Here is a 113,027-nt window from a genome sequence, read left to right as displayed (position 1 = left end):
GACGCCGCCGCGGCCGCGCAGGGCGTCGTTCCCCGCCCCGCCGGTGATCACATTGGCCAGGGCATTGCCCGTGCCGGCGAAGGCCCCGGTCCCGCCGAAGATCAGGTTCTCGACGTGGTTGGCCAGGGTGTAGGTGTTGATGCGGGCCTCGACGGTGTCGGTTCCCTCGCCGGCCAGTTCGGTGATCGAGTCGGCCGCCTCCAGCACATAGCGGTCGTCGCCCAGCCCGCCCTGCAGGGTGTTCAGCGCCCCCGACCCGCCCCAGAGCACATCGGCGCCGGCCAGCCCCAGCAGGGTGTCCGCCCCGGTCCCGCCGCGCAGCACATTGGCCGCGCCGTCGCCGATCAGCACGTCGTTGAAGGCCGAGCCGGTCAGGTTCTCGATCGAGCTGAAGGTATCCGTGCCGCCGTCGCCATCGTTGGACGAGGCGTTGGTGTTCAGCTGGGCCCGCATGCCCGCCGCGGCGGACGAATAGTCGGCGGTGTCGATGCCGAGGCCGCCGTTGAGGATGTCGACGCCCGCGCCGCCGGAGAGGCGGTCGTCGCCGTCGCCGCCGTTGAGGGAATCCGCCCCGGCCAGACCGAACAGGGCCTGCGCCGAGGACGACCCGGTCAGGGTCTCGCCCGCGCTGGTCCCGATCCGGTTCGAAGCGGCCAGGGCGGCGACCGCCACCTCGCCCGCGCCGAACCGCAGCCGCTCCACATTGGTCAGACTATCCACGCCGTCGGGGCCGGTCACGGTGACGACCCCGCCCGCCACGCTCACCGTCGCGGCGCCGTCGGTGAAGACCGCCGTGTCCGTTCCGTCGCCACCATCGATAAAGTCGGCCCCCGTCCCGCCGATCAGGATGTCTTGTCCCGCCCGTCCGTACAGCTGGTCGCCGCCGGCTCCGCCGTCCAGGCGGTCGGCGGCCGACCCGCCTTCAACATAGTCCCCACCCGCGCCCCCCAGCATCTCGAGGGCGGTCGTGAAGCGCCACAGGCTCATGTAGTCGTCGCCCGAGCCGCCGATCACCCGTTCGACGCCGACAACCGAGTAGTCGGCTACCGTGAACCGGCCTGCGACAAGCGAGCCGAACTGCAGGCCGACGTTCACCGCGCTGGCGTCAAACGTGTCGACGCCGGCGCCGCCGTCGACGGTCGAATCCGGCTGGCCCGAGGTCATGGTCGTGACCCGGAAGGTGTCGTTTCCGCCGTCTCCGAACGCCGTGTCGAGGCCGGGACCTACGTCGATCACATCGTCGCCGTCGCCGCCGTAGACGAGGTCGTTTCCGGCCACGCCGCTGAGCGTGTCATTGCCGCCGGCGCCCCTCAGGATGTCGTCGCCTGCCGTTCCGGTTAGAGCGTCGCCGGCGCTGCCGCCGGACAGGACCGTACCCGGGCGGGAAATTTCGGAGATGGCGTACTGGCCGTCCGCGAAGCGCAGGAAGTCGATGTTCAGCAGGGTATCGACCCCGTCGGCGCCCACGACATAATGATACCCGTCGGCGTGCACCACGCCATAGTCCGCGCGATTGCCGCTGTAGACGGCGATGTCGGTCGAGCTGCCTTCCGAACCGTCATAGGCGCCGTCGATCCGGTCGTCGCCGGCGCCGCCGGTGATGACGTCGTCGCCGTGGAATCCCCGGATCAGGTCGTCGCCCGCGCCGCCGTCGATCATGTCCGCCCCGCCGTAGCCCCAGAGCTCGTCGTCGCCGCCCCCGCCGCCGATGGTGTCATTGCCCGAGACGCCGTTCATGAAGTCCGCGCCGTCGCCACCGAACAGGACGTCGTCCGCTTCGCTGCCGACAAGATTGTCGGCCTCGGCGGATCCGAAGAGGAAGCGTCCTCCGCCGCCCTCGAACCAGATTTCCTCGATACTGATGAGGGTGTCCGAGCCCTCGGCGCCGGTGACCCGCAGGGCGTCGCCCTCGAAGGCGAATTGGTAGTCGCTCGACATGCCCGAGAAGCGGGCGATGTCGCGGCCCTCACCGCCATTGATGATGTCATTGCCGGCCTGGCCGCCCAGGATATCGTCGCCTTCGGCGCCCAGTAGAATATCGTCGCCGGCCCCGCCCTGGAAACGGTCGGCGTTGACGCCGCCGCGAACCTCGTCGTTTCCGGCTCCGCCATAGACCCAGATGCCGTACCAGGTGCCGTAGCTGTTGTACTGCTGTCCGGTCAGGTCCAGCGTGATCGCGCCGGCGCCGAAATGGATGGTGGACGGCGCACCGCCCACGCCGCTCAGGTCCAGCAGGCCGGACCCATCGACGTAGAGGTTGCTGGCGATCACATCGACGTGCTGGATCTGGGCGATCGTCAGTCGTACCCAGAGCCCGTCCACGCGCTCGAACGTGCTGAGGTCAAAGCCGGTCAGGTCGGCGATCGGCGTCGGGTCGCTGCTGGAATAGTCGAGCTCGACCCGGAAGGTGTCATAGCCCTCGCCGCCGTTGTACGTGGCGGAGTTCAGGCGCTCGCGCGAGCCGTCGTAGACGATCGTGTCGTCGCCGGCGCCGCCGAAGGCCTGGTTGGCGCCATTGGCGGCATAGCTGCTCACCGTGATGGTGTCGTTGCCGGCCCCCCCGTCGAGTATGTTGTTGCCCAGGTCGTCGGCAAGGTGGTCATCGCCATCCTCGCCGTAGAGGGTGTCGTTGCCGTAGCCGCCGTTCAACCCATCGGAGCCTGCGCCTCCCCGAAGCACGTCCGTGCCGTGACCACCGTCGAGGGAGTCGACGCCGTACCCGCCGAAGAGCTGGTCGTCGCCGTCCTCGCCCTGGATGAAGTCGTCCCCGGCGTCGCCGTTCAGGGTGTCGCTTCCGCCAAAGCCACGGATCAGGTCGTTCAGCGCGCCGCCGGTGATGTTGTCCCCGTTGCTGTAGCCCCAGATCGTATAGTTGCGCAGGGCGTTGCCCGAGAGGGTCAGCACCCCGCCACCGCTGAAGGCATGGATCGTCTGGGCCGTGATGTTGGTGTTGCGCAGATCCGCCAGGCCGGCCGTCGAGACGCCGACGGAGTAGGCGTTGATCGTTTGGAAGTCGTCGAACTGATCCACCCCCAGGGCAAGGGAAGAACCGGAATGAAGGTGTTCGATGCCCGTGAACGTCGAGCCCGTCAGCGTTCCGCCGTTCAACACCTCGAAGACGTCGTAGCCCGAGCCGCCGTCGATCTGGACCGAGACCGTCCCGCCGCCCTGCATGGCCAGTATGTCGTCGCCGCCGCCGCCGGACAGGCTGTCCGCGCCCAGGCCGCCATCGATGTAGTTGGAATTGTCGTCGCCGATCAGCACGTCGTTGAAGTCCGACCCCAGAAGGTCTTCGATGCTCGTCAGCGTGTCGCTGCCCTGGCCGGTGTTCTGGGCCGTGGTGATGCGCAGGTCGACGCGCACGCCGGCCGTGGCCGTGTGGAAGGCCGCGAGGTCGAAGCCCGCGCCGCCGATGACGATATCGTCGCCCGCCGCCCCGGTCAGGATATCGTCGCCATCCCCGCCTTCCAGCCGGTCGGCGCCTTCGTTGCCGATCAGCTCGTCGTCACCGGCATGGCCGAAAATCTGGTCATTGCCCAGACCGCCAGCGATGAGATTGTGCCAGCTGTCGCCGCTGAGCCAGTCGTTGTAGTCCGACCCGATCAGCCCCTCGATCCCGGTCAGGACGTCGGAGCCCTCGCCGGTGTTCTGGGCCGTGGTGATGCGCAGATCGACGGTGACGGCCGACGTCGACAGGCTGAAGACCGCCAGATCGTAGCCGGCGCCGCCGTCCAGAAGGTCCTGGCCCGCGCCCCCCACCAGCAGATCGTCGCCCTCGCCGCCGTTCAGGATGTCGTTGCCGCCCAGCCCGACGAGGGTGTCATGGCCGCCCAGGCCGTTGATGGTGTCGGAGCCGCCCGTGCCCTCAAGCCCGTCGTCTGCGGGGGTTCCGTTGATGGTCGCCATTGAACGTCCCCCGCCAGGCGGCGGCTTCGATCCCGAACCCAGCCGCAAATATTCGCGGGCGCACTAGCAGATTTCTGCAACCGTTCGCTGCGCCCCTCGCGCATTAAGCGAGAAGTGGTCGCGGCGTCGCAACTGATTTCTTCTGACCACCGCCCGAAGTCCGGGCTTGATCCGGTGCGGGATCAAACTCTCGGCCGGCCGGCGCTTCCTGTCGTACGCGTCGAAATCGCCCTCGAACCATTCGACGTGGCTGTCGCCCTCCGAAGGCGAGGATGTGGGTAGCCAGCCCGTCGAGGAACCAGCGGTCGTGGGAGATGATCACGGCGCAGCCTTCCAGCGCCCGTCGCCATCTCAGCGCCCGTCGATCAGCCCGATGAAGAGCCTCGCCCTGGCCGCCGGCCTGAGCGCCGCCCTGTTCGCCACCGCCGCCCAGGCCATGTCGGTCGAGCAATTCCTCGCCTCCGCCGCGCGCATTCCCCGCAATCCAGCGGCCCTGCTGCATCCGGCGACCCGCCGGCTGACCGCGGAGGTGCGGGCGGGCTTCACGACCATCCGCGACGAACAGCGCGCCGCGGTCGCCGCGGGCCGAAGGCGGCCAGGGGCGGGGCTCGTACAGGACAAAAATGGAGCGCCGCTTGATTCAGGCGGCGCTCCAGTCTGGACAGAATCCTTGGGAGAGGCTGTCCGCCCCCAGGGAGGGGGATGGCGAGATCAGACCGCGAGGCGGGCTCCGGGGAATTCCTGGCGGCCGGGGTCGCCGGGGGCCCGTCCGTCGCAGTCAGAACCTCATGTTCAGGCCGACGAAGAACTGCCGGCCCGTCGAGGCGTAGCTTGTGACGACCGGGTCCTCCGCATAGGCGAAGCGGTCCGAGGTCTGGTTTGTCAGGTTCAGCGCTTCGGCGCTGAGCGAGACGTTGTCATTGACGTTGTAGCGGAACGAGAAGTCGACGTTGGTCGTCGCCTGGCTGCCCACGAAGTCGTTGACCAGGGGCGAGTCGCAGAAGCCCGGATCACAGGTCCCCGAGGCGATCGGATACTGGGTATAGTACTCGGCGCGATAGGCGGTCGAAACGCGGGCGTTCCACTTGCTGGTCTCGTAGAAGATCGTGAAGTTGAACGCGTCGGGCGACGCCCCGGTGAAGGGTCCCGGCGCCACCAGAAGCGGCTGCGGCGTCAGGATGTAGTTCAGCTCCGATTCCAGGTGGGTGTAGTTGGCCTGGATGCCGAAGCCGTCGAACGGCGCCGGCAGGAAGGTCAGGTTTTGCTGGAAGTTGACCTCGATCCCCCGGATGTAACCGCCCGGCGCGTCGCGGAACTGACGGATGCTGAAAGGATTTCCGGCGTCGATATAGGCCAGCGCGTTGACGTTGGTCTGCGACGCCCGCAGCTGGGCGATCGCGTCCTCGTCAAGGATCGACGACAGGGGCCCTTCTGAGACGATCGTCTGCGGGAAGGACTCGATATCCTTGTCGAAGATGGCGACCGAGAACAGGGCGTCCCTGGCGAAATACCATTCGAAGGCGAGGTCCAGGTTGACCGCCCGGAAGGGCTCCAGCTTGGTGTTGCCGAGGGTGATCGATCCTCCGGAGTTGGCGCCGGCGCCGGTCGGGACGCTGAAGGCGGTGACGCTGGGCGCCAGGTTGCCGAGCAGCGGACGCGCCATGACCTTGGCCGCGCCGAACCGGATGTAGACGTCGTCGAGTATCTCATAGGCGAGGTTGATCGACGGCAGGGTGTCCACATACTCGTTGTCGTTGCTGACCGGCCGCGAGGTGTTCGTCAGGCCGTTCGCCTCGACTTCCGTCAGGGCCCAGCGAACGCCGACGTTGCCACGCAGCGGCCGGCCGAACAGGTCGGTCTTCAGGTCGAGCTGGAGGAAGCCGCTGGTGTCTTCCTCGATCACGCTGAACTGGTTGGCGGCGTTGCTCAGCCGCGATACCCGCCAGTCGCCCCACTTGTTGACGCAATTGCAGTCGAAGCCGAACAACTCCTGGAACGCGGCGAGGTCGGGAACGAAGAAGCTGGTCGTCGTACCATCCGGCACCTCGAGACCCTGGCCCCAGGTCACGACCCGGCCCATGTCGGCGATGTCGACCCCGGCCTCGCGCAGGCTGGGATTCAGGGTTTCATTGGTCATGCGCTGGGCCTGACTGGTCGAGAACTCGTAGGTCCGCCGGCTGACGCCACCCTTGAGCGTGTAGTTCTCGTTGATGTCCCAGGCGAGGTCGAAGCGGCCGCCCTCATAGGTGTTCTCGACCTCGCGCACGAAGTGGCGCAGGGCCGAGTAGTTCTTGACGAAATCCCAGGCCGCCGGGTTCGCCGCGTCGAATCCGAAGTCCAGCATCGGCATGTCGCCGCCGCCGCGCGCGTCGTAGACGAGGTAGTCGTCGCCGGGGACGCCCTGGCCGGAGTCGAGCCGGATGAAATCGACCAGCAGGCCCTGGCTGTCGTTCACCGAGCTGGAAAAGCCGTACAGGAACGTGCCGCGCAGGGTGTCGCTGAACTCATGGGCGATGTTCAGCGAAATCTGCTTGAACTCGGTCGTGTACTGCTGGGCGTCGGTCGCCGACCGCAGATCCACGTTGCCGATGACCAGATAGTCGGCGTTGGCGCCGTTCGGACTCAGGGCGGCGTCGATCAGGCGGGCGGACGGACGGCCCACGAAGGCGTTCCGCATGAACAGTCCAGCGGCGTCGGCGCCGTAGCCGACCGAACCCGGCGAATTGTAGTAGTCGTACGGGTCGAGATTGAACGGATTGAAGCTGTTCGTCGTCCCCGGGACCAGGGCGCCGCCGTTCATCTGCTGACCACAGTCGATGGCGTCGCGGATCTCCGTCGCGGCCTGGGCGACACAGGAGTTGTAGAACCCGCGTCTCGTGGCGACAGGGGTAGCCGCGTTGGCGGTGTTCAGGCCGGCGTTGGTGTTGTTCCGGTTCAGGCCGACAGTCTGGATCTGCAGATTGACGGAGTTGTTGTCGAACTTGGAATAGACGCCGTCCAGGCTGATCGTGGTCGATTCCTGCGGCCGCCATTGCAGGGCGAGGGTGGCGCCGAGACGCTCCTGCTCCAGTTCCTGTTGGTTGAGGGTGGCCAGCGCCGGGATGCGCACCAGCGGTCCCGCCGCGACGGTCGACCCATTAGCCGCGCCGCCCGAGGTGTTGTTGTTCCGCAGCGTCGATCCGATGGGATTATGCAACAGGGCGTAGGCGGCCGGGTTCGACCCCTGCAGCGTGGCGCAATACGCAGTGTTGGTGATGTTGCGGCCGGGGATGATGCCGTTGTTGCAGGGCGTTCCGGTCGGGGCCGCAAAGCCCTGGCGGGTCTGGATCGACGCCCCGGGGAGAAGGGTGGGAGAGCCCGCGAAGGTGGCTCCGCGATAGATGTAGTCCGACTGACCGGGCTGACGCAGATAGCTGTCGGTCGTCTGGTTGCGTTCGCTGTAGGCCAGCGAGCCCAGTACGCCGAACTCGCCCCACCCCGTGTCCCAGCGGTTCGAGTACAGGCCCGCGAGGCGCGGATTGTGGTTGCCCCCGTTCTCGTAATAGGCGTCGGCCGCCGAGAAGGCGACGCGCTGGCTCTGGAAGTCGAAGGGCCGCCCGGTTTGCAGGTCGACCGTGGCGCCCAGCGCGCCCTCGTCGGTCTCGGCCGACGCGGTTTTCTGCACCTTGATCGAGTTGAAGAGCTCGGATGCGAAGACGTTGAAATCGAATCCGCGGCCCCGGTTCGGGCTGGTGCCGGAATCGTTTGAGCCGGCCGTCGACAGGGCCTCCAGCCCGTTCAGGCGGACCCGGGTGAAGTCGCTGCCCAGACCACGGACCACGATGGTGCGGCCCTCGCCGTTGTCGCGGTCAATGGAAACGCCCGGCAGGCGCTGGATCGATTCCGCGAGATTGGCGTCCGGGAAGTCGGCGATATCCTCGGCGTTGATGGCGTCGACCATCACATCGGCGTTTCGCTTGGTGTTCAGTGCGCTGCGCAGCGCACCGCGAATGCCGGTGACGACGACTTCGTCGACCGTCGAGGCCTCCGGCTCCGGGGCCTCCTGGGCGATCGCCGGGGCCGCGGCGAGCATCGCGGCGAGGCAAAGCGCCCCTCCGGACGCGGCCAAACGCAACTGTGTCTTGAGACGATCCTGCACTTCATTCCCTCCGCGTTTCCCGACGATCTCCGGCCTCTGACGGGCTGGTAGACCGACTTCGCCCGACCCCGAACGGGCCCTGCTTCAAAAGTAGTATGATACGATTTGGGACCCGACAAGCAGTTTTTGCCACCGGTGTCATTTTCATCCTTGAGCGGTATTTCTGACTCCGCGCTACGTCGAGGTCGGCCGGGGACCAGGCGCCCGGGATCGGCTGGAGGCGCCTCGCGTAGGAGGCCGTCCAGCCGATCCGCGCGCTAGAGAGCCCGGAATTTGAAGTTCCGGAAGCGCGCCTCGCCCTCGCCCGCCGCATAGAGTCCGGGGCGCAGCATCATGAACCCGCCGCGCACATTGTGGTGGTAACCCGAGACCTCCATCTGGCGGTCGAACCGCTTCCAGTTGATCCCGTCAGGGCTCGTGTCGAAGTAGACCACGTTGTAGGCGTTGGTCAGGCGCAGGAACATGCGCCGGCCGTTCGGGTTGGCGGGCCGCCCCCGCTCGATGCCGTACTGGTGGGTGACGAAGCGCTGCGCGTCAAAACCCAGGCCGCCATAGAGCGCCCGGTCGTAGAACAGGATCACCCCGGCCGTGACGCCCGGATCGACCTCGATCTCGACCTCGATCTCATAGGCCAGCTCCCCCTGCACGAAGGTCAGCGGCGAACAGTTGCTGGGCGCCGCGCCCTTGGCGCGCATGTGGAGGACCCCGTCCCGGCGCTCCAGACGCGCCTTCTCGTCGGCCTGCGGGTCGTAGAAGCTCCACTGCAGGCCGAACTTGTCGGTCGAGAAGTCGTCCGACAGCGCCATGCCGTGCGGCAGGGCCTCGCCGCCACGGGGTTTGGCGACGGGGTTGGCGAGATCGCCGCCCCTGGCCCGGAACCAGCCGTCGTCGGTCCATTCGATGGGGTCCAGCAGGGTCTGGCGACCGAGGGTCCAGTAGGCGTTCTCGTAGCCGTGGTAGACCATCCACCAGCTTCCGTCCGGGCCCTCGACCAGGGTGGCGTGGCCCCGTGACCACCATTTCTCAGCGCCCGACACCGTGCGAACGATCGGGTTGTGAGGGCAGTTCTCCCAGGGACCGTTGATCGACCGCGACCGGGCGGCGATCACCATATGCCCCGTCGGCGGGCCGGCGGTGCCGCCCACCGCCGTGATCATGTAGAACCAGTCGCCGTGGCGGGTGATCTTCGGCCCTTCCGGAGCGAAGCCCTCGACGATCCAGTCGTCCGGATAGCGCCACGGATCATAGACATGCTCGGGCGCGCCATCGGTCGCCAGTCCGTCGTCGGTCAGCTTGACCCGGTCGCCGCCGCTCAGGAACAGATAGCGTTTGCCGTCCTCGCCAACCGCATGGCCGGGGTCGATGTGGGCCGGCAGCTTGAGGTCGATCGGATCGCTCCACGGTCCCTCGATAGTGTCGGCCCAGATGACATAGCTGGAGCGGTAGTCGGGGAAGCGCGCGGGTATGTAGATGAAGTAGCGGTCGCCGTGCTTGCACAGCTCCGGAGCCCAGACCGAGCCGATGTTCTTCGTCAGGGCGGCGGTGACCGGGCGCCAGTTCACCAGATCCCTCGAATGCCAGATGTGGACGCCCGGCACGGATTCGAAGGACGAGAAGGTCATGTAGTAGTCGTCGCCGTCCTTGAGGATCGACGGGTCCGGATGATCTCCGGACATGATCGGGTTCAGGAAGGTCCCGTCTCCGAGATCGGCCATGCGCTGGTTCTCGATGCCGCGCCGCCAGCGCATGTCCGACCACTCGCGCCCCAGGGCCGCGGCCTGTTCATTGCTCTGGGCGAAGGCGGGCCTGACCGGAAGGGCGGCCGCCGCGACGCCGCCGAGGAGGCTGGCCAGTGCCGAGCGGCGATGGATCGATTTCATGAAAGGGCCCTGTGAGTGGAGGTTGCGGGGACAGCCGACGGCCGCCGGCGCTCATATCGTTGATGTAGAACTGCCTTCGGGCTCGGGCTTTGCGAATCCGGGGGTGGCTGGTTGCTCCAGAGGTGACACCGGTGTCACTATACACTACCAAAGTCACTGACTGGAGCCGAAAAGTGAGAAAACGTCATTTGTCTCGCCGGGTCAGGACCGGGGGCGCGGCGCGCGTGGCCCACTTGAACGACAATTCCCGGGGGCGCTCCCGGCGGCTGACCATGCCGCGCCTCTTGCTGGCCCTGTGCGTCCTCCTGGGGTCGGCGCCCGGCCTGGCGAACGCGCAGGCGCCCGACTGGAACGGCGCCGTCCTCGAGCACGAAGGCTCCTGGTACGCGACGCCGCAAGCCCGGGGCATCGCGGATGCGGTGGTGAAACACCAGTCCCCCGAAGGCGGCTGGCCGAAGAACACTTCCCTGGCCGTCGCGCCGGACGCGGCGCCCGTCGACGACGGCCTGAAGAACACCTTCGACAACCAGGCCACCACCCTGCCCATGGCCTTTCTGGCCCGGGTCATCCACGCCGGCGAACGGCGCGGGGATCGCGAGGCGTTCGATCGGGGCCTCGACTACATCCTGGCCGCCCAGTACCCGAACGGCGGCTGGCCGCAATTCTATCCGCTGCGGCAGGGTTACTGGTCGCATATCACCTTCAATGATGATGCGATGATCCGCGTAATGACGCTGTTGCGAGACATCGCAGCCGGCGAGCCGCCCTATGAATTCGTCGATGCCGGCCGACGCGCCCGCGCCGCCGAGGCCGTGGCCCGCGGCACGCAGCTGATCCTTGCGACACAGATCCGGCAGGACGGAGTCCTGACGGCCTGGTGCGCCCAATACGACGCGCAGACGCTCGAGCCGGCCTGGGCGCGCCGCTACGAACCCCCGTCCCTGTCAGGCAGTGAGAGCGTCGGCATCGTGCGCTTCCTGATGGCCATCCCCGATCCGTCGCCCGAGGTCGTCGCCGCCGTGGACGCTGCAGTGCGATGGTTCGAGGCCAGCGCCCTTCCCGGCGTGCGGTTCGGGACGGTGACCACCGCCGACGGCGAGCGAGACGCCCGGCTGTTGGCGGACCCGGAGGCGGGCCCCTTGTGGGCGCGGTTCTACGAACTGGGAACCAACCGGCCGATTTTCGTCAGCCGGGACTCGGTCGTCCACTACGACATTGCGGAGATCGAGCGCGAGCGGCGCACCGGCTATCGCTATTATGGAGACTGGCCCCTGGCGCTGATCCGGGAGGCCTATCCAGCGTGGCGGCGCGAGCTCGACGCCCGCCGGACGGCGCCGGCCGCGACCTGATCCCCCAGACGAATCCCACACACGGAGACCGACCATGATCGCCTCTTTCGCCCTGGCCCTCGCCCTGCAGGTCGCCCAGCCCCAAACCTCGCCCGAGGCCGCGCCCGCCGCACCTCCGGTCCAGCGGATTTCCGCCTCCAAGATCATCCTCGTCGGCGACTCGACGACGGCGGTGATCGGCGGCTGGGGACCGAGCTTCTGCGCCGATCACGTGACGTCGTTCCTGGCCTGCGTGAACCTTGCGCGCGGAGGCCGAAGCTCCGGCAGCTATCGGGCCGAAGGCTCGTGGGATCTGGCCCTGGCGGAAATGTCGGCGCCGGGGTACGCCGCGACCTATGTGCTGATCCAGTTCGGACACAACGACCAGCCGGGCAAGCCGGGGCGTTCGACCGACCTCGCGACCGAGTTCCCCGAAAATCTGAGGCGGTACATCGCGGAGACCCGGGAACGCGGGGCCGTTCCGGTGCTGGTCACGCCGCTCACCCGGCGGCAGTTCATCGCCGGCCAGCTCCAGAACGATCTGGAGCCCTGGGCCGAAGCGATCCGCCGGATCGCGGCGGAAACCGGGACGCCTCTCGTGGACCTGAACGCCTCCAGCGCCGCGGCCGTTCAGGCGCTCGGCCCGAGCATGTCCGCCCGGTTCGCCCAAACGCCTCCGCCCCCGGCGGTGGCGGCGGCGCTGCTGACGGGCGAGACCATCCCGGCCTCCACCGGCGTGGCCCAGCCGGCCGTCACGCCGCCGACCCAGGCCCAGATCAACGCCGCCGCCGAACCGCTCGGGCAGGCGCGCACCACGTTCGACTACACGCATCTGGGAAAGGAGGGCGCGGACTTCTTCGCGGCCCTGGTCACGCGGGATCTGATCACCGCGGTTCCGGCGCTGCGCCGATCTCTGGTGCCCTGATCTCCAGGAGGTCGGCGACCGGCGCAGAGGCCGTCACGTCGGATTTCGCTCGGCCTCGGCGCGCTGGTAGCCGGCGTCGATGACCGCGAGCATCGCCGCCGCGGCGCCGGCGCCATCGGACGCCTCGATGCAATCCACGATGCGTTCGTGGGCCTTGACGGTGTCGCGATGGAGTTGCCCGTCCCGGGTCGGGGGGCTCAGCGTGAACGTCTCGAGCAAGGCCGTCTCTATGACGCTGGCCAGGGATCGCATCATCGGATTCTGGGACGCGACGGCGATCCGCAGATGCAGTTCAAGGTCCGCCCGCGCGAAGTCGTACGCCGAGGTCTGCTCAAGCCGCATGGCCTCGATCGCCTCGCGCATGACGACGAGATCGCCGGCCGTTCGGTGTGCAGCCGCGAGCGCGGCGGCGGCGGGCTCCAGCGCGCGCCTCACCTCGGCCAGGTGCCGGCGGAACGTGGCGTCCATGCCGATGCCGACCTGCCAGGACAGGACTTCCGTATCGAAGAAGTTCCAGCGCAGGGGGTTGTTGACCTTGGTGCCGACCCGCGTCTTGACCACCAGGAACCCCTTGGCGGCAAGCGTCTTCAACGCCTCCCTCAAGGCCGTGCGCGAGACGCCGAACCGGGCCAGGAGTTCGGCCTCGGTGGGAAGCTTTTCACCGGGGGGGATGCGGCCGCTGAGAATGTCCTGGCCGATCGAGCGCACGATCTGGTCGTGGCTGGAAAGGATGTGGCCGCCTCCATGCACGGTGGAGGGCTTGAAGCCAGCCATGTTCGATCGAGCCCGCATGGCCTCAATCTATGCGTTCGACCGTAAACCGCAAAGGCGGCAGCCGGCGATTTGTATTATAATCGTATCGCCTGCGGGGGACGCCTTGGGGAAGCCGTGCGTCGGTCTTGCGTCATCCCGACCGATGTCGGGACAGGTCGAAGATCAGCTCCGCCGGTGTCCATTTCCCGCCGGGGCGGGCGCAGGGCAGCGGCTTCTGGAACTGATCCATCAGGGCCTCCCAGGCCCGCACGTCCGGATCGGCGGCGTCGGCCGCGGCCTTGGCCTCGGGCGAGAAGGCCGGGCCGGTCTCCATGATCATCACCAGGCGATCAGCCACCTGATAGATCTCCATCAGGGTGATGTCGGCGGCGCGGATGGAGCGGATGATCGCCGGCGGCGTGGCGCCGGGCGCGTGCCAGGCGCGATAGCGGGCGATGCTGTCGGCGTCGTCGACCAGATCGAGACACAGGCAGTGACGGGCCATGGCGTTCTCCTCAAGCCGCCTTACGGGGACGGTGAACCAGAATGTCCGGGCCGATCCCCGCGATGTTGTTCACGCCGATCACGATCATGGCCGCCCGCATCTCGGTCGCGAAATCTGTTTCATATTTGACGCTCAGGTTCATATCTGATCTCGTGGCGTGGTCTGAGCCGCCGGTCAACGGGGCCGGGAGGAAACACAGTCCATGTCGTCCACGCCCGCACAGGGCCGCCTCGCCGCGGCCGCGCCGATCATACTGGTCGTGAGCCTGTTCTTCCTTTGGGGAATGGCCAACAACCTCAACGACGTGCTGATCGCCCAATTCCGCAAGGCCTTCACCCTCGGAGACCTGCAGTCGGGCCTGGTCCAGTCGGCCTTCTATTTTGGCTATTTCGTGCTGGCCGTTCCGGCCGCCCTGTTCATGAAGCGGTTCGGCTACAAGCGCGCCGTCGTGATCGGCCTGGGCCTGTTCGGCCTCGGCGCCCTGATGTTCTTCCCGGCCGCCGAGGTGCGCCGCTACGAACTGTTCCTGCTGGCCCTGTTCGTCATCGCCAGCGGGCTGGCCTTCCTCGAGACCTCGGCCAATCCGCTGGTGACGGTTCTGGGCCCGCCCGAGACGGCGGAGCGGCGGCTCAACCTGGCCCAGGCCTTCAACCCGCTGGGTTCGATCATGGGCCTGTTGATCGGCCGCCACTTCATCCTGTCGGGCGTCGAGCCCACACCGGCGGAACTCGCGGCCATGACGCCTGAGGCCCACGCCGCCTTCTACGCGGCCGAGGCCACCGCCGTGCAGACGCCCTATCTACTGATCGGCCTGTTCGTGCTCGCCTGGGCCTTGCTGGTCATGCTCGTCCCCTTCCCGCGCGTGGCCGGGGTCGAGGCCGCCCGCGAGGAAGGCCCCGGCTCGGCGAAGGACTTCGCCGCCCTGTTCCGCAATCGCCGCTACCTGTTCGGCGTGGTGGCCCAGTTCTTCTACGTCGGCGCCCAGGTCGGCGTCTGGAGCTACATGATCCGCTACGCCCAGGAATCACTGGCGGTCGGCGAGCGCACCGCCGCCGACTATCTGACCTGGTCGATCGTCGCCTTCATGATTGGCCGTTTCGTCGGCACGGCCCTGATGAGCCGGGTGAAGCCGGTGGTCCTGCTCACGGCTTTCGGCGCGATCAACGTGGCCCTGTGCGTCGTCGCCGTGGCCGCGCCCGGACCGGTCGGCATGATCGCGCTGGCGTCGACCAGCTTCTTCATGTCGATCATGTTCCCGACCATCTTCGCCTCGTCGCTGAAGGGACTGGGGAATTTGACCAAGGCCGGCTCGTCCCTGCTGGTGATGGCCATCATCGGCGGGGCGGTGCTGACGGCGGTCATGGGCCTGGTCTCCGACAGCAGCAGCATCCACGTCGCCATGGCCGTTCCCGCGGTCTGTTTCGCCGTCGTGGCGCTGTTCGGCTGGCGGGCGCGACGGGCCGTCGCCTGAGGTGATCGACGCCCATCAGCATTTCTGGCGGATCGGCCGGCACGGACAGGTCTGGCCGACCGCGGACATGCCGCTGATCCACCGCGACGCCCTGCCGGACGAGTTCGAACGTCTGGCGCGCCAGCTCGGCGTTACCGGCTCGGTGACCGTGCAGTCCCAACCGGACGACCGGGACACCGACTTCCTCCTGACCCTGGCGGCGGAGCGGCCGTTCGTGCGCGGCGTGGTCGGCTGGGCGAATCTCGAAGCGCCCGACGCCGCCGGCCGGGTGGCGTCGCTGGCGAGCCGGCCGAAGTTCCGCGGCCTCCGCCCGATGCTGCAGGGCCTCGGGCGCGATGACTGGATCGCCGAAGCGAGGATCGACCCCGCCATCCAGACGATGATCGAACAGGATCTGGTCTTCGACGCCCTCGTTCAGCCGCGGCATCTCATGCCATTGCGGACGTTCGCCGCGCGCTGGCCTGCTCTGACCGTCGTGATCGACCACGGGGCGAAACCGCCGATCGGCGATGACATCCGGGCATGGCGTGACGGTCTGGCCGGACTGGCCGAGTTGCCGAACGTCCACTGCAAGCTCTCGGGCCTGCTCACCGAGGTTCGGTGCGGGCCAGCCGTCGCTGTGGTCCCTCCCGTCATCGACCAGATCGCCGCGTTGTTCGGCGCCACCCGCCTGCTCTGGGGCAGCGATTGGCCGGTCCTGAACCTAGCGGGCGGATACGGGGACTGGCTGACCCAATGCCTCGAGCGGATCAGGCCGGCGGACCATGGTGCGGTGTTCGGCGGCAACGCCCGACGCCTGTACCGTCTGTGAGCGCTCAAAAGGTTGACTTGTCCGCCCAGGACTCGCATCCATCCACGAAGATGACTTCACCCATGAAAATTGCGGAACGCGAGCGCCCCCCGGGCGGAACGGACCGGGATTCGCGCGCGCCGACGGCGCTGGGCTTCGGCGGCGCGGCCATCGGAAACCTCTATCGGCCCGTGTCCGACGCCGCCGCCGGGGCCGCGGTGACGGAGGCGTGGAGCCACGGCGTTCGCTATTTCGACACCGCGCCGCACTACGGTTTCGGTCTTGGGGAAGAACGCCTCGGCGCTGCGCTGAAGCGGCTTGACCCCCACGGCGAGGCGGTGATTTCCACCAAGGTCGGCCGTCTGCTGACACCGGTAACCACGACCGCCCGCGAGCGCCATGGCTTTGTCGACGCGCCTGCGCTCGAGCCGGTGTTCGACTACAGCCACGACGGCGTGCTGCGCAGTTTCGAGGAGAGCCTGAAACGGCTCGGCCGCGATCGCGTCGACATGCTGTTCGCGCACGACCTCGGCGAGGCCACCCACGGACCCGCCCATGCGGAACGCTGGAGCGAGTTCATCGGCGGCGGTTACCGCGCCCTCCGGCGGTTGCGCGACGAGCACGTCGTCGGCGCCATCGGCCTCGGCGTCAACGAGTGGCAGGTCTGCGAGCAGGCCATGGCCGAAGGCGAGTTCGACGTCTTCCTGCTGGCGGGCCGATACACCCTGCTGGAGCAGACGGCGCTGGCCAGTTTCCTGCCCAGGTGCGCCGGACGCGGCGTGTCGGTGATCGTCGGCGGACCGTTCAACTCGGGCGTTCTGGCCTGCGCGTCGCCATCGAAGGCGCACTACGACTACGGCGCGCCGCCGGAGTGGGTGTCGACGAAGGTCGCCGCCCTGCGCGCGGCCTGCGCCGATTGGAGCGTCGAACTGCCGGCGGCGGCGTTGCAGTTCCCGCTGGCCCACCCCCAGGTCATTTCGGTCATACCGGGCGTGGCGGACGCCGACGAGGCAGGCATCGCGGCGCGCCGGATGGCCGCGTCGATCCCGGCGGGGTTCTGGGCCGAACTGGTCGAGCGCGGCCTGATCGATCCGGCGGCGCCCCTGCCTGTGGCGGAGAAGGCGGCATGACCGGGTCCGCCCTGATCCTGCTGCACCCCGACGACAACGTGCTGGTCTGCCGCGCGCCTGTGACCGCCGGTCAGACGCTGACGATCGGCGCGGTGCAGGTCCCGGCCGGAGCCGACGTTCCGGTTGGCCACAAGATCGCGCGAACGGCGCTGTCAGCCGGCGACAAGGTGCTGAAATACGGCGCGCCGATCGGCTCGATGACCGCCGCGGTTCGCGCCGGCGACCACGTGCACCTGCACAATATGAAGAGCGACTACATCGCCAGCCACGGCCGCGACGCCGCTTCGGAGCAACGGGCGTGATCGAGGGCTTTGTCAGATCCGACGGCCGCAAGGGCATCCGCAACGTCGTGGTGGTCGCCTATCTGGTCGAGTGCGCCCACCATGTGGCCCGGCGGATCGTCACCGCCGCCGACGACCTCGACGTCCATCTGATCGGTTTTCCCGGCTGCTACCCCAACAGCTACGCCGACCGGATGATGAAGGCGCTGGCGACCCATCCCAACGTCGGAGGGGTGCTGCTGATTTCGCTGGGCTGCGAGAGCTTCAACCGGCGCGGCCTGCGCGAAGCGGTGCTGGCCAGCGGCCGGCCGTGCGAACTTCTGGTAATCCAGGACGCCGGCGGCACCGCCTCGACCATCCGGGCGGGCGTCGAGGCGCTCGAACGAATCCGCGCGGAGGCCGCCCTCGTCCCGCGCGCGCCGATGCGGCTGGACGAGCTGGTGATCGGCACCATCTGCGGCGGCTCGGACGGCACCAGCGGCATCACCGCCAATCCCGCCGTGGGCCGCGCCTTCGACACCCTCGTCGAGGCCGGAGCCGCCTGCATCTTCGAGGAGACCGGCGAACTGGTCGGCTGCGAGACCATCATGGCCGACCGCGCCGTGACCCCGGAACTGGGCCGCGAGCTGGAGGCCGCGGTCGAGAAAGCCGAGCGCTACTACACCATCATGGGCTTCGGCAGCTTCGCGCCGGGCAACGCCGACGGCGGCCTGACCACCCAGGAAGAGAAGTCGATGGGGGCCTATTCCAAGTCGGGATCGTCACCGATCGCCGGTCTGATCAAGCCGGGGGACGTGCCCCCCGCGGGCGGCCTGTACCTGCTCGACGTGGTTCCCGACGGCGAACCGCGCTTCGGCTTCCCGAACATCAGCGACAACGCCGAGATCGTCGAGCTGATGGCGTGCGGCGCCCATCTGACCCTGTTCACCACCGGCCGCGGGTCGGTGGTCGGCTCGGCCATCTCGCCGGTCATCAAGGTCTGCGCCAATCCGGAAACCTGGCGGCGCATGAGCGGGGACATGGACGTCGACGCCGGCCGCATCCTCGAAGGTCAGGCGACTCTTGATCAGGTCGGCGCCGAGATTGTCGAACTGGTCGAGGCCGTCGCCGCCGGCGCGCGCACCCGGTCGGAGGCGCTGGGCCACCAGGAGTTCATCCTGACTTACAAGAGCTTCGAACCGATCGGCCCGGCCTGCCTGCCCGGGCGCCCGTCCCGCGTCATGGTGGTCTGAGATGGGGGGACGGCTTGAGGGCAAGATCGCGCTGATCACCGGAGCAGGACAGGGCATCGGCCGGGCGGCGGCGGAGCTGTTCGCCGCCGAGGGCGCGACGGTGTGGGCGACGGACATCGACCCCGGCCAGCTGGCGTCCCTGACCGGGGTCCGCACGCGGGTGCTGGACGTCACCGATCGGGCGGCCATCATGGAGACGGCGCGGGAGGTCGGGCGGCTGGACGTGCTGTTCAACTGCGCCGGCTATGTGCACTCCGGCGCGATCCTGGACTGCGACGAGGCGGACTGGGCGCGCTCGTTCGATCTGAACGTCACCGCCATGTACCGGATGATCCGCGCCTTCCTGCCGGCGATGATCGAGGGCGGCGGCGGCTCGATCGTCAACATGGCCTCGGTGGCCAGCTCGATCAAAGGCGTGCCCAACCGGTTCGCCTACGGCGCGTCCAAGGCGGCGGTCATCGGCCTGACCCGGGCCGTCGCGGCCGACTATGTCGGGCGGGGCGTCCGCTGCAACGCCATCTGCCCCGGCACCATCGAGACGCCCTCGCTGAGGGAGCGGCTGGCCGCGACCGGAGACTATGAGGCGGCGCTGGCGGCCTTCACCTCGCGCCAGCCGATGGGGCGGCTGGGGCGGGCGAACGAGATCGCCGAACTGGCCCTCTATCTCGCCTCCGACGCCTCTTCCTTCACCACGGGAGCCGAACACGTCATCGACGGCGGCTGGACAGGATAGCCGATGAAACTGCTGCGATACGGACCCGCCGGCTCGGAACGTCCCGGCCTTCTCGACGCCCGCGGCGACGTACGCGACCTGTCCGGGGTCGTCGATGACCTCGCGGGCGAGGCCCTGTCCCCCGACAGTCTGGCCCGCCTCTCGGCCATCGATCCCGCCTCCCTGTCCCTCGTCGCGGATCCGGGCCGGATCGGACCCTGCGTCGGGCGGGTCGGGAAGTTCATCTGCATCGGCCTGAACTACGCCGACCACGCGGCCGAGACCGGCGCGACGGTCCCCGACGAGCCGATCCTGTTCATGAAAGCAACCAGCGCCATCGTCGGTCCCGACGACGACGTCATCCAGCCGCGAGATTCGACCAAGCTCGACTGGGAGGTCGAACTGGGCGTCGTCATCGGTTCGACCGCCCGCTACGTCTCCGAGGCGGAGGCGCTGGATCATGTCGCCGGCTATTGCGTCATCAACGATGTCTCCGAGCGCGCCTTCCAGCTGGAACGGGGCGGCACCTGGGACAAGGGCAAGGGCTGCGACACCTTCGGCCCGATCGGACCGTGGCTGGTGACGAAGGACGAGGCCGGCGACGTCGGCGATCTGTCGATGTGGCTGGAGGTCAACGGCCGCCGGTTCCAGGACGGGTCGTCGCGGACCATGGTGTTCGGGCCGGCCGTCCTGGTCAGCTACGTCAGCCGCTTCATGAGCCTGCAGCCGGGCGACATCATCTCGACCGGGACGCCGCCGGGCGTGGGCATGGGCCAGAAGCCGCCGGTCTGGCTGCAGCCCGGCGACGTGATCGAACTGGGCATCCAGGGCCTCGGACGCCAGCGACAGCGCGTGGTCGCCCAAGGCGGCTGAAGGAGTCGTGCCATGAACCGCCTCGCCCGCATGTTCGTCCTTGTCGCAGCCGTTTTCGGCCTGGCGGGCGCAGGACCGGCCGCGGCCGATCCCCGGATGATCCTGCCGCTCGATGACGGTTGGCGTTTCATCAAGGGCGACCCGGCCGGCGCGTCGGGCACGGTTGTCGACGACGCGTCGTGGAGCGCCGTGCGGCTGCCTCACACCTGGAACGGCGTCGACGGAGAGGACGGCGGCGGCGGCTACTATCGGGGTCCCGGCTGGTACCGGACGACCTTCTCCGCGCCGGTCTCCGGCGGCGGTCGCACCTGGCTCGAATTCGACGGGGCCGCCCTGGCCGCCGACGCCTGGGTGAACGGCGTCCACGTGGGCCGGCACGAGGGCGGTTACGCCCGTTTTCGCTTCGATGTCACAGAGGCGCTCCGACCCGGCGTGAACCAGCTGGCCGTGCGCGTCGATAACAGCCGCGCAGAGACCATCGCGCCGCTGGGCGGGGACTTCACCGTGTTCGGCGGTCTCTACCGGCCGGCCCGGCTGGTCACGGTCGGCTCCGTCCATCTCGACATGGCCGACTACGGCGGGCCGGGCGTCTATCTGACGGCGTCGAATGTGAGCGAGGCGGGCGCCGAGATCGCCCTGCTGGCCCGCGTCGCCAACGACGGCGAGACGCCGGCCGCCGTCGTGGTCCGCACGACCCTGACCGACGCCGACGGGGCCGTGGCGCTGGTGATCGAGACCCCGGTCGCCGCACCGCCGGGTCAGACCGTCACGGTCCGGGACACCGCCCGCCTGCCCCGTCCGCGCCTCTGGGACGGCAAGGCCGACCCGCATCTCTACCGGCTGACCGCCGAGGTGCTGGACGCCCGTGGCGAGGCGATCGACCGGCTGGTCCTCACCACCGGCATCCGGACGGCGGCGATCGATCCGGATCGTGGCTTCATCCTGAACGGCCGCCCCGTTCCGCTCAGAGGGGTGAACTACTTCCATGCCGGCCGGCCCGGACGCGGCCTGGCGGTGCAGGAGGCCGAGATCGACGCCGACTTCGCCATCCTCGAAGAGCTGGGCGGCACGGGGGTGCGCTTCGTCCACTTCCAGCACCCCCAGCGGGCCTACGACCTCGCCGACCGCACCGGCCTGGTGGTCTGGACCGAGGTCCCGCTCAACAGCGCCGCCAGTCCCTCGCCGGCCTTCGCGGCCAATCTGACGCAGCAGATGCGCGAGCTGATCCGCCAGAACCATCACCATCCGTCCGTCGCCGTCTGGGGACTCGGCAACGAGGTCTATGCCACCGACGACGTCGCGGATCAGGCCATCGCCCTGATGCAGGCCGTGGCCAAGGAGGAGGATCCAACCCGGTCGACCGCCTACGCCCACTGCTGCCAGGACGATCTGGACCGCAAGGCGCTGCACGCCGACCTGACCGCCTACAACCGCTACTACGGTTGGTATGACGAAACCTTCGCCCGCATCGGCCCCTGGGCGGATGAACGCCGGGCCCGTGACCCCTCACGGCCGATGGGCGTCGGCGAGTTCGGGGCGGGCGCCAGCGTGCTGCACCAGCAGAACCCGCCCGACCGCCCGACCCCGGACGGCGACTGGCATCCCGAACAGTACCAGACCGCCTTCCACGAGGCCTACTGGACGGCGTTGCGGGAGCGGGCGTGGCTGTGGGGTTCGTTCATATGGGTGGGGTTCGATCTCGCCTCGGACGGCCGGGACGAGGGCGACCGGCCGGGCATCAACGACAAGGGCCTGGTCACCTATGACCGTGCGGTCAGGAAGGACGCCTGGTACTGGTACCAGGCCCACTGGTCCGACCGGCCGATGGTCCACATCCTCGATCGTCGCCTGACCCGGGACGCCGCGCCGGTCGCCGGCGTTCGCGCCTACAGCAACGTCGCCAGCCTGGAGCTGTTCATCAACGGGCGGTCGGCCGGCGTGGCTCCCGTCGTCGATCACGTGGCGACCTGGTCCGCCGTCGCCATGCCCGCGGGTCTGAACCGCATCGAGGTGCGGGGGCCCGGCGGCCTGACCGACACCGTCTGGAAAACCCGCGTTGAACCGACGCCCGTTCCGGTAGGGCCGACGCTTCCCTGAGACGGCTAGCCGCCGGGGCCGGAGGCCTTCCACGCCGCCACGAAGGCCGCCGCCCGCTCGCCGGTTTCCCTGGCCGACCGGCCGGCGCGATAGATGGCGGAGCCGATCCCGAAGCCGGAGGCCCCGGCCGATCGCCAGGCCGCCACGCCGTCCGGCTCGACGCCGCCGACGGCATAGACGCGCTGCCCCGCGGGGAGGACGGCGCGCACGGCCCTGAGGCCCGCCGGGCCCGCCGTTTCGGCGGGAAACAGCTTGAGCACCTGCGCGCCCGCGCCGATCGCGGCGAAGGCCTCGGACGGGGTGAAGAAGCCGGGCATGGACAGCAGGCCCGCCGCCCGGGTCGCCTCGATCACGGCGGCGTCGGTGTTGGGCGAGATGACGATCTGCCCGCCCGCGGCGGCGACCTCGCGCACCGCGGCGGGCGACAGCACCGTCCCCGCGCCGACGATGGCCCGGTCGCCGAGCGCCGAGCGCAGGCGGCGGATGCTGTCCAGCGGCTGCGGCGAATTCAGCGGCACCTCAAGGCAGATCAGGCCGGCGTCCAGCAGGGCCTCCCCGACCTCGACCGCCTCGGCCGGCGTCAGGCCGCGCAGGATGGCGACCAGGGGCAGGGCGTCGAGCCGTTCGATCAGTCCGGTGGTCATCGCGCCGCCTCCCATATCCGCCAGAGACCGCCCGCCGTGGCCCGCCCGGCGTCGGCGGTCCGCACGTCGCGGGCGCCCGCCATTTCCAGCGCCTCAACATACCGCGCCACCAGCGCCGGATCGCCGACCAGCGTCAATGGCCCGCCCAGCCGGTCCGGCTCCTGCCCGGCGATTTCCGCGCCGACCAGAAGGCCCGACAGATAGTCGGCCGCGCCCGCCGGCTCCAGCCGCCCGGCCAGGCTCTCGACCCGGACGGAAAACAGGGCGGCGCTCAGATTGCGGTCGTCCAGCCCGCGTCCGACGCCGCGCCGGAACGCTTCAGGATCCGTGCCCGGCGCGCCCATGCCGGCCCCCAGCAGCGTCGCGTCGCGGACGGCGGCGAACAGCTCGCCGGTCATGAAGGTCCGGAGCGCGACGATGCGGCCGGTCTCGACCGTGATCCATTTGCTGTGGGTGCCGGGAGCGATGATCAGACCGTCGGCGGCCACGCCGAACACCTGGGTTTCCTCACCGCGCATGACGTCGGTCAGGACGCCGCCCGGGCTGAAGGAAACCCCCGGCACGATGGCCAGGTCGCGGATCGGGTCCGGCCGTACAAGGGCGGCGGCCACTTCGGTCACGCCTGCGGGACAGAGGCAGTAGGGCGCCTCGACCCACCCATGGCGGGCTCCCGCCATGCCGCAGATCAGCACCGGCGCCCCGTCAATGAGCCAGTCCGCCGCCACCTCGGCGAGCACGGCGGAGAAGTCGCCCGGCTCAAGGCCGACCGCGCCGCGCGGATCGAGACGACGGTCCAGCACGACCCCGCCCGGGCCGAGGCGCATCACCCTCAGATTGGTGGACCCCCAATCGACCCCGATCAGGGCGGTCTTTGCGGTCAAGGCGTCACGCTGCGGGACAAATCGCGTCGCCCTCGTTGGAGGCCAGCCGGATATCCTCGACCGTGATCGCGAAGGCGGCGTCTGTCGACAGGCCGAAAGGCTGGTCCACGGCGGCCACGTCGGCTCCCGCGTCCCGGAAGCAGGACAAGCGCACCTTGACGGTCCGCCACTGCCCCCGCGGTGCGTCGCGGAACAGGGACGTGGCGTCGACCGCGCCCGCCCCGACGCTCAGGCGCACGGGACCGGCCGGCGAGGCGTCGACGCGATACCGCAGGTGCAACGCCATCTCGCCATTGGTCTGACGGGTCAGGTCGACCGGGCGGGCGGCGATGACCGCTTCTCCCTGACCGCCAGTGAAGGTCAGGCCCAGGGCCGATTCCTGGGCGACGCCGTCGGCGGCGCGCAGGGTGACCACGCCGCGCGGGGAGTGGCCCGCCTTCTCCAGGCCCAGGCGGAACTCGCCGCCCGCGTCGCGCAGCATCAGCGACCACGGCGGCATAAAGCGGCCCTCGACGAAGTAGCGGTCCAGGCTCGAACCCTCGCTGACCACGCCGCTCTCCTCGCCGAGGACGGGAACCGCAGCCGGCCGCGCATAGGACAGGCCGTAGCCGTAGGCGAACTGGGGGTCATACCCGGGCTGACCGACGTTCAGGGGCGCGCCCGCGGCGTTCTTCGGCCACGAGAACGACAGCCTTCCGCTGAAGTCATGGCGGGGCCTGCCGTCCCGGCCCCCCACCAGGACGTCGGCGACGCCGCCACCCTCCGTGCCCGGGAGCCAGGCCGCGACGAAGGCGTCGGACTGGTTGATCTCCGGATTGGTCCACAGCGGTCGTCCCGAAAGGAATACCGACACGGTCGGAATCCCCGCCGCCTTCAGCCGACGCAGTGTTTCCAGCGGCTCGGTGGGCGTGAAGTCGAGATTATCGACGTCGCCCTGGAACTCGGCGTAGGGCGTCTCGCCGAACACAACGATGGCCACGTCCGGCGTCTGGTCGAAAGTCCCGTCCGGGCTCAGGGTCGCGCTCCCGCCGCCAGCTTCCACCGCTTCGCGCAAGCCGCTCCAGATCGACTGGCCGTTGGGGAAGTCGGAGTTGCTGTTGCCCGTCCCCTGCCAGGTCAGGGTCCAGCCGCCGGACGCCTGGCCGATGTCGTCGGCCGCGCCCGCCACCAGCACGCGCGCGCCGGGCCGGATCGGCAGGACCGAGCCGTTGTTCTTCAGCAGCACCAGAGACTTCCGGACCGCCTCCCGCGCCAGCGCCCGATGTTCCGGCGAGCCCAGGGCCTCGAACCGGCCTTCGACCGGCCGCGCCTCAACGAACAGGCCGGTCTTGACCTTGGCCCGCAGGATGCGGCGCACCGCCTCGTCGAGGCGGGCCATCGGGATTTCGCCCGACCGCGCCTGGGCCAGGGTGTTGGCATAGAGCGGCTTCCAGCTGTCCGGGGCCATCAGCATGTCGATGCCGGCGTTGACCGCCAGGGCGCAGCTCTCGTTCGAACAGCCCGGCAGTTGCCCGTGAGCGTTCCAGTCGGACACCACGAAGCCGTCGAAGCCCAGCGGCCCGCGCAGCACCCCGGTCAGGATCGTCTCGTTGCCGGAGTGTTTGATGCCGTTCCAGCTGGAGAAGCTGGCCATGACCGACAGGACGCCGGCGTTGATGGCGGCCGGATAACCGCCCAGGTGGATGTCGACGAGTTCGCTTTCCGACCCGCGGAAATCGCCCTGGTCCTGGCCGTTGGCCGTGCCGCCGTCGGCGAGAAAATGCTTGGCCGAGCCGGCGATTCGCCCGGGGGCGAGCGGGGCGTCGGCGCTCAGCTCGCCCTGCAGGCCCAGGGTCATGGGCCCGGCGTAGCTGCGGGCGATCTCGGGATTCTCGCCGTAGCCCTCATAGGCGCGGCCCCAGCGGTCGTCGCGCGGCACCGCCAGGGTCGGGCCGAAGGTCCAGTCGGCGCCGGTGACGGCGACTTCCAGCGCCGTGGCCTCGCCGATCCGACCGATCAGCTCCGGATCGCGCGCGGCGCCCAGCCCGATGTTGTGCGGGAAGATCGTGGCCCCCACGACGTTGTTGTGACCATGGACGGCGTCGATGCCGTAGATCAGGGGAATCCGTGCTCCCGGCCGCGCGGCGGCGGCGGCGCGGAAGGCCCGCGCCAGCTCCAGCCAGGCCTGCGGCGTCGCGCGGTCGTTTCCGCCGGGCGCCGAATTGCCGCCGGCGAGAATGGAGCCCAGCGGATAGGTCCGCAGCTCCTCCGGCGTGATGGCGGAGATATCGGCCTGGATCAGCTGGCCGACTTTTTCCTCGATCGTCATCCGCGACATCAGTTCGGTGACGAAGGCCTCGGTCGCCGCATCGCTCATGGCGTCGGGAGAGGCGGCCCTCGGCCAGGCCGCCGGGTCGGCCCGGGAGGCGTCGGTCACGATAGAGGCCTCAGGCGCGACGAAGGAGGCCGGCGCCTGGATCTGCGCCCGGGTTGCGCACCCCGCGGCGACGAGGGCGAGGCCAAGGGCGGCGCCGGTCAGGAGCAGGGGGCGAAGGCGCTGGGACATGATCAGGTTCCGTGAAGGCGAAAAGGCCGGCGCGACGAGTTGGGCGCCGCGCCGGCAGTCGGTTCAGGTGGGCAAAAACTCTGGTCGCATAGTGCGTCGGCGCCGCCCCGGCAGGAGAGCCCTTTGACCGGCCCGCCCCTGTGTTTCCCGGAACGACCTTTGGCGGCGTCCTCATTTTTACCTGTGCAAGCTTGATGCACAGGTGACAATGCTGTCAACTGCAATCTCGTTAGCGCTAACATCTACGAGCGGGCGGGCCAACCGCCCCACGAAAAGGGAGCAGGCAGGGCATGCGCCGGGGCCTCAACAGACGCGAAGCGGGCGTGGCCGTCCTGATGGCCGCAACGGCCGCAGGATTCGGCGATGCGGCGTCGGCGCAGGCCGCGCCGGCGTACGTCTGGCGGAACGTCAAGGTCGGCGCCGGCGGCTTCATTCCGGGCATCGTCTTCAGTCGGGTCGAGAAGGGTCTCGCCTACGCGCGCTCCGACATGGGCGGGGCCTATCGATGGGATTCCGCACCCGGCCGCTGGGTTCCGCTGCAGGACGCCAACCCGATCGGCAACGATTTCGGGGTCGAGAGCATCGCGCCCGATCCCGTCGATGCGAACATCGTCCACGCCGCCGTCGGCGTCAGCCGCCGCGAGCCCGGGGCCATGCTCCGGTCGACAGACCGCGGCGCGACCTGGATCCGCACGCCGGTCCCCTTCCGCATGGGCGGAAACGAGGAGGGACGCGGCCTCGGCGAGCGGCTGGCGATCGATCCCAACGACAACCGCATCCTCTATTTCGGGTCCCGTCACGACGGCCTGCAACGCAGCGTCGACGGCGGCGCGAGCTGGCGGAAGGTCGACAGCTTCCCCCTGCGCGGCCGGGGCCTCGAGCCGGGCGGACCGACCCATCCGGGGCTGAGCTTCGTCGTCTTCGACCCGTCGAGCGGAACGGCCGGCGCCGCGACGCCGACCCTGTTCGTCGGAGTCGCCGACCCGGGCGGGGCCCGCCTGTACCGGTCGGACGACGCCGGCCGGAGCTGGGCCCCGGTCGCCGGCGGGCCCCGGCCGGAGCTGTCCGCCGCCAAGGCCGAGATCGACGCGCGCGGCGTCCTCTATCTGACCTGCACGCTCGGAGTCGGTCCAAACGGCGTCACCGACGGGCAGGTCTGGCGGCTCGACACCCGATCCGGCGACTGGCGCGACATCAGCCCGCCCCGGCCGCTGGGCGGATTCATGGGCCTGTCGGTCGATCGACGGCGGCCGGGCGTGCTGATGGTCTCGACGCTCAACCGCTGGCAGCCCGGCGACACCCTGTGGCGCAGCACCGACGACGGCGCGAGCTGGACCAGTCTGCGCGAACAGGCCCGCCATGACGTCAGCGCCACGCCGTTTCTCTACTGGGGCAACGACGAGCCGGACTTCGGCTGGTGGATCGCCGCCCTGGCCATCGATCCGTTCGATTCCGACCGTGCCGTCTACGCCACCGGCGCAACCGTCTACGCCACCTCGAACCTGTCCGCCGCCGACGCGGGCGGACCGACCGACTGGGCGCCGTGGGTCGAGGGCATCGAACAGACCGCGGTCATCACCCTGGTCAGCCCGCCGGCCGGACCCGCCCTGCTGGCCGGCTTCGGCGACATCTCCGGTTTCGCCCACGAGGACCTGACCCGCTCCCCGAGCCTGCAGTTCACCACCCCGGTGTTCGCCAACACCAACCAGATCGACTACGCGGGCCGCGCGCCGAATGTGGTGGTGCGCAGCGGCACGCCGCACGAGGGCGTGGGCTCCGAAGGCCATGACGGCGCCACCCTCGCCTGGTCCGACGACCACGGCCGGAGCTGGAAATCCCTTGGCCGCCCCCGTCCGGCCGGCGCATCCGGCGCCACCTCCAACCCGCGCATGGACCTGTATCGCGACGCGCCGATCACCGTCACGGCGGACGGCTCGACCTTTGTCCTGGCCACGCCCCAGGTGATGGTCTCCGGCGACAGGGGCGCGGCATGGCGGCCCGTCCAGGGCCTGCCCCTGTTCCTGCGGCCCGTCGCGGACCGGGCCGATCCCCTGCTGGTCTACGCGCTGGATTTCGCGACCGGCGCCTGGTTCGTCAGCACGGACGGCGCGACGTCCTTCGGAACCTTGGCCAGCCGCGGCCTGCCGGCCGACCTGACGCCGGACCGGCCCACCTGGCGGGAACAGGCGTGGCCGCTGAAGGCCACGCCGGGTCGCGACGGCGACCTGTGGTTCGTGTCACGATCCGGCCTGTTCCACTCCGTCGACGCGGGACAGAGGTTCGAGCGCGTGGATGGCGGGCTGCAGGTCCAGATGATGGATTTCGGCATGGCGCCGCCCGGCGGAAGCTATCCGTCGCTGGTGGCCATCGGCGTCCGGGGCGACACGCGCGGCGTGTTCCGCTCCGACGACCGCGGCGCCTCATGGCTGCGGGTCAACGACGCCGCGCACGAATACGGCCGCCGCTTCCGCGCCATCGCCGGCGATCCCCGGGTGCATGGCCGCGTCTATGTCGCCACCGACGGCCGGGGCGTCGTCTATGGAGAGCCGACCGCATGACCAGAGCAAAGGAACCGCCCATGCCCAACCTGTCCCGCCGCCGCATGCTCCAGGCCGGCATGACCGCGCCGCTTCTGCCCGCCCTCCAGGGGTGCGCCACCGCAACGGGCGGCGGCGCTCCCGCCGCCGGACCCTTCCAGCCGACATGGGAGTCGCTGATCGCCGGCTACCGGACGCCGGACTGGTTCCGCGACGCCAAGCTGGGAATCTGGGCCCACTGGGGCCCGCAATGCCAGCCGGAGCGCGGCGACTGGTACGGGCGCCAGATGTATATCCAGGGCAACCCCTACTACGAGCACCACGTCCGAACCTACGGCCACCCGACCGAAGTCGGGTTCATGGAGGTCATGAACCAGTGGAAGGCCGAGAACTGGGACCCGGAAGGCCTGCTCGATCTCTATCAGGCCGCCGGGGCGAAATACGTCATGGCCATGGCCCAGCATCACGACAATCTCGACCTGTTCGAGTCCAGCCACCCGTGGAACAGCCTGCGGGTCGGGCCGAAGCGCGACATCGTCGGGACCTGGGAAAAGCTGGTCCGCGCCCGCGGCCTGCGCTTCGGGGTCAGCAATCACGGGGCCCACGCCTGGCACTGGTGGCAGACGGCCTACGGCTATGACGCCGAGGGGCCGCTGGCCGGCCGGCGCTATGACGCGGCCCGCCTGACGAAGGCCGACGGCGTCGGCAAATGGTGGGAAGGGCTCGACCCCCAGGAGCTCTACACCGGCCCGACCTTCGCGCCGCCGGACGGCATCACCTCCATCGAGGCCATGAACGCCTGGCACGACGCCCGCGACGGCCGGTGGCTTGAGACGGTCCCGGAGAACAACCCCGCCTTCGTCCGCTCATGGGTCACGCGCCAGCGCGAACTGGTCGATCGCTACCGGCCGGACATGGTCTATTTCGACAACCACGGCCTGCCGCTGGGCCAGCACGGACTGGACGCCACGGCCTACTACTACAACGCCGCGCTGGCATGGCGGGGCGAGCTGCCGGTGGTCAACGGCAAGCGGCTGGCGCCGGAGAAGCGGCGCGGCGTGGTCGAGACCTTCGAGCGCGGCTTCACCGACAGCCTGATGCCGGAGCCCTGGCAGACCGACACCTGCATCGGCGACTGGCACTACAACCGGGCCCGCTATGTCGACCACAGCTACGTTCCGGCCAAGTCTGTGGTGCAGCGGCTGTGCGACGTGGTCAGCAAGAACGGCAACCTGCTGCTCAACATCCCGATGCGCGGCGACGGCTCGATCGACAGCGACGAGCGCGCGATCCTGGCGGAGATGGCGGCGTGGATCGCGGTCAACGGCGAGGCGATCTTCGCCAGCCGTCCGTGGTCGATCTATGGCGAGGGGCCGACGGCGGTCAACACCGGCAACCAGAACGAGGAGCACGCCCGGCCGTGGACGGCGGAGGACATCCGCTTCACCACCCGGAATGGCGTGCTTTACGCCATCGCCCTCGACTGGCCCGGGGACAACCAGGTGACGATCCGCAGTCTGGGAGAGCGGGCGCTGGGCGGGCGCAAGGTCGAGCGCGTCGAAATGCTCGGCGGCGACGCTCCGCTGACCTTCCGCCAGACCGCTGATGATCTGACGATCACCCTGCCCGGGCGACGCGCCACGGCGTTCGTTCCCGCCTTCCGCATTCGGGGGACGGGTCTGGTTCAGGAACAATCAGCCTGAGGAGGGAACCCATGTACAGACTATCGGGAGCCGTGCTGGCGGCCGCGTTGATCTTCGCCCCCGCCGTCGCGACGGCCCAGACGCCGCCGGCGGAGGGGGCGCAGCCGTCTCCCACGCCGCGGCCCATGAGCGATTTCCTGGTCAACCAGCCCCATGTGCCCAACTGGAACATCTGGGGCCTGCCGAACGGTCCCGAGCGGCGGCCGGATCCGGACGTCACCGGCGGTCAGGCCCTGAGGGTCGTGGTGGACCGGCAGGGGGATCCCTGGAGCGTCGGCGGCGTCATGCCGACGCACGCCGCGATCCAGGCCGGCGACGTTCTGCTTCTGGCCGTCTGGCTGCGCGCCGTTCCGGCGGAGGGAGCCGATGACGCGGCGGCCCGGATATCCCTGCTCGGGCTCGAACAGAAGGACGTCGCCAACGGCATGATCGCCATGGCGTCAGACCTGACCCTCAATGCGCGCTGGCGCCTGGTCTATGTCTCCGGCGTCGCGCCGAAGGACTACGCCGCCGACCAGACGAATATCATCATCCATCTGGCGGCCCAGCCCCAGACCATCGATGTTGGTCCCGCGCTGCTGTTCGACATGGGGCCCGACTTCGACCGGGCCAGACTGCCCGTGAACGCCGCGCCCTGAGGTCTGGGTCTAGCGGGTCACCGGCAGCTCGAACGGAGCGGCCGGCAGACCCGCGTCGCCGTACAGGTTGCACACAGGACTGTCGGCCCAGCAGAAGCGGACCGTCCGCGGCTCCGTGACGCCGGCGGCGTCCAGCACCACGGTCTCGCCCTGCACCCGCGCGTCGACGAACTGGCAGCCCTCGGCGCCGCAGAGTTCAAAGCCAACCGGCCGCGCCGCGCCATAGACCACCAGACCCTCGCCCACGCGGTCGAAGCTCACCACCACCGTACGCCCGGAGAGCCCGGCGGCTCGGGGAGACGGCGAAGCCGGCGCGGCGGTGTCGCCATAGGCCACGGCCCGGGCGGCGAGCGCCAGGCGACGCCCGACCTCCTGCTTGTTGGTCGGATGGATATCGTAGCGGTCGCCGATGTCGATCGCGACCGCCAGCCCGGCGTTCCCGTCGGCCTCCATCACCTCGCGCTGGACCTCGCGCAGGGCGGCCCACGCGGAGTCGGTCGGCGTCGAGGTCGGGGGTCCGAAATTGGCCAGCTGGACCGCGAAGAACGGCAGGTTCTCGTTGTCGAAGCGCGCCCGCCAGTCGGCGATCAGCCCGGGCAGCAGCCGGCTGTAGCCCTCGGGGTCCCCGACGTTGGCCTCGCCCTGATACCAGGCGAACCCGGCCAGACCATAACCTTCCAGGGGCGCGATCATGCCGTTCGACAGGGTGGTCACGCCGCTGCCGCCGATCCACGGCGTGCGCGGTAGGTGCCCCAGGGCGATGATCGGCGCCGAGATCCGCCGCCGCCATGGATCGGCGAGGCTCACGACCGATCCGTCCGCCAGTGTCAGCGTCTTGTCCGCGGCCGGGCCCCAGAGACCGCCGCCGCCGCCGGTGTCCAGCACGCCCACGGCGATGAGGTTGCGGCCTTCCCGCAGCGTGCCGGCCGGCACGGTATAGACCCGCGGCGTGTTCCATCCCTCGCGGCCGCCGATCTTGCGGCCGTTGATCCAGGTCGTGTCCACATCATCGACCGGCCCCAGCCGCAGGGTGGCCTCACCCGCCGCCTGGGCCGCGGTCAGCGTAACCGTCGTGCGGTGCCAAACCACCCCGTCGAAGTTCTTCAGTTCGGGCGACGAGCCCTCCCAGGCGCCATCCAGCGCCGCCGTGGACCAGCTGGAGTCGTCATAGCCGGGGCTGTACCAGGGCGTCGGTCCGGCCGAGCCCGGGTCGTTATCCCGCCACCAGCGCTCGCTCTTTTCGTCCCAGACCCTGCGGCCCTCTTCCGGCGAGCGGGCGTAGACGGCCAGGGTCTCCAGCGCCATGTCGTAGCCGCCGATCCGCCGAAGAGCGGCTTCGCTCAACCAGTCCTCGATCACCGATCCGCCCCAGGAGGCGGCGATCAGCCCCATCGGCACGTCCTGCGACTGGCGCAGCTGCTTGCCCATGAAGTAGCAGGTCGCGGAGAAGTCACGGATGCTTTCGGGACCCGAGACGCGCCACTCGCTGCCCGATTCCATCCTGTCGGTCGGCGACGGCCGGCTGGAACGGCCGACCAGCAGCAGGCGCAGATTCGGGTCGGCCGAATAGGCGACCTCCGCGTCGGCGTTGGTCACGCTGCGCACGCCGAATTCCATGTTCGACTGTCCCGAGCAGAGCCAGACGTCGCCGATCAGCAGGTCGGTGAGGACCTGGGTCCGGCCGCCCTGCGTCACGCTCAGTTCATGAGGCCCGCCGGCGGGCAACGCCGGCAGGACCGCGCGCCAGCGTCCGTCGGCGCCGGCGCGGGCCGTCACCGTCGTCCCGGCCAGGGTCACCGCCAGCTGCGAATCCGGCGCCGCCCGGCCCCAGACGGCCACAGGCCGGTCGCGCTGCAGCACGGCGTGGTCCTGGAACACGTCCGCCAGCAAGGACTCCGCCGGCGCCGTCTGCGCCAGGACGCCCGTCGACGCCGCACCGGCCAGCACCACCGCCAGCCCGGCGGCCTTGAGGAACCGCTTCATCTACGCCTCGATCTGATAGGCCTCAGGGACGGGAGACCTGCACGGTCTGCCCCGCATATTCGACGGTCCGCGCCGGGGCCGCCTCGAAATCCGCCGCCGTCGCCGTCGGTCCGTCGATCCAGCGGATGTGGAACGTCCGGTTGGCCGGCATGCCGGGATAGCTTCCGGCGCGGGCGCCGATGGTCAGCACGCCGCGAGCCTGATCCCACGTCATCGGGATGCGCGAGAACTCGCCCCGCTCGTAGCCGTAGGTCGTGCCGGCGTCGTCATAGAGTTCGAACGAGCCGTCGGCGCCGGCATAGACGGTCAAGGTGACCGGTCCGTCCAGCTTCTCGGCGGTGTGCTGGATCTGCGGCCCGGTCGGGAGGATCGACCCGGCGCGGACGAACAGCGGAATCCGCTCCAGCGGCGCGGTGATCGTGGCTTCCGAACCGCCCGCGAATTTGCGGCCGGTGTAGAAGTCGTACCAGTCGGCGCCCGAGGGGAAATACACCGAGCGGTCGCGCGCCCGGTACTTATGGACCGGAGCCACCATGAGGGCCGAGCCGAAGAGGTACTGGTCGTTGATGTTCCGCGCCCGGACATCCTGCGGGAAGTCCATCGGCAGGGCGCGCATGATCGTGCCGTCCTTATGCCAGGTGTCCCCGGCCAGGGTGTAGATGTAGGGCATCAGCCGGTAGCGCAGGCGCATCTGGGCGGCGAAGGCATCGTACAGATCGCTCTCCGGCCGGGCGATATTGTAGACCTCGCGCAGCGGGAACTCGCCGTGCGAGCGGAACACCGGCGAGAAGGCGCCGAACTGGAACCAGCGCAGCTGCAGTTCGTCCCATTCCGCCTTGTCCTCGGGCTTCATCTGCGGCGCCGAATAGCGCGCCTCGACCGAGAAGCCGCCGATGTCGTGGGTCCAGTTCGGGAGGCCCGAAAGGCCGGCGTTGACCCCGGCCGATATCTGTTCGCCCAGGTCGTCCCAGCGCGCCACGACGTCGCCGGACCACAGGGTCGAGCCGGTGCGCTGCAGGCCGCCCCAGGCCGAACGGGTCAGGATGTAGGTGCGGGTGTCGGGCTGTTCGGCGCGGAACCGCTCGTAGACGGTGTCGGCGTTGACCAGCGGATAGGAGTTGAACACCAGCGCGCCCGGACCGGCCGCGGTCGGCCCCATGCGCAGGGTGCGCTCCGGGATATCGAGGTTGGAGTGCATGTCCGGCTCGACCGAATCCAGCCACCAGCCGTCGAAGCCCATGCCCTTGAAGCTGTCGCTGATCTGCTTCCAGTAGAGGTCGCGCGCCGCCGGCAGATAGGGGTCGTAGAAGCTGTTGGCGTAACCCGGTCCGACCCAGTCGCGCGCGCCGGCCTCGACGTTGCGTGTGTACATGCCGCCGATCGCGGCCAGCTCCTTGTAGTGGTCGGTCGTCGGATAGAATTTCGGCCACACCGAGATGATGATGTTGGCGTCCATGTCGTGGACGTCCTTCACCATCTGCGCCGGATCGGGGAAGCGCGCCGGGTCGAACTCGTGCGAGCCCCAGGCGTTCTCGCGCCAGTAGAACCAGTCCTGCACGACATTGTCGATCGGCAGGCCCAGCTCGCGATAGCGGCGCACCGTGTCGACCACCTCGGCCTGGGTGTTGTAGCGCTGGCGGCTCTGCCAGAAGCCATAGGCCCAGCGCGGCAGCATGACCGCCTTGCCGGTCAGGCCGCGGTAACCCGAGACGACCTCGTCCAGATTGTCGCCCGCGACGAAATAGTAGTCGACGTCGTGACCGACCTGGGACCACAGCGACAGCGCCTGCTGATCGGCCTCGGACTGCGGGTCGAGGTGACGCAGGGCGATGTAGCCGTCGCCGGGAATCCATTCGACCTTGATCGAGACCTGCCGGTTCGCGGGCAGTTCGACATCGAAGTCGTGGAACCACGGGTTCCAGTTCTGGCGCCAGCGGTCGATCTTCAGCTCGCCGTCGACCCAGACCTTGGCGTAGCCCGAGGAGTAGAGCTTGAACTTGTGCCGGCCGGCGGTGAAGGCCTCGATCGTGCCCTCCCAGACGACGCGCACGCCCTCCTGCCCCGCACGGCCCATGTCGCCGACCTGCACCGGCTGGGCGGGCTGGGCCTTGAAGCCTTCGGGCCAGCGCTGCTGGTCGCGGATGTATTCGTAGTTGATCTGGCCTTCCTGGCGCTGGACCTTCAGCTCATCGCCCTGGAAATAGCTGGCGGTCAGGCCGCCGAAACGGCCGGTGGCGTCACGCACGGTCAGCCGCTCGTCCAGCATGCCGTAGGGACGCGGGTCGCCGAAGCGGGTGATGGAGTTGTTGTCCCACAGGATGCCGTAGCCGCCGGTGGAGGCCACGAACGGGATCCCGACGTCCATGTTGTGCTGGGCCAGTTCGACGTCATGGCCGCGATAGTTGAGCAGGCCCTGCTGGTGCTGGCCCAGACCGTAGAAGGCGTCATCCGCCGCCGGCTCGAACACCTGGCGGACCGTCTCGAAGCGGTGCGAACCGGTCTGGTCCTCGACGATGACCGGCTCGATCTCGCGGCCGCCGGCGCGCTCGGCCAGGATCACCTCGCCGGCGTGGTCGAGGAAGCGCACCGCGCCGGTTTCGAGCGACACCTCGGCGGTGACCTCGGCCGCGCGGACCAGGACGACGTCGCTGCGGGTCTCGACCTCGAAGCCTTCGCTCAGCGGCTCGGCAGTGACCATCAGGCTGGCCGGAGCCTCGAAGCTGTCGTCGGGCGAGGCCGTGACGCGGATGGTCCTGGGCCCGAACACCTGCAGCCGCACCGCCCGCGCCTCGCCTGTCCGCGGCGTTACGACGATCCCGTCGGCCAGGCGTTGCACCGCGGAGTCCGCGACGGCTTCCGGCGCGCTTCCCATGACGGAGGCGCAGGCGCCCAGCGGCGCGAACAGAACCAGCGCGACGGCGGCGGAGGTCAGATGACGGGACTTGAGCAGCATATGGCGGGCTCCGCTCTCAGAGGGCGATGGGATCAGTAGGTGGCGGTGACCACGCGCAGCAGGCGCGGGCGGTCGGTGAAGTTGAGGCCGTAGTCGGTCTGGTCGCCGTTCCAGATGCGTTCGAACACCCAGGCGCCCGCGCCGTCGAAATGGCCTTCCTCGACACGCAGAACCATGCGGCGCTTGCCGTCGGTGGAAGGCTTGGCGTTGAAGTCGACCCGGGCGTGATGGCCGGCGACGATGAATTCTCCGGGCGCGATCTCGGCGATGACCGCCCCGCCGTTCGGTCTCTCGGTCCCCGGAACGTCGGCCAGCGGGCCCAGCCACGTCCAGTCCGGCTGGCCGAACTGCCAGCGGCGATAGCCGACGGTCGCGGTCCATTCGCCGAGGTCCAGCGTCTGAGACGACCGGTCGTCCGGCTCGGATACGCCCCAGACGCGGCCCTCGAAGGCCAGCCGCGCCCAGACGCGCTGCCACGGCGCGATCAGACGATAGACCTGACGCAGCGGGGTCAGGGTCTCCTCGGTGACCGCCTGCGCGCCGAGCGGATAGTTGACGTAGCCGGTGTAGTCGATGCCGAACGGCGAATAGCCGATGCCGCCGCGCCCCAGAACGCTGAACAGATAGCGGGCGTACATGGTGTCGTTGCCGGTCTCGGCCACGAACAGGGCGTTGTCGGGCCGGGCGTAGCGGTCGAGGTGCGCCTCATAGGTCGCGGAGGCGCGCTCGTAGATGTCGGGCGACAGGAAGTCGATCGCGGGGGCGGCGGCCTTCCACACATCCATGACGTTCCAGGTCGGCCCGCCCGAGGCGTAGCTCGACGGCGCCTGGTGCTTCAGCGGATCGCGCAGGGCGGCGTTGACGTACATCGGCAGCGGGTATTCGGCCTTTCCGGCCGCGGCGACCTCGCCGACGTAGGAGCCGATGGCCCAGGCGTGGAAGAATTCGTCGGCGTCGTCGCCGAACACCTGGGCCCATGTGCCGGGCTGTTTGCCCATCCGCTCCAGCAGCGCCGCGGGCACGGGGCCGTCGAACAGCGCCTGGGCGGCGGGGCCGTAGTCGCGGACGGAGCCGTAGGTGCCGGTCTCGTTCTCCGGCTGGACCATGATGACGGTGCGGTCGCGGCTGTCGATGCGGCGCAGGTGCGCCATCAGGGCGACAAAGGCGCGCCTGTCCGCCTCGAGCGTGTTCCGCGAATGCGGCGACAGGGCGTAGGAGTCGGTCCCGTCCTGGCGGACCAGCAGCGGAAACCGCTCGGGGTTCAGCTTGACCCAGGCCGGCGCGTACTTGGGGGCGGTGTTTTTCCAGGTGGCGAACCACAGCAGGACCAGGCGCACGTCATGGCGCCGCGCCTCCTCGACCAGATGATCGACGAACGAGAAGTCGAATTGACCCTCGACCGGCTCGATCTGCTCCCAGGCGATGGGGACCTGGACGGTGTTGGCGCCGACGAAGTGGACCGCCGGCCAGGCCTCGGCCAGGGCCGCGGGATAGTTCGAGGAATTGTTGACCTGGGCGCCGAGAATGGTGAAGGGCGCGCCGTCGACGATCAGGGCATGGCGGCCGTCCTGCGTCACCAGTCGCGGGATGGCCTCCTGGGCCACGGCGATCCCCGCCGTCGCCGCCAGGGCGACCAGGGCCGCCACTGCGGACGCCATCCATCGGCCGATGTGCGATCCGCTCACCGTCATCCTCCAACGCCAGTCAAAAACAAAGGGGGACGATCCCTGAGGACCGTCCCCCTGTCACGTTCGATCAGAACGCGGCGCGCAGCACGATCGCGACGCGGCGGTCCGTATCGACCCAGTTGTACGGCGGCTTGCGGGTCTCGTTGCCGACCTTCAGCACCGTCCGTTCGTTCAGGATGTTCGTCGACTGGATGCCGATCTTCAGGTCATCGTTGATGGCGTAGAAGATCGATCCGTCCAGCTGGCCGAAATCCGAGGCCCACACCGGAGCGTTGACGTTCGCCGCCGAGGTGGTCAGCAGGTATTCCTCGCGCCAGTTGTAGGCCAGCCGGGCGGAGATGCCGTATTTCTCATACAGCGCCGCGATATTGTAGCTGGTGCGCGACATCCCCTCGAGCGGCAGGGCGGCGGAGGCGCCGCTGTTCTGCTGCGGGTCGAGGACGTTCTGGCTGGCGTTCCGCCCGCCGCTGCTGTCGATGAAGGTGAAGTTGCCCTGCAGGCCGAAGCCGCCGAGCCAGCCCGGCAGGAAGTCGTAGAACTGCTGGTACGCGAGCTCCGCCCCGTCGACCGTGCCTTCGTCGCCGTTGATGTAGCGGGTCAGCAGGAAGTCGTAGGTGACGCCGTTGTTGGTGAAGGCCTGCGTCTCGGTGCCGGTGAAGATGTAGTCGGTGATGTCCTTGTGGAACGCCGCCAGCGTCAGGCTTCCGGCCGGTGCGAAATACCATTCCAGGCTGAAATCGTAGTTCGTCGACTTGATCGGATCGAGCGTCGGATTGCCGCCGACGCCCGTGAAGGGAGCGACGTCGTCGAGGGTATAGCCGTCGGACTCGAAGTTGATCGACAGGTTGGTGAACGGCTGCAGCTGGTACATCTCGGGCCGAACCATGGCGCGGGACACCGCGAAGCGGGCCTGCAGGTCCTCGGCAAGGAAGACGCGCAGGTTAAAGCTGGGCAACACCTCGGTATAGCTGTGCTCGATCGGAAGCCCGTCCAGCGAACCGCCCGTGGCGAAGGCGACGGCCTGATTGAAGGCCGTGCAGTCCGCGGCCGGGAAGAGCGGCGGCGGGCAGGTCCCGTTGATCGTCGGCAGGGTGGTGATGGTCTGCGTGGCGGTGGTGGTCTCGACCACGCGGAGACCGACGTTGCCGTCGAAGCTCTTGCCGAACAGGGCGTCCTCGGCGCCGAAGCGGGCATAGACGTAGGCCGCCTGGGTCTCTTCGGTCAGCTCCGTGATGCCGCCGTTGCCGCCGCCGAGGCGGTAGCTTTCGTAGTCGTCCGACAGCGGCGTCCAGCCCCAGCCCGAGCTCTCGGTGTTCCGCAGGATGTCGTAGGCGTAGGCCGTGCCCTGATTGAGGAGGCTTTCGGCGGGGAACCAGGCGACGCCCGGCACCGGCGCGTCGCCGCGGAAGAAGTTCTCGAAGGTGTACAGCTCCGACGACTGCGGCAGACGCGGATCCTGCGTGCCGCCCGGATAGCCGGTGTCATCCAGATAGACCACGGCGCCGCCGCCGTTGCCCCAGTACTGGTTCGACAGAAGGCTCCAATTGTAGCCGGTCTGGCGGTTGGTGTAGTTCTTCTCGGTCCCGCGGATGCCGAAGGCGATCGACTTGAAGAGGGCGTCTTCATTCTCGTCGTCGTACCGCACGTCAAAGCGGCCTGCGAGTTCGTCGGCCTCGTTGTCCTCGATGTGGTCCATCGCCGCCGCCCACCAGTAGGTCGACTGATCGGTCATGGTGCCGCCGGTCGAGGTGATCGTCGGGAGGTCGCCACCGATGGTGATGGTCAGGTCGGGACGGTTGGCCAACTGCGTGAAGGCCGTCATCGAATAGATCTCGGCCGTCGACTTCACATACTGCAGGTCGCCGCTGAACGACCAGGGCGAGTCCGGCGTGTACTGGAAGCTCAGGGCCACGTCACCGGTGCGCTTGGTGTCGTCGCCGACCCGCGTGTCGGTGTTGTAGTTGGCGTTGGGGACGGTGCCGCCGATGAACACGTCATCGTCGTTATAGGAGTAGGTGGCGTTCGGAGTCAGGACGCTCTCGGTGCCGAGCGCGTACTCGACGTTGTAGGCGTCGGCCTGCGAACCCAGGGCCTGCAGGGTGATCAGCAGGTCGTCGTTGGGCCGCCACTGGGCCGCCAGGGCGACCGCGGTGCGCTTCTGTTCCCAGTCGATGGTCCGCCAGCCCAGATATTTGGGAATATAGACCGTCTGGCCAGCCGCCGCGGACCCGTCGGACGGGGCGTTGCCCGCGTTCAGCACCACGGGATCATAACGGTCGACCGAGATCGAGTCGGTCCGGTTGCCGACGTTCCCGATGCTGATGTTGGCCATCAGGCCGATCTCGCCGATCCCGGTATCCCAGCGATCGGACGCGATGACGCTTCCGGACCAGAAGCCGCGCTCCGACAGGTCGCCGTAGTTGTAGTCGGTGTTGACGGCGATCAGCGAGTCGGCGCTGTCGAACGGCACCCGCGTGCGCAGATTGATCGTGCCGGCGATGCCGCCCTCGATCATGTTGGCGGCGACGTTCTTGTAGACGTCCACGCCGGCCAGCAGGTCGGCCGACACGTCCTCGAAGCTCAGCCCCCGGCCGCTCGAGGCGGAGAAGATGTCGCGCCCGTTGGTTTCAGACCGCACCCAGGACAGGCCGCGCACGAAGACGCCGCCACCCTCGGCCGCCAGACGGGCCGGGTCGCGCGCGGCGTTGGTGCGCTGGAGCGTGACGCCCGAGATGCGCTGCAGCGCCTCAGAGACCGATCGGTCGGGAAGGGCCCCGATATCCACGGCGGTCACCGAGTCGACGATGACTTCCGAATTCTGCTTGATCGCCTGGGCCGAGCGCAGCTGCGCCCGGATGCCCGTGACGACAACCTCCTCGACCTCGGTGGTGTCTTCGCCTTCGGGGTCCTGCGCCAGCGCGACCGAGGGCAGCGCGAGCGCGCCCAGGGAAAGAGCCGAAACGCCGCACAACAACGCAAACCGATTCGTCCGATTGGTTCGAGACATGGTCTCATCCTCCCCGTGATGAGTCACACCGGCCGCATTCTTGCGGTTCTCGCGGTGAGACGCTCCCAAAATTGCGCGGAGCGATCCTGATTGGACGCCTCGCACTTTCAAAGATGCACAAAGTTTCACAGGATGAAAAGCGATTTTTGGTAGCGCTATCATAACTGAGGCGCGAGTGTGTCTTGCGGGTCGTGGTCGGGGGCGCGCCGAATGGCCGACATCCCCCGACTTCAGGCCCGTCGCCACTGGTGATAACGAGAGGCTCAGCCTCCGGGGAGGAGAAACATGGACCGGAGCATCCGCCGGATTGTGGTGGTGGGCGGAGGATCGGCCGGCTGGATGGCGGCCGCCTCGCTGGCGCGCTCCTTTTCTCCCCGGCTGGCCTCCGGCGACCTCAGCCTGACCGTCGTCGAGTCGACGGCGATCGGGATCATCGGGGTCGGCGAGGCGACCATTCCTCCGATCCGGGACTTCAACGCCGCCCTCGGCATCGACGAAGCCGAGTTCGTCCGAACCACCCGGGCCACAATCAAGCTCGGCATCGAATTCCGGGACTGGACCAGCGACGGCGACCGGTTCTTCCATGGCTTTGGCGATTACGGCCCGCCCCTCGACCGCCAGCCGGCCACGCAGCACCTGTTCCGCCTCAAGGGCCTCGGCCTGATCGACGACATCGAACCGTGGTCCGTGCCCAGCGTGATGGCGGCGCAGAACCGGTTCGCACCGCCGCTGAGGGACCCACGTTCGGTCCTGTCGGCCTATTCCTACGCCTACCAGTTCGACGCCGCCCTCTATGCGGCGTTCCTGCGGTCCTATGCGGAGAATCTGGGCGTCCGGCGCCTGGACCGCCGCATCGTGGATGTTTCGCTGCGCGGTTCGGACGGCTTCATAGACGCGGTCGCCTTTGGAGGCGGCGAACGGCTGGAAGGCGACCTGTTCATCGACTGCTCCGGCTTTCGCGGCCTCCTGATCGAGCAAACCCTGAAGACCGGTTATGAGGACTGGACCCACTGGCTGCCTTGCGACCGGGCCGTCGCCATGCCGTGTCCGTCCGTTGGCGAAGCCACGCCCTTCACCGGGGTCACCGCGCGTGAAGCGGGCTGGCAATGGCGCATTCCGCTCCAGCACCGCACCGGGAACGGTTATGTCTATTCGTCGAACTTCATCGACGACGAGGCGGCGGTCGCGGACCTGAGAGGTCAGATGGACGGTCCGGCGCTGGCGGAGCCCAATCTGCTCCGCTTTGTCACCGGCCGGAGACGGAAGGCCTGGAATCGCAACTGTGTCTCCCTCGGTCTGGCGTGTGGCTTCGTAGAGCCGCTGGAATCCACCAGCATCAACCTGATCCAGACCGGCGTCGGCCGGCTGCTCGACCTGTTTCCCGATCTCGATTTCGATCCGGTCGTGACGGAAGAGTACAATCGGCGCTCGGCCGAGGAGGTCGAGCGCGTGCGCGACTTCATCATCCTGCACTACCATCTCGCCCGCCGGCGGGGGGCGCTGTGGGACTACTGCCGGGCGATGAGCCTGCCCGACACGCTGAAGCAGAAGATCGACCTGTTCCGCGCCCGCGGCGAAATAGCCTTGCTCGACAATGAGTCCTTCCGCGAGGCGAGCTGGACGGCGATTTTCACCGGCCTCGGCGTCTGGCCGGAGCGCTGGAGTCCCCTGACCGACCTGACTCCCGCCGCGACCACCCTCGACCGGATGGAGCGACGGGCCGCGTTGGTCCGCCAGGCGGCGGCGTCCCTTCCACAACATGACCGCTTTCTCGCGGACCTCGCACCGTCCGCCACGGCCTGAAGCCCGGAACCGCCCCCATGACCGCAAACCCGATCCGAAGCATCGTCATCGTCGGCGGCGGCACCGCCGGCTGGATGGCGGCGGCGGCCCTGTCGAAGGTGCTTCGCAACCGCTGCCGGATCGAGCTGATCGAGTCCGCCGAAATCGGTACGGTCGGCGTCGGCGAGTCCACCATCCCGCCGATCATGCTCTTCAACGAGCTTCTCGGCATCGACGAGAACGAGTTCGTCCGCCGCACCCAGGCCACGTTCAAACTCGGCATCGAGTTCCGGGACTGGACCCGCAAGGGCGACACCTACTTCCACCCCTTCGGCCAGTACGGCACGCGCATCGACGCCGCGGCCTTTCATCACTACTGGCTGCGACTGAAGGAGGCTGGGGTCGACGACGACCTCGGGGCCTATTCCCTGACCACGCTGGCGGCCCGGCAGGGCCGGTTCGCGCGACCGGTGCGCGATCCTCGCTCGCCCCTGTCCCAGATGACCTATGCCTTCCAGTTCGACGCCTCGCTCTATGCGCGTTACCTGGCCGAACTGGCCCGAGAGCGCGGCGTGGTGCGCCGCGAGGGCAAGATCGTCGACGTCACCCTGCGCGAGCCAGACGGCTTCATCCAGTCGGTGACCATGGAATCCGGCGACGTGGTCGAGGGCGACCTGTTCATCGACTGCTCGGGGTTCCGGGGCCTGCTGATCGAGCAGGCGCTCAAGACCGGTTACGAAGACTGGAGCCACTGGCTGCCCGCCGACCGGGCGGTCGCCATGCCCTGCGAGCACGGCGACGTCGGCCTGACGCCCTTCACCCGGGCCACCGCCTGCGAGGCAGGGTGGAAGTGGCGCATCCCCCTCCAGCACCGGGTCGGCAACGGCTACGTCTACTGCAGCCGGTTCATCAGCGATGACGAGGCCGTCGCGAGTTTGACAGCCGGCCTCGAGGGTCGCCCCCTCGCCGATCCCAACATGCTGCGCTTCCGCACCGGCATGCGGAAGAAGGCCTGGAACAGGAACTGCGTGGCGCTGGGCCTGGCCAGCGGCTTCGTCGAGCCGCTGGAGTCGACGAGCATCCATCTGGTGCAGAGCGGCCTGACCAAGCTCCTTCTGAACTTCCCCGACCGCGACTTCGCCCAGGTCGAGATCGACCAGTACAATGCGCGCATCCGCTTCGAATATGAACGCGTTCGGGACTTCATCGTCCTGCACTACCACGCCGTCGAACGCGATGATTCCGGGCTGTGGGACCATGTCCGGACCATGGAGATTCCGGAGTCGCTGCAACGCAAGATCGACCTGTTCCGCAGCCACGGCCGCGTGTTCCGCGAGGACGAGGAGCTGTTCCAGGAGACCAGCTGGATCGCCGTCCTGATGGGCCAGAACATCCTCCCCGAACGCTACGATCCGCTGGCCGAGATTCCCGATCTGGAGGACCTGAAGCGCCGGCTCCACGGAATCCGCGACGCCTACGCGCGAACGGCCGCCGCCATGCCCACCCAGGCCGAGTTCATCGACCGGAACTGTCGCGCCAATCCTGCCGTCCCCGCCTGACCAGGCTGGGGCGAACATATCCCGGCCGGCGACGCCCTGTCCCTGGACCTGTAGAGCGGCGGCGGAGCGGCCATTCGCTTCGCCCCGCTGACACGGAAACGGCGACGCCCGCAAAGGCGTCGCCGCATCAGCCTCCGGATCGGCCTCACCACCAGATGGCGTAGACCGCGACGAGGAACAGGATCACGCCCACCCCGGCGATATTGAAGCCGGCCGAGGTCTTGTAGCTGACCCCGTCCAGCCGGATCTGCATCGTGCCTTCCTTGGGCGGCGAGAGCAGCGAAACGATGATCGCCGCCGCCAGCGCCGCGAGGAAGACCACGCCGACCCGGTTCATGAACGGCAGGGTGAAGATGCCCTCGCGGTCCAGCCACCACATCACGCCGGACAGGGCGACGCCGCCGATGGCCGCCGTCAGGGCGCCCGCCTCGGAGGTGCGCTTCCAGAACAGGCCGAGGATGAAGATGACCACGATCGAGGGGGTGAAGAAGCCCGTGAAGTCCTGGATGAACTGGAAGGCCTGCGAGAACCCGCCCAGCAACGGGCGGGCCACCAGCACGCCGATGACCATGGCCGTCACGGCGGCGATGCGCCCGACCAGCACCAGGTGCCGTTCCGTCGCCGCCTTGTTGACCTTCACATAGAGGTCCAGCGTGAAGATGGTCGCGATCGAGTTCACCTTGGAGGCCAGCGAGGCGACGATGGCCGCGATCAGGGCGGCGAACACCAGACCCTTGAGACCCGCCGGCAGCAGATTCATCATCGTCGGATAGGCCTGGTCGGGCGCGCTCAGCGCCGGCGCCAGCACCAGGGCGGCCATGCCGGGAAGGACCACGATCACCGGCATAAGCAGTTTCAGATAGGCCGCGAAGGCGATGCCCTTCTGGGCCTCGCCGATGGACTTGGCCGCCAGCGCCCGCTGGATGATGTACTGGTTGAAGCCCCAGTAGCTGATGTTCATGATCCACAGGCCGCCGAGCAGGACGGCGATGCCCGGCAGTTCCTTGAAGTTCGGATTGTCAGGCGACAGGATCATGTCGAACTTGTCGGGGAACTCGGTCAGCAGGGTATGGAAGCCCGCGACCGGGCCGCTGTCCCCGCCGATCTGGTTGAGCGCCACGAAACCAATGATCAGGCCGCCCGCCACCAGCAGCGCCACCTGGACGATGTCGGTGAGCGCCACCGCCTTCAGCCCGCCCCACAGCTGGTAGAGCAGGGCGAAGGCGCCGATGGCCACGATGGCGTACATCTGGTCCAGGCCGGTCACGGTCGAGACCGCGATCGATCCCAGCCACAGGATCGAGGTCACGTTGACGAAGACGTAGAGCAGCAGCCAGAACACGGCCATGACGTTGCGGATCGACGGACCGTACCGCTGCTGCAGGAACTGCGGCATGGTGACGATCTCGTTGCGCAGGAAGATCGGCAGGAAGTACTTGCCGACAATCAGCAGCGTCAGCGCCGCCATCCACTCGTACGAGGCGATGCCCAGGCCGATCACATAGCCGGACCCGCTCATGCCGATGATCTGTTCGGCCGAGATGTTGGCCGCGATCAGCGAGGCGCCGATGGCCCACCAGGGCAGGTTCTTCGACGCCAGGAAATAGTCGGTGGAGGTTTTCCTCGCACCGCCCTTGTCCCGCGACACCCATTGGGCCAGGCCGAAGATGCTGACGGCGTAGATGGCGAGAATGACCAGGTCGATGGTCGCTAATGTCATGAAGGCCTCCCCGGCGCGGCCCGTCCGGGCTTCCGGCGACGCTAGGTGAGGCCGCGGCACCGGGCAACCCCGTTTTCATATCTGACATGATGCTTCATAGGTGGGGACCAGCCGCCGCCCTTCCCGGAATCGGCCCCACCCGCTAGCTTTCCGGGCCCACAAGGAACCACAGCGCCGATGTCGCTTCAGGACGAGACCGACGACCGCAAATACCGCGCTCCGGCGCTGGAGAAGGGCCTCGACGTACTCGAGTTGCTGTCGTCGCACGGCGATCCCATGACGCCCTCGCAGATGTCCGGCGTCCTCGGCCGGTCGGTCAGCGAGTTGTTCCGCATGATCCAGGTGCTGGAGTTCCGCGGCTATATCGAGCAGTCGCCCGAGGGTTACCGCCTGACCAACCGTCTGTTCACCCTCGGCATGGCCCAGGCGCCCGTGAAATCCCTGGTCGAGGCCGCCTTGCCGGTGATGCGGGAACTGGCCGAGGTGACGGTCCAGTCCTGCCACCTGGTGGTGTTGTCGGGCGAGCAGATCGTGGTCATCGCCCGTATCGAGGGACCGGGCGACCTCGGCTTCTCGGTCCGGCTCGGCTACCGGCGCAACGTCATCGACGCCACCTCGGGCCTGATGTTCTACGGCTGCGCCCCGGACGCCGAAAAGGCCAGCCTGCGCGAGCGTCTCATCGCCCGTTTCGGAGCCGCGCGCACCAACCGCTTCATCAAGGCGGCGGAAGAGGCGGGCGCCAGGGGACACACCGAGCGGCCGAGCGATTTTGTCAAGGGCGTCACCGATCTGGTGGCCCCGATCATGGGGGCGGACGGCGTTATCGCCACCCTGATCTCCCCCTACATCGAGCGCACGCCGCCGACCTGTCCCATCGACGTGGCGGTCGATCACCTCCGCCGCGCCGTCGCGACGATCTCGGTCGAGATGAGCGCTGTTTCGCAGGCCTGAGCGAAGCGTCCCGCGCCTTTCAAATATCGTGTCTTGGGCCGGGCCGCGTTGACTTCGCCTCCCGGCGCGGGCATTTTCGCCGACGAATATCGCTTTCATGAATGAAAGATCGGCCGCCGGGCTGATGCGGGCCGCAGCCCGTCGAGACAATCATTCGGGGAGCGCATGGCCGCCATCTATTCCGATCTCGCGGACACCGTTGTCATCGTCACCGGAGGAGCCGGCGGCATCGGCGAAGCGATCACCCGCGCCTTCGTCGCCCAAGGCGCCCGCGTCGCCTTCCTCGACATCGATACGGCGCGTGGCCGGAAGCTCCAGGCGGAGCTCGGCGACGGGGCGTTGTTCGTGCCGTGCGACCTGACCGACATCCCGGCGCTGAAGGCGGCGGTGCAGACGGCGCGCGACCGGTTCGGCCCGATCGGCGTGCTGATCAACAACGCCGCCCACGACGAACGCCACGCCACGCTGGAGGTCACCGAGGCCTATTGGGACGGGCGCATGGCGGTGAATCTGAAGCACCAGTTCTTCGCCGCCCAGGCCGTGCTGCCGGACATGCAGGCGGCCGGCAAGGGCGTGATCGTCAACCTCGGCTCGACCTCCTGGGTGATCGGCCAGGGCGGCATGGCGGCCTATACGGCGTCCAAGTCCGCCGTGCTCGGTCTCACCCGTTCGCTGGCGCGCGACTTCGGTCAGTACGGCGTCCGGGTCAACGCCATCGCCCCCGGATGGATCATGACCGAACGCCAGCTCGAACTCTGGGTCACGCCCGAGACCGAGAAGGAAATCTACGAACGCCAGTGCCTCAAGCGCCGGCTGGTCCCCGACGACATCGCCCGCGTCGTCGTCTTCATGGCCTCCGACGAGGCCGGGGCCATCACCAATCAACACTACATCGTCGACGGCGGCTGGAACTAGAACCATGACAGACCGACCGAAGAAGCCGCTGCGTTCGCGCGCCTGGTTCGACAACCCGGACAACCCGGACATGACCGCGCTCTATCTGGAGCGCTATCTGAACTACGGCCTGACGCGGAAGGAACTCCAGTCGGACAAGCCGATCATCGGCATCGCCCAGACCGGCTCCGACCTCAGCCCCTGCAACCGCCACCATCTGGTGCTGGCCGAACGGCTGCGCGAAGGCATCCGCGAGGCCGGCGGCATCGCCATGGAGTTCCCGGTCCATCCGATCCAGGAGACGGGCAAGCGGCCCACGGCCGGCCTGGACCGCAACCTCGCCTACCTCGGCCTGGTCGAGAGCCTGTACGGCTATCCGATCGACGGGGTGGTGCTGACCATCGGCTGCGACAAGACCACGCCGGCCTGCCTGATGGCGGCGGCGACCGTCGACATCCCGGCCATCGCCCTGTCGGTCGGTCCGATGCTGAACGGCTGGCACAAGGGCGAGCGCACCGGCTCCGGCACGATCATCTGGAAGGCGCGCCAGATGATGGCCGCCGGCGAGATCGACTACGACGGCTTCATCGAACTGGTGGCGTCCTCGGCCCCATCGGTCGGCTATTGCAACACCATGGGCACGGCGACGACGATGAATTCGCTGGCCGAGGCGCTGGGCATGTCCCTGCCCGGCTCGGCGGCCATTCCGGCCCCCTACCGCGAGCGGGCCCAGGTCGCCTACGAGACCGGGCTGCGCATCGTCGAGATGGTGCGCGAGGACCTGAAGCCGTCGGACATCCTGACGCGCGACGCCTTCCACAACGCCATCGTGGTCAACTCGGCCATCGGCGGCTCGACCAACGCGCCGATCCACCTGACCGCCCTGGCCCGTCACGCCCACGTCGACGTGCCGCTGAAGGACTGGGAGACCCACGGCCTGCACGTGCCGCTGCTGGTCAACCTGCAGCCCGCCGGCGAGTATCTGGGCGAGGATTATTTCCACGCCGGCGGCGTGCCCGCCGTGATCAACGAACTGATGAAACAGGGCCTGATCCACGAGAACGCCCTGACCGTCAGCGGCCGAACCATCGGCGAGAACTGCGCCGGCCGCGAGATCGCCCTGCCCGACGTCATCAAGCCCTTCGACACCCCGATGAAGACCGACGCCGGCTTCGTGGTGTTCAGCGGCAATCTGTTCAATTCTGCGATCATGAAGCTGAGCGTGATCAGCCCCGAATTCCGCGAGCGCTATCTGTCGAACCCCGAGGACCTGAACGCCTTCGAGGGCCCCGCCGTGGTGTTCGACGGGCCGGAAGACTATCACCACCGCATCGACGACGAGAGCCTGGGTATCACCGAACAGACCCTGCTGTTCATGCGTGGAGCCGGGCCGATCGGCTATCCGGGCGCGGCCGAGGTCGTGAACATGCGGCCGCCCGACTATCTGATCAAAAAGGGCGTCCACGCCCTCGCCTGCATCGGCGACGGGCGGCAGTCCGGCACGTCCGGTTCGGCCTCGATCCTGAACGCCTCGCCCGAGGCGGCGGCCGGCGGCAACATCGCCCTGCTGAAGACCGGCGACCGGGTGCGCATCGACCTCAATACCGGGCGGGCCGATATCCTGATCAGCGACGCCGAACTGGCCGAGCGCCGCGCCACGCTGGAGGCCGCGGGCGGCTACGCCTACCCGGCCTCGCAGACGCCGTGGCAGGAAATCCAGCGCGGCATGGTCGGACAGCTGGAGACCGGCGCCGTGCTCGAACCCGCGGTGAAATACCACCGCATCATCGACCGCTTCGGCGAGGCGCGGGACAACCACTAGCCGGAGATCGTCGGCTCAGCTGTCGCTGACGGCGATCTCCATCCACATCGACAGGGCGCGTCCCGGCGCGAGGATAGCGAGTCCGCTCGCCTCGCCCTCCGGCGCATGGAGAGCGTCGGGCCGATGGGTGACGGGCTCGACGCAGCAGAAGTCCTGCCCCGGCGCATAGATGTGGGCCCAGCCGGCGTTCGGCGATGCGGTCAGCACGGTGGTCCGGCCCGGCCCGGTCAGGCGCGCGGTCCCGTCCCAGCCGGCGTAGCAATGGTCCACGAAGGGCGCCCCGGCGACCCGCGGGCCGGTCGACCAGTCGAAGACCTGACCCGGCGAAACCGGCGCGGTCGGGATCAGCCCCTCATCGACCGCCCAGACCGCATCGGCCTTCAGCGACAGGTGCGTCTGTTCGCCGACGGGAAAGTAGGGATGGAGCCCCAGACCCGCCGGCATCGGGGACTCGGCCACGTTCAGCACCGACAGGTCGATACGCAGGCCCGACCCGGCCAGGGTGAAGGTCTGCACCGCTTCATACGGCCATGGCCAGGCGCCGCCTTCATGACGGTAGACGAAGCTCGCCGAGCTCTCCGTGCGCTCCAGCAGCGACCACGGCTGCAGCCAGCCGTCGCCATGCAGGGCGTGCGGCGCGAACCGGTCGAGCACCGGCAGCGCCACCGTCTGCCCGTCGAAGCTGAAGCGGCCCTGGGCGATGCGGTTGGCGTAGGGGACCAGCGGGAAGCAGGCCGTCTCGAGAATGTCCGTCGCCCCATCGGGCGTGGGCCGCAGCACGGGACGCCCGCCGCGGGTCAGGCTCGAAATCGAGCACCCGAGCTCCGGACGCACCGTCAGCCGCCAGCTGCCCCGTTCGAGGACGATCACAGCTTGACCCGCGCCTGCGGCAGGCCCGGCGTCCCGACCCGGACGCGGTACAGCCCGCCAAGGGTCGGCTGTTCCGCCCGCTTGTCGGCGTTCCCCAGCCAGGCCGTGGTGCAATAGAGGTCGCGCAGGTCGGCGCCGCCGAAGGCCGCCTTGGTCACCGTCTGCACGGGCAGGCGAATGGTCCCGATCCGCTCGCCCGCGGGCGAGAAACGGGCCACGCCCCAGCCGTTGAACAGGCCGACGTGCAGCACCCCGTCCACGTCCACGCTGGGACCGTCCGCGAAGCCGTCCTCGGTGACGGCGAACAGCCGCTTGTTGGTCAGGAAGCCGTCGGCGTGATCGAAGGCGTAGATGCGGCGCTCGGTGGTGTCGTGGTGGTACAGGGTCCGGCCGTCGGGGCTGAGCGCCGGACCGTTGGTGACGCGGTAGCCGTCGTCGTGGCGGGTCAGTTCGCCGCCTCGCCAGCGATAGAGCGCGCCGGAGACGGTGGCCTCGCTGTCGTCCATCGACCCGAACCACAGGGTCCCGTCTGGCGCCACGAAGCCGTCGTTGAGCCGGTTCTGCGGCCGGTCCGCCTCGACCCGCTGGATCAGGTCGAAGGCGCCGCTGTCCGGATCGAACCGGTACAGGCCGCCGCGCACGCCGCAGACCAGCGACCCGTCCGTCGCCGGCAGGGCGAAGCCGGTCTGGTCGGGCGTGTCCCACGAGGTCTTGCCGCCGTCCGCCGGATCATAGCGATGCAGTTTGCGACCCTTGATGTCGACGAACCAGACGCAGGCGCGCGCCGCGTCCCAGACCGGCCCCTCGCCCAGCTCCGCCTGGACGTCCCAGATCAGTTCGGCTTCTCCGCTCATCGGTCAGCCGGCCGAGTAGGAGGTCTTGGTCTGGGTGAAGAACTCCACCGCCGCGAAGCCCTGTTCACGGGCCCCGTAGCTGGACGACTTCGAACCGCCGAACGGCACATGGTAGTCGACGCCCGCGGTCGGCAGGTTGACCATGGTCATCCCGGCCCGGGCCCGCCGCTGGAAGTCGCGGGCGTGCTTCAGCGAACTGGTGACAATGCCTGCGGACAGGCCGAACTCGACGCCGTTGGCGATCTCCAGCGCCTCCTCGTAGTCCTTGACGCGGATGGTCGAGGCGACGGGGCCGAAGACCTCCTCGTTGTTGATCCGGCCCCTGGGGTCGGTGTCGGCGATCAGGGTCGGCTGGACGTACCAGCCGGGCGTGTCGAGCGTCAGCCGCTCGCCGCCGGCGACGATGCGGCCGCCCTCTCCCTTTGCGATGTCGATGTAGCGGTAGGAGGTCTCGCGCTGGTCCTCGCTGACGGCCGGGCCGATCTGGGTGTTGGGGTCCAGCGCCCCGCCCACCCGCAGGGCCGCGACCTTCTCGCCAAGCGCGGCGACGAACCGGTCGTGGATGCCGTCCTGGACGATCAGGCGGCTTGAGGCCGTGCACCGTTGTCCGGTGGCGTAGTAGGAGCCGTCGAGCGCGATCATCACCGCCCGCTCCAGATCGGCGTCGTCGAGCACGACCAGCGGATTCTTGCCGCCCATCTCCAGCTGGACCCGCGCCTGGCGCTTCACAGCCCCCGCCGCGACGCCGGCGCCGACGCCCTGCGAGCCGGTGAAGGAGATGCCGTCGACATCCTTGTGGTCAACGATGGCCTGGCCCACGCCGCCGCGGCCGATGACCATGTTCATCACGCCCTTGGGCAGGCCCGCCTCGTGCAGGATGGCGACCAGCGCCTCGGCCGTCGCCGGGGTCGGGCCCGCCGGCTTCATCACCACCGTATTGCCGAAGGCCAGGGCGGGCGCGGACTTCCAGGCCGGAATGGCGACCGGGAAGTTCCACGGGGTGATCAGGCCATACACGCCGACGGCCTGCCGGTAGGTCTGGATCTCCACCCCCGGACGCACCGAGGCGAGGTTCTGGCCGTGAACCCGCAGGGCCTCGCCGGCGAAATACTTCAGGATGCGGCCGGCGCGGACCGTCTCGCCGATGCCCTCCGGCAGGGTCTTGCCTTCCTCGCGCGACAACAGCCGCCCGAGCTGCTCGCGCCGCTCCATGACCAGGGTTCCGGCCTTGTCGAGGATGTCCGAGCGCACCTCGGGCGAGGCTTCGGACCAGGCGGGGAAGGCCGCCTTCGCCGCCGCGACGGCCGCGTTCACCTCGTCCACGCCGCCGTCGGGGGTGCGGGCCACCAGGTCGCGCGTGTCCGACGGGTTCAGGCTTTCCGAGGGCCGGTCGGTGGGGACCTTCTCGCCATTGATCCAGTGGGACAGTTCGATTGTGTCGGTCATGGCCGGTCCTCAACAGTGACACGGGCGGCGGGGGAGCGCCGCCCGTGAGGGGTAGATAGGATGTGCGGGCTTCAGGGTCAGCCCGTCATGTCTTCCAGTTCGCGCCCGCGGGTCTCCTTGATCCACGCCTGCACGAGGAAGTACGAGATGAAGGCGCTGACGGCGTAGAAGCCGTAGGTGACCGTCAGGCCCAGCCCCGCGGCCATGGCCGGGAAGCTGACCGAGATGCCGAAGTTGGCGATCCACTGGGCGAAGCCGGCCACCGCCAGCGCCGAGCCGCGCATCTGGTTGGGGAACATCTCGCCCAGCATGACCCACATCACCGGGCCCCAGCTGAAGTTGAAGAACACGACATAGGCGTTGGCCGCCACAAGGGCGATCATGCCGACCTGTCCGGGCAGGTGCGGGGCGCCGTCGACGATCTGGGCCTGCGAGAAACACCAGGCCATCACGCCGAGCGTCACCGCCATGCCGGCCGAGCCGATCAGCAGCAGCGGCTTGCGGCCGATCCGGTCGATCACCGCCATGGCGGCGATACAGGCCAGGATCGACAGGGCGCCCGAACCGATGTTGATCAGCAGGGCGTCGTTCTCGGAGAAGCCGACCGACTGCCACAGCACGGCGCCGTAGTAGAAGACGATGTTGATCCCGACCAGCTGCTGGAACACCGCGAGGATCAGGCCGGCCCAGACGATCGGGCGCACCTTGCGGCTGATCGGATCGAGCAGGTCGGCCAGCTTGGGCTTGTGGTCCTTGGCGAGGGAGTCGCGGATCTCGATCACCTTGCGACGGGCGGCGTCGGCCCCGAACAGCCGCGTCAGCACGGCCTCGGCCTGGGCCTCCTTGCCCTTGACGACGAGGAAGCGCGGGCTTTCCGGGATCAGCAGCAGGGCGAACAGATAGATGCCGGCGGGGATGACCTGCAGCCAGAACATCCAGCGCCACGCCGGAAGGTCCAGCCAGAACAGTTCGGTCGAGCCCCCGGCCGTGGCCGCCAGGGCGTAGTTGGCCACGAACGCCCCGGTCAGACCGGTGATGATCATGATCTGCTGCACGCTGGACAGGCGACCGCGGATGCTGGCCGGCGTCACCTCGGAGATATAGGCCGGGGCCAGCACGCTGGCCGCGCCGACGCCGAGGCCGCCGATGAAGCGGGCGAGGATGAAATGCAGCGAGCTGTCGGCCGCGCCGGCCCACAGGGCGCTGATGATGAACATGACCGCGGCCAGCAACATGACCGTCTTGCGCCCGATCAGGTCCGACAGCCGCCCGGCCACGAAGGCCCCGGCGGCGCAACCCAGCAGGATGGCGCCGACATTGAAGCCGGTGCCCAGCGCCGACAGGTTGAAGGCGCTCTCGAGCCCGTCCTGGGTGCCGTTGATGACCCCCGAGTCGTAGCCGAACATGAAGCCGCCGATGGTCGCCACCGCGACGATCAGGGCGATGAAGCCCATGTTGACGCGGTCTCTTCCCACGATGTCGGGGCCCGTAGCCCCCGTCGGTCCTGCCATCTCATCCTCCCTATGGGCTCTCGCGGCCCGATGCATGGATCGTCCGGCTATCTCCAGCCGGCGTCCACGAAATACTCATGTCCCGTGATGAAGCGGGCGTCATCCGAGGCCAGGAACAGCGCCATGGCGGCGATGTCGACCGGCTCGATCCGGTTCTTCAGGCACTGGGCGGCGACGATCTCGGCCTCGCCCTCGGGCGTGTACCATTTCATCTGCCGCGGGGTCTTCACATTGCCCGGGACGATGCAGGCCACCCGCACCCCGTCAGGACCCAGTTCCCGCGCCAGCGCCCGGGTCATGCCCTCGATCCCGGCCTTGGCGGTCTCATAGAGCGACAGGTCCGGCAGGCCCAGGTGCCAGCTGATCGAGCCGAGGTTGAGGATCACGCCCTTGCCCGCGGCCTGCATCGCCGGCGCCACGGCCTGGGTGGCGAAATAGAGATGGCGCAGGTTCACGGCGATACGGTCGTCCCAGTAGGCCGGAGTGACCTCGGCCAGGGCATGGCGGTCGTCGTTGGCGGCGTTGTTGACCAGCACCTCCACCGGCCCGTGGACCCTGGCGATCTCGGCCAGGCACGCCTGCAGCGCCGCCACGTCGGTCAGGTCGCACCGGTGATAGGCCGGAGCCGGATTCAGATCGGCCAGCGAGGCCTCCAGCCGGCGGGAGTCCTCGTCCAGCACGTCCAGAAAGACCACACGCGCCCCCTGACGGGCAAAGCCCTCGGTCAGGGCCGCGCCGATGCCGGAGCCGCCGCCCGTGATCACCACCAGCCGATCCTTCAGGGAAGGATAGATCGCCGTACTCATACAGTTGCCCCCAACAGGCCGCGGCCTGCCAAATTACGCATCAACGCCGACACGCCGAACGTCCAGGGCGGCGCCCCGTCGCAGGCCGTGACCCTGTTCTCGAGCGCGCCCAGCCGCCCGGACGACACCCGCACGAGGTCGCCGGTCTTGTGGGTGAAACCCTTGCCGGGCGCGTCCCTGTCGTCGATCGGCGCGAACATGGTGCCGAGGTACAGGGCGAAGCCGTCGGGATACTGGTGGTTGGGTCCCGAGGCCTGGCGAACCAGCTCCTCCGGATCGCGGCTGATCAGGCCCATCGAACTGGCGCCGCGCATCACGAAACCGTCCTCGCCCGTGACCTCCAGGGCGACGGTGGCCTCGCGCACATCGTCCATGGTGAAACCGGCGTCGAACAGCCGGATGAACGGGCCGATGGCGGCGGAGGCGTTGTTGTCCTTGGCCTTGCCGAGCAACAGGGCGCTGCGGCCCTCGATGTCGCGCAGGTTGACGTCGTTGCCGAGGCTGGCGCCGACGGGCCGGCCGGCCGGATCGCAGACGATCACCACCTCGGGCTCCGGATTGCTCCACGCCGAATCCGACCGCACCCCGACCTGGGCGCCCCAGCCGACGGAAGCCAGCACCGGCGCCTTGGTGAAGATTTCCGCGTCCGGCCCGATGGCCACCTCGAGGTACTGGGACCACAGGCCGTCGGCGATCAGCGCCGCCTTCAGCGCCGCCGCCTGGTCCGAACCGGGCCGCACCGACGCGAGGTCGCCCCCGATCCGGCTGGACAGGCTCTGGCGGATGGCCCCGGCGGCGTCGGGATCGCCGCGCGCGCCCTCCTCGATCACCCGTTCGAGCGCCGAGACGGCGAAGGTCACGCCGGACGCCTTGATGCACTGAAGATCGACCGGCGACAGCAGGGTCAGGGCGTCCGGATCGGCCGGCTCCCAGGCCCGCTGGAACTCCAGCGCGTGGAGCGGGCCGAGATCGCGCCCGTCGGCCTCGGCCAGATCGGCGCGGGCCAGGGCGTCGGCGCTGGTGGCGGCGAAGGCCGAGATGTCGAACAGCCGCCCGCCACGCGCCAGCACCGGCGTCGGACCTTCGGGCAGTTGCAGCCGCCCCAGCAAACAGGCGTCAGTCCAGTCGCCGGGCAGGTCGTTGATGATTCGCGCCATATTCCTCGCCGCAGCCTTGCCGCCTGAACGGGACCCGGTCTTTGTATGTTAGCGCTAACATCTCCAGTGACACGAAGAGTGTCAAGCTTTTGCCTGTGAAATCACTCTTCAGATCGTGAAATCATTCCGCGGGCGGCGCCGACGACTCCCGAATGATCAGGCTGTGCGGAACGAGGTGCTCCCGGGGGACGTCGGCGTCGGCGTCCCGCCCCGGCGCGGTCTCGGTCAGCAACCGGATCGCCGTCTCGGCCATTTCGGCCACGGGCTGGCGCACCGTGGTCAGCGAGGGCCAGACCGCCGTCGCCAGGGGGGTGTCGTCGAAGCCGACGACGGTGAGCTGGCCCGGCACGTCCAGCCCGCGGCGATGGGCGGCGGCTATGGCGGCCGCGGCCATGTCGTCGTTGCTGGCGAAGATGGCGGTGGGCGGGCGCCGCGCCGACAGCAAACGCTCGGCCGCCTCGAAACCGGAGCGGTAGGTGAACTCCCCCGCCTCGACCAGGCACTCCGCGGCGGGTTCGGCCATGGCGAGTTCGGTCTCGAACCCGATCAGCCGCTCGGCGCTCGCCGTCTGATTCGGGGCGCCCTTGATGAAGCCGATGCGCCGGTGACCGAGCCCCAGCAGATAGCGGGTCATCCCGGCGGCCGCGGCCATGTCGTCGATCCGCACGCTGAGCGCGTCCGACTTGAACCGGCCGGCCGCCACGGCCACGACCTTCAGGCCATGCGCCTGCACCTCGGCGAGGGCGGCCCACGACTCCCCGTGGGGCGGTGGAAGCACGACGCCGATCACGCCTCCGGCCACGAGGCGCGCGATGGCCGCGCGCTCGCTCGCGGGGTCGGGTTCGCACTTTTCGATGACCAGCTGGGCCCCGACGCGGTGCGCGCCCTCAAGGGCCCCGAGCAGGAATTCGCTCAGATAGCTGGCGCTGGGGTTGGAATAGAGAATCCCGAGGCGTCCGGCTCCCGCCCTGGCCAGGCTGCGGGCGGCCGCGTTCGGCTTGTAGCCGAGGCTTTCGACGGCCTCCATGACCGCGTCCCGGGTCGCGGCCTTCACCCCGGGCGCATGGTTCATCACCCGCGACACCGTCATCGGCGAGACTCCCGCCATCCGCGCGACGTCGCTGATCTTCACCACGGACTTGCCAGAACCGGCGGCCATGCCTGTTTCCCCTGCCCCAAGATGGACCCGGGCACCGGCTTAGCAACCGCGCCGCGATTTCAACAGCGTGCTCGTCGAGGACGGCCGGCGTCAGATGTAGGGAAGCGCGCCGTAGGTTCCGTAATAATCGAACAGCCGGGTTCTCCAGGCGTCTCCCGCGCCGAGCGTCTCCAGCTGGGCGCGGTCCAGCGTGGGCGCGGCTTCAAGCGCCGCCTTGTCAAGCGCAACGACGTAGCCATTCTTCTCCACGTCGTACTCCAGCATCGACCACGGCACCGGATGGAAGCGTTCGGCGATGCCGAGGAAACCGCCGAACGACATCACGGCGTAGATGACCTGGCCGGAGACCTTGTGGATCGACAGATCCTCGACATGGCCGATGCGCTCGCCGGCGCGATTGAACACCGTCGTGCCGGTGACACGGCTCGACATGATCAGATGGTGGCGGGACTCCAGTGTCATCGTCGGCCTCCTCTCAGGTGCTGGCGGACTTCAATGGCCCCGCCAGGTTTCGGCCGGCGGTTCCGCCGGGCCGGCCGGGCCGGCGCGAGCGGGCGCTAGTGCTGATTGTGGCGACTGCTCGGTTCGGTGACCTGGCTCAGCGCCGCGGCGGTCCGGATGCCGCCGTCGTCGTCGGCGTGGCTGATGTCCCCGAGCGAAATGACGCCGACCAGCCGCTTGTCGCGGTTCAGGACCGGAAGGCGACGCACCTGCAGATCGCTCATCTGGGCCGCCACCTCGTCGAGATCCTCGTCCGCATAGCAGTAGCAGACCTCCCGGGTCATCACCTCGCGCACCGGGGTGTCGGGGCCCATGCCATCCGCGATAGCCCGGACGGCCAGGTCCCGGTCAGTGATCATCCCGATCAGGCGGTCATTCTCGCCGACGGGCAAAAAGCCGGCGTCGATCTTCTTCATGGTCCGGGCCGCATCCTGGATCGTGTCGTCCGGCGCACAGACCCGGGGATCGGTTGTCATGCAATCGCTGACGTTCATGGCGCTCATCCTTCGCTGCTCGAAGTCGCCCCTGATGAGTCAACCGGCAGGAAGCGGCGGGGTTCAAGCTGCGCCGCAAATATACCGGGCGCGGGCGGGAACCTTTGGACGGAACCCCCGATCCGGCCGTCGGTTGAGCGTGGGAACCCGGCGCAGGAGATGATCATGCGAGCGAAGACGGGTGTTCTGCCTCTCCTTCTGGCCGGCGCGGCGCTCGCGGCCTGTCAGGGGGCGAGAGACCAGACCAGGGACGCCGCCGCCCTGTTCGGACGGACGCCGGCGGCGCCGGAGAAAACGCTGCCGGAGCCGCCGGACGAAGCCACGCCGCCGGAACCGACCACGCCCGGGCGATAGAGCAAGGAATCCTCTTATGCTGGATCAGGCCCATGCCCGCGAACGGATGGTCGAACGCCAGGTGGCCCGGCGCGGCGTCGATGACGACCATGTGCTGGACGCGATGCGCGAGGTGCCGCGCGAGGTCTTCGTGCCGGAGGGCCTGCAGGAGTTCGCCTACGACGACGCGCCACTGCCGATCGAGGCCGGCCAGACCATCTCACAACCCTATATCGTCGGGCTGATGATCCAGGCGGCCGAAATCCGGCCCGGCGACCGGGTGCTCGAGATCGGAGCCGGATCGGGCTATGCCGCGGCGGTGATGAGCCGGATCGCCGGCCAGGTTTTCGCCATCGAGCGTCACGGCGACCTGACCGAGCTGGCGCGGGCGCGCCTGCAAAAGCTCGGCTATGACAATGTCGAGCTGCGCACCGGCGACGGCACGCGAGGCTGGCCCGAGGCCGGGCCGTTCGACGCCATCCTGGCCGCGGCAGGCGGCCCCGGCGTTCCACAGGCGCTCAAGGACCAGCTCGATCTCGGCGGGCGGCTGGTTATGCCGGTCGGGACCAGCCAGGATGAGCAGCGCCTGGTCAAGGTCACCCGGATCAGCGCCAGCCATTTCGAGGAGGACGATCTCGGCGGAGTCCGCTTCGTGCCCCTGATCGGCGAGCAGGGCTGGCCCGACGCCGACGCGGCCCGGCGAACGCCCGAGCCGCGCAGTTTCAGGCCGGCGCCGGTGGAAGCGCCGATCGCGTCCATGATCTCGGACGCCGCCGAACCGCTGCCCGCTCTCGACGACCCGGCGTTCGGCGCGCTGTTCGACCGTTTCGCCGAAGCCCGCGTCGTGCTGCTGGGCGAGGCCAGCCACGGGACGTCGGAGTTCTATCGCGCCCGGGCGGCGATCACCCGCCGGCTGATCGAGCGGCACGGCTTCACGATCGTTGCGGTCGAGGCGGACTGGCCCGACGCCGCCAGCCTTGATCGCTACGTGCGCCGACGTCCGGCCCCGAAGCACGCGGAACCGCCCTTCCGGCGCTTCCCGACCTGGATGTGGCGCAACACCGATGTCGAGGTCTTCATCGAATGGCTGCGCGGCTGGAACGAGGATCGCCCGGCCGAGGCGCGCGTGAGCTTCCACGGGCTGGACCTCTACAATCTGTCGGCCTCGATCACGGGCGTGCTCGACTATCTTGACCGCGTTGATCCGGAGGCTGGGAAGGTGGCGCGCGAGCGCTACGGCTGCCTGACGCCGTGGGCCAGCGAGCCCCAGGCCTATGGCCGGATGGCCCTGACCAGGGGCTATTCCCGCTGCGAACGGGCGGTGGTGAACACCTTGACCGACATGCTTGAGAAGCAGCTCGAGTACGAAGCCGGCGACGGCGACAGCTTTCTCGACGGCAGCGCCAACGCCCGCCTGGTCAAGAACGCCGAGGCCTACTACCGGGCCGTCTACTATGGCGCGGCGGAAAGCTGGAACCGGCGCGACACCCATATGTTTGAGACGCTCTGCGCCGTGCTGGAGGCGCGGGGGCCGCACGCCAGGGCCGTCGTCTGGGCGCACAATTCGCACATTGGCGACGCGTCGAAGACCGAGATGGGTCTGGTCCGGGACGAGCTCAACATCGGCCAGCTGTGCCGCGAGCGCTTTGGGCGCGACGCCGCCCTGATCGGTTTCGGCGCCCATGGCGGCGAGGTCGCCTGCGCCAGCGACTGGGGCGAGCCGATGCAGGTCAAGCGGATCAACCCCTCGCGCCCCGACAGCTATGAACGGCTGGCCCATGACAGCGGGGTCGAGCGCTTCCTGCTGGACCTGCGCGAGGGGGTGCACGAACCCCTGCGACAGCGCCTGCTCGACCCGAGGCTGGAGCGGTTCATCGGCGTCATCTACCGGCCGGAGACCGAACGCTGGAGCCACTACTCAGGCTGCTCCCTGCCCGAGCAGTTCGACGCCTGGGTCTGGTTCGACGAAACTACCGCGGTCACGCCGCTGCCGACGGCCCGGCGCGAGGGCGTGGCCGAGACCTGGCCGTTCGGACTTTGACCAGGCGGGTTATCGCGGCGTCGACGATGTCGCGGGGGTCAGGGCCTCGACCGGCCGCGGGGCCTCGAACTGGGCCCGCGTCCATTCCAGCACCACGGCGCGTTCGCCCCGGGAGGCGACCCCGGACGGGGCCATGACTACCGTGCCGTCGGGCTTGCGGATGTGCAGCATGGCTTCCCCGTCCAGTGTTTCGACGTAGGCCAGTACGCCCAGTGGTTCTCCATCGACGCTGAGCACCTCGGCGCCGGTCGGGAACGGGCCGCCGGGAGCCGGCGCGGAGACCGGCGGGGCGGGGGCCGGCGGCGGAGTCGTCTGCCCGCCCCCCTCCTGGGCTCCGACCGGGACGGCGAACAACAGGCCGCCGCCGGCGGCTGTCAGCATAAGGGTCCTGCCGAACATTTTGTGGCGTCCTGCGAAGGAGGGGTTCGACCCGGACCGAACCACCGATCCAGGACTTTGTTCCGCCACGGAGCCGGCCGGAACTGAACGTCTACTGCTTCGCTTAGCGTTAATCGGGGGTCCCCCCTTCGACGCAGAGGCCGGCATGAGCTCACCCGCTTCGTTCGTCTTCGACGACCAGCCCGTCATCCGTCCCCGGCCGTCCCGGACCCTGTTGAGCGCCCCGGCCCGCGCCGCGTTCGGCCGGCTGCTCGGCCGACTGATCCGGGTGGGCTCGCTGACCGTCGTCCTGCCCTCGGGCGAGCCCCTGACCGCCGGCGACGGGAGCGCCGACGAGGTCCGCATCCGGTTACGCGACCACCGCACGGTCTGGCGCATCGCGCTCTATCCAGGGCTGGCGTTCGGAGAGGCCTGGATGGATGGCGACGTGGTCCTCGAACGCGGAACGCTGTGGGACCTGATGGACCTGATCGGGCGCAATCTGTCCCTGCGGCCGCCGCCCCGCCGCGGACGGGTCGCCCGGCTCCTGCGGCGCATCGAACAGGCCAACGATCGCATCGCGGCGCGGCGCAACGTGGCCCACCACTATGACCTGTCGCTGGACCTCTACCGGCGTTTCCTCGACGCGGATCTGCAATATTCCTGCGCCTATTTCGAACGACCCGACATGAGCCTGGACGAGGCGCAGGCGGCCAAGAAACGCCACCTCGCCGCCAAGCTCCTGCTTGAACCGGGACACAGCGTGCTTGATATCGGCTGCGGCTGGGGCGGCCTGGCCATGACGCTGGCGGAAGACGCCGGCGCCCGGGTCACCGGCATCACCCTGTCCGACGAACAGCTTGCGGTCGCACAGTCCCGGGCCCGGGAACGGGGTCTCGCGGACCGGGTCGAGTTCCGGCGACAGGACTACCGCGACGTCGAGGGGACGTTCGACCGCATCATCTCGGTCGGGATGTTCGAGCACGTCGGCGTCCCGAACTACCAGGCCTATTTCGATACCGTGGCGCGCCTGCTGACCGACGACGGCGTGGCGGTGATCCACGCCATCGGCCAGAACCACGTCTCGGTCAGCAACCAGCCCTGGGTCGGCAAATACATCTTCCCCGGCGGCTACACCCCAGCCCTGTCGGAGATCCTGCCGGCCATTGAACGGGCCGGCCTGTGGGTCACCGATATCGAGATTCTTCGCCTGCACTACGCCGAGACCCTGAAGGCCTGGCGCGCCCGGTTCGAGCAGAACCGGGCCGGGATCGCGGCCCTCTATGACGAACGCTTCTGCCGTATGTGGGAGTTCTACCTCTGTATCAGCGAGGTCGCGTTCCGGCACCGCGGCTGCATGGTGTTCCAGATCCAGCTGTCGAAGCGGGTCGATGCCGTGCCGTTGACCCGCGACTACATCACAACGGCGGAAACGACGGCCTGAACGTCCGCGCACGGCTGGACTTCGGCGGCCCGACAATGTTCATCTGAACACTCGGAGGCGATGGCCGGAAGGCCGCGCGAGACCTCCACCTGTTCGGGGATGTAAAACATGAAGCGTGAACTCCTGGCCACGGCCGCCTTGCTGGCGCTCGCCTGCCCCGCGTGGGCCCAGAGTCCCGAGCCGGGCCCCACGCCCGTCGCGGCACAGGAGACCCCGGAGGCGGCGGCGGACGCGGACGCCGCGAAGGTCGAGGAGCCCAAATGGGATGTCCAGGCCCCGCCGGGCCCGTCGCGCGACATCCCCATCGACGTGACCCGCGGCACCTGGATGTCGGTCGACGTCAGCCCCGACGGCCGGACCCTCGTCTTCGACATGCTGGGCGACATCTACGTCATGCCGGTGTCCGGCGGCGAGGCGCGCGCCATCGCCTCGGGCGTGGCCTGGGACATGCAGCCGAAATGGTCGCCCGACGGCCGCCACATCGCCTTCACCTCGGACCGCGCCGGTGGTGACAACATCTGGATCATGCAGGCCGACGGGTCGAACCCGACGCAGGTGTCGAAGGAGACCTTCCGCCTGCTCAACCAGCCGGAATGGACGCCCGACGGCCAGTTCATCGTGGCGCGGAAACACTTCACCTCGGCCCGGTCGCTCGGGGCCGGAGAGCTGTGGATGTATCACCGCTCGGGTGGCGGCGGCGTGCAGATGACCGAACGGCGCACGCAGCAGAAGGACACCGGCGAACCGGCCTTCTCGCCCGACGGCCGCTATCTGTATTTCAGCGACGACGCCACGCCCGGAACCACCTTCGAATACTCCAAGGACGTCAACGGCCAGATCTACATCATCCGGCGTCTCGACCGGGAGACCGGCGAGATCGATCCGTATGTCACCGGTCCCGGCGGCTCGATCCGTCCGACGCCGTCGCCCGACGGCAAGTCGCTCGCCTTCATCCGGCGCGTTCGCTACCAGTCGGTGCTCTATGTGATGGACATCGAGTCCGGCCGCGAAACGCCGGTCTTCTCCGGCCTCGATCGCGACCTGCAGGAAACCTGGGCCATCCACGGCGTCTATCCGGCCATCAGCTGGACGCCCGACAACCGCTCCATCGTGTTCTGGGCCGACGGCCGCATCCAGCGGGTCGAAGTCGCCAGCGGCTCGGTCTCCGACATTCCCTTCCACATTGCCGACACCAGGCGCGTGCAGGACGCCGTGCGTTTTCCGGTCGAGGTCGCGCCGGACTCGTTCGACGTGAAGATGATCCGATGGGCCCGCCCCTCGCCCGACGGGTCGAAGGTCGTGTTCGAGGCGCTTGGCAATCTGTGGATCCGCGATCTGCCGACCGGGACGGCGCGCCGCCTGACCCGCCAGGGCGACCATTTCGAGCTCTACCCCAACTGGTCGCGCGACGGCCGCTCGATCGTCTACACCACCTGGGACGATCAGCAGTTGGGCTCGATCCGCGTCGTACCGGCGTCGGGCGGCGTCGGGCGCGTGGTCACCCCCAACCCCGGCCACTACCTCGAGCCGACCTTCTCGCCGGACGGCGAGACCATCGTCTACCGGACCGCCAGCGACGGCTTCCTGACCACCGCCCTGTGGAGCCGCGACCCCGGCGTCTACCGCATTCCCACGGCCGGCGGCGAGCCGGTCTTCGTCACCGACGATGGTTCCGGGCCGCAGTTCGGCGCGAACGGCGACCGCATTTTCCTGACCGGCCGCGACGGCGACAAGGCGACTTTCATCTCTGTCGATCTGAACGGCGAGGACGAACGCACCCACCTGACCTCGGAATGGGCCAGCGAGTTCGCCGTCTCTCCCGACGGGAACTGGATCGGCTGGACCGAGCGATTCAACGCCTTTGTGGCGCCGTTCGTGGCGGCGGGGCGGCCGATCACGATTGGAGCCGACGGCAAGTCCCTGCCGCAGGCCCGCGTCACCCGCGACGCCGGAGAGTGGCTGAGCTGGTCGGGCGACTCCCGCCGCCTGCAGTGGTCGCTGGGCCCGGAGCTGTTCACCCGCGACCTGAACCAGGCCTTCACCTTCGTCGACGGCGCGCCGGAAGAACTCCCCAAGCCTGACGAGCATGGCGTCAACCTGGGCTTCCGCGTCCCGACCGACCGGCCCGAAGGCCGCATGGCCCTGACCGGCGCCCGGCTGATCACCATGAACGGAGCCGAGGTCATCGAGAACGGCGTCGTCATCATCGACGGCAACCGCATCGAGGCCATCGGCCCGGCCTCGACCACGCCGGTTCCGGCGGGCGTGCCGGTCATGGACATGGCCGGCAAGACCATCATGCCGGGCCTGATCGACACCCACTGGCACGGCTCCATGGGTTCGGACGAGATCATCCCGGAACAGAGCTGGGTCAACTACGCCTCGCTGGCCTTCGGCGTGACCACGATCCACAACCCGTCCAGCGACACCAGCGAGATCTTCGCCCACAGCGAACTGGCCCGGACCGGCCGGGTCGTGGCGCCGCGCATCTTCTCCACGGGAACCATCCTCTACGGGGCCAGTACGCCGTTCACGGCCCAGGTCGAGGACCTCGACGACGCGATGTCGACCCTGCGCCGGATGCAGGCGGCGGGCGCGTGGAGCGTCAAGAGCTACAACCAGCCCCGCCGCGACCAGCGCCAGCAGATCATCGAGGCGGCGCGCCAGCTGAACATGATGGTCGTGCCCGAGGGCGGATCGCTGTTCCAGCACAACATGTCGATGATCGTCGACGGCCACACCACGATCGAGCACTCGGTCCCGCTGGCCCGCCTGTATGACGACGTCCACCAGCTATGGCGCCAGACCGGCGTCGCCTACAATCCGACCCTGGTGGTGGCCTACGGCGGCAGCTATGGCGAGAACTACTGGTACCAGGAGAGCCCGGTCTGGGATCACCCGATCCTGACGCAGTATGTGCCGCGGCGCATCCTCGACGCCCGCGCCCGCCGCCCGGTCACCGCCCCGGACAACGAATGGAACCACATATCGATCGCCCGCGAGGCCGTGCGGCTGGCCGGCGAGGGCGTCAATGTTCAGATCGGCGCCCACGGCCAGCGCGAAGGCCTGGCGGCGCACTGGGAGCTCTGGAGCCTCGCCCAGGGCGGCATGGCGCCGCTGGACATCCTGCGCGCCGGCACCCTGAACGGCGCGAAGGCGCTGGGCATGGACGGGGACCTCGGTTCGCTGGAGGTCGGCAAGCTGGCCGACATGGTGGTGCTCGATCAGAACCCGCTGGAGAACATCCGCAACACCACCTCGATCGCCTACACCATCGCCAACGGCCGGATTTACGACACCGGCATGAACGAGGTGGCGCCGCGCCAACGTCCCCGCGCGCCGTTCTGGTTCGCGGAGGCGGGCGGCGAAAGCTGGGCCGCCGGCGCGACGGACGCCGCCACGGACGGGCATGGGCACGATTGATCGGCGTGGCTGACCGTCAGGAACGGTCAGCCCCCTTTCCTCGCCACCGGGCCTAAGGCAACGGCGGGCGGCGAGCGTTGTCATTCGGCCTCGACGCCCTATCGTGAGGCGACGGCGGAGACCAGGCGTGGACGGGCATATGGACGGGACGATCCAGGACGATGATCCCTTCGCCCGACTCGGGCCCGTGTTCGCGGGCCGCCGGGCCCTGCTGCTCGAGGACGATCCGGCCCTGGCCGACCATGTCGCCGAACGGCTGACGGCCGCCGGATTCGAGGCGGTCGACCGGTTCGAGGCGGGCGAGGCCGCGCTGGAGGCCGCCGGGCGCGCGCCCTACGACATCCTGATCCTCGACCGCCTGACCGCCGGCATGGACGGGCTGGAGATGCTGAAACGTCTGCGCGCGGGCGGCGGGACCTCCTCGGACGCGCCGGCCCTGATGCTGACCGCGCTCGGCGGCGAGCGGCAGAAGGTCGAAGGGCTGCTCGGCGGCGCCGACGACTACCTGGCCAAGCCGGTGGGCGACGAGGAGCTGCTGGCGCGCATCGCCGCCCAGCTGCGGAGGGCGGCGCGGCGGGCCCGTCCGGCCGGTACGGAACTGGTCAACGGCCCCTTCCGCCTGTCGCCCGGCGCCCGCACCCTCAGGCTCGACCTCGGCGGGGGCGAAAGCCGGCTGATCGACCTGTCGCCGCTGGAGTTCGCCATCGTCGCCGAACTGATGGGCGCGCGCGGCCAGCCGGTGACCAAGACCATGCTGTGGGACCGCTGCTGGGTCGAATGGCGCTTCCTGCCCGACAATTTCGTCAACGTCATCGACGCCCGGATCAGCGCCCTGCGCCGCCGGCTCAAGGAACAGGCCCCGGAACTGGGCGAGGACCTGCACCCGCTGATCGTGTCCGCCCGTAGCCAGAGCCTGATATTCCGCGACCTGTCGGCGGGCTGAGCCGGAGATGGGCGAACGAGCAACAGGCCCGGGAGGCTGGCTGGCCCGGCGGACCTCGACCCAGCTGGCCGCGGCCATGGGCGTGCTGGCCGCGCTGGCGCTGTCGGGCTCGCTGCTGGTCACCGGCGCGGCGGTGCGCATGGACCAGCGCGAGAAGGCCGCGCTGGCGGCGCTGGACGACTACGGCGCCATGGTCTCGAAACTGGGCTCCGAGACCAGTCTGTCGGCCGAGCGGATCACCGAGGCCGACGCCGCCTGGCTATCGGCCTGGCTGAGCGCCTTCCAGAGCGGCCCGGCCCGCGAGGCGCGCACGCTCGAGGAGACCTGCCGCACCGGCCGCGGCGGCGCCGGCGTCCGCTTCATCCGCGCGCCGGTCGGCAAGCCGGCCGGGCTGGCGGCGCTGGAGACGGTGCGGGGCGAACGGGCGGGGCGGTTCGGCGAGGACGTCTATGTGGTGCGGCTGGGCCGGGGCGTGCTGTGCCCGTCCCGCGCCGTCGAGGTTGTGGTGGTCCGGCGGCCGTTCGGCGCGCTCGACATCGCCGTCGGCCGGGTGGTCGACCGGTCCGGCCAGGCTTGGGGCTGGGCCGTCGCCGCCGTGATCGCGACCGGGCTCCTGCTCCTCGTCATCGGGCTGGCCGCCGCGGCCGTCGCGCGCCGCCGCCTGACCGGCGCCGTGGCGGAGGTCAGCCGCGCCCTCGACCGGGCCGCCGTCGGGGACTTCTCGCTGCGTGCGCCGGAGACCGAAGTGGCCCCGGAGCTGACCGAACTGACCGGCCATGTGAACCGCACCCTCGACCGGCTCGACGAGCTTCTGAGCTGGCTGCGGGACTCCGCCGACCAGCTGGCCCACGATTTCCGCACGCCGCTGGCGCGCGCCTCCGTCCGCCTCGAGCGGCTGCGGGCGACGGCGACGACGCCCGAGGCCCGCAAGCTGATCGACGAAGCCCGCTCCGACCTCGCCCAGATCACCCGGTCGATGAACGAGGCCATGGCGCTGCGCGACGGCGAGGCCTGGGTGTTCGAGAGCGTGCGGCTGGACGAGCTCGCCGCGCAGGCGGCCGACCTCTACCAGCCGCTGGCCGACGAGCGCGGGGTCGCCATCCGGGTAGAGGCAGAACCCGTCTCGGTGCTGGGCGTGCGGTCGCTGCTCCAGCGGGCGGTGACCAATCTGGTCGACAACGCTGTCAAATTCTCGCCCGAGGGCGGGGTGGTGACCCTGACGGCGGGCGTTCGGGGCGGGCGACCGATCCTCGCCGTCGCCGACCAGGGCCCCGGCTTCACGCCCGCACCACGGCCCGGCGGCGCGGGGGCCGGAGACGGCCGCGAGAGCCACGGCATGGGGCTGGCCTTCGTGCGGGCGATCCTGAAACGGCACGGCGCCGTCATGACGGTTGATGACGGTCGTCCGGGGGCTGTCGTCACGGCGCGTTTCTCGCGCTAGGCTCGCTCCAACTAGAGGGGATTGGCGATGCGGCGTTCCACCAACCGGGCCCACGGTCTGTCGATACTGGCGCTGGTCGCGGCGGTCCCCCTGCTGGCGGCGACGGCGGCGGCGGCCCAGTCCAACCCCCAGGGCCCGATCCCCTACGACGCCCGGCGCGGGGTGTTCACCTTCGCCAGCGGGCTGGAGCAGGCCCTGCCGGCGGTGGTGCAGGTGACGACCCTCGGCCAGTCGGAGGGGCCCAGCTCGGGCGAGAACGAGCCGCGGCCGATCTCGAGCGGGTCGGGCGCCATCATCGACGCTCGCGAGGGCATCGTCGTCACCAACAATCACGTGGTCGAGGGCGGGCGCAAATACACCGTCGACCTGACCGACGGCCGCATCTTCGACGCGGTCCTGATCGGCACCGACAAGGCCACCGACCTGGCGGTGCTCAAGTTCGACGCCACCGGCCTGTCGGAGATCGAGGTGGTCGATTCCGACCAGCTGCGCACCGGCGATCTCGCCTTCGCCGTGGGTTATCCGCTGGGCCTCGACCAGACCCTGACCATGGGGGTGATCTCGGGACTCGGCCGTTCGGGCATGGGGGACCGGATCGAGGACTATATCCAGACCGACGCGGCGGTGAATTCGGGCAACTCGGGCGGGCCGCTGCTGGACAGCCGCGGCCGGCTGATCGGCATCAACACCTCCATCCTGTCGGGCGGCGGCGGCGGCAACGACGGCATCGCCTTCGCCGTACCCAGCCGCATCCTGCTGTATGTGGTGAACCAGCTGAGGACCGTCGGCGAGGTCAAGCGCGGCTCGACCGGCGCCATCCTCGGCTCGCTCAACGCCGAGCGGTCGCGCGAATTCGGCCTCGGCATCGTGCGCGGCGCGGTGGTCGAGAACGTGGCTCCCGGCTCGTCGGCCGAGGCCGCCGGCCTGAAACGCGGCGACGTCGTCACCCGCATCCAGAATCGTCCCGTCTCCAACGCCGGCACCGTCGCCGCGACGATCGGCATCGCCGAGCCCGGAACGCGGGTCGAGGTCGTCTATCTGCGTGAAGGCCGCGAGGGTCGGGCCACCCTCACCGTCGAGGCGCCGCAGGACCGTTCCGTCGTGCTCGGCTCCGAGGTGGTGATCGCGCGAGGCCTGAGCGCCCGCGCCGCCGCCGACGGGCTCCAGGTGTTCGCGGTCGAGGGCGGTTCACCCGCCGCCGGCGCGGGCCTGCAGGCCGGGGATGTCATCCGGGCGATCGACGACGCCGCCGTGGCGGATCTGACCGGTCTGGCCACCGCGCTGGGAAGCGCCGGCGAACATCGCCTGTCGGTGCGCCGCGGGGACGAGGATGTGACGGTGGCGCTGGGCGGCTAGCCCGCCCGGCCGGCGCGCGTCGGCTCCGGACAGCAAAACGCCCGCTCTGCCGGAGGGGGGAGGGTGGCGGAGCGGGCGTCTCGCTTGGAGGAAGCATCGACCCGCCAGAGCCCTTGATGGAATGATCCAGGGGGGCTGGGGGGGCTGTTCAGGATCCGGGATCGCTCCGAACTCCGACGAGCCGATGGGTCCGGTGTCGCCCCCCAAGGGGGCGGTCGATGGGCGGAACGGCGGCTATTTCGTGTTCCGTGCGATTTCTTGAGCGAGTGACGTTCGCGACACGCCGGTCGCCCGAACGGCGCCGGTTCATAAGGTCTGGCGTTTCCGCACGGGCGGCATACCTTCGACCCATGAGCGACGCCGCCGATTTTCAGCCCCAGGCCGGTCCGGTCTTTTTCGACCGGCGCGAACTGGAGCTGATCCTGAGGGTCTACGGGCGGATGGTGGCCGCAGGCGAATGGCGCGACTACGCCATGGCCGGCCATCGCGACGTGGCCGAGTTCGCCGTCTTCCGCCGCTCGGGCGACGCCCCCGCCTACCGCATCGAGAAACGCCCGGCGCTGCGCCTCAAACAGGGTCAGTGGGCCGTGATCGGCGAGGGCGGCGTGGTGTTGCGCCGCGGCCGCGAACTGCCCCAGGTGCTGCGCGTCTTCGACAGCCGCCGCTTCAGCATCGTCGAATAGAAAAGGCCCCGGCGTCTCCGCCGGGGCCTTTCCGTTCCAAACCTGCCCGTCGATCAGCGGCGACCGCCGAACAGCATCAACAGAAACTGGAACATGTTGATGAAGTTGATGTACAGGCTCAGCGCCCCGTAGCTGGTGGCCACCCCCATGGCGTTCTGGTTCCCGCCGAGGGCGTAGTAGGTCATCTTCAGCCGCTGGGTGTCGTAGGCCGTCAGGCCCGCGAAGATCAGCACGCCGGCGACGCTGATGATCAGCTGCATCATCGGGTTCTGCAGGAAGATGTTGACCACCGAGGCGATGATCAGGCCGATCACGCCTATGATCAGGAAGCTGCCCAGGCCGGTCAGGTTCTTCTTGGTCGTGTAGCCGAACAGGCTGAGCCCGCCGAAGGCGGCGGCGGTGATCAGGAAGGTCTGGATCACCGAGGCGCCCGTATAGACCAGCACCACCGTACCCATCGAGGCGCCGATCAGGGCCACGATCAGCCAGTAGAGCGCGCTCGCGGCGCCCGACGTCGGGTTTTTCATTACGAAATTCGAGCCCAGCAGGACCACGAGCGGCGCGAAGGCCACGATCATGCCCAGCAGGGTGAAGCCGGTCAGGCGGGTGACGCCGTCCGGAAACACCGCGGTCGAGAACATCAGGTCGCGCACCGGCGGCCAGGAGCCCGTCACCCAGGCGAGCGCCGCGGAAACCAGCAGGCCCAGCGCCACCTTGTTGTAGACGCCCAGCATGAAGCTGCGCAAACCCGCGTCCACCGACATGTCGGCGGATTGCGGGAGCGGCCGGGCGTAGCCGTTGTTGAAGTCGCTCATCGCGAGTTCGATCTCCTTGTTCGCCGGGGTCATCCCCGGTTGTCCGTCAAATATCGGGGTCGATCCCCGTTGACGCAAGGAAAACCGGACTTGGGCGGTCGGGTTTCAACCGCTACGAACGGTCGCATGATCCGGTTGTTCACCGCCTTGCCGATCCCCGACGACGTGGCCGATACGCTCGAGCGGCGGCAGTCCGGCCTGCCCGGCGCCAAATGGCGCACGCGCGACCAGTTGCACCTGACCCTGGCGTTCTACGGCGAGGTCGAGGAGCGCCGCGCCGACGACCTGGCGGCGGAGCTCAGCCGCGCAGCAACCGGCGGGCCGTTGGAGTTCACGCTCCACGGCGTCGGCGCGTTCGGCGACGCCCATCGCAGCCACACCCTGTGGGCCGGGGTCGAGCCCAACGAGCGACTGTCGGTGCTGGCCGGGCGCTGCCGCGCCGCCGGGGAGCGGGCCGGCGTGGTGATCGAGAAGCGCGACTACCGCCCGCACGTGACGCTGGCCTATCTGAAGCCGCAGACCAATCCGGACCGGATCGGCGCCTGGATCGCCGGGCACAACCTGCTGCATTCCCCGCCGATCCCCATCGACCGCTTCGGCCTGTGGTCCAGCGTCCTGACGCACGACGGCAGCCGCTACCAGCTCGAACAGGAGTACCTGCTGTGACCAGCCCCGTGATCGAGACCGCCCGCCTGACCCTGCGCCCGCCGGCGATGGAGGATTTCCCGCGCTGGGCCGAGATGATGGCGGACCCCGAGGCCGGGAAATTCATCGGCGGTCCGATGCCGGCCGAGGCCGCGTGGCGCGGCTTCATGACCATGGCCGGGGCGTGGAGCCTGACCGGCGTGGCCATGTTCTCGCTGATCGAGCGCGACACCGGCCGCTGGCTGGGCCGCATCGGGCCGTGGACGCCGCTGGGCTGGCCGGGGACCGAGGTCGGCTGGGGGCTGCACCCGGACGCGCAAGGCAAGGGCTACGGCGTCGAGGCGGCGACGGCGGCCATCGACTACGCCTTCGACGTGCTCGGCTGGACCGACGTGATCCACTGCATCGATCCGGACAATACGCCGTCGCAGCGCCTGGCCGAGCGGCTGGGCTCGCGCAATCTCGGCCCGACGCGCCTGCCGCCGCCGTTCGACACTGCGCGGGTCGACCGCTGGGGCCAGAGCCGCGAGCAGTGGCGCGCCCGCGCCGGCGCCTGAGCGCGGGCCCTGAGCCCGAATCCGACGCTCACGCGTTGAACGCTCAAGCTTTGACCCGCCGCCGCCATCGGCTAGGCAGGATGCAGTCATGATTAGGGATGGACGGATGCGGGTTCTGGTTCTGGGCGGCGACGGATTTTGCGGCTGGCCGACGGCGCTGCACCTGTCGGCGAGGGGCTGGGACGTTCTGGTCGTCGACAATCTGAGCCGGCGCAATATCGACAACGAGCTGGAGGTCCAGTCACTGACCCCGATCCGGACCATGGGCGAGCGTATCGCCGCGTGGAAGGAGGTCAGCGGCCGGACCATCGACTTCGTCAACATGACCGTCGGCAAGGAGTTCGACCGGCTCGTGGCCCTGATCCGCGACTGGAAGCCCGACAGCGTCGTCCATTTCGCCGAACAGCGCGCCGCGCCCTATTCGATGAAGTCGGCGCGGCATAAATTGTACACGGTCGACAACAATATCAATGCGACCAATCACCTGCTGGCGGCGATCGTGGAGAGCGGGCTGGATGTGCATCTGGCCCATCTCGGGACCATGGGGGTCTATGGCTACACCACCGCCGGCCTGCGCATTCCCGAGGGCTATCTGAAGGTCACGGTCGACACCGACTTCGGCCCGGCCGAGCAGGAGATCCTGTTCCCGCCGAACCCCGGCTCGATCTATCACATGACCAAGACCCAGGACGCCCTGCTGTTCCAGTTCTACGCCCGGAACGACGGCCTGCGGATCACCGACCTGCACCAGGGCATCGTCTGGGGCGCCCAGACCGAGGAGACGCGCCTGGACGAGCGGCTGATCAACCGGTTCGACTATGACGGCGACTACGGCACGGTGCTGAACCGGTTCCTGATGCAGGCGGCCGTCGGCTATCCGCTGACGGTGCACGGCACTGGCGGCCAGACGCGGGCCTTCATTCACATCCAGGATACGGTGCGCTGCGTCGAGCTGGCCCTGAAGAACCCGCCCAAGGCCGGCGAGCGGGTCAAGATCCTCAACCAGATGACCGAGAGCCGCCGCGTCCGCGACCTCGCCGCCATGATCGCCGACATGACCGGGGCCGAGGTCCACTACGTCCCCAACCCGCGCCAGGAAGCCGACGAAAACGAGCTGGTGGTGGCCAACGACCAGTTCCGCGAACTGGGCCTGAAGCCGATCACCCTGGCCGAGGGGCTGATGCAGGACGTCACCGGGATCGCCCGCCGCTACGCCCACCGCGCCGACCTGACCAAGGTCCCGTGCGTCTCCAGCTGGAACAGCAAGCGGGCCGAGGCCCTCAAGGCCGAACCGGTCACGGTCGCGCCGGCGGCCGGCCCCCGTGTCCGTTCCGCCTGATCGCGACAGGCATGCCCGCAGACGCCTCGCCTCCGACGTTGCTGGTCTTCGGCGGAGGCTGGCTTGGACAGGCGGCCGCGCGCGAGGCGGTGCGTCGGGGCGGGCGGGCGATCCTGACCAGCCGCAACCCGGACCGCCGTCAGGCGCTGATCGCCGGGGGGTCCGAGGCCATCGACCCGGATGACGCCGCGGCGCTGGACCATGCGGTGCGGGACGCGTCCGCCGTCCTCGTCACCGCCCCGCCCGAGAGCGACGGCTGTCCCGGCCTGAAGCGGCTGGTCCCCGCCCTTACCCGCACCGGCGCCTTCCCGGACTGGATCGGCTATGTCTCGTCCACCGCGGTCTACGGCGACCGGGGCGGCGGCTGGACCTTCGAGGACGACCCGCTCAACGCCGCCTCGCTGGAAGGGGCGCGCCGGGTGCGGGCCGAGCGCGACTGGCTGGACGCCGGACGGGGCATGGGACTGACGGTGCAGCTGTTCCGCCTGCCCGCGCTCTACGGCCCCGGCCGTTCGCCGCTCGACCGGCTGCGCGACGGCACCGCCCGCATCGTCCGCAAGCCGGGCCAGGTGTTCAACCGCATCCATGTCGACGACGCGGTCGCCGGCCTGTTCGCCTCGATGGCGCGGCCCCGCCCCGGCGCGGCCTACACCCTGTGCGACGACGAGCCCGCCCCGGCCGATGTGGTCATGGAATGGGCGGCGCACCGGCTGGGCCTGCCCCGTCCGCCCGAAGTCGACCTCAACGATCCATCGGTCTCCGACGCCATGCGCCGCTTCTACCTGGATTCCAAACGGCTCTCGAACGCCCGCGCCAAGGCCGAACTGGGCTGGCGGCCGCGCTATCCGACCTGGCGCGAGGGGCTGGAGGCGATGCTCGGCGACGCCGGGACATAGGCGACAACCATACGAGACATTTCGGGCAAGACATCCGCGACATCGCCCGCAGCACAAACGACATCCGGGACAACCGCGACATGGCCCGGACGGATCGCCGGGCGATCCCGGACCGCCCCCCATGGATGTCCGGAAACGGAACGCTGCTGCGTCTGGTCCAGAACCCGGACGCATAACCCCCTGCCCGCCCGAGGATCAGACCGTCCGGCGCCCGGGGAAAAGATGCACGGGCGGGGTCGCGGGGCCGTCTTCAACGCACAGCCGGCCCCCACGTCTGGCCCTCGGGTCAAGCCCGAGGGTGACGGCCGTGAGAGTGGGGAACCCTAGAACGGCAGGATGTTGCGCTGGCGGCTGTAGGCCATGGTGCCGACGTTGGCGCCGAGGCGCAGGCCGACGCCGGTGCGGATCGGAGCCAGCACGATGCCGTCGGCGGCCTGATAGTTCACGCCCACGCCGCCGACCAGATAGGCCGAGCCCTCCACGCCGGGATAGCGGCGGTAGATCATGTCGGGGTGGTAGAGGCCGTAGACCAGGGTGAAGACCCGGCTGGCGTTGCCGCCGACGTCCCAGCCGATCGAGATGCCCTGCCAGAACACCTCCTGCGAGGCCGACAGGTCCTTCATGTGCAGCGCCCCGCGGCCGTAGCGCAGGCCGACGCCGGCCGCGCCCGCCCCCTCCTCACCGGCGATATAGGCGGTCGGGCGGTCGCCCTGGTCGGCGAAGATGCGCTCGATGGCGGCGCCGATGGCCTCGGCGGCGATGCCGAGTTCGCGCGAGCCCGCGGCGATCAGTTCTTCGGAGGTATAGGCGGGGGCGTCCTGATCCGAGCGGATCGGGTAGTTGGGATCGGACGCAGGCGCCGTGGCGCAGGCGGACAGGCCCGAGACGCCGGTGGTGGCGGCGAGACCGGAAAGGATCAGCTGGCGGCGGTGCATGGCGATGGCTCCGAAGGCGGGGACGGCTCGCCCGACTCGCGCGGGCCTGAAAGCCACCGTCACCGGCGTTTGCGGCAGACTTGCGGCTGCAAGGTTAACGGGAGATTGCCAGGATCGCTCCCGGGACAGACACGGCCCGACACTGCGGGCGCCCGGAGCTCACCTGGAGTCCTGATGGAAGAGCCACCCGCTCACCACGACCGCTATGGCGGCTCCCGCGATCTGGCCGACCACGAAGATCGGAACGGAACCCGGCGCGATGCCGGCGAAGGTGTCGCTCATCGAGCGGGCGATCGTCACCGCCGGGTTTGCGAACGATGTCGAGGCCGTGAACCAGTAGGCCGACGAAATATACAGGCCGACGATGAACGGAGTGGCCGTGGGCCGAAAGCGAAGGGACCCGAGGATGGCGATCAACAGACCGAAGGTCGCGACGCCTTCGGCAAGGCCCTGGGCGGCGCCGTCCCGGACTTTGGTGGACACCTGAAAGACGGCTTCGTCGAACATCAGGTGGGCGGCCCACACGCCGACGACGGCCCCAAGGAGTTGCACGGCCACATAGGCGGCGGCGACTTTCGCATCGAGCTCGCGCCTCGCCGCGAAGGCAAGCGTCACCACGGGGTTGAAGTGCGCGCCCGACAGGGGACCGAAGACCGTGATCAGCACGCTCAGCCCGGCTCCGGTGGCCAGGGTATTGCCCAGCAAGGCCACGGCTGCGTTGCCGCCCGCCAGGCGCTCGCCCATGATTCCGGACCCCACGACGATCGCGAGCAGAAGCGCCGTGCCCAGGGCCTCGGCTACAAGCCGGCGTCCGAGGTCAAAAGACTCAAGAGGTGGTTCCAGGCTTGCTGGCGGCATCGCGTCCCAACCGGTGGCGTTCGCGCTCCATACCCCGACCTTGGCCCACGCGAAATCGTGTGTCGCCAATCATCGGTCGCCCTGGCGGAGCTCACCCCCGCAGCGTCGCCCCCGCCTTGGCTCCCGCGGCCACGACCTTCGCCGACAGGGCCTCGATCTCGGCCTCGGTCAGGGTCGCCTCGCGCGGCTGGATCACCACTTCCAGCGCCACCGACTTCATGCCCTCGGGCACGCCGGCGCCACGGTAGACGTCGAACACCCGGACGTCGGCGATGAGCGCCTTGTCGGCGCCCGCGACGGCCCGGATCAGATCACCCGTCGCCTGGCTCTCGGCCGTGACGAAGGCGAAGTCGCGGGTCAGGGGCATCAGCGGCGGCAGCACGGCCGGGCCGCGCGCCTTGGTGGCCTTGCCCCTCGATTCCGGCACGGCGTCGAGCACGATCTCGAAGGCCAGCATGGGGGCGTCGGCGTCCAGCGCCTTGAGCACGCGCGGGTGCAGGGCGCCGAACTCGACCATCACATTCTTCGGACCGAGCTGGAGCCGGGCCGAGCGGCCGGGGTGCCACCAGTCGCGGTTCTGGCCCTGGACCAGCTGTAGCGAGGCCGTCGGCGCGCCCAGCTCGTCCAGCAGCGCCATCAGGTCGCCCTTGAGCGCGAACAGGGCGTCCTCGACCCCGCCGCCCCAGTGGCGCGGCGAACGCGGCGCCACGAGGCCGGCGATGACGGTGCGCTGACCGGTCGGGCTGTCGTCCAGATAGATCGGGCCGATCTCGAACAGGGCGGCGTCCGGATGGCCGCGGTCGGCGTTGCGCGCCGCCGCCTGGATCAGATTGGGCAGGGCCGAGGGCCGCATGCAGTCCAGATCGGCCGCGATGGGGTTCTCGACCACCAGCCGCTGATCGCCGCCGCCGAACAGGGCGGCGTTCGATTGTTTGGTGAAGGACCAGGTGACGGCCTCCGCATAGCCCATGGCCGCCAGCGCGCGGCGGGCGGTGCGCACCCGCGCCTGGCGGGGATTGAGCACGCCCTTCGACGGCGCGCCGAGGTCGGGCAGCGGGGTCGACGGCAGTTCGCCATAGCCCTCGATGCGGGCCACTTCCTCGACCAGGTCGGCCGGGCCCTCGACATCGCGCCGCCACGACGGCGGGGTCACGATCCACGGCACGCCGGCGCCTTGGCCGCGCGCGACCTCGAAGCCGAGCCGGGTCAGGATCTCGGCGATCCGGTCGCCGTCGAGCGCCAGGCCGGTCAGGGCGCCCACGCGGGCCGGGTCGAAGGCGAAGGACGCCGGATTGGCCGGCGCCGCGCCCGCCACCACGATCTCCGACGGTTCGCCGCCGCACAGGTCGAGGATCAGGCGGGTGGCCAGTTCGATGCCTGAAACCGGGGACGCCGGGTCGACGCCGCGGGCGAAGCGGTACTGGGCGTCCGAATTGATCGTCAGGGTCCGGCCGGTCTGGGCCGTGAGGATCGGGTCGAACCAGGCGCTCTCGAGGAAGACGTCGACCGTCTCGTCCGAACACCCCGTGGAGACGCCGCCCATGATGCCGCCCAGCCCGATCGGCCGTTCCCCGGCCGCGTCGGAGATGACGCACATCGACGGATCGACGGTGTAGGTCTTGCCGTCCAGGGCGATCAGATGCTCGTGCTGGCCGCCCTCGTGGGAGGGCGTGTCGGCCGCCACCTGACCGGCGCGAACCACGATCTCGTTCCCGACCAGCAGGGCCGCGTCATAGACGTGAAGCGGCCGGGCGCGGTCGTAGGTGATCAGGTTGGTGACGTCGACCAGCCGGTTGATCGGACGCAGGCCGATGGCGGTCAGGCGATGCTGCAGCCACTCCGGCGAGGGGCCGTTGCGGACGCCGCGGATGAAACGGCCGGCGAAGACCGGGCACATCTCCGGCGCGGCGATGCGCACCGAGATCGGCGACGGAAAGGTCCCCGGGATCGGAACGATGGACGGCGTCCGCAGCTGGCCGAGGCTGGCCGCCGCCAGGTCGCGCGCGATGCCGGCGACGCCGAGCCAGTCGGGCCGGTTCGGGGTGACCTCGAAATCGATCACCGGCTCGGCCCCGAACACGCCTGCCGCCGGGGTTCCGACCGTCAGGTCGTCGGCCAGTTCGAGGATGCCGTCGCTCGAGCCAAAGGAGTCGGGGGCCAGCTCCAGCTCGGCGGCCGAACACAGCATGCCGTGCGAGACCACGCCGCGCACCGGCTTCTCGACCAGGGTCACGCCGAGGCCGGGCACGAAGGCGCCGATCGGGGCGTAGATGGTGGTCAGGCCCGCCCGCGCGTTGGGCGCGCCGCAGACGATCTCTTTCGGCCCATCGACGGTGTCGACCTGGCAGACCTGCAGCCGGTCGGCGTTGGGATGCCGCTCGGCCGAGACGATCCTCGCCACCGTGAAGGGCGCCAGGGCGGCGATCGGATCGTGAACCTCCTCGACCTCGAGCCCGGCCATGGTCATGGCGTCGGCCACGGCGGCCACGTCGGCCTCCGTGTCGAGATGTTCCTTCAGCCAGGAGAGGGTGAACTTCACGAAGCCTTGCCTCCGAGGACGGTCAGGAAGTTGTCGGTGAAGGCCGGGCTTCCGGTGAATCCGACCGCGACGAAGACGCACCGGCGGAAGGTGCAGTTGCGGAAGGCGATGGCGCCGATGACCTTCTGGGGCCCCACGGGACGCAGCAGGAGATTGCGCAGGTCACCGCCGGCGTAGCCCATGTCGCAGGCGTCGAAATCGCAGCCGTCGACCGGGAGCAGGACCGCCGGCCCCTCGATCCGGCAGTCGATGAAGGTCTTGCCGTCGATCAGCGGGTTTCCGCTGCTGATCGCCTGCGCCGCCAATTGCGGCAGCCAGATCTGCTCCCGCTCATAGGTCGGACCGTCGCCGAGCGGGCGCCACGGCATGTAGGGGCTGGGATCTGTCATGGTCGGTTCAACTCAGGCCGCTGGCGGCGTTGGGCGCGGCGAAGGCGGAGAAGCCATAGTGGGCCAGCCACCGGGTGTCGGCCTCGAACATCGGCCGCAGATCGGGGATGCCGTACTTCAGCATGGCGAGGCGGTCGACGCCCATGCCGAAGGCGAAGCCCTGGTATTCGTCCGGATCGATGCCGCAGTTGCGCAGCACGTTCGGATGGACCATGCCGCAGCCGAGGATCTCCATCCAGCTGTCGCCCTGGTTCAGCTTGAGCTCGCCGCCCGAGCGGTCGCAGCGGATGTCCATCTCGGCCGACGGCTCGGTGAACGGGAAGTGGTGCGGCCGGAACCGGGCGTCGACGCCCTCGACCTCGAAGAAGCGGGCGACGAAGGTCTCCAGCGTCCACTTCAGGTGACCCATGTGGACGCCCTTGTCGATGACGAGGCCCTCGACCTGGTGGAACATCGGCGTGTGGGTCGCGTCGCTGTCCTTCCGGAAGGTCCGGCCCGGGGCGATGATCCGGATCGGCGGCGTCTGCGACATCATCGTGCGCACCTGCACCGGGCTGGTGTGGGTGCGCAGGACCTTGCGCTCGCCGGTCTGGGGGTCCGGGGTCAGGAAGAAGGTGTCGTGCATCTCCCGCGCCGGATGTTTCGGCGGGAAGTTCAGGGCCGTGAAATTGTGGAAGTCGTCCTCGATATCGGGACCTTCCGCCACCGCGAAGCCCATGTCGGCGAACAGGGCGATCATCTCGTCCATCACCTGCATGGTCGGATGCACGCTGCCCTTGCGGCGGGGCCGCGGCGGCAGGGTCAGGTCGACGTGCTCGGCCTTCAGGCGGGTGTCCAGCTCGGCCGCCTCAAGCCCGGCCTTGCGGGCCGCCAGAGCCGCCGAGACGCGGTCGCGCAGACCGTTGATCATCGGGCCGTGCTCGCGCCGCTCGTCGGGGCTCATGGCGCCCATGCCCTTGAGCAGGCCCGAGATCGAGCCCTGTTTGCCCAGCGCCGCCACGCGCAGTTCCTCCACCGCGGCGGCGGTCTCCGCGGCGCCGATGGCGTTGATCAGGTCGAGTTCCAGCTGGGCGAGATCGGTCATGGTCGCAGTCGTCTAGCGGGCCGGAGCGGTTTCGTCACCCGGTCAGGCGTCGCTTGGTCAGTTCGCCGCCTCCCAGGCGTCCACGATCCACTTCGGCGGCTCGGGCTCCCAGCGGATCGGGCGGCCCTCGCTGGCGGTCCAGCGGTGCAGCCACGAGACGCCGTTGGCGCGCACATAGTCGTCGGCATGGCCGTAGACCGGGTCGGCCAGCGCCTCGTCGAGCGTGACGAACCGGTAGCCCCGCGCCTGATAGAGGGCGTGGATGCGCGGATACCAGTCGCGGTTCAGGGTGTTGGCGTGCAGCAACAGCACCTGGGCCGGCTCGCGGCCGCCGGTCAGCTCGGCGCTGTACGGCTCCCAATGGTCCATCACCACGGCCATGTGGGCGACATAGGCCTCGCCGACGCGGGTCTTCAGGGCCTCGTCGCCGTCAGCCTCGGCCTTGCGGTAGACGGCCGCGAACATCCAGTCGTTGTTGTCGAGGGTGACCGGCGCGACGGTGTAGCCCCGCCCGGCCAGTCCCGCGGCGATCGCGGCCTTCTTCTCCGTCGTCTCGCCGGTGAACAGGAAGGGATGGCGGAAGAAGCGCAGGGCGCGGCCCCTCGCCTCCAGCACGGCGCGCGTCGCCGGCGCGCCCTGGTCGACGTCGTCCAGGTAGGTCTCGACCGTGTTCCGGTGGATGTTGAGATGGCAGAAGGTGTGGTTGCCCAGGTCGAGCCCGGCGTCGAGCCAGACGTTCAGCAGGGCGGGCAGCAGCCCGGCGCGGCGCTCCTCGCACACCTTGCCCTCGTTGACGAACGCCGCCGCCCGCGTCTCCAGCGGCCGCAGCATGCCGACGAAGTCTTCCGTCAGGGCCATGGCCTGCGCCGGGTCGCACAGCACCGCGTCGGCGGCCTGATACGGCAGGTCGTCGAAGGTGACCGCGACGGCGCGATCCTGCGCCTGCGCGGGCGTGGACAGGGCGCAGAGGGCGGCGAGGGCGAACAGCGATCGTTTGAGCATCCGCCAAGCCTAGCGGTTCGGACCGCAAACGAAAACGCCCGCCCCGGACGGACCGGAGCGGGCGTTTCGGCAGTTCGATACGGTGGAGGCTTACGCCAGCGCGCCGCGGACCTTGTCGGCGATCGCCTTGAAGACGGCTTCGTCGGCGGCCATGGCGGCCAGGACCTTGCGGTCCAGCTCGATGCCGGCCTTGCCCAGGCCGTGGATGAACTGGCTGTAGGTGAAGCCTTCCAGACGGGCGGCGGCGTTGATGCGCTGGATCCACAGGGCGCGGAAATTGCGCTTCTTGGTGCGGCGGTCGCGGTAGGCGTATTGCCCGGCGCGGTCGACCGCGGCCTTGGCGGTGCGGATGGTGTTCTTGCGGCGGCCGTAGAAACCCTTGGCCTGGGCGAGAACCTTCTTGTGCTTGGCGTGGGACGTTACGCCCCGTTTGACGCGAGCCATGTCGCTATCCTTTCAAATTCTGTGTGGAGATCAGGTCAGACGCGCGCCGATCAGGCGTACGGCATGTAGGACTTGATCTTCCGGGCGTCGGCGTCGGCCATGACCTTGGTGCCGCGGTTCTGGCGGATGTATTTGCTGTTGTGGCTGATCAAACGGTGCCGTTTGCCCGCCACGCCAGACTTGACCTTGCCAGTCGCCGTGAATTTGAAGCGCTTCTTGGCGCCCGACTTCGTCTTGAGTTTCGGCATTTTCACTCTCTTTTTGAGTGGGCTGTCGTCCTTCGGACTATTTGATCCGTCGGGGTCCAGACCCTTGATTAAGAACCGCCCAGGCATGCCTGTTCGCCCGGCGGTTCGGTACGCGAAGGCGCGGCTTGTATGGGAAGCGGCCTGCAAAGGCAAGCCCGCCTACTCCGCAATCGCCGTCGCGAGGTCCGCCTGACGCTTGCGGAACGCCCGGCCCGCATTGATCGCCATCACCGCGGCCGGAACCGTCAGGGCGGCGCCGATCAGGAACGGCCAGTCGTGTCCGAAGCCCGAGAAGATCGCCCCGGCCGCCATCGGGCCGAAAATCCGCGCCGAGGAGCTGGCGGCCATGTTCAGGCCCAGCATGGCGCCCTGGCGGTCCGGATCGACCGAGCGGGAGATCAGGGCCGAGATGTTCGGCATGGTCACGGCCATGCCGAAGGCGCCGAAGGCCATGATCGCCGGGACCAGCAACTCGGCGTCCGGCAGCAACCGGCTGGCCGCGACCTGCCCGACCAGGCCCGCGCCGAAGATCAGGCAGCCGACGGCCAGCACCGGCGCCTCGCCGAAGCGGCGGGCCAGCCGGCCCGCGATCAGGCCCTGGCAGACGGTCGAGACAACCCCCACCGCCATGAAGCTGAGCCCGACCTCGCGCGCGCCCCAGCCATACCGGGCCTCGGTCCAGAAGCCGAAGGTCGACTCCATGCCGGAGAAGCCGGCCATGTAGATCAGGGTGACCAGCAGCACCCGCGACACCACCGGATTGGCCACCGCGTCATGCACCCCGCCGAGGAACGGCGGTCGCGGCGCGGCCGGATCGGCCGGAGCCCGGCTCTCCTTCAACAGGACGAGGACGCCGAGGGCGGCCAGCAGGCACAGCCCCGCCGCGACGAAGATCGGCAGCTGGTACCCGAGCGTGCCGAGGTCCGGACGGGTGAGCACGCCGCCCAGCCCCGGACCGAATATGAAGCCGAGGCCGAAGGCGGCGCCGATCAGCCCCATCCGTCCCGCCCTCTGCGCCGGCGGCGTCACGTCGGCGACATAGCCCTGCACGGTCGAGATGTTGCCGGCCCCCAGGCCGGTGAACAGGCGCACGGCGATGGCCAGCCAGATGTTCGGTACGAAGGCCAGCGCCAGGTAACCGACGGCATTGGCGAGGATGGTGATCAGCAGCACCGGCTTGCGCCCGATCCGGTCCGACAGCCGGCCCCAGAACGGCTCGCCCGCGAACTGGCCCAGGGAATAGGCCGAGAACATCAGCGCCACCTGCCACGGCGGCGCGTCCAGCGTCTGGCCGTAGAACGGCAGCAGCGGAATGACGATGCCGAAGCCGACCAGATTGATGAACACGACCCCGAACAGCACGGCGAGGGCGGACCGGGAGGTTTTGGGGGCGGAGGCGCTCATGCCTCGCTTCTATGACGCGGCCCGCCCCGCGTCGACGGCCTTACCGGGGCGGATTGTGCGACTCGAGGAAGCGCACCGTCTCGGTCAGCATGCGCTGACGGGTGGCGGATCGCGACAACCAGTGGTCCTCGCCGGCCAGTTCGATCAGCTCATGCGGCTTGCCCGCCGCGCGAAGAGCCGAAGCCATCGCCCGGCTCTGCTCGATCGGCACGACCGTGTCGTCGCGTCCGTGCAGCAGCAGGATCGGCGCCTCGGCCTGCTCCGCCAGCCGGGCCGGGGACAAGGTGTCGAGCGCGCGATCGCCGGTGCGTTCAACGCCCATGAAGCGGTTCCAGTATCTCACCGCCTGGTTGTCACGATGGGCGCCCTGTTCGGCCTCCCAGAGCACCATGCGGCGCAGGTCCGACACGCCCGCCACCGAGACGGCGCAACGGTAGACGCCTCGATCGATCGTGGCGCCGGCCAGGGCCGCGTAGCCGCCATAGCTGGCGCCGACGATGCACACCCGCTCCGGATCGACGATCCCCTGGCCGGCGAGATGACGCACGCCGTCCGAGAGATCGGTCTGCATCTTGCGGCCCCATTCGCCGTAGCCCGCCTCCAGGAAGGCCCGGCCGTAGCCCGTCGAACCCCGGAAATTGGCCTGCAGCACCGCATAGCCGCGCGAGGCCAGCGCCTGGGCCCACCAGTCGAACCCCATCGCGTCCCGGGACGCGGGTCCGCCATGGGCGAGGACAATGAGCGGCAGGCTCGAGGGTTCTGTAATCCCCGGCGGCGTCGTGAGATATCCGTGAATCTCAAGGCCGTCCTGGGCCTGGTAGCGCACGGAACGCACATCGCCGACGTGCTCCGGCAGGATGGCGGGATAGGCCTCGCCGACGACCTTGGCGTCTCGCGCATCGAGGTCGACCAGCCGGTAGACGCCGGAATCTCCGGATCCGCTGGTCAACACCACGACCTGCCGCAGGTCGTCGCTCCAGGACACCAGCCGCGGAGATGCGCCCTGGAACGCCCGTGCGATCGACGCCCAGACGCGCGCGGCGGCCGGGTCCAGGAACTGGTAGTCGACGCTATCGTCCCCCGTCCTGCCGCTGCCGATCAACAGCCCGGTCACGGGGTGGTGGATCAGGAATTCGGGGGCGCGGGCGAACGGCAGCCGCGCCCAGGCGCCGCTTTCGACATCGACTTCGAAAAGGTGAGTCAGGGCGGCGCCGTCCCCGGCGTCGCCATCCTGCTGGCCGGCCAGGTCTTCGCGTTCGGCGCTGAGCACAACGGTCCCCGGCGACCGACCCGGTCCGAGCAATCTGGGCGTATCGATGGGGGCGTCGACGAACCAGGCGCTCGTCAGGCGGCCGCCGTCGCCGCGGGCCAGATGCAGCGTCCATCGACGGCGCTGTTCGTCATGGTCTGCACGAGCCAGCGGCCGTCCCGCGGGGTCGAGCACGAAGTCCTCGACATCGTGGTCGGCTTCCTCCGCCACACGGCCCAGGCCGTCGTCGGGGCTGACCCGAAACAGGTTCAGGTCGCCGGGGTTGGGCGGCGAAAAGCCGCGCACGAAGATCGTGGGGCCGTCTGCTGTCTCTCGCACCCTTGGCGCGCCGATCATGATCGGCAGAACGTCCCGGTTGCGATCGAATATCCGACGTACCGTCCGGGTCTCGATCGTGTAGATCTGCCCCACGAAGAACTCGCTCCTCGGGACGCCGAGCCGCGGCATGGCGGTGGTGACCGACGTGGTGGCCAACAGCCGCTCTTCGCCCACCCATTGCAGGTCTCGCACCTTGGTCTCGCCCACCCGTGCACCGCCCACCATCTCCCCGGTCGCCAGGTCGGTGATCAGCATCGCCCGCTCATCGCCCGCGACGGTGACGAAGGCCACTCTATCCCCGGACGGAGACACCTGGACGTATTCGAGCGACGGCAGGGCGCCATAAGCCTCCAGCGGCGGCGGCTCCTGTGCACGCGCAACTGTCGTCAGCGTCAGCGCCGCCGCGAGCGTCATCGTCCACAGGTTCATGTTCAGCCCCCCCGGGGGCCAGATCAACCGAAGCGCGCGCGTGGCGCAACCGGGATTTTCATGCGCGGGGTCGACAAACGAAAAACGCCCCGCCATTTCCGGTCGGGGCGCTTCGCATTCGGTGATCGGAAGGCCTATTTCGGCGCCAGGATCATGATCATCTGGCGGCCTTCCATGCGCGGCGCGTACTCGACCTTGGCGATCTCGTCGAAGTCAGCCTGCACCTTGTTGAGCAGCTTCATGCCCAGTTCGGGGTGAGCCATCTCGCGGCCGCGGAAGCGCAGGGTCACCTTGACCTTGTCGCCCTCGTCGAAGAAGCGGTGCATGGCCTTGGCCTTCACCTCGTAGTCGTGGGTGTCGATGTTGGGCCGGAGCTTGATTTCCTTCAGCTCGACGACCTTCTGGCGCTTGCGCGCCTCGGCCTTCTTCTTCTGCTCCTGGAAACGGAACTTGCCGTAGTCGAGGATCTTCGCCACCGGCGGTTCGGAGGTGGAGACGATCTGAACCAGGTCCATGCCGGCCTCTTCGGCGGCTTCCAGCGCGGCGGACGTCGGCATGACGCCCTGCTTTTCGCCGTTCTGGTCGATCAGCAGAACGCGCGGCGCGCGGATGTCTTGGTTCATGGGCGGCCCGTCCTTGACGGGCGGCTGGTTCATCGGACGGCGAATGGGCGTCGTTTCCTTTTGTGGACGAAGGGTCTGGCGAGGCGAGGCGCGCGACGGATCGCGGTCTTCCCCTCAGGCGGCCTATATGACCGCGAATGCCCGTCTCTTCAAGGTTTGACCGGCATTCCGGCGCCGATGAAGGCGTCGTGCAGACCCAGCACGGCCTCGAACACATGATCGACGGTGAGGGCCTCGATCGGCGCGAACTCGCCGCGCGTCTCGTTGGAGGCCACGGTGCGGGTCTTCGGGCCCCACGGACCGTACAGCCACCACTCGGTGGGGCCGAACAGGCCCAGGGTCGGACGCCCGGCGGCGGCGGCCACGTGCATAAGGCCGGAGTCGTTGCCCACGAACAGGGCCGCTCCGTTGATCGCCGCGGCCGAGGCGAGAATGTCGCCCTTGCCGACGAAGTCCAGTCCACGGTCGCCCGCCGCCGCCAGAGCCGGGGCGGCGGGCGGATGATCCCCCGGCCCGCCCACCAGCATGAAGCGCCAGCCGTCGAAGCGCGGCTCGGCCTTCAACCGCTCGACCAGCGCGCCCCAGCGGTCGGCCGGCCAGCTCTTGCCGGCCTGGTGGGCGATGGGGGCCAGGGCCAGGATCGGACCGGGACCGGGTCCCTCCCACAGCTGCGGGTTCAGCACCTCTCCGGCCTCCCGCTCGGCCCGCGCATCGAGGAATATTTCCGGCTCCAGCGGCGTCCCGGACCCCATCAGGCGCGAGACCATCTCGACCTTGCGCACGCCCGTCTCCCAAGAGCGATTGTAGACCACGCGGCGCTTCGCCCGGACCTGCCACGCCAGCGCCGAACCGCGGATGTCGATGACCATGTCCCAGCGGGTCCGCCAGACCTGCTTCCACAACTCGATCCAGTGTCCGGCGAACTTCTTCTTGTCGAGGATGATGACCCGCTCGACCCCCGGCGCGGACCGGAACAGCGGCGCGGGCGGCCGGCCGCAGGCGACGGTGATCCTCGCGCCCGGAATCTGCCGGCCGATCTCCCGGATCACGCCCGAGGAGATGACGCAGTCGCCGATGCGGTTGGAGGTGACGAACAGGACCCTGGGTTCGGACACGCGGATTGGCCTTCGCTTCGCTAGCGGTCGTTCGCTATCAGTCCCCGAGAGATTTCGCGAGAGGCCCGCGCATGGATGACCTGGAACGCCTGACCCGTCCCGACGGTGAAACCCTGGCGCTGAAGCGCGTCGCGGGCTCGGGACCCACGGTGGTCTGGATCGGCGGCTTCCGCTCGGACATGGAGGGAACCAAGGCGCTGGCGCTGGACGCCGCCGCCCGCGAGCGGGGCTGGAACTATGTGCGCTATGATCACTTCGCCCACGGCCGGTCCTCGGGCGACTGGCGCAAGGCCACGATCGGCCGCTGGCGCGAGGACGCCATCGCCCTGATCGACAGCCTCGAGGGGCCCGTCGTTCCGGTCGGCTCGTCGATGGGCGGCTGGGTCGCCCTGCTGCTGGCGCTGGCCCGGCCGGACCGGCTCGCCGGACTGGTGCTGGTCAACCCGGCCCCGGACTTCACCGAGGACCTGATGTGGCCGGGACTGGCCGATCACGAGCGTCAGGCCCTGCTGCGCGAGGGCGAGACCCTCGTCGTCGAGGAGGGCCTCGGCGAATACGTGCTGACCCGCCGCATGTTCGATGAGGCCCGCGGGTGGCTGCTGCTGCGCGGCGCCCTGCCGGTCCCGGCCCCCGCCCACATCCTGCAGGGCCGGGCCGACGACGTGGTGCCGTGGCGGCGGCAGATCACGCTGGTGGAGCAGCTGACCGGGACCGACGTGCGGCTGGACCTGGTCGAGGCCGGCGATCACCGGCTGTCCTCGCCCGCCGACCTCGCCCGTCTGGTCGACGCTGTTGAGCGGATCCGGCGTTCAGGCCCTATATTGTCATAGGATCAACCCGGAGAAACGCTGTGCGTATCGTCCTTCTCGCCGCCCCGGCGGCTCTCGCCCTGGCCCTCGCGGCCTGCGCCTCTGATATGGGTCCGAACCGCGATCAGAGCGAGCTGGCCCGGCTGGCCGAAGAGTGCCGCGCCCGCGGCGGCATTCTCGTCACCTCAAAAGCCGAGCTGACGGGCCGTCCGGCCGCGGACAACATCTGTCAAATCCACGGCCCCGCCACGCGCATCGAGCCCCGGGCCCGTTGATCCGGCCTACAGCAGGGCCGTAATCGCCGCCCGCGCCTGCTCGCCGAGGTCCGGCCGCTTCAGCGCCAGGGCGACGTTGGCCCTGAGCAGGCCGATCTTGTCGCCGCAGTCATGGGTGACGCCCTCGTACTCGACCGCCGTGAAGGTCTGGTCCCTCATCAGCCGGGCCATGCCGTCGGTCAGCTGGATCTCGCCCCCGGCGCCGCGCGGCTGGTTTTCGAGAATGCCGAAAATCTCCGGCTGCAGGATGTAGCGTCCCGAGATCGACAGGTTCGACGGCGCCTCGCCGCGCGCCGGCTTCTCGACCATCCCCTTCATGCGGATATGGCGGCCGTCGCGGTTCACCGGATCGACGATCCCGTATTTGTGGGTCTCGCTCTCCGGCACCGCCTCGACGCCGATGACGTTGCCGCCGATCTGCGCGTAGACGTCGGCCAGCTGTTTCAGCGCGCCCGGCGCCGCGTCGACGATGACGTCCGGCAGCAGGACGGCGAACGGCTCGTCGCCGATGATGTCGCGGGCGCACCACACGGCGTGGCCGAGGCCCAGCGGCTGCATCTGGCGGGTGAAGCTCATCTCGCCGGCGCTGGCCAGTTCGGCGTTCATCATGTCGAGGATGTCGGTCTTGCCCTTGGCCAGCAGCTGGGCCTCAAGCTCGATCTGGTGATCGAAATAGTCCTCGATCGCCCCCTTCGAGCGGCCGGTGACGAAGACGATGTGCTCGATCCCCGCCTCGCGCGCCTCTTCCACGATGTAGCTCAGGATCGGCCGGTCGACGACGTTGAGCAGCTCCTTGGGCGTGGTCTTGGTGCCGGGCAGCACCCGGGTGCCGAGGCCGGCGACGGGCAGGACGGCCTTGCGAAGGCGGCGGCTGTGAGCGGTCATGCGGAATCCTGAACGGCGAGGTCGGGCAGCCTAACGCATTACCGGTCGGATGCGATCACTCGACGGTGACCGACTTGGCCAGGTTCCGCGGCTGGTCGACGTCCGTGCCCTTCTGGACCGCGACATAGTAGGCCAGCAACTGCACCGGCACGGCGTAGACCAGCGGCGCGATCAGCGAATGGCACTCGGGCGCGTCGACCCGGCGGATGCCCGCCCCGTGCGGATCGGGGGCCGACTTCGGGGCGATCATGATCACCGGCCCCCCGCGCGCCGCCACCTCCTGCAGGTTGGAGGCGGTCTTCTCGAACACCTCGTCCAGCGGGGCCAGGGCGACGATCGGCGTCAGTTCGTCCACCAGGGCGATCGGGCCGTGCTTCAACTCGCCGGCGGCATAGCCCTCGGCGTGGATGTAGCTGATCTCCTTCAGCTTCAGCGCGCCCTCCATGGCCAGCGGGAACATGGCGCCGCGGCCGAGGAACAGCACGTCGGTGGCCTTCGCCACATCGTGCGCCACCGCCTTCAGCGCGTCCTCCATCAGCATGGCCTCGGCGATCAGGCGCGGCGCCTCGAACAGCGCCTTGACCAGCTCGGCCTCCTTCGCCGCGTCGATCCTGCCGCGCTGCACGCCTGCCGACACCGCCAGCGCCAGCAGGGCCGCCACCTGGGCGGTGAAGGCCTTGGTCGAGGCGACCCCGATCTCGGGCCCGGCGTGGGTCGGCCACAGGGTCTCGGCCTCGCGCGCCATCGACGAGGAGTGGACATTGACCAGGGCCGCCGTCCGCAGCCCGGCCGCCTTGCACCACGACAGGCTGGCCAGGGTGTCCGCCGTCTCGCCCGACTGGCTGACCGCGACGGCCAGCGTCCCCGGCGTCAGGGCTGGCTGGCGGTAGCGGAACTCCGAGGCGATCTCGACGTCGCACGGCAGGCCGGCCAGCTTCTCGAACGCATACCGCCCGATCTGCCCGGCGTAGAAGGCGGTGCCGCAGGCCACGATCTGGATCCGGTCGATGGCGGCGAAATCGGTCGGCCCCGTCTTGGCCTTGCCGTTCACGAAGTCGAGATATTCCGACAGGGTGTGCTGGACGCTGTCCGGCTGCTCATGGATCTCCTTCTCCATGAAGTGCCGATACTCGCCCTTCTCGACCAGGGCCGACGAGGCCGAGACCTGCACCACCGGCCGGTCGACGGCCTGTCCGTTTACATCGAACATCCGCGCGCCCGAGCGGTCGATGCCGACGTAGTCGCCCTCTTCCAGATACGAGATCTTCTGGGTGAACGGCCCCACCGCCAGCGCGTCGGAGCCGAGGTACATCTCGCCGTCGCCCCAGCCGACCACCAGCGGGCTGCCGCGCCGGGCGCCCATGATCAGTCCGTCCTCGCCCTCGACCAGCACGGCCAGGGCATAGGCTCCGGTCAACCGGTCCAGCACGGTCTTGAAGGCGACCAGCGGATCGTTCCCCAGCGACAATTCACGATCGAGCAGATGGGCCACCACCTCGGTGTCGGTCTGGCTCTCGAAGGCGTGGCCCTCGCCGCTCAGCTCGGCCTTCAGCTCGGCGAAATTCTCGATGATGCCGTTATGGACCAGCGTCACCCGCCCGGCCTTGTGCGGGTGGGCGTTGATCGTGGTCGGGGCGCCGTGGGTGGCCCAGCGGGTGTGGCCGATGCCGACGGTGGCCTCCAGCGGCTCGGCCGCCAGCACCGCCTCCAGCTCGCGGATCTTGCCCTTGGCCCGCCGACGTTCGATCCGTCCGCCGACCAGCGCCGCCACCCCGGCGGAGTCGTAGCCGCGGTATTCCAGCCGCTTCAGGCTGTCGATCAGCCGGGGAACGACCGGACCGACGCCGGTGACACCGATGATGCCGCACATGAACAAGACCCTCGGAAAGTGGTTTCCCGCGCTTTGCGCAGGGACGCGGGACGGTCTAAGCCGACCCTGACTGTTGGCGCCGGTGTAGGCGACAGGGGTCCCGATTTGCACCTAAAATGCGGTTTCGCAAGGTTTCTGCGAGCCGCGGCCAAAGGAAGACGACGCTTGGGCGAGAGACGCTATTTCGGCACCGACGGCATTCGAGGCCGCGCCAACAGCCACCCGATGACGCCCGAGGTCGCCCTGCGCGTCGGCCTGGCGGCGGGCCGGATGTTCATGTCGTCCGACGACCGCCGCCACCTGGTGGTCATCGGCAAGGACACCCGGCTGTCGGGCTATATGATCGAACCCGCCCTGGTCGCCGGCTTCTCCAGCGCCGGCATGGACGTGCGCACCTTCGGGCCGCTGCCGACCCCGGGCGTGGCCATGATGACCCGCTCGATGCGGGCCGATATCGGCGTGATGATCTCGGCCTCGCACAACACCTACCTCGACAACGGCATCAAGCTGTTCGGCCCCGACGGCTACAAGCTGTCCGACGCGGTCGAGCTGAAGATCGAGTCGATGATGGACCAGGCGCTCGACGTCGATCTCGCCCCACCGGACGCGCTGGGCCGGGTCAAGCGGATCGACGACAGCCAGGCCCGCTACGTCGAGATCGCCAAGGCCAGCTTCCCCAAGGGCCTGAGCCTGCAGGGCCTGCGCATCGCCGTCGATTGCGCCAACGGCGCCGGCTACAAGGTCGCCCCGACCACTCTTTACGAGCTGGGAGCCGAGGTCTGCGCCGTGGGCGTCGAGCCGAACGGCCTCAACATCAACGCCGAATGCGGCTCGACCCATCCCGAGGCCCTGGCCGAGGCGGTGCGCACCTATCGCGCCGACATCGGCATCGCCCTGGACGGCGACGCCGACCGGGTCATCATCTGCGACGAGAAGGGCCAGGTCGTCGACGGCGACCAGATCATGGCCATGGTGGCGCTGGACTGGGCCAAACGCGGCCAGCTGAAGGGCGGGGGCCTGGTCGCCACCGTCATGTCCAACCTCGGCCTCGAACGCCGGCTGCAGGCCGAGGGCCTGACGCTGGAGCGGACGAAGGTCGGCGACCGTTACGTCATGGAGCGGATGCGCGAGGGCGGCTTCAACCTCGGCGGCGAACAGTCGGGCCACATCATCCTGCACGACTACGCCACCACCGGCGACGGCCTGATGGCCGCGCTGCAGGTTCTGGCCGTGCTGGTCGAGAGCGGCCGGCCGATGAGCGAACTGGCCCGCCAGTTCGACAAGGTTCCGCAGAAGCTCGAGAACGTCCGCTTCAAGGCCGGCAAGCCGCTGGACGACCCCAAGGTCAAGGCCGCCATCGCCGACGCCGAGGCCCGCCTCGCCGGCCAGGGCCGCCTGCTCGTCCGCCCCTCCGGCACCGAGAAACTGATCCGCGTCATGGCCGAGGGCGACGACGCCGCCCTGGTCAAGGCCGTGGTCGCCGACGTGGCGGCGGCGGTGAAGGCGGCCGGGTAGGGCCTGTCCGGAATGGAAGGGGAGCACGACGGATGAAGCCCGGTTTTCTGGTTCCCGTCGCGGGCCTGGCGCTCCTGACCGGCTGCGAGACCTTCTACGGCCTCAAGACGTATGCCGTCCTGGCGGAGCCCCCGGTGGTCGAGTGCGTGGATTCGGCGCTGCGGGGGGTCGAGGGCGTCCACGACGTCCGCCACGGGTCCGGCGGAAGCCGCGGCTATCAGATTTTTCCCAAGGTCGGACCGTCGGTCACCGTCAGCGAGGTCTGGTCCTACGACACGGGGCCGGGCGGCGTCGCCATCCTGCAGATCCTCAGCGACGACGGGCGCGTGACCTATACAAACGGCCGCACCCGCATCGGGAGCCGCATCCCCGAGGCCGAACTGAGGGCTTACGCCCCGGTCATGGCGCGGGTGAACATGGCCGTCCAACAGGCCTGCGGCCTCGATCTGGGCGACCCGAACCCGGCGATGACGAGGCGCTGATCAAGGCCGTGGCGACCAACGTGCGGCTGCGGTGAGCGCGGCGCGGCGGCGTCAACCATCCTCCCCCGCCGTCATTGGCCGCCCAGCCCGCCCCTCGCCTCTGATCCTCGGGTCAAGCCCGGGGATGACGGGTGGAAAGCTGCGCCGCTCCGGCGCAGTCTCACCCGATGATTCTCGCCCGCGGCGCACCCGTCCTGTCGCTGGTCCCCGGCCTGCTCGCCTGCGCGGGCGTGACGGCGGCCGCCCTCGCCGTCCACACGCTGGAGCTGCGCCTGTTCGGGCGCGGCTGGATCGACGCCATCGTGCTGGCCATCCTGATCGGCGCCGTCGTCCGCTCCGTTTGGACGCCTCCCGCCGTCCTGCGCCCCGGCATCGAGTTCAGCGCCCGGACGCTGCTCGAGATCGCCGTCGTGCTGCTCGGCGCCTCGGTCAGCGCCGCGACGGTGATGGCCATCGGGCCGGGCCTGCTGGCCGGCACGGCCGTGATCGTCGTCCTCGCCATCGGCGTCAGCTACGGGATCGGGCGGCTGTTGCGTCTGCCGCGCCGGATGGCGGTGCTGATCGCCTGCGGCAACGCCATCTGCGGCAACTCGGCCATCGCCGCCGTGGCTCCGGTGATCGACGCCGACCCCGAGGACGTCTCCGCCGCCATCGCCTTCACCGCCGTGCTCGGCGTGGTCGTCGTCCTGACCCTGCCGCTGCTCGGCGCGGCCCTGGCCATGAGCGACGTGCGTTACGGCACCCTCGCGGGCCTGACGGTCTACGCCGTGCCCCAGGTGCTGGCTGCGACCCTGCCCGTGGGCGCCGTGGCCAACCAGGCCGGAACCCTGATCAAGCTGGTCCGGGTGCTGATGCTCGGCCCGGTCTGCCTCGGCCTGGCGGTGGCGATCGCGCTGCGCCGCCGGTCGGGCCCCGGGGCGGCCACGGCTGACGCACCGAACCGGCGCGTGCCGCTGCATGAGCTGCTGCCGTGGTTCGTCGCCGGCTTCGTGTTGATGATGGGCGCGCGCTCGCTGAATCTGATCCCGGCGGCGGCCCTGCCCGTCCTGGCCCAGATCGCCACCGCCCTGACGGTTCTCTCAATGGCCGCCCTCGGCCTCAGCACCGACGGCCGCGCCGTCGCCCGCTCCGGCGTCCGCATCGCCGCCGTCGTCACCCTGTCGCTGCTGGCCCTGGTCGGCCTCGCCCTCGGCCTGATCGGCCTGCTGGCGCTGATCTGACGCCGGCGGCCGAACCCGGCCATCCGATACCCTGCCAACCCGGCCAAACCCGGCCAAACCCTGTCATCCCGGACCCCGCCGGCGACTGGAGCCCTGCGGGCTGCGTCCGCGTCTGACGGATCGCCGCGCTAGAGTGCCTTCATCCCCACGGGGACGGTCTTTGACAATCCGCCGCCGCCGCTTCCGCCCCAGGAAACGGCTCCGTTCCGCCTTCGGGAGCGCCCGCCCCGCGATCTCCCGCGCGCATCAAAGTGTCGGGATGGCAGGGTTTCGCGATTTTTCAGCGCCCCTGTCCTGCGACCTCAGATTTCCTGGTTGTAGGCGCCGATCTCGCCGTACTTCGCCAGCCGCGGCTTCACCTCCTCGCGGAACAGGGCGCGCATGTCGGCTTCGGACCGCATGCTCTCGACCACCACCACCAGCTCCGGCTTGTTGGACGAGGCGCGGACCAGCACCCAGCTGCCGTCCTCCAGATGCACGCGTACGCCGTTGACGGTGATCGCCTCGACGATCCTGCGGCCGAGGATCGACCCGCCCGAGGCGGCCAGCGCCTCGTATTCGGCGACGATGCGCGACAGCACCTCGTACTTCAGCTCGTCGTCGCAGTGCGGCGACATGGTCAGGCTGGTCCAGGCGTCCGGCAGGGCCGCCTTCAGTTCGCTGAGCTTCTTGCCCGGATTGCGGTCCAGCATGGCCAGCACCGCCCCCGCCGCGACGATGCCGTCGTCATAGCCGTGGCCCAGCGGGGCGTTGAAGAAGAAGTGGCCCGACTTCTCGAACCCGGCCAGGGCCCCCAGCTCGGCGGTCTTGCGCTTGATGTAGCTGTGGCCGGTCTTCCAGTAGACGGTGGTGGCGCCGTTGGCCTTCAGCACCTCGTCGGTCTTGTACAGGCCGGTCGACTTCACATCGACGACGAAGGTGGCGTCGGGGTGCAGGGCCGACAGGTCGCGCGCCAGCATCAGGCCGATCTTGTCGGCGAAGATCTCCTCGCCCGTGTCGTCGACCACGCCGCAGCGGTCGCCGTCGCCGTCGAAGCCGAGCGCCAGGTCGGCCCCGGTCTCGCGCACCTTCGCCGCCATCTGCATCAGCATGGCGTGATCCTCGGGGTTCGGATTGTATTTCGGGAAGGTGTAGTCGAGCTCCGTATCCATCTCGATCACCTCGGCCCCCATGCGCCGCAGGGCCTCGGGCGCGAAGGCCCCGGCCGTGCCGTTGCCGCAGGCGGCGACCACCTTGATCGGGCGGGTCAGCCGGGTCTTGGCCACGATGTCGGCGAGGTATTTTTCGCGGAAATCCTCGACCCGGGTCAGCGACCCGTCGGCGCGGCTGACGCCCTCGCCGTTCAGCACGATGTCCTTCAGCCGGCCGATCTCGTCGGGACCGAAGGTCAGCGGCGGCTGCGCCCCCATCTTGACGCCGGTCCAGCCGTTCTCGTTGTGGCTGGCGGTGACCATGGCCACGCACGGGCAGTCCAGCTCGAACTGGGCGAAATAGGCCGTCGGCGACAGGGCGAGGCCGATGTCGACCACCTCCATCCCGCCTTCCAGCAGGCCGAGGATCAGCGCCTGTTTCACGCTCAGCGAATAGGAGCGGTAGTCGTGGCCCACCACGATCCGGGGCCGCTGGCCGATCTCGTGGACATAGGTCGCCAGCCCCAGGCCCAGCGCCTGGATGCCCAGCAGGTTGATCTCCTTCTCGAGGATCCAGCGGGCGTCGTATTCGCGGAACCCCGTCGGCTTCACCAGCGGCACGGTCTCGTATTCGGCCGTGTTCGGGCGAAGGTCCTGGCGGGGCTTGATCATGGTCGGATCCTTGGCTGGAACGGCGCCCGGTATAGACAGGCGGCCGGAGGGCCACAACAACGCGGGAACGGCGCTATCGGTCCAGCGTTGCCGGGAGACCGGGCCAACCTTGACCGGTCGGGAGCCCGGGCCTACCCCCCTGATGACGTCTGACGGAGACCTGAATGCCTCGCCTGATCCTGCTGCGCCACGGCCAGAGCCAATGGAACCTGGAGAACCGCTTCACCGGCTGGGTCGACGTGGACCTGACCGATCAGGGCGAGGCCGAGGCCCGGCGCGCGGGCGAGCTGATCGCCGCGGCGGCCTTCCGCCCGGACGTGATGTTCACCTCGGTGTTGAAGCGAGCCCGACGCTCCGGGGCCCTGGCGCTGGACGCGGCCGGCCTCAAGGACATCCCGGTCGTCGAGGACTGGCGCCTGAACGAGCGCCACTACGGCGGCCTGACCGGGCTCGACAAGGCCGAGACCGCCGCGCAGCACGGCGAGGACCAGGTGAAGATCTGGCGCCGCAGCTACGACGTCCCGCCCCCGCCCCTGCCGCCCGGCGGCGAGTACGACTTCACCGCCGATCCCCGCTACGCCGGCCAGGCCATCCCGGATACCGAAAGCCTCAAGACCACGCTGGAGCGGGTGCTGCCCTACTGGGACGAGGCCATCGCCCCCCGCCTGCGGGCCGGCGACGACGTCCTGATCGCCGCCCACGGCAACTCGCTGCGGGCCATCGTCAAACACCTGTTCGCCGTCCCCGACGACCGGATCGTCGGCGTCGAGATTCCCACCGGCAATCCGCTGGAGATCGATCTGGACGCCGGCCTGAAACCGACCGCCGCCCGCTACCTCGACGCGGATCGGGCGACTGAACTGCCGCCCCTGCCGGGAGCCTGACCATGACCAGTGCGCAGCAGGCCTCCGACGACATCCGCTTCATGGGCCGGGCCATCGCCCTGGCCAAGGCGCGGATGGGCCAGACCTGGCCCAATCCGGCGGTGGGCTGCGTGATCGTCAGGAACGGCGAGGTGATCGCCGAGGCCGCCACCGCCCCCGGCGGCCGCCCCCACGCCGAGGAGCAGGCCGTGCCCGCCGCCGGCGACCGGGCGAAGGGCGCGACCGCCTATGTCACCATGGAGCCCTGCGGCGCCCGCTCCTCGGGCCGCACCTCCTGCTCCAACTATCTGATGGACGCGGGGATCGCCCGGGTCGTGGTCGCCGCCGTCGACCCCTCGCCCTTCGCCTCGGGCCGGGGCGTGGAGCGGCTGAAGAAGGCGGGCCTGCAGGTCGAGACCGGCCTGCTCGCCCAGGACGCCGCGGTTCTGTACGAAGGCTACCTGCACCGGGTCGAGACCGGCCGCCCGATGGTGCGGGTCAGCGACGACGGCGAAGGCTTCGACGCCCGCTTCGCCTCCTCGCCCAAGGCCGACCTGATCACCGAACTGAAGCGTCTCGGCGAGGCCGGCTACACCCGCGTCTGGGTCAGCCCCGGCGAACTGGCCGACGCCCTCGAAGCCCAGGGGCTTCTCACTCCCTAGCCGGCCTGCCGCGCGCCACTTGAGGCCAGGCCGCCCGGTTAAGCCCCAAGGACGTCACCCTTCCTTAAGCGCTGCTGTGCCATAGCGGGATCATGTCGGGGAACTCCGGGGCAGCTGTCGCCAGAAGGCGCATCGATCAGCAGGAACTGGACGCCATCTGCGCCCGGCACGACCGGCTGTGGCAGGCCAAGCCCGGCGGGGCCCGCGCCGTGTTCGCCTGGCTCGACCTGTCGGGCCTGTCGCTGGCCGGCCGCAACCTGGCCGACGCCGATTTCGCCGCCGCCCGCCTGATCGGCTGCGACCTGACCGGGGCCCGGCTCGACAACGCCACCTTCTTCGGGACGGACATGCAGGATGCGGTTCTGGTCGACGCCAGCCTGCGCCGGGCCGACCTGCGCGGCGCCTGCCTGCGCGGAGCCAACCTGACCGGAGCCGACCTGTTCGAGGCCGACCTGCGCGAGGGCACGATCGCCGCCGCCGACTCCAGGCTGGGCTTCCGCGTGGTCGAGTCCAAATATCGCAACGACACCCAGGCGCAGGGCGCCTGTCTGGTGGGCGCCAATCTGGAGCGGTCGAAGCTGACCGGCGTGGTCGCCGTCGCGGCCGACTTCTCCGACGCCATCATGAAGGACTGCAAGCTGGTGCGGGCCAATCTGAAGCAGGCCAGCTTCCGGGGCGCCGACATGGCCGGAGCCGACCTTTCGGGCGCCGATCTGACGGGCGCGGACCTGCGCGACGCCGTACTGGTCGGCGCCAAGATGGTCATGTGGCGAACCGATGGCGCGGACATGACCGGCGCCCTCACCGACGACCGCTCAGCCGGAAATCCGGTGGACAAGATGCCCGCCGCCGAAATGCTGGCCGAGCACGCGCGGTGGTGCGAAACCGGCGGGGCCTCAGGCCAGCCTTCGGTGTTCGACGGCGTCGACCTCAGGGCGCTGCGGTCCATCAACGGCTACAATCTGACCGCCCTGTCGGCCAAGGGCGCGGTCTTCTACGGCCTCAACATGGAGGGGGTGCAGCTTCAGGGCGCCCATCTTGAGAACGCCGACCTTCGCTCCGTCAATCTCAGGGGCGCGGACCTGCGCGGCGCGCGTCTGGCCCGGGCCCGGCTCAACGGCGCCGACCTGCGTCAGGCGCAACTCGGCCCCCTGATGATCGCGGCGGATCGACTGCTGCCGGCCGACCTGACCGGCGCCTGCCTGAAGGGCGCCGATCTCTCGGGCGCCGATCTGAAGCGGGCCAATCTGACCGACGTCGACCTGACCCGCGCCACCCTGCGCGGCGCCTGCCTGCGCCAGGCCGACTTGACAGGAACGATCACCACCGGCGCCCGCGGCATGGAGATCGACGCCGCCGCCTGACGTGAAAAAGGGGCGGCGCGAACGCCGCCCCCTTCCGAGGTCAAGGGTCTCAGGCGATCACGCCGCCTTGCCCTTCTTGCCTTCGATCAACGCCTGGCCCGTCCCGATTTCAATGCGGCGGGGTTTCAGCGCCTCCGGAAGCTCGCGCTCCAGATCGATCGACAGCAGGCCGTTGACCAGATCGGCGCCCTTCACGACCACATAGTCGGCCAGCTGGAACCGGCGCTCGAAGTCGCGCTCGGCCAGGCCGCGGTGCAGGAAGTTTCGCCCGTTCGACCCGTCGTCGTTGGCCGTCTTGCGGCCGGTGACGGTGAGCAGGTTCTCCTTCACCTCGAGATTCAGCTCCTCCGGCCTGAAGCCGGCGACCGCGATCTCGATGCGGTAGGCGTTCTCGCCGGTGGTCTCGATGTTGTACGGCGGCCAGCCGTTTTCCTGGCTGGTGCGCGCGGCGCTTTCCAGCAGGCTGGCCAGCCGGTCGAAACCGACGGCGGAACGGTAGAGCGGGGTGAAATCATACGTACGCATGTCATCCTCCTGAGGATCAGCAAGGTTGAGCCGCCCCAGAAAACCCGTCGTGGGTTTTCAGCCCGGGGCAGCGATGGGAGGTCAGGCCTGACGGTCCGGTGTTCGGCCCCGTCCGGTCTGGAGGACCCGGTGCCGGCGTCCTCGATCGCAGATGTGGGATGCCCGAAAAGACCGTCAAGAGGCGCCGATCTCCGCTTTGGCGCTTCATTCTGTCGCCGCCGGGCATCGTGACTTGCCGGGCGCGTCCGAACCCAGCAGGGTCCAACCTTCCTTTCCCCACCATTGGAGACGACCGATGCGACTGCTCGCCCTCGCCGTGACCGCCGCACTCGCCCTTCCGGCGATGGCCGCCGCCCAGACCCTTCCCGCCCTGCCCACGCTCGACGAGACGCCGGCGCAGCGCACCGCCCGCCGCGCTGCGATGGCGCCGCCGGTCCTCCAGGAAGACGCGGCCCTGCAGGCGGCGGTCTCCTCGCCGGCCCGATCCGCCGCCGACGTGTCGCGGGACGTCCATCGCCGCCCGTTCGAAACCCTGACATTCTGGGGTCTGACGCCGGGCTCAACCGTCGTCGAGATCGAGCCCGGCCGCGGCGGCTGGTGGAGCGCCATCCTTCAGCCCTATGCGGAAGCGACCGGCGGGACCTACGTCGCCGTCAACCGGCCGCTCGAGGGCATGGGGGTCGCCGACGGAACCGCCGACATGGTCGTGGTCGCCAGGTCCTTCCACAACTGGCATCGGAACGGGCGGACGGAGCCTTATCTCGCCGCCTTCTTCAAGGCCCTGAAGCCGGGCGGCGTGCTGGCGGTGGAGCAGCACCGCAGCGTCGACGGGTTGAACCCCGACCAGACCGCGCCGACGGGCTATGTGCCGGAGAGTTATGTGATCCGGGCGGCGCTCGCCGCCGGTTTCGTACTGGACGCCCGCAGCGAGTTGAACGCCAATCCGAAGGATGACCACGACCACCCGTATGGCGTCTGGACCCTGCCGCCGACTCGCGTCAGCGCTCCGCGCGAAGGTAATCCCGCCGACCGGCCGACGCCGCTGACGGACGCCGAACGGGCCGCCTTCGATGCGGTCGGCGAGAGCGACCGGATGACCCTCCGCTTCCGTAAGCCGGCCTGATGTCGTCCGTCGCCGCAACGGCTTTGACCGCCCACGGGAACAAGGTTAAGCCCTTGGCGAACGGGGACGAACCGTACGGCGCGCAGACGTCGCGGGGGACGTGAATGGCTGAACGAACAAAGGTCTGGCGACCGTCCGCGTCGCGTCGGAGCGTGCTTTCCGGCGGCGCCGCCCTGCTCGCCCTGGCGGGCTGCGGACGCGAAAAAACCGCCGAGCCGCCCCCGCAGCCGGACGGCCCGCCCAAGGGATCCCTGGAATGGGCCGTGGCCGGTCCGTGGCGCGCCCAGGACCGCGCCCGCGACGTCTGGCGCCATCCGATGGAGACGCTGCGCTTCTTCGGCCTTCAGCCCAGCATGACCGTGGTCGAGTTCTGGCCGGGCAGCGGGTGGTGGACCGAGATTCTGGCGCCCTATCTGGCCGAAGGCGACGGCCGCTACATCGCCGCCGGTTTCCAGACCGGCCCGGGAGCCAATCCGGCCCAGACCGCCCTCGCGGCGGCCTTCCAGAAGCGTTTCACCAACGACCGACGGCTATACGGCGAGATCGAACTGTCGGAGTTCGGCCCGACCTCCGGGCCCGTCGCCCCCGCCGGGACGGTCGACCTGGCCCTGTTCATGCGCAACATCCATGCGTGGATGGCGGCGGGCATCGCCGAGAAGGCCTTCGCCGACGCCTACGCCGCGCTTCGACCCGGCGGCGTCCTCGGGGTCGAGCAGCACCGGCTCGGTCCCGACAAGGACCAGGACCCCACGGCCGCCGACGGCTATGTCCAGGAGGCCTTCGTCAGGCAGTTGGCGGCCGAAGCCGGCTTCGCCTTTGTCGGCGCGTCGGAAATCAACGCGAATGAAAGGGATACCAAGGATCATCCGTTCGGCGTGGAGACCTTGCCGCCGATGGGTTTGACCGCGCCGCGCGGATCGCCGCCGGACCCGACCTTCGACCGGTCGAAGTACGACGAGATCGGCGAAAGCGATCGCATGACCTTGAGATTCAGGAAACCCGAGTGAGCCGAGCCGCCGCCTACGCAGCCAACGCCCCCCTGATGGGGGTTCCGGGCGCCTCCGCGCCTCCGGGCGGGACCGGCGAATGGTTCCGCGGAGCCGGCGGCCTGCGGCTGCGCGCCGCCTTCTGGACGCCGTCGGCCCTGGTCACGCGCAAGCCGCGCGGCACCGTCATCGTCAGCCCGGGTCGGACCGAGCCGATCGAGAAATATTTCGAGGTCATCGGCAATTTCCTGGCGCGGGGCTGGTGCGTGCTGGCCCACGACTGGCGCGGCCAGGGCCTGTCGGCCCGGCTGTTGCCCGACCGGCTGAAGGGTCACGCGCGCGCGGTCGAGGAATTTCTCGACGATTACGCCCGGCTGCTGGACGCCTACGAGGCCCGGGCGCCCAAGCCGTGGATCATGGTCGGCCATTCGATGGGCGCGGTGCTGAACCTGATGACGTTGCAGGCCGGAGAGGACCGCTTCTCCGGCGCCCTCCTGACCAGCCCCATGCTGCGCATCAAGACCGGCAAGCGTTCGATGTGGTCCGTCAAGCTGGCGGTGCGCTGGAATTTGCGGCACGGCAAGGCTGGCGACTATGTGCTGGACAACCCGGACGATCCTTTCGACCACACCTTCGAGAAGGACGCCCTGACCACCGACGAGAGCCGCTACGAACAGTGGCGCCAGCAGCTCTACGCCTGCCCCCATCTGGCGGTCGGCGGGCCCACCTGGGGCTGGCTGGCCTTCGCGCTCGACGCCGGCCAGCGCGCCCTCAAGCCCAAAGCCCTGAAATCGGTGCGGATTCCCGTGGCGATCGTGCAGGCCGGCGAGGATGACCGGGTCTGGAAACAGACCAACAAATGGGCCGCCCGTCGGCTGGGCCGTGGCCGCTACGTCGAGATCCCCGGCGCCAGGCACGAGATCATCATGGAGACCGACGACCTTCGCGCGACCTTCCTCGACGAGTTCGACGCCATGGGCGCCTATGTCTCGCCGGTCGAGGACCTGTCGCCGATCACCGCGCCACCGGCCGCCGGAAACCCGGTCCACGCCGCCTGATCCGGCGGCCGGACTAGAGCGCCGCCCGCCTCAGGGCCACAAGGGCCTGATCCCTCAGACGCGCATCGCCGACGGCCAGGATCTGGCCGCCGCCGTCCGGCGTGTCGCCCCGCCAGTTGGTGACCTCGCCGCCCGCGGCCTCGATCACCGGAACCAGGGCCGACCAGTCCCAGACCTTCAGCGCGCTCTCGGCCACCAGATCGATGCGCCCGGCCGCGAGCATGGCGTAGGCATAGGCGTCGCAGCCCAGTCGGGCCAGGCGTGCGGCGGCGCGCACCTGGGTCCACGCCCCCAGCTCGGCGCCTGTGAACAGGTCCGGGTCCGTGGTGGCGATCAGGGCGTCGTTGAGGCGGGCGCAGGCACGCACGCGCAACGGCGTCTCGCAGTCGCCCCTGAGCAGGCGCGCTCCGGACGGACCGCCCAGGAAGATTTCGTCCAGGTAGGGTTGGCCGATCACGCCGACCGTCGGGCGACCCGCGGTTCTGAGGGCGATGAGATTGGTCCACAGCGGCAGGCCGGCGATGAAGGCGCGGGTGCCGTCGATGGGATCGAGGATCCAGACGTGCTCGGCCTCGGGCCGGTCCTCGCCATACTCCTCGCCGATAACGCCGTGAGCGGGGTAGCGGCCGGCGATCAGGCGCCGGATCGCCGCCTCGGCCTCGCGATCGGCCTGGGTCACCGGGTCGAAACCGGCGGCGCCGCCCTTGTCCTCCTGCTCGCAGGCGTCGCGGAAATAGGGCAGCGACACGCGAGCGGCCTCGCGGGCCAGATCAACGGCGAACAGTTCATACTCGGTCATGACAGGGGCGAGTGGCGAGGGGCGAGAGGCGAGTCAAGTCGATCGACTCATTACGCCCCCGTCTGCCCCTCGTTCCTCGCCTCTGCTCAGACTGCGTCGGCCTCGGCGTGCAACGACTTGGCGAGATCGAGCAGGCGCCGACGGGGGCGCTCGCCGAGCTGGTAGTAGGCCTGGATCAGGTCGAGCGTTTCCTTGCGGGAAAACATCTCGCCGCCCTGGTTGGCCGCCTCCCGGCGTTCGATGGCTTCTTCCAGACCGTCGTAGAAATAGCTGACCGGCGACTCCAGCGCCTCGGACAGCTGCCACAGGCGGGCGGCCGAGATGCGGTTGGCGCCGCACTCATACTTCTGGATTTGCTGGAAGCGGATGCCGACCTGGGTGGCCAGCTGCTGCTGCGTCAGGCCCAGCAGGCGCCGGCGGCGGCGCAGACGGCGTCCGAGATGAAGGTCGATGTCGGTGGCCATGGCCCCAATTTCCCCTGTTCCCAACCTGTCCCGATGCGGGACGGCTCGCCCTCCGAGCGGCAAGGGCCATGCCGCCTTCCCGCTGGAGGGGAGAACCAGTGAACCGGGTTCGGTGTCGGCCCGGGCAACCGTTGCGCTTCCGGCGCATTAAACGGCCATCGATCACCCTTGGAAGGAGCGGACTATGAGCGGGTTTGGATGGGTTGCGTGGATTGTCATCGGCATTATCGCCGGCTGGCTGGCTGAGCAGATCATGGGGCGCAATCACGGCCTCCTGACGAACCTGGTCGTCGGCGTCGTCGGCGCCCTGATCGGCGGTTTCCTGTTCAACATGATGGGCGGAGATGCCGGGGGCAGCTGGATCATCGGATTGATCGTCGCCACCCTCGGCGCGATCGTCCTGCTGTTCCTGCTGGGGCTCGTAAAGCGGCGGGCCTGACGGTCCGCCCCTCCTGGCGATAAGAAAGGGCGGCTCCGCGAGGAGCCGCCCTTTCAATTCGGGGCCGGGGCCGATCAGATCTTCGGCTTGCCCGGATCCGCCGGCGGGCCGTCGCCGGGCTGCGGAGACGCCGGATTGCTCGGCGGCAGCGTCGGCGGGGTCTGGTCGGGCGGGGTCGCCGGCTCGGCCGGGGTCGCGGGGACCGCCGGGCTCTCGCCGGGCTGGGCCGGCGTAGCGGGGGTCGCGGGCGTGGCCGGGGCGGCGCCCTGTTCTCCAGGCTCGTCCGGGGCCGTCTCGGAGCCGGGGACAGCCGGCGTCGCCGGCGTCGCCGGAGACACGCCCGGTTCCGCAGGCGTGGCGGGCGTGGCCGGCTGGGTGACGGTGTCGGCCGTGCTGAATTGTTCAACGGTGAAGTCAACGACGACGACGTCGCCTTCCTGGCGGATGCCGTCGATCGGCACGGCGCGCACCGTGCCGTCAGCCCCCCGGACCGTCAATTGCTGGTTGTTGCCGTTCATCCGGGCGCCGACGAGGACGCCGAGCTCCCCATCTCCGCCGCGGACGGTCATGCCGGGCTGCAGGGTCAATGTGGCCGGCTCGGTCGCTTCGGCGGGCGGGGTGGCGGCGGGGGGGGTCTGCGGGGCCGTGCTGTCCTGGGCGAACGCCGGAGCGGACATGAGGAACAGGCCGGCGACACCTGACAGGAGCGCGCTCTTTCGCATGGTGTGATTGCCTTCGATCTACGCGAGCGGGGGGCTCGCACCGATCGGGCAACCGCCGCGTGGCGTCACGGTTCCGCCTGCCCCGAAATCACCTTCTCATGGCCAGGATTGGCCGATTCCGGCTCGGTGACAGCCGTGATCACTCCTCGCGGACGCGCTTTTTGCGGAACGAGGGGTTGAGGACGGCCTTGCGCAGACGGATCGACTTGGGCGTGACCTCGACCAGCTCGTCCTCCTCGATATAGGCGATGGCCTGCTCGAGCGACGGACGCCGGGGCGGCGTCAGGCGCACGGCCTCATCCTTGCCCGAGGCGCGGATGTTGTTGAGCTGCTTGGCCTTCATCGGGTTGACGTCGAGGTCGTCCCAGCGGGCGTTCTCGCCGATGATCATGCCTTGGTAGGTCTTCTCGCCGGCGCCGACGAACATGACGCCGCGCTCTTCCAGGTTCCACAGGGCGAAGGCGGCGGTTTCGCCGTCGCCGTTCGAGACCAGGACGCCCTTCAGGCGGCCCTCGATGGCGCCCTTGTGCGGCTCATAGTGGCTGAACACCCGGTTCAGCACGCCCGAACCGCGGGTGTCGGTCAGGAACTCGCCCTGGTAACCGATCAGCGAGCGAGACGGCGACTTGAGCGTCAGGCGCGTCTTGCCGGCGCCCGACGGGCCCATGTCCTTCAGCTCGGCCTTGCGGGCCGACAGCTTCTCGATGACCACGCCGGTGTATTCGTCGTCGACGTCGATGACGACGTCCTCGATCGGCTCCAGCCGCTCGCCGTTCTCGCCGGTCTGATAGACGACGCGCGGACGCGAGATCGACAGCTCGAAACCTTCGCGGCGCATGTTCTCGATCAGCACGCCCAGCTGCAGTTCGCCGCGGCCGGCGACCTCGAAGGCGTCCTTGCCGCCGGTCTCGGTGACGCGGATGGCCACATTGGCCTCGGCCTCCTTGAGGAGGCGGTCGCGGATGACGCGCGACTGCACCTTGTCGCCCTCGCGGCCGGCCAGCGGACTGTCGTTGACCGAGACGGTCATCGAGATGGTCGGCGGATCGATCGGCTGGGCGGGAAGCGCCTCGGTCACCTCCAGGGCGCACAGGGTGTCGGCCACGGTGGCCTTGGACATGCCGGCGATGGCGACGATGTCGCCCGCCTCGGCATCCTCGACCGGCTGGCGCTTCAGACCGCGGAAGGCGAGAACCTTGGTGATGCGGCCCTGTTCGATGGTCTTGCCGTCGCGCGACAGGGCCTTGATGGCCATGCCCGGAACGGCCTTGCCGCTCTCGATGCGGCCGGTCAGCAGGCGGCCCAGGAACGGATCGCTCTCGATCAGCACGTTGAGGATCTGGAACGGCTTGTCCTTGGCCTCGACCTGCTTCGGCGCCGGCACGTGGTCGACGATCAGGTCGAACAGCGGGGCCAGGTTGTCGGAGGGCTGGTTCAGATCCATCGTCGCCCAGCCGGCCCGGCCCGAGGCGTAGATATGCGGGAAGTCCAGCTGCTCGTCGGTCGCGCCGATGGCGGCGAACAGGTCGAAGGCCGCGTTATGGACCTTGTCGGGATCGGCGTGGGCGCGGTCGACCTTGTTGATGCACAGGATCGGACGCAGGCCCATCTTCAGCGCCTTGGTGAGCACGAACTTCGTCTGCGGCATGACGCCTTCCTCGGCGTCGACCAGCAGGACGCAGCCGTCCACCATGCCGAGAATCCGCTCGACCTCGCCGCCGAAGTCGGCGTGGCCGGGGGTGTCGATGATGTTGATCCGGGTCTCGCCCGCCTTGCCGTTCCAGAGCACGCTCGTGCACTTGGCCAGGATGGTGATGCCGCGCTCGCGCTCCTGGTCGTTCGAGTCCATGGCCCGTTCGGCGTGGGCCTCGTTGGCTCGGAACACGCCCGACTGGGCGAGCAGCTGGTCCACCAGCGTGGTCTTGCCGTGGTCGACGTGGGCGATGATGGCGACGTTGCGCAGATTCATTTGGCTATCAGACGTGCAAGGCGGCCGGCCCGGTCAAAACGTTGGGGCGGGCCGCTGGGTTCAGGCGACGGTGCGGGGAGCGCGCGCCTCTTACAGGGGCGAACGCGGAAACGCCAGTGCGCGAGGAACACGCACTGGCGTAGCGCCGATCTTATGGCCCACGAAAGCGGCGGGCTGAGGGCGGGATCAGACCCGGGCCGAGCGGCTCCGGACCCACTGGTACAGGGCGAAGGTCACCACGGCGAAGACCACGACCCCCGCCATCATGGCCGGCCAGGTCGAGCCCTCGGGCAGAAGCGCGAACGGCGCCTCGTTCTCGGTCGCGCCGATGACCCCGGCGTTGAACACCCCGAACAGGCTCTCGCCGACGATCAGGCCCGAGGCCAGCAGCACGCCCATGCGGCGGCCGACGTCCGCGAACGAGGTCTTGCGCATCCCCTTCTCGTACAGCCAGCCGCAGACCGCGCCGATGACCAGCATCGTGGTCACCGCCGCCGGCAGGTAGAAGCCGATGCCCACTGCCAGCGGAGGCAGTTTCATCTTGCCGTTCGTGACCCGGTTCAGGGCGACGTCGAGGAGGATGATCACCACGCCGATGACCGCGCCGAGGCCGATCAGGTCCCAGCGCAGGTCGCCACCGATGACGCCCCGGGCCAGGGCCGAGATCAGCGTCGCCTGTGGCGCCGCCAGAGGCTCGTTGGCGATCCCGGGGGGGCCGCCTTCGAAGCCGAAGGCGCGGTTCAGGGCGTTCAGCACGAAGGGGATGACGATGGCGCCGGCGACCACGCCGACGATCAGGGCCGTCTGCTGGCGCCACGGCGTGGCCTCGACCAGCTGGGCGGTCTTCAGGTCCTGAAGGTTGTCGTTGGCGATCACCGCCACGGCGAAGACGACGGCGGTGACGATCAGGGCGTAGGCGATGATCGAGGGATCCGCCGGCACGCCCGCGATCGCCATGACGCCCAGCATCAGCAATGAGGCGATGACGATGGCGAGGATGCCGACACCCGAGACCGGGCTGTTGGAGGAACCGATCAGGCCGGCCATGTAGCCGCAGATCGCCGCCACGGCGAAGCCGATCAGCACCACATAGATCAGGCCGCCCGCCACCAGCATCGGCGTCGCGCCGGCCAGGGCCGGCGAGACCTGGGCGAACCAGGCCAGCAGGCCCGCGATCCCGACCAGGGCCGCCACCGAGATTCCGGCGACCAGATTGATCGGAATGTCCTGCTCGGTCAGGGTCAGCACCTCGCCGGCGTTGCGCCGCCGGTTCGCCGCGAGCGCCGAGGTCAGGCCGCCGATCAGCGGCCCGGCCAGCTTGATCAGGGTCCAGATCGCGGCCACGCCGATCACGCCGGCGCCCATGAAGCGGACCTCGTTGCGCCAGACCGTGGTCGCCAGCTCTTCAGCCGGGGCTCCCGCCGCGACCGTGGCGGCGATGGAGTCGATGCCGAAACCGTTTAGCCAGGTCACGTACTCGGGCGAGGTCATGATCGGCACGGCGATGAACCAGGCCACCAGCAGCCCGAACAGCTGCGCCAGTCCGACCGTGAGCCCGATCAGGTGCCCGGCGCCCAGCAGGGCGAACTGCATGCCGAAGCCCAGCCCGGTCGCCCCGCCGCCCAGGGCGACCGGCAGTTTGAAGAAGCGCGCCGCCTCGCCGGCGAACACCCGGGCGGCGGCCAGATAGGCGTACCCGCCCGACACCACCGAGCCGAGGACCACGATCCACAGGCCCGACTTGTTCTCGCGCACCGCGCTCTCGGTCTGCGCGGCTCCGCGCGAGCCGACTTTCAGCACCTCGGCCGCGGCGACGCCTTCGGGGTAGGGCAGGCCGCCATTGACGACCAGGGCGCGCCGCAGCGGGATCGAGAAGGTCACCCCCAGCACGCCGCCCAGCACACAGATGGCCACCGATTCCCAGATCGGGAACTCCAGCCACCAGCCGATCATGACCAGGCCGGGCAGGACGAAGATGATCGAGCTCATGGCTCCGCCGACCGACGCCACGGTCTGGACGGTCATGTTCTCCCAGATGGTCGAGGTCCTGAACGCCCGCAGGATGGCCATCGAAATGACCGCCGCCGGGATGGCCGAGGCGAAAGTCAGACCGACCCTCAGCCCCAGATAGGTGTTCGCGGCGGTGAAGATCACCGCCAGGATGCAGCCCAGAATCAGCGCGCGGAGCGTCAGTTCGATGCGCTTCCCCGTGCTGGGCGGCGCGCTTGCGGGTGTGTCGGTCATGGTCGTCCCTCGGTCCCTTTGGACGGACCTAAGCCGGAAACCGCGGCGCGGGCAAGAATCCTTCTCCACGCGGGCAGGACGGGGTATCCGTTTCGCATGCCCGAGCTTCCCGAGGTCGAAACCGTCCGTCGCGGCCTGGAGCCCGTGCTCACCGGCGCCCGACTGACGCGCGTGCGCCAGAACCGGCCCGACCTGCGCTTCCCCTTCCCCGACCGCTTCCCCCAACGGCTGGACGGCGCGACCGTCCAGCGCATCGATCGCCGGGCCAAATATCTGCTGATGCCCCTGTCGACGGGCGAGACGTGGGTGATCCACCTCGGCATGACCGGCCGCTTCACCCTCGATGGCCGACAGCTGGGCGAGTTCGAGGAGCCGGCCCCCATCGCCGGCAAGCACGAGCACCTCAGCCTGTGCGCCGTGAAGGGCGGCGCCACGACCCGCCTCGGATTCGCCGACGCCCGCCGCTTCGGCTTCATGGGCCTGATTCCCACCCCGGAGGTCGAGGCCCACCCGTGGTTCGCCGGGCTCGGCCCGGAACCGCTCGGCAACGCCTTCTCCGGCGCCCATCTGGTTGAGGCGTTCGCGGGCAAGAAACAGAACATCAAGGTCGGCCTGCTCGACCAGAGGATCGTCGCCGGCCTGGGCAATATCTACGTCTGCGAAGCCCTCTACCGCGCCCGCATCTCGCCGCTTGTCGAGGCGGGCAAGGTGTCAAAGCGTCGCCTCGAAACGCTCGCCGCCGTTGTTCGCGATGTGCTCGACGACGCCATCGCGGCGGGCGGTTCGACCCTGCGCGACTTCGCCAACGCCGACGGCGGGCAAGGCTATTTCCAGCACCACTTCGACGTCTATGGCCGCGAGGGTCAGCCCTGCCCCGGCGAGGGCTGCAAGGGCGTGGTCAGGCGCACCGTCCAGGCGGGTCGTTCGACCTTCTGGTGCCCGTCCTGCCAGAAACCCTGACCATGCCGATCCGCATCGCCCTTTTGCGCAGCATTGTAATCAACCGCCGCCGGGTGAAGGGCGAAGAGGCGCGCGGACTGGCCGAGGCCGTCGGCGGAACAGACGTCCGTTCCGTCATCGCCACCGGCAATCTGCTGTTCCGCTCGCGCAAGGCGCCGGCGACGCTGGAGCGCGAACTCGAGGCCGCCTGCGCCGACCTCTACGGCAGGCCGACCGAGATCGTGGTCAAGACGGCGGAGCAGTGGCGGACGCTGATGAAAGCCAATCCCTTCCCTGTGGAATCGGCCAGCAAGCCGTCGCACATCCTGGTCTGGGCCATGCGCGAGCCGCTGCCCGACCGCGGTCTCGAACAACTGCTGCGCCGCGCCTCGGCCGGGGAGAAGATCGAGCGCACGGCGGGGGGAGACATCTATATGTGGTTCGGCGGCGCTGACCCGGCCGCCTCGAAACTGCCCGGCGGATTCGGGTTGAAATCCCTCGGCGCGGTGGGAACCAACCGCAACTGGAACACCATGCGGAAGATCACTGCCGTACTGGACGAGATGGAGTCGAAGCCATGAGCCACCGCATCATCCTGTTCCGCGGCATGAACACCGGCGGCGTGCGCGCGCCGGTCGGCGAGCAGCGCGCCATGGCCGAGGAGATGGGGCTGAAGAACCCGCGCACGCTTCAGGCCAGCGGCAATCTCGTCGTCGAGAGCGGCAAGGCGACCGCCACGCTCGAAAGCGAGATCGAGGCGGAGATGCAGCGTCGCTTCGGCCTGAAGATCGTCGCCATGGCCCGCACGCCGGAGCAGTGGTCGAAGCTGATCGCCGCCAACCCCTTCCCGAAGGAGGCGGCCGCTCACCCGGCCAAGGTGCTGGCCATGGTCATGAAGGACGGGATCAAGGACGGGGCCCTGGAGGCCTGCCGCGAACTGGCGGAGGGCGGGGAGCGCGTCGAGGCGGTCGGCGACGTGCTCTATTTCTGGTTCCCCGACGGTCAGGGCCAGTCGGCCATCTTCAAAAAGGCGACGCCGCGCATTCTGGGCATGGGCACGGGCCGCAACTGGAACACGGTGCTGAAGCTGGCCGACATGGCCGGGGCGGAGGTGAAGGCATGAACCATCGCAAGACCCATCTGTGGATCAGCCTGATCGTGGGCGTCGTCGTCTGGGGCGGCTATTTCGCCCATGTGATCCAGAGCCTGCGACGGGGCGATACCGGGGGTCTGGCCTTCTGGTTCCTCGGCGCCCTGGCGCTGGTCGCCGGGCTCGAGGCGGTGGCGACAGGGGTGATCACCTGGCTGTTCCGTCGGCGATCGCGGGTGCTGGACGAGGGACCGACGCTTCAGGCGGCGCTTCAGGCCAGCCACGTCGCCCTGATGCTTCTGATCGTCATGGTGCTGGCGCTCGCGGCGCTGCTGGCCCTGCCTGCCCTGTTCGGCTGGAGCCTGATCGGCATGTCGACGGATGCGCCGGTCATCGCGGCCAACGCCCTGCTGGCCATGGTGGTGATCGCCGAACTGGTCCGCGCAGCCTTCACCCTGGCCCTCATCCCGCGCCGCTGACTTCCGCCCGACGCGCCGCGCGGATAGACAGGCGCCAGACAACGGAGCGCATCCATGGCCGACAGCTATTCCACCCTGCTCATCGAGCGTCACGCCGACGGCTATGCGGTGGTGACCCTGAACCGGCCCGAGGCGCTTAACGCGCTCAACTCCGCCCTGTTCAGGGATCTCGCGGCCTTCCTCGACGCGGTCGAGCATGACGACAGCGTGCGCTGCCTGATCCTGACCGGCTCCGGCGACAAGGCCTTCGCCGCCGGCGCCGACATCAAGGAGATGTCGGACCAGTCCTACGCCGACATGTACAAGGCCAACTTCTTCGCGCTCGGCCACGACCGCATCACCCGGTTCCGCAAGCCGGTCATCGCCGCGGTCAACGGCTTCGCCCTCGGCGGCGGCTGCGAGCTGGCCATGCTGTGCGACTTCATCGTGGCGTCGGACAAGGCGAAATTCGGCCAGCCGGAGATCAACCTCGGCGTCGCCCCGGGCATCGGCGGATCGCAGCGGCTGACCCGGCTGGTCGGCAAGGCCAAGGCCATGGACATGGTCCTGACCGCCCGGATGATGGACGCCGCCGAGGCCGAACGCGCCGGCCTCGCCTCCCGCGTCGTGCCGCACGAGACCCTGCTGGACGAGGTCCGCAAGATCGCCGCGAAGATCGCCTCCCAGAGCCCGCTGGCGGTGATGGCCAACAAGGAGATGGTCAACGCCGCCCTTGAGACGACCCTGACCCAGGGCGTGCAGTTCGAACGCCGCCTGTTCCATTCCCTGTTCGCCTTCGAGGACCAGAAGGAGGGGATGGCGGCCTTCGTCGAGAAGCGGAAGCCGACCTTCACCGGGCGCTAGGGCGCTCAGACGATCTGGTCCGGGTGGGTCTGGGTGCCCGCCGGCGGCGCGTCGACGTCCTGGTAGGGATCGTCCGTCTCCTCGATCGACAGGATGGATTCGCCCCCGGACATCTGCGTCATCGCCGCGTCGCCGGCCTGCACGTCGGTCTTTGAGGGCACCTTCAGGACGCGCGTGGCGCCGCCCTCGACCCCCACCGTCACGCGATAGATGCGCATGGCTCAATCTCCCTTTGATGCAAGGACAACGGCCCCGGAGCGGTGCGGTTTCAGGACCGCGCCCGCCCACCGGTCCGGATGTCCCGGATTTCCGCGTGTCGCCGGCCGGCCCGAAGCCCTGCCCCTCCGATTTCCACGGCCCGTCGGGTAGCGCTTGAACCCCCCGCCCCTTTCGGCTATAGCCGCGCGCTCTTGAGATTTTCGCGCCGTGGACGTGTGCTCCGCGGCGTTTTCCGTTCGAAGGTTTGACTGATGGCCAACAACCCCGGCGCCAAGAAAGCGATCCGCAAGATCGCCGCCCGCA

94 protein-coding genes and 1 pseudogene are annotated in these 113,027 nt (G+C 69.2%); 47 read left to right on the top strand and 48 right to left on the bottom strand.

Translation table 11 applies throughout. The features are described 5' to 3' along the window. The 4 genes and pseudogenes from VEB62_RS04640 to VEB62_RS04625 form a co-directional block, all read right to left on the bottom strand. Positions 1-3,906 (bottom strand): beta strand repeat-containing protein (locus VEB62_RS04640; protein WP_324796027.1); only part of this gene is annotated, 3,906 nt, incomplete at its 3' end. A 165-nt stretch (positions 3,907-4,071) separates the two neighbouring features. Continuing rightward, positions 4,072-4,249, bottom strand: a pseudogene (locus tag VEB62_RS04635) (hypothetical protein); the annotation flags it as partial. 435 nt (positions 4,250-4,684) lie between these two features. Then, positions 4,685-7,978: a TonB-dependent receptor gene (locus tag VEB62_RS04630; RefSeq protein ID WP_324796024.1), complete on the bottom strand. Its 3,294-nt coding sequence runs from the start codon at positions 7,976-7,978 to the stop codon at positions 4,685-4,687. Between the two features lie 323 nt (positions 7,979-8,301). After that, on the bottom strand, positions 8,302-9,924 hold the full coding sequence (locus VEB62_RS04625; RefSeq protein WP_324796022.1) for a family 43 glycosylhydrolase: 1,623 nt from the start codon (positions 9,922-9,924) through the stop codon (positions 8,302-8,304). Positions 9,925-10,196: 272 nt separating this feature from the next. Between VEB62_RS04625 and pelA the strand changes: the two genes are divergently transcribed. Further along, on the top strand, positions 10,197-11,273 hold the full coding sequence (pelA, locus tag VEB62_RS04620; protein WP_324796019.1) for a pectate lyase: 1,077 nt from the start codon (positions 10,197-10,199) through the stop codon (positions 11,271-11,273). A gap of 34 nt (positions 11,274-11,307) precedes the next feature. Continuing rightward, on the top strand, positions 11,308-12,177 hold the full coding sequence (locus tag VEB62_RS04615) for a rhamnogalacturonan acetylesterase (RefSeq protein ID WP_324796016.1): 870 nt from the start codon (positions 11,308-11,310) through the stop codon (positions 12,175-12,177). 33 nt (positions 12,178-12,210) lie between these two features. Here the strand turns inward: VEB62_RS04615 and VEB62_RS04610 are convergent, their stop codons facing one another. The 3 genes from VEB62_RS04610 to VEB62_RS04600 all read right to left on the bottom strand — a co-directional run bounded on the left by VEB62_RS04610 (position 12,211) and on the right by VEB62_RS04600 (position 13,577). Further along, on the bottom strand, positions 12,211-12,951 hold the full coding sequence (locus VEB62_RS04610) for a FadR/GntR family transcriptional regulator (protein WP_324796013.1): 741 nt from the start codon (positions 12,949-12,951) through the stop codon (positions 12,211-12,213). Between the two features lie 130 nt (positions 12,952-13,081). Beyond that, positions 13,082-13,435, bottom strand: coding sequence for an L-rhamnose mutarotase (locus VEB62_RS04605; RefSeq protein ID WP_324796011.1), 354 nt, complete (start codon positions 13,433-13,435; stop codon positions 13,082-13,084). Positions 13,436-13,445: 10 nt separating this feature from the next. Next, on the bottom strand, positions 13,446-13,577 hold the full coding sequence (locus VEB62_RS04600) for a hypothetical protein (protein ID WP_324796008.1): 132 nt from the start codon (positions 13,575-13,577) through the stop codon (positions 13,446-13,448). Positions 13,578-13,637: 60 nt separating this feature from the next. Between VEB62_RS04600 and fucP the strand changes: the two genes are divergently transcribed. The 8 genes from fucP (at position 13,638) to VEB62_RS04560 (ending at position 22,021) form a co-directional block, all read left to right on the top strand. Then, positions 13,638-14,906: an L-fucose:H+ symporter permease gene (gene fucP / locus VEB62_RS04595; RefSeq protein ID WP_324796005.1), complete on the top strand. Its 1,269-nt coding sequence runs from the start codon at positions 13,638-13,640 to the stop codon at positions 14,904-14,906. A 1-nt stretch (position 14,907) separates the two neighbouring features. Further along, positions 14,908-15,717, top strand: coding sequence for an amidohydrolase family protein (locus VEB62_RS04590; protein WP_324796003.1), 810 nt, complete (start codon positions 14,908-14,910; stop codon positions 15,715-15,717). A 62-nt stretch (positions 15,718-15,779) separates the two neighbouring features. Then, entirely contained in the window at positions 15,780-16,826 is a 1,047-nt protein-coding gene (locus VEB62_RS04585) for an aldo/keto reductase (protein WP_324796000.1), read from the top strand. Then, positions 16,823-17,128 carry a UxaA family hydrolase gene (locus tag VEB62_RS04580; RefSeq protein ID WP_324795998.1) on the top strand — a complete coding sequence of 102 codons (306 nt, stop codon included), beginning with the start codon at positions 16,823-16,825 and terminating at the stop codon, positions 17,126-17,128. The genes VEB62_RS04585 and VEB62_RS04580 overlap by 4 nt, the downstream gene beginning before the upstream one ends. Continuing rightward, positions 17,125-18,339 (top strand): UxaA family hydrolase, encoded by a 1,215-nt coding sequence (locus VEB62_RS04575; protein WP_324795996.1) that lies wholly within the window; start codon positions 17,125-17,127, stop codon positions 18,337-18,339. Before VEB62_RS04580 ends, VEB62_RS04575 begins: the two co-directional genes overlap by 4 nt. Before the next feature lies 1 nt (position 18,340). After that, positions 18,341-19,072: an SDR family oxidoreductase gene (locus tag VEB62_RS04570; RefSeq protein ID WP_324795993.1), complete on the top strand. Its 732-nt coding sequence runs from the start codon at positions 18,341-18,343 to the stop codon at positions 19,070-19,072. A gap of 3 nt (positions 19,073-19,075) precedes the next feature. Continuing rightward, complete coding sequence (locus VEB62_RS04565) at positions 19,076-19,924, top strand: fumarylacetoacetate hydrolase family protein (protein ID WP_324795991.1); 849 nt, start codon at positions 19,076-19,078, stop codon at positions 19,922-19,924. 12 nt (positions 19,925-19,936) lie between these two features. Beyond that, a complete protein-coding gene (locus VEB62_RS04560; RefSeq protein ID WP_324795989.1) occupies positions 19,937-22,021 on the top strand; it encodes a glycoside hydrolase family 2 protein in 2,085 nt (694 codons plus the stop codon). 5 nt (positions 22,022-22,026) lie between these two features. Here VEB62_RS04560 and VEB62_RS04555 read toward each other — a convergent pair whose 3' ends face one another. The 3 genes from VEB62_RS04555 to VEB62_RS04545 are packed head-to-tail and all read right to left on the bottom strand — an operon-like array spanning position 22,027 to position 26,091. Further along, positions 22,027-22,665 carry a 2-dehydro-3-deoxy-6-phosphogalactonate aldolase gene (locus VEB62_RS04555; protein ID WP_324795986.1) on the bottom strand — a complete coding sequence of 213 codons (639 nt, stop codon included), beginning with the start codon at positions 22,663-22,665 and terminating at the stop codon, positions 22,027-22,029. After that, the gene (locus VEB62_RS04550) at positions 22,662-23,546 is read right to left on the bottom strand and encodes a 2-dehydro-3-deoxygalactonokinase (RefSeq protein WP_324795983.1); all 885 of its coding nucleotides are present in this window, start codon (positions 23,544-23,546) and stop codon (positions 22,662-22,664) included. Before VEB62_RS04550 ends, VEB62_RS04555 begins: the two co-directional genes overlap by 4 nt. A gap of 4 nt (positions 23,547-23,550) precedes the next feature. Further along, on the bottom strand, positions 23,551-26,091 hold the full coding sequence (locus tag VEB62_RS04545; protein WP_324795982.1) for a glycoside hydrolase family 3 protein: 2,541 nt from the start codon (positions 26,089-26,091) through the stop codon (positions 23,551-23,553). Between the two features lie 290 nt (positions 26,092-26,381). Between VEB62_RS04545 and VEB62_RS04540 the strand changes: the two genes are divergently transcribed. From VEB62_RS04540 to VEB62_RS04530, 3 genes are read left to right on the top strand one after another with little or no spacing between them, the layout of a single operon-like run. Next, positions 26,382-28,649 carry a WD40/YVTN/BNR-like repeat-containing protein gene (locus VEB62_RS04540; RefSeq protein ID WP_324795980.1) on the top strand — a complete coding sequence of 756 codons (2,268 nt, stop codon included), beginning with the start codon at positions 26,382-26,384 and terminating at the stop codon, positions 28,647-28,649. Between the two features lie 20 nt (positions 28,650-28,669). After that, positions 28,670-30,331 carry an alpha-L-fucosidase gene (locus VEB62_RS04535; RefSeq protein WP_324795977.1) on the top strand — a complete coding sequence of 554 codons (1,662 nt, stop codon included), beginning with the start codon at positions 28,670-28,672 and terminating at the stop codon, positions 30,329-30,331. An 11-nt stretch (positions 30,332-30,342) separates the two neighbouring features. After that, positions 30,343-30,969, top strand: a complete 627-nt coding sequence (locus tag VEB62_RS04530) for a hypothetical protein (protein ID WP_324795975.1) — start codon at positions 30,343-30,345, stop codon at positions 30,967-30,969. Between the two features lie 9 nt (positions 30,970-30,978). Here VEB62_RS04530 and VEB62_RS04525 read toward each other — a convergent pair whose 3' ends face one another. The 4 genes from VEB62_RS04525 to VEB62_RS04510 form a co-directional block, all read right to left on the bottom strand. Next, positions 30,979-32,952 (bottom strand): sialate O-acetylesterase, encoded by a 1,974-nt coding sequence (locus tag VEB62_RS04525; protein ID WP_324795973.1) that lies wholly within the window; start codon positions 32,950-32,952, stop codon positions 30,979-30,981. Between the two features lie 22 nt (positions 32,953-32,974). Further along, positions 32,975-35,905 carry a glycoside hydrolase family 31 protein gene (locus VEB62_RS04520; protein ID WP_324795970.1) on the bottom strand — a complete coding sequence of 977 codons (2,931 nt, stop codon included), beginning with the start codon at positions 35,903-35,905 and terminating at the stop codon, positions 32,975-32,977. A gap of 32 nt (positions 35,906-35,937) precedes the next feature. Next, complete coding sequence (locus VEB62_RS04515; protein ID WP_324795967.1) at positions 35,938-37,596, bottom strand: DUF5597 domain-containing protein; 1,659 nt, start codon at positions 37,594-37,596, stop codon at positions 35,938-35,940. Positions 37,597-37,660: 64 nt separating this feature from the next. Further along, positions 37,661-40,600 carry a TonB-dependent receptor gene (locus VEB62_RS04510; protein WP_324795964.1) on the bottom strand — a complete coding sequence of 980 codons (2,940 nt, stop codon included), beginning with the start codon at positions 40,598-40,600 and terminating at the stop codon, positions 37,661-37,663. A 285-nt stretch (positions 40,601-40,885) separates the two neighbouring features. Between VEB62_RS04510 and VEB62_RS04505 the strand changes: the two genes are divergently transcribed. Then, positions 40,886-42,403 carry a tryptophan halogenase family protein gene (locus VEB62_RS04505; RefSeq protein ID WP_324795961.1) on the top strand — a complete coding sequence of 506 codons (1,518 nt, stop codon included), beginning with the start codon at positions 40,886-40,888 and terminating at the stop codon, positions 42,401-42,403. A 17-nt stretch (positions 42,404-42,420) separates the two neighbouring features. Next, complete coding sequence (locus tag VEB62_RS04500) at positions 42,421-43,941, top strand: tryptophan halogenase family protein (RefSeq protein WP_324795959.1); 1,521 nt, start codon at positions 42,421-42,423, stop codon at positions 43,939-43,941. A 145-nt stretch (positions 43,942-44,086) separates the two neighbouring features. Here the strand turns inward: VEB62_RS04500 and VEB62_RS04495 are convergent, their stop codons facing one another. Continuing rightward, positions 44,087-45,661, bottom strand: coding sequence for a sodium/sugar symporter (locus tag VEB62_RS04495; RefSeq protein ID WP_324795956.1), 1,575 nt, complete (start codon positions 45,659-45,661; stop codon positions 44,087-44,089). A 177-nt stretch (positions 45,662-45,838) separates the two neighbouring features. On the opposite strand from VEB62_RS04495, the gene VEB62_RS04490 reads away from it, so the two are divergent. From VEB62_RS04490 to VEB62_RS04480, 3 genes are all read left to right on the top strand, one after another. After that, on the top strand, positions 45,839-46,612 hold the full coding sequence (locus tag VEB62_RS04490) for an IclR family transcriptional regulator (protein ID WP_324795953.1): 774 nt from the start codon (positions 45,839-45,841) through the stop codon (positions 46,610-46,612). A 165-nt stretch (positions 46,613-46,777) separates the two neighbouring features. Then, positions 46,778-47,527, top strand: coding sequence for an SDR family NAD(P)-dependent oxidoreductase (locus VEB62_RS04485; RefSeq protein ID WP_324795950.1), 750 nt, complete (start codon positions 46,778-46,780; stop codon positions 47,525-47,527). Between the two features lie 4 nt (positions 47,528-47,531). Continuing rightward, positions 47,532-49,328, top strand: a complete 1,797-nt coding sequence (locus VEB62_RS04480) for an IlvD/Edd family dehydratase (RefSeq protein ID WP_324795947.1) — start codon at positions 47,532-47,534, stop codon at positions 49,326-49,328. 15 nt (positions 49,329-49,343) lie between these two features. Here the strand turns inward: VEB62_RS04480 and VEB62_RS04475 are convergent, their stop codons facing one another. The 9 genes from VEB62_RS04475 to VEB62_RS04435 all read right to left on the bottom strand — a co-directional run bounded on the left by VEB62_RS04475 (position 49,344) and on the right by VEB62_RS04435 (position 58,126). Then, positions 49,344-50,198, bottom strand: coding sequence for an aldose 1-epimerase (locus VEB62_RS04475; RefSeq protein WP_324795944.1), 855 nt, complete (start codon positions 50,196-50,198; stop codon positions 49,344-49,346). Continuing rightward, positions 50,195-51,052, bottom strand: a complete 858-nt coding sequence (locus tag VEB62_RS04470) for an SMP-30/gluconolactonase/LRE family protein (RefSeq protein ID WP_324795941.1) — start codon at positions 51,050-51,052, stop codon at positions 50,195-50,197. Before VEB62_RS04470 ends, VEB62_RS04475 begins: the two co-directional genes overlap by 4 nt. A 3-nt stretch (positions 51,053-51,055) precedes the next feature. Next, entirely contained in the window at positions 51,056-52,498 is a 1,443-nt protein-coding gene (locus VEB62_RS04465) for an aldehyde dehydrogenase family protein (RefSeq protein ID WP_324795939.1), read from the bottom strand. A gap of 77 nt (positions 52,499-52,575) precedes the next feature. Then, positions 52,576-54,009, bottom strand: coding sequence for a sugar porter family MFS transporter (locus VEB62_RS04460; protein WP_324795936.1), 1,434 nt, complete (start codon positions 54,007-54,009; stop codon positions 52,576-52,578). Between the two features lie 47 nt (positions 54,010-54,056). Continuing rightward, positions 54,057-54,815 carry a D-xylose 1-dehydrogenase gene (xylB, locus tag VEB62_RS04455; RefSeq protein WP_324795933.1) on the bottom strand — a complete coding sequence of 253 codons (759 nt, stop codon included), beginning with the start codon at positions 54,813-54,815 and terminating at the stop codon, positions 54,057-54,059. Then, positions 54,812-55,972: a fumarylacetoacetate hydrolase family protein gene (locus VEB62_RS04450; RefSeq protein ID WP_324795931.1), complete on the bottom strand. Its 1,161-nt coding sequence runs from the start codon at positions 55,970-55,972 to the stop codon at positions 54,812-54,814. The genes xylB and VEB62_RS04450 overlap by 4 nt, the downstream gene beginning before the upstream one ends. A gap of 121 nt (positions 55,973-56,093) precedes the next feature. Continuing rightward, positions 56,094-57,131 carry a LacI family DNA-binding transcriptional regulator gene (locus VEB62_RS04445; RefSeq protein ID WP_324795929.1) on the bottom strand — a complete coding sequence of 346 codons (1,038 nt, stop codon included), beginning with the start codon at positions 57,129-57,131 and terminating at the stop codon, positions 56,094-56,096. A gap of 90 nt (positions 57,132-57,221) precedes the next feature. Then, positions 57,222-57,593 (bottom strand): PRC-barrel domain-containing protein, encoded by a 372-nt coding sequence (locus VEB62_RS04440; RefSeq protein ID WP_324795926.1) that lies wholly within the window; start codon positions 57,591-57,593, stop codon positions 57,222-57,224. A 95-nt stretch (positions 57,594-57,688) separates the two neighbouring features. Further along, positions 57,689-58,126 carry a CBS domain-containing protein gene (locus tag VEB62_RS04435; RefSeq protein WP_324795923.1) on the bottom strand — a complete coding sequence of 146 codons (438 nt, stop codon included), beginning with the start codon at positions 58,124-58,126 and terminating at the stop codon, positions 57,689-57,691. A gap of 165 nt (positions 58,127-58,291) precedes the next feature. On the opposite strand from VEB62_RS04435, the gene VEB62_RS04430 reads away from it, so the two are divergent. After that, the gene (locus tag VEB62_RS04430) at positions 58,292-58,480 is read left to right on the top strand and encodes a hypothetical protein (RefSeq protein ID WP_324795920.1); all 189 of its coding nucleotides are present in this window, start codon (positions 58,292-58,294) and stop codon (positions 58,478-58,480) included. A 16-nt stretch (positions 58,481-58,496) separates the two neighbouring features. Next, the gene (locus VEB62_RS04425) at positions 58,497-60,500 is read left to right on the top strand and encodes a protein-L-isoaspartate(D-aspartate) O-methyltransferase (RefSeq protein ID WP_324795917.1); all 2,004 of its coding nucleotides are present in this window, start codon (positions 58,497-58,499) and stop codon (positions 60,498-60,500) included. A gap of 9 nt (positions 60,501-60,509) precedes the next feature. On the opposite strand, the gene VEB62_RS04420 is transcribed toward VEB62_RS04425, so the two are convergent. Next, a complete protein-coding gene (locus VEB62_RS04420) occupies positions 60,510-60,899 on the bottom strand; it encodes a hypothetical protein (RefSeq protein ID WP_324795914.1) in 390 nt (129 codons plus the stop codon). Positions 60,900-61,044: 145 nt separating this feature from the next. Here VEB62_RS04420 and VEB62_RS04415 point away from each other — a divergent pair, with 145 nt between their 5' ends. The 6 genes from VEB62_RS04415 to VEB62_RS04390 all read left to right on the top strand — a co-directional run bounded on the left by VEB62_RS04415 (position 61,045) and on the right by VEB62_RS04390 (position 70,168). Then, complete coding sequence (locus VEB62_RS04415) at positions 61,045-62,322, top strand: class I SAM-dependent methyltransferase (protein ID WP_324795912.1); 1,278 nt, start codon at positions 61,045-61,047, stop codon at positions 62,320-62,322. A gap of 108 nt (positions 62,323-62,430) precedes the next feature. After that, positions 62,431-65,745, top strand: coding sequence for an amidohydrolase family protein (locus tag VEB62_RS04410; RefSeq protein ID WP_324795908.1), 3,315 nt, complete (start codon positions 62,431-62,433; stop codon positions 65,743-65,745). A gap of 127 nt (positions 65,746-65,872) precedes the next feature. Next, positions 65,873-66,688, top strand: coding sequence for a response regulator transcription factor (locus tag VEB62_RS04405; protein ID WP_324795905.1), 816 nt, complete (start codon positions 65,873-65,875; stop codon positions 66,686-66,688). Between the two features lie 7 nt (positions 66,689-66,695). Beyond that, complete coding sequence (locus VEB62_RS04400) at positions 66,696-68,129, top strand: sensor histidine kinase (RefSeq protein WP_324795902.1); 1,434 nt, start codon at positions 66,696-66,698, stop codon at positions 68,127-68,129. 27 nt (positions 68,130-68,156) lie between these two features. Next, a complete protein-coding gene (locus tag VEB62_RS04395) occupies positions 68,157-69,485 on the top strand; it encodes a trypsin-like peptidase domain-containing protein (protein ID WP_324795900.1) in 1,329 nt (442 codons plus the stop codon). Between the two features lie 350 nt (positions 69,486-69,835). Then, a complete protein-coding gene (locus VEB62_RS04390) occupies positions 69,836-70,168 on the top strand; it encodes a DUF2794 domain-containing protein (protein WP_324795898.1) in 333 nt (110 codons plus the stop codon). Positions 70,169-70,221: 53 nt separating this feature from the next. Here VEB62_RS04390 and VEB62_RS04385 read toward each other — a convergent pair whose 3' ends face one another. Next, a complete protein-coding gene (locus VEB62_RS04385) occupies positions 70,222-70,983 on the bottom strand; it encodes a Bax inhibitor-1/YccA family protein (protein ID WP_324796035.1) in 762 nt (253 codons plus the stop codon). A 126-nt stretch (positions 70,984-71,109) separates the two neighbouring features. Between VEB62_RS04385 and thpR the strand changes: the two genes are divergently transcribed. The 4 genes from thpR (at position 71,110) to VEB62_RS04365 (ending at position 74,420) form a co-directional block, all read left to right on the top strand. Beyond that, positions 71,110-71,649: an RNA 2',3'-cyclic phosphodiesterase gene (thpR, locus tag VEB62_RS04380; protein WP_324795895.1), complete on the top strand. Its 540-nt coding sequence runs from the start codon at positions 71,110-71,112 to the stop codon at positions 71,647-71,649. Beyond that, positions 71,646-72,185 carry a GNAT family N-acetyltransferase gene (locus VEB62_RS04375; protein WP_324795892.1) on the top strand — a complete coding sequence of 180 codons (540 nt, stop codon included), beginning with the start codon at positions 71,646-71,648 and terminating at the stop codon, positions 72,183-72,185. The genes thpR and VEB62_RS04375 overlap by 4 nt, the downstream gene beginning before the upstream one ends. 106 nt (positions 72,186-72,291) lie before the next feature. Beyond that, entirely contained in the window at positions 72,292-73,524 is a 1,233-nt protein-coding gene (locus VEB62_RS04370) for an NAD-dependent epimerase/dehydratase family protein (RefSeq protein WP_324795890.1), read from the top strand. A gap of 11 nt (positions 73,525-73,535) precedes the next feature. Beyond that, entirely contained in the window at positions 73,536-74,420 is an 885-nt protein-coding gene (locus VEB62_RS04365) for an SDR family oxidoreductase (RefSeq protein WP_324795887.1), read from the top strand. A gap of 323 nt (positions 74,421-74,743) precedes the next feature. Here the strand turns inward: VEB62_RS04365 and VEB62_RS04360 are convergent, their stop codons facing one another. From VEB62_RS04360 to VEB62_RS04305, 12 genes are all read right to left on the bottom strand, one after another. Further along, positions 74,744-75,355 (bottom strand): EipA family protein, encoded by a 612-nt coding sequence (locus VEB62_RS04360; RefSeq protein WP_324795885.1) that lies wholly within the window; start codon positions 75,353-75,355, stop codon positions 74,744-74,746. 159 nt (positions 75,356-75,514) lie between these two features. Continuing rightward, positions 75,515-76,213 carry an aquaporin gene (locus VEB62_RS04355; RefSeq protein ID WP_324796032.1) on the bottom strand — a complete coding sequence of 233 codons (699 nt, stop codon included), beginning with the start codon at positions 76,211-76,213 and terminating at the stop codon, positions 75,515-75,517. Positions 76,214-76,304: 91 nt separating this feature from the next. Continuing rightward, positions 76,305-78,752, bottom strand: coding sequence for a phenylalanine--tRNA ligase subunit beta (pheT, locus tag VEB62_RS04350; RefSeq protein WP_324795882.1), 2,448 nt, complete (start codon positions 78,750-78,752; stop codon positions 76,305-76,307). Continuing rightward, positions 78,749-79,141 (bottom strand): hypothetical protein, encoded by a 393-nt coding sequence (locus VEB62_RS04345; protein WP_324795879.1) that lies wholly within the window; start codon positions 79,139-79,141, stop codon positions 78,749-78,751. The genes pheT and VEB62_RS04345 overlap by 4 nt, the downstream gene beginning before the upstream one ends. A 7-nt stretch (positions 79,142-79,148) precedes the next feature. Continuing rightward, the gene (pheS, locus tag VEB62_RS04340; protein WP_324795877.1) at positions 79,149-80,225 is read right to left on the bottom strand and encodes a phenylalanine--tRNA ligase subunit alpha; all 1,077 of its coding nucleotides are present in this window, start codon (positions 80,223-80,225) and stop codon (positions 79,149-79,151) included. 57 nt (positions 80,226-80,282) lie between these two features. After that, the gene (locus VEB62_RS04335; RefSeq protein ID WP_324795875.1) at positions 80,283-81,227 is read right to left on the bottom strand and encodes a polysaccharide deacetylase family protein; all 945 of its coding nucleotides are present in this window, start codon (positions 81,225-81,227) and stop codon (positions 80,283-80,285) included. Positions 81,228-81,317: 90 nt separating this feature from the next. Continuing rightward, entirely contained in the window at positions 81,318-81,671 is a 354-nt protein-coding gene (gene rplT / locus VEB62_RS04330; protein WP_324795872.1) for a 50S ribosomal protein L20, read from the bottom strand. Between the two features lie 50 nt (positions 81,672-81,721). Then, complete coding sequence (gene rpmI, locus VEB62_RS04325; protein WP_305304774.1) at positions 81,722-81,919, bottom strand: 50S ribosomal protein L35; 198 nt, start codon at positions 81,917-81,919, stop codon at positions 81,722-81,724. Positions 81,920-82,078: 159 nt separating this feature from the next. Then, positions 82,079-83,323 (bottom strand): MFS transporter, encoded by a 1,245-nt coding sequence (locus VEB62_RS04320; RefSeq protein ID WP_324795865.1) that lies wholly within the window; start codon positions 83,321-83,323, stop codon positions 82,079-82,081. 40 nt (positions 83,324-83,363) lie between these two features. After that, positions 83,364-85,340, bottom strand: a complete 1,977-nt coding sequence (locus VEB62_RS04315) for an alpha/beta hydrolase family protein (protein WP_324795862.1) — start codon at positions 85,338-85,340, stop codon at positions 83,364-83,366. 134 nt (positions 85,341-85,474) lie between these two features. Continuing rightward, positions 85,475-85,996 (bottom strand): translation initiation factor IF-3, encoded by a 522-nt coding sequence (infC, locus tag VEB62_RS04310; RefSeq protein WP_324795859.1) that lies wholly within the window; start codon positions 85,994-85,996, stop codon positions 85,475-85,477. A gap of 116 nt (positions 85,997-86,112) precedes the next feature. Next, the gene (locus VEB62_RS04305) at positions 86,113-87,078 is read right to left on the bottom strand and encodes a glycosyltransferase family 9 protein (protein WP_324795856.1); all 966 of its coding nucleotides are present in this window, start codon (positions 87,076-87,078) and stop codon (positions 86,113-86,115) included. 71 nt (positions 87,079-87,149) lie between these two features. On the opposite strand from VEB62_RS04305, the gene VEB62_RS04300 reads away from it, so the two are divergent. Both VEB62_RS04300 and VEB62_RS04295 read left to right on the top strand, forming a co-directional pair. Beyond that, positions 87,150-87,908 carry an alpha/beta fold hydrolase gene (locus tag VEB62_RS04300; protein WP_324795853.1) on the top strand — a complete coding sequence of 253 codons (759 nt, stop codon included), beginning with the start codon at positions 87,150-87,152 and terminating at the stop codon, positions 87,906-87,908. 20 nt (positions 87,909-87,928) lie between these two features. Continuing rightward, positions 87,929-88,162 (top strand): hypothetical protein, encoded by a 234-nt coding sequence (locus VEB62_RS04295; RefSeq protein WP_324795851.1) that lies wholly within the window; start codon positions 87,929-87,931, stop codon positions 88,160-88,162. Positions 88,163-88,168: 6 nt separating this feature from the next. Here the strand turns inward: VEB62_RS04295 and galU are convergent, their stop codons facing one another. Both galU and glmS read right to left on the bottom strand, forming a co-directional pair. Further along, on the bottom strand, positions 88,169-89,047 hold the full coding sequence (gene galU, locus VEB62_RS04290; protein WP_324795848.1) for a UTP--glucose-1-phosphate uridylyltransferase GalU: 879 nt from the start codon (positions 89,045-89,047) through the stop codon (positions 88,169-88,171). 55 nt (positions 89,048-89,102) lie between these two features. Then, positions 89,103-90,917: a glutamine--fructose-6-phosphate transaminase (isomerizing) gene (gene glmS, locus VEB62_RS04285; protein ID WP_324795845.1), complete on the bottom strand. Its 1,815-nt coding sequence runs from the start codon at positions 90,915-90,917 to the stop codon at positions 89,103-89,105. Between the two features lie 165 nt (positions 90,918-91,082). On the opposite strand from glmS, the gene glmM reads away from it, so the two are divergent. The 3 genes from glmM (at position 91,083) to VEB62_RS04270 (ending at position 94,134) form a co-directional block, all read left to right on the top strand. After that, positions 91,083-92,432: a phosphoglucosamine mutase gene (glmM, locus tag VEB62_RS04280; RefSeq protein ID WP_324795843.1), complete on the top strand. Its 1,350-nt coding sequence runs from the start codon at positions 91,083-91,085 to the stop codon at positions 92,430-92,432. Between the two features lie 32 nt (positions 92,433-92,464). Beyond that, positions 92,465-92,914: a hypothetical protein gene (locus tag VEB62_RS04275; protein ID WP_324795841.1), complete on the top strand. Its 450-nt coding sequence runs from the start codon at positions 92,465-92,467 to the stop codon at positions 92,912-92,914. 167 nt (positions 92,915-93,081) lie between these two features. Then, on the top strand, positions 93,082-94,134 hold the full coding sequence (locus tag VEB62_RS04270) for a YeiH family protein (protein ID WP_324795838.1): 1,053 nt from the start codon (positions 93,082-93,084) through the stop codon (positions 94,132-94,134). Positions 94,135-94,436: 302 nt separating this feature from the next. Here the strand turns inward: VEB62_RS04270 and VEB62_RS04265 are convergent, their stop codons facing one another. Beyond that, a complete protein-coding gene (locus VEB62_RS04265; RefSeq protein WP_324795836.1) occupies positions 94,437-95,936 on the bottom strand; it encodes a phosphomannomutase/phosphoglucomutase in 1,500 nt (499 codons plus the stop codon). A gap of 164 nt (positions 95,937-96,100) precedes the next feature. Here VEB62_RS04265 and gpmA point away from each other — a divergent pair, with 164 nt between their 5' ends. The 3 genes from gpmA to VEB62_RS04250 all read left to right on the top strand — a co-directional run bounded on the left by gpmA (position 96,101) and on the right by VEB62_RS04250 (position 98,825). Continuing rightward, a complete protein-coding gene (gpmA, locus tag VEB62_RS04260; RefSeq protein WP_324795833.1) occupies positions 96,101-96,820 on the top strand; it encodes a 2,3-diphosphoglycerate-dependent phosphoglycerate mutase in 720 nt (239 codons plus the stop codon). A 2-nt stretch (positions 96,821-96,822) separates the two neighbouring features. After that, the gene (ribD, locus tag VEB62_RS04255) at positions 96,823-97,461 is read left to right on the top strand and encodes a bifunctional diaminohydroxyphosphoribosylaminopyrimidine deaminase/5-amino-6-(5-phosphoribosylamino)uracil reductase RibD (RefSeq protein WP_324795831.1); all 639 of its coding nucleotides are present in this window, start codon (positions 96,823-96,825) and stop codon (positions 97,459-97,461) included. A 92-nt stretch (positions 97,462-97,553) separates the two neighbouring features. Next, the gene (locus VEB62_RS04250) at positions 97,554-98,825 is read left to right on the top strand and encodes a pentapeptide repeat-containing protein (protein ID WP_324795829.1); all 1,272 of its coding nucleotides are present in this window, start codon (positions 97,554-97,556) and stop codon (positions 98,823-98,825) included. A 57-nt stretch (positions 98,826-98,882) separates the two neighbouring features. Here VEB62_RS04250 and VEB62_RS04245 read toward each other — a convergent pair whose 3' ends face one another. Further along, positions 98,883-99,350 (bottom strand): Hsp20 family protein, encoded by a 468-nt coding sequence (locus VEB62_RS04245; protein ID WP_324795826.1) that lies wholly within the window; start codon positions 99,348-99,350, stop codon positions 98,883-98,885. Positions 99,351-99,645: 295 nt separating this feature from the next. Here VEB62_RS04245 and VEB62_RS04240 point away from each other — a divergent pair, with 295 nt between their 5' ends. From VEB62_RS04240 to VEB62_RS04230, 3 genes are all read left to right on the top strand, one after another. Then, the gene (locus tag VEB62_RS04240) at positions 99,646-100,473 is read left to right on the top strand and encodes a class I SAM-dependent methyltransferase (RefSeq protein ID WP_324795823.1); all 828 of its coding nucleotides are present in this window, start codon (positions 99,646-99,648) and stop codon (positions 100,471-100,473) included. Between the two features lie 104 nt (positions 100,474-100,577). Further along, on the top strand, positions 100,578-101,480 hold the full coding sequence (locus VEB62_RS04235; RefSeq protein WP_324795820.1) for a class I SAM-dependent methyltransferase: 903 nt from the start codon (positions 100,578-100,580) through the stop codon (positions 101,478-101,480). Then, complete coding sequence (locus VEB62_RS04230; RefSeq protein WP_324795815.1) at positions 101,477-102,517, top strand: alpha/beta fold hydrolase; 1,041 nt, start codon at positions 101,477-101,479, stop codon at positions 102,515-102,517. Before VEB62_RS04235 ends, VEB62_RS04230 begins: the two co-directional genes overlap by 4 nt. 13 nt (positions 102,518-102,530) lie before the next feature. Here VEB62_RS04230 and hisN read toward each other — a convergent pair whose 3' ends face one another. Continuing rightward, complete coding sequence (gene hisN, locus VEB62_RS04225; protein ID WP_324795812.1) at positions 102,531-103,316, bottom strand: histidinol-phosphatase; 786 nt, start codon at positions 103,314-103,316, stop codon at positions 102,531-102,533. A gap of 86 nt (positions 103,317-103,402) precedes the next feature. Continuing rightward, the gene (locus tag VEB62_RS04220; protein ID WP_324796029.1) at positions 103,403-103,789 is read right to left on the bottom strand and encodes a helix-turn-helix domain-containing protein; all 387 of its coding nucleotides are present in this window, start codon (positions 103,787-103,789) and stop codon (positions 103,403-103,405) included. A 175-nt stretch (positions 103,790-103,964) separates the two neighbouring features. Between VEB62_RS04220 and VEB62_RS04215 the strand changes: the two genes are divergently transcribed. After that, the gene (locus tag VEB62_RS04215) at positions 103,965-104,219 is read left to right on the top strand and encodes a GlsB/YeaQ/YmgE family stress response membrane protein (protein ID WP_324795809.1); all 255 of its coding nucleotides are present in this window, start codon (positions 103,965-103,967) and stop codon (positions 104,217-104,219) included. Positions 104,220-104,293: 74 nt separating this feature from the next. Here the strand turns inward: VEB62_RS04215 and VEB62_RS04210 are convergent, their stop codons facing one another. The 3 genes from VEB62_RS04210 to VEB62_RS04200 form a co-directional block, all read right to left on the bottom strand. After that, positions 104,294-104,941, bottom strand: coding sequence for a hypothetical protein (locus VEB62_RS04210; RefSeq protein ID WP_324795807.1), 648 nt, complete (start codon positions 104,939-104,941; stop codon positions 104,294-104,296). A 139-nt stretch (positions 104,942-105,080) separates the two neighbouring features. Beyond that, positions 105,081-106,910, bottom strand: a complete 1,830-nt coding sequence (gene typA / locus VEB62_RS04205; RefSeq protein WP_324795804.1) for a translational GTPase TypA — start codon at positions 106,908-106,910, stop codon at positions 105,081-105,083. 186 nt (positions 106,911-107,096) lie between these two features. Continuing rightward, the gene (locus VEB62_RS04200) at positions 107,097-109,154 is read right to left on the bottom strand and encodes an OPT family oligopeptide transporter (protein WP_324795802.1); all 2,058 of its coding nucleotides are present in this window, start codon (positions 109,152-109,154) and stop codon (positions 107,097-107,099) included. Between the two features lie 96 nt (positions 109,155-109,250). Here VEB62_RS04200 and mutM point away from each other — a divergent pair, with 96 nt between their 5' ends. From mutM to VEB62_RS04175, 5 genes are read left to right on the top strand one after another with little or no spacing between them, the layout of a single operon-like run. Further along, positions 109,251-110,114, top strand: a complete 864-nt coding sequence (gene mutM / locus VEB62_RS04195) for a bifunctional DNA-formamidopyrimidine glycosylase/DNA-(apurinic or apyrimidinic site) lyase (RefSeq protein ID WP_324795799.1) — start codon at positions 109,251-109,253, stop codon at positions 110,112-110,114. After that, a complete protein-coding gene (locus VEB62_RS04190; RefSeq protein WP_324795796.1) occupies positions 110,090-110,674 on the top strand; it encodes a DUF1697 domain-containing protein in 585 nt (194 codons plus the stop codon). Before mutM ends, VEB62_RS04190 begins: the two co-directional genes overlap by 25 nt. After that, the gene (locus VEB62_RS04185; RefSeq protein WP_324795794.1) at positions 110,671-111,216 is read left to right on the top strand and encodes a DUF1697 domain-containing protein; all 546 of its coding nucleotides are present in this window, start codon (positions 110,671-110,673) and stop codon (positions 111,214-111,216) included. Before VEB62_RS04190 ends, VEB62_RS04185 begins: the two co-directional genes overlap by 4 nt. Continuing rightward, a complete protein-coding gene (locus VEB62_RS04180; protein ID WP_324795791.1) occupies positions 111,213-111,662 on the top strand; it encodes a hypothetical protein in 450 nt (149 codons plus the stop codon). Before VEB62_RS04185 ends, VEB62_RS04180 begins: the two co-directional genes overlap by 4 nt. Before the next feature lie 54 nt (positions 111,663-111,716). Further along, complete coding sequence (locus VEB62_RS04175; protein WP_324795788.1) at positions 111,717-112,505, top strand: enoyl-CoA hydratase-related protein; 789 nt, start codon at positions 111,717-111,719, stop codon at positions 112,503-112,505. 5 nt (positions 112,506-112,510) lie between these two features. On the opposite strand, the gene VEB62_RS04170 is transcribed toward VEB62_RS04175, so the two are convergent. Continuing rightward, positions 112,511-112,723: a hypothetical protein gene (locus VEB62_RS04170; protein ID WP_324795786.1), complete on the bottom strand. Its 213-nt coding sequence runs from the start codon at positions 112,721-112,723 to the stop codon at positions 112,511-112,513. Positions 112,724-113,027: the final 304 nt, after the last annotated feature.

Origin of the sequence: Brevundimonas sp. (genome assembly GCF_035626975.1) — a bacterium.
In the GTDB taxonomy this organism is placed as follows: Bacteria; Pseudomonadota; Alphaproteobacteria; order Caulobacterales; family Caulobacteraceae; genus Brevundimonas.
The sequence above is the reverse complement of the archived record's forward strand: the minus strand, read 5'-3'. Positions and strand labels throughout refer to the sequence as shown.

Excerpts from the sequence above, each read along its gene's own strand:
- VEB62_RS04185 (WP_324795794.1), top strand. The coding sequence starts at position 110,671 with ATGAGCCACCGCATCATCCTGTTCCGCGGCATGAACACCGGCGGCGTG.
- rplT (WP_324795872.1), bottom strand. The coding sequence starts at position 81,671 with ATGGCTCGCGTCAAACGGGGCGTAACGTCCCACGCCAAGCACAAGAAG.
- VEB62_RS04565 (WP_324795991.1), top strand. The coding sequence starts at position 19,076 with ATGAAACTGCTGCGATACGGACCCGCCGGCTCGGAACGTCCCGGCCTT.
- VEB62_RS04465 (WP_324795939.1), bottom strand. The coding sequence starts at position 52,498 with ATGACCGACACAATCGAACTGTCCCACTGGATCAATGGCGAGAAGGTC.
- VEB62_RS04265 (WP_324795836.1), bottom strand. The coding sequence starts at position 95,936 with ATGATCAAGCCCCGCCAGGACCTTCGCCCGAACACGGCCGAATACGAG.
- VEB62_RS04535 (WP_324795977.1), top strand. The coding sequence starts at position 28,670 with ATGCCCAACCTGTCCCGCCGCCGCATGCTCCAGGCCGGCATGACCGCG.
- VEB62_RS04600 (WP_324796008.1), bottom strand. The coding sequence starts at position 13,577 with ATGAACCTGAGCGTCAAATATGAAACAGATTTCGCGACCGAGATGCGG.
- glmS (WP_324795845.1), bottom strand. The coding sequence starts at position 90,917 with ATGTGCGGCATCATCGGTGTCACCGGCGTCGGTCCGGTCGTTCCCCGG.
- VEB62_RS04445 (WP_324795929.1), bottom strand. The coding sequence starts at position 57,131 with ATGGCCGCCGGTTCTGGCAAGTCCGTGGTGAAGATCAGCGACGTCGCG.
- fucP (WP_324796005.1), top strand. The coding sequence starts at position 13,638 with ATGTCGTCCACGCCCGCACAGGGCCGCCTCGCCGCGGCCGCGCCGATC.
- VEB62_RS04345 (WP_324795879.1), bottom strand. The coding sequence starts at position 79,141 with ATGACAGATCCCAGCCCCTACATGCCGTGGCGCCCGCTCGGCGACGGT.
- VEB62_RS04440 (WP_324795926.1), bottom strand. The coding sequence starts at position 57,593 with ATGACACTGGAGTCCCGCCACCATCTGATCATGTCGAGCCGTGTCACC.
- VEB62_RS04485 (WP_324795950.1), top strand. The coding sequence starts at position 46,778 with ATGGCCGCCATCTATTCCGATCTCGCGGACACCGTTGTCATCGTCACC.
- VEB62_RS04355 (WP_324796032.1), bottom strand. The coding sequence starts at position 76,213 with ATGCCGCCAGCAAGCCTGGAACCACCTCTTGAGTCTTTTGACCTCGGA.
- typA (WP_324795804.1), bottom strand. The coding sequence starts at position 106,910 with ATGAATCTGCGCAACGTCGCCATCATCGCCCACGTCGACCACGGCAAG.
- hisN (WP_324795812.1), bottom strand. The coding sequence starts at position 103,316 with ATGACCGAGTATGAACTGTTCGCCGTTGATCTGGCCCGCGAGGCCGCT.
- VEB62_RS04545 (WP_324795982.1), bottom strand. The coding sequence starts at position 26,091 with ATGTCCCAGCGCCTTCGCCCCCTGCTCCTGACCGGCGCCGCCCTTGGC.
- VEB62_RS04555 (WP_324795986.1), bottom strand. The coding sequence starts at position 22,665 with ATGACCACCGGACTGATCGAACGGCTCGACGCCCTGCCCCTGGTCGCC.
- VEB62_RS04245 (WP_324795826.1), bottom strand. The coding sequence starts at position 99,350 with ATGCGTACGTATGATTTCACCCCGCTCTACCGTTCCGCCGTCGGTTTC.
- VEB62_RS04300 (WP_324795853.1), top strand. The coding sequence starts at position 87,150 with ATGGATGACCTGGAACGCCTGACCCGTCCCGACGGTGAAACCCTGGCG.
- VEB62_RS04420 (WP_324795914.1), bottom strand. The coding sequence starts at position 60,899 with ATGTTCGGCAGGACCCTTATGCTGACAGCCGCCGGCGGCGGCCTGTTG.
- VEB62_RS04390 (WP_324795898.1), top strand. The coding sequence starts at position 69,836 with ATGAGCGACGCCGCCGATTTTCAGCCCCAGGCCGGTCCGGTCTTTTTC.
- VEB62_RS04415 (WP_324795912.1), top strand. The coding sequence starts at position 61,045 with ATGAGCTCACCCGCTTCGTTCGTCTTCGACGACCAGCCCGTCATCCGT.
- VEB62_RS04315 (WP_324795862.1), bottom strand. The coding sequence starts at position 85,340 with ATGAACCTGTGGACGATGACGCTCGCGGCGGCGCTGACGCTGACGACA.
- gpmA (WP_324795833.1), top strand. The coding sequence starts at position 96,101 with ATGCCTCGCCTGATCCTGCTGCGCCACGGCCAGAGCCAATGGAACCTG.
- thpR (WP_324795895.1), top strand. The coding sequence starts at position 71,110 with ATGATCCGGTTGTTCACCGCCTTGCCGATCCCCGACGACGTGGCCGAT.
- VEB62_RS04365 (WP_324795887.1), top strand. The coding sequence starts at position 73,536 with ATGCCCGCAGACGCCTCGCCTCCGACGTTGCTGGTCTTCGGCGGAGGC.
- VEB62_RS04360 (WP_324795885.1), bottom strand. The coding sequence starts at position 75,355 with ATGCACCGCCGCCAGCTGATCCTTTCCGGTCTCGCCGCCACCACCGGC.
- VEB62_RS04335 (WP_324795875.1), bottom strand. The coding sequence starts at position 81,227 with ATGCTCAAACGATCGCTGTTCGCCCTCGCCGCCCTCTGCGCCCTGTCC.
- galU (WP_324795848.1), bottom strand. The coding sequence starts at position 89,047 with ATGACCGCTCACAGCCGCCGCCTTCGCAAGGCCGTCCTGCCCGTCGCC.
- VEB62_RS04270 (WP_324795838.1), top strand. The coding sequence starts at position 93,082 with ATGATTCTCGCCCGCGGCGCACCCGTCCTGTCGCTGGTCCCCGGCCTG.
- VEB62_RS04235 (WP_324795820.1), top strand. The coding sequence starts at position 100,578 with ATGGCTGAACGAACAAAGGTCTGGCGACCGTCCGCGTCGCGTCGGAGC.
- VEB62_RS04175 (WP_324795788.1), top strand. The coding sequence starts at position 111,717 with ATGGCCGACAGCTATTCCACCCTGCTCATCGAGCGTCACGCCGACGGC.
- VEB62_RS04395 (WP_324795900.1), top strand. The coding sequence starts at position 68,157 with ATGCGGCGTTCCACCAACCGGGCCCACGGTCTGTCGATACTGGCGCTG.
- pelA (WP_324796019.1), top strand. The coding sequence starts at position 10,197 with ATGCCGCGCCTCTTGCTGGCCCTGTGCGTCCTCCTGGGGTCGGCGCCC.
- VEB62_RS04615 (WP_324796016.1), top strand. The coding sequence starts at position 11,308 with ATGATCGCCTCTTTCGCCCTGGCCCTCGCCCTGCAGGTCGCCCAGCCC.
- VEB62_RS04490 (WP_324795953.1), top strand. The coding sequence starts at position 45,839 with ATGTCGCTTCAGGACGAGACCGACGACCGCAAATACCGCGCTCCGGCG.
- infC (WP_324795859.1), bottom strand. The coding sequence starts at position 85,996 with ATGAACCAGCCGCCCGTCAAGGACGGGCCGCCCATGAACCAAGACATC.
- VEB62_RS04505 (WP_324795961.1), top strand. The coding sequence starts at position 40,886 with ATGGACCGGAGCATCCGCCGGATTGTGGTGGTGGGCGGAGGATCGGCC.
- VEB62_RS04525 (WP_324795973.1), bottom strand. The coding sequence starts at position 32,952 with ATGAAGCGGTTCCTCAAGGCCGCCGGGCTGGCGGTGGTGCTGGCCGGT.
- VEB62_RS04540 (WP_324795980.1), top strand. The coding sequence starts at position 26,382 with ATGCGCCGGGGCCTCAACAGACGCGAAGCGGGCGTGGCCGTCCTGATG.
- rpmI (WP_305304774.1), bottom strand. The coding sequence starts at position 81,919 with ATGCCGAAACTCAAGACGAAGTCGGGCGCCAAGAAGCGCTTCAAATTC.
- pheS (WP_324795877.1), bottom strand. The coding sequence starts at position 80,225 with ATGACCGATCTCGCCCAGCTGGAACTCGACCTGATCAACGCCATCGGC.
- VEB62_RS04625 (WP_324796022.1), bottom strand. The coding sequence starts at position 9,924 with ATGAAATCGATCCATCGCCGCTCGGCACTGGCCAGCCTCCTCGGCGGC.
- VEB62_RS04520 (WP_324795970.1), bottom strand. The coding sequence starts at position 35,905 with ATGCTGCTCAAGTCCCGTCATCTGACCTCCGCCGCCGTCGCGCTGGTT.
- VEB62_RS04500 (WP_324795959.1), top strand. The coding sequence starts at position 42,421 with ATGACCGCAAACCCGATCCGAAGCATCGTCATCGTCGGCGGCGGCACC.
- VEB62_RS04610 (WP_324796013.1), bottom strand. The coding sequence starts at position 12,951 with ATGGCTGGCTTCAAGCCCTCCACCGTGCATGGAGGCGGCCACATCCTT.
- VEB62_RS04430 (WP_324795920.1), top strand. The coding sequence starts at position 58,292 with ATGCGAGCGAAGACGGGTGTTCTGCCTCTCCTTCTGGCCGGCGCGGCG.
- VEB62_RS04385 (WP_324796035.1), bottom strand. The coding sequence starts at position 70,983 with ATGAGCGACTTCAACAACGGCTACGCCCGGCCGCTCCCGCAATCCGCC.
- VEB62_RS04480 (WP_324795947.1), top strand. The coding sequence starts at position 47,532 with ATGACAGACCGACCGAAGAAGCCGCTGCGTTCGCGCGCCTGGTTCGAC.
- xylB (WP_324795933.1), bottom strand. The coding sequence starts at position 54,815 with ATGAGTACGGCGATCTATCCTTCCCTGAAGGATCGGCTGGTGGTGATC.
- VEB62_RS04605 (WP_324796011.1), bottom strand. The coding sequence starts at position 13,435 with ATGGCCCGTCACTGCCTGTGTCTCGATCTGGTCGACGACGCCGACAGC.
- VEB62_RS04425 (WP_324795917.1), top strand. The coding sequence starts at position 58,497 with ATGCTGGATCAGGCCCATGCCCGCGAACGGATGGTCGAACGCCAGGTG.
- VEB62_RS04400 (WP_324795902.1), top strand. The coding sequence starts at position 66,696 with ATGGGCGAACGAGCAACAGGCCCGGGAGGCTGGCTGGCCCGGCGGACC.
- VEB62_RS04450 (WP_324795931.1), bottom strand. The coding sequence starts at position 55,972 with ATGGCGCGAATCATCAACGACCTGCCCGGCGACTGGACTGACGCCTGT.
- ribD (WP_324795831.1), top strand. The coding sequence starts at position 96,823 with ATGACCAGTGCGCAGCAGGCCTCCGACGACATCCGCTTCATGGGCCGG.
- VEB62_RS04320 (WP_324795865.1), bottom strand. The coding sequence starts at position 83,323 with ATGAGCGCCTCCGCCCCCAAAACCTCCCGGTCCGCCCTCGCCGTGCTG.
- VEB62_RS04370 (WP_324795890.1), top strand. The coding sequence starts at position 72,292 with ATGCGGGTTCTGGTTCTGGGCGGCGACGGATTTTGCGGCTGGCCGACG.
- VEB62_RS04495 (WP_324795956.1), bottom strand. The coding sequence starts at position 45,661 with ATGACATTAGCGACCATCGACCTGGTCATTCTCGCCATCTACGCCGTC.
- VEB62_RS04240 (WP_324795823.1), top strand. The coding sequence starts at position 99,646 with ATGCGACTGCTCGCCCTCGCCGTGACCGCCGCACTCGCCCTTCCGGCG.
- mutM (WP_324795799.1), top strand. The coding sequence starts at position 109,251 with ATGCCCGAGCTTCCCGAGGTCGAAACCGTCCGTCGCGGCCTGGAGCCC.
- VEB62_RS04215 (WP_324795809.1), top strand. The coding sequence starts at position 103,965 with ATGAGCGGGTTTGGATGGGTTGCGTGGATTGTCATCGGCATTATCGCC.
- VEB62_RS04470 (WP_324795941.1), bottom strand. The coding sequence starts at position 51,052 with ATGAGCGGAGAAGCCGAACTGATCTGGGACGTCCAGGCGGAGCTGGGC.
- VEB62_RS04560 (WP_324795989.1), top strand. The coding sequence starts at position 19,937 with ATGAACCGCCTCGCCCGCATGTTCGTCCTTGTCGCAGCCGTTTTCGGC.
- VEB62_RS04515 (WP_324795967.1), bottom strand. The coding sequence starts at position 37,596 with ATGACGGTGAGCGGATCGCACATCGGCCGATGGATGGCGTCCGCAGTG.
- VEB62_RS04570 (WP_324795993.1), top strand. The coding sequence starts at position 18,341 with ATGGGGGGACGGCTTGAGGGCAAGATCGCGCTGATCACCGGAGCAGGA.
- VEB62_RS04580 (WP_324795998.1), top strand. The coding sequence starts at position 16,823 with ATGACCGGGTCCGCCCTGATCCTGCTGCACCCCGACGACAACGTGCTG.
- VEB62_RS04170 (WP_324795786.1), bottom strand. The coding sequence starts at position 112,723 with ATGCGCATCTATCGCGTGACGGTGGGGGTCGAGGGCGGCGCCACGCGC.
- VEB62_RS04460 (WP_324795936.1), bottom strand. The coding sequence starts at position 54,009 with ATGGCAGGACCGACGGGGGCTACGGGCCCCGACATCGTGGGAAGAGAC.
- VEB62_RS04410 (WP_324795908.1), top strand. The coding sequence starts at position 62,431 with ATGAAGCGTGAACTCCTGGCCACGGCCGCCTTGCTGGCGCTCGCCTGC.
- VEB62_RS04210 (WP_324795807.1), bottom strand. The coding sequence starts at position 104,941 with ATGCGAAAGAGCGCGCTCCTGTCAGGTGTCGCCGGCCTGTTCCTCATG.
- VEB62_RS04630 (WP_324796024.1), bottom strand. The coding sequence starts at position 7,978 with ATGCTCGCCGCGGCCCCGGCGATCGCCCAGGAGGCCCCGGAGCCGGAG.
- VEB62_RS04180 (WP_324795791.1), top strand. The coding sequence starts at position 111,213 with ATGAACCATCGCAAGACCCATCTGTGGATCAGCCTGATCGTGGGCGTC.
- VEB62_RS04510 (WP_324795964.1), bottom strand. The coding sequence starts at position 40,600 with ATGTCTCGAACCAATCGGACGAATCGGTTTGCGTTGTTGTGCGGCGTT.
- VEB62_RS04435 (WP_324795923.1), bottom strand. The coding sequence starts at position 58,126 with ATGAACGTCAGCGATTGCATGACAACCGATCCCCGGGTCTGTGCGCCG.
- VEB62_RS04275 (WP_324795841.1), top strand. The coding sequence starts at position 92,465 with ATGAAGCCCGGTTTTCTGGTTCCCGTCGCGGGCCTGGCGCTCCTGACC.
- VEB62_RS04250 (WP_324795829.1), top strand. The coding sequence starts at position 97,554 with ATGTCGGGGAACTCCGGGGCAGCTGTCGCCAGAAGGCGCATCGATCAG.
- VEB62_RS04585 (WP_324796000.1), top strand. The coding sequence starts at position 15,780 with ATGAAAATTGCGGAACGCGAGCGCCCCCCGGGCGGAACGGACCGGGAT.
- VEB62_RS04530 (WP_324795975.1), top strand. The coding sequence starts at position 30,343 with ATGTACAGACTATCGGGAGCCGTGCTGGCGGCCGCGTTGATCTTCGCC.
- VEB62_RS04200 (WP_324795802.1), bottom strand. The coding sequence starts at position 109,154 with ATGACCGACACACCCGCAAGCGCGCCGCCCAGCACGGGGAAGCGCATC.